The organism is Leptothoe sp. ISB3NOV94-8A, assembly GCF_043421595.1.
GTDB lineage: Bacteria > Cyanobacteriota > Cyanobacteriia > Phormidesmidales > Phormidesmidaceae > Leptothoe > Leptothoe turfae.
In genome coordinates this window covers 1-115,343 of record NZ_JAXSQW010000002.1, presented here as the reverse complement: position 1 = coordinate 115,343, position 115,343 = coordinate 1, and the positions used below count along the sequence as shown (strand labels likewise).

Sequence of the window (115,343 nt, the reverse complement as noted above, 5' to 3'; positions counted from 1 at the left end):
ATTGTGCGATCGCATCTGATGCATTCACAAGAGATTTTAGACATCCTAGGTGAGCACCATTGCAAGCCTTTATTTATCTATCGCGATCTCAGAGACGTAGCGGTTTCCCATGCTCGCTGGGTAACCAAAGAGAAACGCATATTTTTGCACGATATTTATCAGCAGCAATCTAACTTTGACCAGCAGTTAATGAACTCCATTGTCGGTGTCCCTGTCGGCTCACCGTTTGGTTCAAACCTTTCCCAGCCTAATATTGCTCAAGACTTCTCACGCTGGCATGGCTGGCTTCAGGATTCACAAACCCTGGCGGTTAAGTTTGAAGATCTGGTGGGAGAAAGGGGGGGTGGCTCTGAAGACAAGCGGCTACACCTTATTGGTCAAATTATGGATCATCTTCAGGTCAACCTTTCCTCTGAAGAAATCAAGGCTAAATTTGGTTCCTATGCCATGAACCCAGAAGAATCTCACACATTTAAGAAAGGTGGAAAAGGCGCTATTGGAGGATGGCAACAGTACTTCAAAGAAGACCATAAGGCAGCATTCAAGAAAGTTGCTGGAGATTTACTGATTGAACTCGGTTATGAAACGGGTCTTGACTGGTAGTCACAAAAGCTAAAAATTGTTCGACTGTTAACCTTAAGGCTGTATTCCAGATGAAAGTTCTTATATCAGCATATTCGTGTGAACCTGGCAAAGGCTCAGAACCTGGTGTGGGCTGGAATATTGCCCGAGAAGTTGCGCATCATCATCAGGTTTGGGTGCTGACTCGCCCTGATGAGAGCAAAGAGGCCATCGAAGCTGAGCTGGCTCGCAACCCCATTCCCAACCTGAAATTCGTTTACTTTACGCTGCCTTTTTGGCAAGATAGCATGCGCCTGGGACAATCGGGTGCCATGCAAATTCACTATTATCTGTGGCAGATTCAAGCCTACTTTGTTGCCCGGCGCTTACATCAAGACATTAATTTTGACGTGGCTCACCATGTCACCTTTGTCCGTTATTCAACACCCAGCTGGCTATCCCTATTGCCTGTTCCCTTTGTTTGGGGGCCGGTGGGCGGTGGCGAACAGGCTCCTCAGAGTTTTTTCAAAGACTTTAGCGACAAAGCAAAACAGTATGAAACCCTGCGTAAGCTAGCCCATAAAATGGGTGAAATTGATCCCTTTACCCGGTTAACGGCGCAACGTAGTGCTGTTGTGCGAGCCACCACCCATGACACGGCTAAACAACTAAGCAAAATGGGCGCATCCCATGTGCAAATCGCTTCAGAGTCTGGTCTGGCTCCAGAAGAGATAGAAAAGTTAAATCGTTGTCCCCTGCCAGAGACTGGCCCCTTCCGCTTGATCAGCATGGGACGTTTACTCCATTGGAAAGGATTTTATCTGGGTATTCAGGCGTTTGCGAAAGCGAATTTGCCCAATGCTGAATATTGGATTTTGGGAGAGGGACCGGAGCTGGAGAACTTTCAGGCACTAGCCAAGGACCTGGGAGTAGCCGACAAAGTCAAGTTTTGGGGACGGCTACCCCGTAAGGAAACCCTGGAAAAGCTAGCTCAAAGTCACGTGTTGGTACACCCTAGCCTGCATGATTCGGGTGGTTGGGTCTGCTTAGAGGGGATGGCGGCAGGGCGTCCGATTCTCTGCTTAGATCTAGGCGGTCCAGCGGTCCAGGTGACCGATGAAACTGGATTTAGAATCGCAGCCCATACCCCCGAGCAAGCGACCCAAGACCTCAGTCAGGCAATGCTTAAGCTGGCACAGGATCCTGGCCTGCGGAAAACTATGGGTGAAGCGGGGAAAAAGCTAGTGCGTGAGCACTATAGCTGGCAGGCAAAAGCGTCACAGCTAAGTCAGCTGTATCAAGAACTCTGTGCTGTGTCACCAGGTATGTAACGTAAGCCCTTTCACAAAAACTGCCGACCTCTTTCAAACTATTCCGACTTGGCAGTAAGGACTCGTAAATTTAGACCGTAGGGAGTTAGATTACAAATGCGTATTCTAGGGGTTCACAATCGCTACCAGATCCGTGGTGGCGAAGAAGAATGCTACGAAGCTGAAATGGGTCTACTGCAAGAGCAGGGGCACCAGGTGGATCTCTATGAGGAAACCAATGACCGCATTGCTGAGGTGAGTAAGTTATCCCTGGCAGCACAAACTGTGTGGTCACAGACTACCTATAACGCAGTGCGTAAGCGCCTGGCACAACAGCATTACGATATTGTACATGTGCAAAACTTTTTTCCTCTGATTTCTCCCTCCATCTATTACGCCGCTAAAGCTGAGAATATTCCTGTTGTCCAAACTCTCCACAACTATCGTCTTGTCTGTCCTAACGGCCTATTCTTCAGACAGGGTCAAGTATGTGAAGACTGTGTCGGCAAGCCAATTCCCTATCCAGGCATGGTCCATGGCTGTTACCGAGAAAATCGTGTAGCCAGTGCCGGAGTTGCGGCCATGCTCTCCACCCATCGAGCCATGGGCACATGGAAAAATAAAGTTGATTGCTATATTGCGTTAACAGAGTTTGCACGACAAAAGTTCATTGAGGGGGGACTACCTGCTGACAAAATTGTCGTCAAACCCAACTTTGTTGCCCCAGAGCCGCAGGTGGGTACTGGCAAAGGCGGTTATGCCCTGTATGTGGGCCGTCTTTCTGTGGAAAAAGGGCTGGATACCTTGCTAGACGCCTGGAAACAGCTCAAAACACCGTTACCCCTCAAAGTTGTAGGGGATGGGCCACTGTCGACCCTGGTGACCGCAGCAGTTGAACAGATGCCCCACATAGAATGGCTGGGCCGTAGACCGATGGCTGAAGTGCATCAGCTGATGGGGGAGGCTCAGTTTTTGATCTTTCCATCTAAGTGGTATGAAACCTTTGGTCGAGTTGCTGTCGAGGCATTTGCCACGGGTACTCCTGTGATTGCCTCTAAGATTGGTGCCATCACAGAAATTGTTAAATCTGGCCATACTGGTTTACATTTCACCCCTGGCAATCCTGACGATCTAGCCCGTCAGGTGCATTGGATGTTAGACCATCCTGAACCTCGGGGACAGATGCGTCAAAATGCTCGTGCTGAGTTTGAGGCCAACTATACAGCAACCGCTAACTATTCGCAGCTGATGGCCATTTACTCCCAACTTGTGCCCGTTTCTCCATCGGCTCCATCGGCCACACCGGTTACTTTACGCTAACAATGCAGACTCAGACTCTACCTCGTCCCAAAGCGCCTGCGGGTTTCATTTCAAGCTCTCGCTTGTTACTAATTTCATTTGCGACGGTTTTTTTTCCCAGACTCCTTGAGTCAATGGGGGCTCCAGCACCGATCAATTTTGTTCACTTTATTGTGCTACCTGCGGCTTGCAGCCTAGTGATGTTGAGCAGTCGGCATCAATCCCGCAGGCAGTTGGCTACTGTACAGGCTCTACTTGTTGGATTGGTGGCATTGTTTGCGATCGCAACCGCCAGCGCCTTACTAAATAACGCAGGCCTGATCAATGTCTTCTTAGGGCTCATGATTATCTCAGAGCCTTTTATTTTTTTGGCCGCCCTTATTTCCGTTCCATTTACACAAGACTCCTTAGACCAATTCAAAAACTGGATTCTTCGTTTTGGAGCTATCCATCTGGGGCTAGCCTTGCTTCAGAAAGTGGGTTTAACCACAGGTCTGTTAGCCCACACTCGGATGACCATAGAAGACAATATCCAAGGTGTTTTTTATCTCTCCTCCGGTGGTCACGTAGTGGGGGCGAGTGCATCCTTAGTATTTGGTCTTTACTATTACGTCAGTGCTAAGACAATGCCCGTTTGGATACGTACTTCTGTGCTTGCCGCAGTGATGGCACAGGTCTTATTTGCTGATGCGAAACAGGTAATATTAGTCGCATTTTTAGCCTGGGGCTGCCTAATTTTTAGCAAAATCACCGATTTCAAAGTAGCCTTCCAATATATTATTGCAGCCGGTCTACTGGGGTACACCTTCTATTGGTGTATTTACAATGTCGATTTTTTTAGCGCCTATAGAGGCTGGATTCGCCCCCATATCTATGGCCCTAACGGCGATGCAACCGTTCTCAAAACCACCCCTTTTAGAGTTATTCCCAACCACTACAATTCATTCTTAAACTGGTTCTTTGGTTTGGGGCCTGGGCACACCATTGGTCGCATAGGAGGCTGGATGATCAGAGACTATTGGTCTCTTGTTGGACCCATGGGTGCAACGACCCATCCGGTCACTGATTTAGTTTGGTCAAGGTGGCGTGGGAATTATTTAGATTCAAGTTTTTTCTCTCCCCTATGGGGCTGGGCCGGTATCTGGGGAGACTTAGGTCTTTTAGGTCTAGGCAGCTACATCTATTTATGGTTTGTTACCTTAACTAGAATTACTAAAGACGATGTATCTCGTTTCTTAGTCCTCAATGTCATCGTTAATGGTTTTATCTTTACTCTTATGGAAGAGCCTGGCTTCACACTGACGAGTATAGTGTTAGTTGGGCTCCGCTGGCACGAGTTGCGTATTAAAGGTCGTGGATAATTGAGAGCACGGGCCCGATCAACCTAGTACTTTGTGGCGTAATTTTGATCATTATCAATTTTCATACTATCCACTACCAAGCCTATGTCAACACAAAAATTCTTTGATATAAAGCAGCTTATAACGGTGGTTTATGCTCAGTTACAACAGGCCATAAAGACTAACCATGGTCGGTTGATGCTCTTGGGCTCAGTTGTGGGGTTAGTATACCTACCAGTATGGGTTGGCTATCTCTTTCCTCGAGCACTGAAGGGAAAAATTGGCTGGTTTTTAGTATTAAGTATGCTACTCATAGCAGCTTGGAAGCTATGGCAGCGTCGCCAGGTGTTTAGCACCTTAAAAGCATCGGAAGAAGATCGAGCTTTAGGCTATTTATTAATTGTTGTCGGCATAGTTGTATTCCCATTTTGTCGATTTGCCATGTGGCCCCAAGCGTTATTGTGGCTACTTATTATTATCGGTATGGCCTGTAGTACCTGGGGGCTTAAAGTCTTTAACAAGTTTATGCTGCCAACCTTTTTTATTGGTTTAACCGTATATCCTCGCATTGGCATCATTTCTCGGGGGCTGTGGGACTTTTTCGTTCCTGATCAAGGATTAGAGAAAGTTATGGCCTGGGCAGGCACACAATCAATGCAGTGGATTGGATTCCCAGCAACGCAGCAGGGCATCTTTATCACATTTCCTGAAGGAGCTGTGGAAGTAGGTTGGGGGTGTAATGGGTTAGATATGGCAATTACCATTGCCGCAGCAGGTTTATTTATGGGGTTGTTGTACAAACAAGATCGCCGTCAAATGGTGCTGTTAATTATCGCTGCTGCAATCATTGCCATGATCGCTAATGTGCCCAGACTCATGTTGGTAACCATTGCCCATGTGTATTGGGGACCAGAGTGGTTTAAATTCTGGCATGGTTTTTGGGGTGGTCAAATTTTCTCGGGCGTTTTGTTTACGGCTTATTACTATATTGTTGAGGCACTAATGAAGTCTCAGTCTCGACAGATGAGCGGATAAAAAATCATAGCAGTCTCAGCCAGGCCATCCAAAGCATTTGCCCCAAACACGTTATTCATAAACCTTAAAAGAGATAGACTGTAGAAGAACTAGAGCCTATCTCTTTTTTCGACTTCGCTTAGTCAACTATCTCGGCCAGCGTTCCCTATCACTTTGAAGAAGTCATACCAACAGCTTCATATAGGGGACGCTTACCCTTTTCTACGCATCTTTAAGCAACGGTTTTCAGTCAACCACAACTAAACCATTAGCTCTTAAAGACTACCGTAGACCCATTAGGCATCAGCGGCTTCACCACGTCGCTTGCGCATAAAGGCAACACCCATACCAATCAAACCAGGCAACACAGCTGGAGTGGGAATTTCTTCACTAGTGACCGTCAAACTGGCAATGGTGTAGTCATCATCCAGCTCAGGAGCACTAAATCTCCAAACATTACCACTAGGCAATAGTAGGGGCGTAAAGTCAAAGGTGCCTATACCGGAGTCAAGGCCATTACCACCAGGGATATCAGCGATCTCGATAACAGAGTTACCGTCAACCGCCAGACTAAAGTCATCGTTACCAACTTCACCTACCTCATCAATAGGCACATTGGTACCAACACGTCGGAACGTAGCAGAGACAATGTTTACAAACCGACTACCAAAGTCAAAATCAAGGAAGTCTGGACCGTTTAAGGCAAGGCCATCCACCTGTTCAGGAGGAGCAACGCTTAGGACCCTGGCCAAACCCAAACCGTCAGCAGTCTGAGTGACGACACCATTACCACTTACATCTACAGTTAGACCATCAACTGTAAAACTGGATGGTGCAACATCAATTAGAAGCGGTACGTCAAATCTTCTGAAGTTATATGTAATAGAAGCAGCGTTTGCGGAATCAGCTTGTGCCAGAAAACTTGTAGCTAAAGTACTTGCAAACAGGGCACCTGTTAGAATATATTTTTGCATGATTTTGTAGGGAAAAATGTTTGCTTGAAAAATGTATCGGTAGAGCCCAATTTAACCCTATAACTCCAGCCTCGTTGAACTAAGTTGCCCACTTGCATTCAACTGGAGTATTTGTCAGAATCGCACAAGAAACAGGAACACCTCATGCATATGCACCATAAGACTTTAAAGCATATGCAAGAATCAAGGAAAAAGCTTTATCAAGCTTTCTTGAATACATTTTCTGCCCTATGAAGCTGAGATATCCTCAATTGGTGACACTTTAATTAGTTAAACATCGATCCCCGGAGTCTTCTTTAATAAAGAAAGAACCCCAGGATTTGACGAGGATATCCAGAAAATCGTACAAAAATAAGGAGCAATAATAGAGATATTTAGGGCAATAGGGAAGGAGAAGAGAAAGCTGTCTGATGTGCTATATCCACACAAAAAATCTCGCTTACTATCAGACTCAACGTCGTCCAGCATTCTCCTTAGGATTGACCAAAAACTATTGGCTATACAATAGTCCTAAAATAAGAAGCCCCTATCAACTCTCACCTAGCAGTTAACAGGGACTCAATGACTATTCAGTTATTTGATGATAATAGCTATTGAACGATCAGCTGTATCAATATCAACCAGACTTATCCACGCTTAATGCCCAGGCGACCTAATCCTACCAGCCCTAGTCCGACTGCTATAAGATTACCGAGGCTGGCCACACTATTTTTAGTAATACCCTGACGAGCATTTTGCTTGAGGGCTTGAGCCTGACTCGACAATTGTTGAGACGCTTGCTGTAATTGCTCAAGAGTCACGTTTTCCGGTAGGCTGCCACCAGCTTGGACCTGTTCAATCTGCGTCTGGATCTGTTGTTCCTGATTGTTGATATTTTGCAAAGCCTGTTTTTGAAAGACCAAGTTATCCCGGATTACTACACCACAGGACAAGACAAAGGCAACTCCTAAAGCTAGACAAGCATACCCCAATGAACGTTTTAACTGGCGCTGTTCAAAAGTGGCAAATAGCAGCATCCCAACTGCCAGCAGCAATACAATACTGCGATCTCCAACCTGTTGCATCACATTGATACGCCATTCTAAAGCAAAGACATTGAGCGGTGTAGCCAACACCAACATGTCAACTAAAAATCCCAGCAAACAGGTAAAGCCAACAACTAAACAAATATTCTTAGCAGCAGGCATCTGTGGATTTTGGCCAACATCTGTTTGATTAGCTTTAGAAGGAAAGGGTCTAGGAAGGCTTGTCATGGCAAAAAAGAATAAATCAAGTGGTGTCGGAACATAAGTTAGGCGCTTAGGTCTTAATATTAAAGCGATACTAACGAATGATATATCGCGTTGTCCCCATACATGAGAGTGGGCATTATCTCGGAATCTAAGCAGGAGCAATGGGAAGATAAATCTTCAAATGTGGTAAACTAGTCTCTATAAAGTTTGTCTGTCACCTCTCGATTGCCTCCTTTGTTTAATCGCAACAAAAGCGATAGTCTTACTAATCAAGAAATAGGCATAACGTATTAATTATTTTCTCTGGTCATAAGGAGCTATCCGTAAAGTTCCTGACATTTTTCTACGTTGGCATGTCCGTATGGCCATTATTTGCTAAGTTGCATCACCCGGAAGGGTCGCAATAAATAATATATAAAGAATAAAGATTTAGGCAGCGATACTGTAGCGATATCTGCAAGAGTCGGCTGCATAAGCGTTAGGATAAATTTAATACGATTTTTCCACTGGCTCATAAGCCGCAGTTGATATGCAGCGTTGAGAAGATCTAACTTTGACTTAGAATTTATATTACTCTTTAGTATTATTTGTCGTTGTAATGCCTCAGCAAGTTTTTGAATAAAGGTACAATTCTGCAACGGCTGTTCAATCTGGTCGGGCAAAGTGAACCCATATAGTTGACGAATCAAACACAGTCCCAATAAAAGCCTAGGAAGCACATCCATCTGCTTTGATAGTTTCACTAGCTGATCCCAATCTAAATCAGGGTGGTTCTTGATCAAGATTGCAACATCAAAAAGCTTACCTAGATGATTCCAGCAATCTTCAACACCTTGTGCGCATAACACAAGTATCTGAACCTCTGGTGTCAAACCTAAGACTTGATGTCCTCCGATTTTAACCTGCTGAGTGTGCTCCCAAATCCATTGAGTGTTAAATAATGGGGAGAATTGCTTAGATAAAACTCCTTGATGAATATCAAGAAAAATACGATTTTTGGCATTCACTAAACTATACTCTTTTTGTGAGTTGAAATATAGTTCTTGGTCTTGAAAGCTAAGTTTAGTCAAACACTCTCTTTCTTCTTTCGCCATCAACAAATCACACGTATAACCATGATTTTTGGCAATATCTCTAAGTTTAAAAAAATCATGGGAATGTACTAGTAAATCTAGATCATAGAAGGTGCGCAATGATAAATCGCCATAGGCAACCATTGCGGTCATTGGCCCCTTAAATGTAATTGCATCAATCTGATGCTTTTTTAGGATATCTAAAAATCTAATGAGCTCTTGTAATAGAAAAAAGTTACGTTTAATATTTTTAAAGTGTAGTTGATGTAACTTTGGCAGGACAAAATCTGGCAGTTCCTGTGGGGATACTAGAGTAAGAGTCTTATGGAGTATGGGCAATACCCTATGAACCTGCGCCATTTTAATGACTTCATCCCAGTTTAAGCTGGTTTGTTGGATTAGCTGGTTAATCTCGCACGGGTCATCAATATTCAGATATACTCTGGCGCATTTTAGTAGAAATGAGATTTCTGGATTTAGCTCAGTTATTCTTAAAGTACTCACAGCTCTAAAGTAGTTAATTGAAAATCAAATAATAGATACTACCTCTACCAATAGTTTTTAGCTTGAATTTCAAATAAATGGGCGTAATTTCCCTGTTTCTCCATTAACTCTTGATGTGTACCGTTTTCTATGAGTTTGCCGTTGTCCATGACATAAATACGATCAGCCATTTTGACTGTAGACAAACGATGGGTAATTAAAATTGCTGACTGGTCTTGAATTAACTCACGAAACCTACTAAAAAGTTCGTACTCAGCCTTGGGGTCCATGGCACTGGTGGGTTCATCTAGAACAATCACCTGAGACTGACGTAAGAAAGCTCTGGCTAAGGCAACCTTCTGCCACTGACCAATACTAAGTTCTTCTCCACCCTGGAATAATTTGCCTAACATAGTGTCATACCCATGGGGTAACTGGGTAATGACCTCATGGGCTCCTGCATGTTTAGCAGCTTCGATAATAAGTTGATCGTCCAGCGGCAGCTGAACATTACCTAACCAAATGTTGTCTTGGGCTGAAAGATTATATTTAGCGTAGTCTTGAAAAATAACACTAATCTGTTGTCGCAAATGGGGAACATCGAGATCTCGCAGATCGATGCCATTCAGTGTGATTCGTCCTTCAGTCGGATCGTACAGGCGACATAATAATTTAATCAGTGTTGTCTTACCTGAACCGTTTTCTCCTACCAGAGCAATGGTTTCTCCAGGTTTGATATTGAAAGATATATCTTGAAGTGCTTGTCGAGACGTTCCTTCATACTGGAAATTAACGTTCTCAAACGTAATGCCCTGCGCTTTTACAGGGGGGCAGAATTTGGGCTGTGCTGGTGTCACAATCTGGGATTTTAAATCTAGAAATTCATATAGATTTGCTAGAAATAGATTGTCTTCATGCAGTCCGGAGAGTCCAGCAATAAATGATTTGAGCCCCTTTTGACCTCGCTGTAATGCCTGATGGTAAAGTACAAGATCCCCAAGCTTTAATATGCCCTGAAACGTTTGATAGAGGATAAAGGCATAAATTGCACCAACCATCACCCCCGCTATGACATTGGCAGCTAAAAACGAGAGTGAACGCCATGTCATTAGTTTGAGCTTGGCGTGGTAAATTTGCGATCGCAGCCCATTAAACCGCTGACTAAATAGGTCACCTAAGCCAAACAAGCGAATTTCTTTGGCAAACTGATCCCCTATCAACAACCAGGAAAGATACGCTGATTTCCGTTCAACAGGGGTCCAGGTACGCTGCCAAGCATATAACCTACGCGTATAGTGTAGCCGAACCAATACGGTTGGAATAATTGCAACTAATAAGGCACTAGTGATACCCCAATGGAGGGTTAATAACAAACCCACCATGGCAACCAATAAAATACCGTTTTGACCAACCAGCGCCAGCCGCTTTAAAATCTGATTAGGGCGATAAGTTGCTTCTTGCTGAGCCCGCTGTAATGTGTCGTGATAACGCGGGTTCTCATAATAGCTAAGATCAATCTCAATGGACTTAGCATGCAAAATACCCCGCATGTAGTCAGAGACCTTTTGAGATTGTGACGATGTGACTAGCTCTGAGAGTGAAGTTGCTATCATGCCAACCAGTAAGACCACAGCCAGTCCGATAAATAGCAATTTATTTTGACTGAAAAACTGTGGTGATGTGGTCAACTCAGATTGAGTTGTCACGACATCAACTAATAGCTTGATTAGATAAATCTGTAGTAATGGCTGTAGCCCCTGAATTATCAGTAAGCCAAGTTTAGCCATGGTCCAACCAGGACTGCTACGCCAAACCAGGCGCAAAGCTGGCATCAATCGCTGAGTTTTCTTAAAGAATGCCGCTAATGGCTTAGCAAATTGCACGGTAGGTTAACCCCTAGTTGGGGGATGGATGATTCTTTCACATGTTCCTCTACCATTCGCACTAAATCCGGCAATTCTTCTAAACCAGGTTTCCGATTAAATCGGTAGTATGACACTTGTTTAAGCAATTGGGTACATTGTTGAAAATGAGCCTTTAAGGACTGGTTATCCCGCAACACATCCATAGCACGGCTATGGCTGACCAAATATGCAAATGCATCCTTGAAGCTCAAGGGGGTGATACTGTGGCTATCGCCTTTGGATAACAGATAAATACTTTGTAATGGGAGCTGCTCTTGTTGGAACCCTGTTTGAAAGTTATAGGCCCGTTTAGCAGAGTGGGCAAAAAGTGCCTCTAGGCTGGCTGGATCTTTGCCCAATGCCTCTGCAGCTTGGGGAGAAAGCTTACATTGAGGAAACGATGGAACAACTTTAGGATTCTCCACATCCTCTAGATTAATTGCCAAGACATCATCGGTTATCACACTATGGCCATGGCTATGTAGTGCTGCAGCTAGAGTGGATTTTCCCCACCCTGAATGCCCTAAGAATGCCACCACCCTGTCTTGTATTGCAACACTGCTTGCATGCAGAACTAGAAATCCCCGTTGTCGTAAAATAACTGACATGCACCCCCCTAAAATATTAGGGGCAATCATCTCGTGGGTCACCCCTTCAAAAGGAGTGATAGTAATCAATCTTCCCTCTGAGAACCGGCATTTTCCTATCCCTGCCAGCCGACCAAAAATCTCCTGTGTGGGCTGTAGCTTTTCAGGGTTAGATTGTTCTCTAGAATCTTGTAGGCGGATGATAACATCTGGCTCACCGTTAGCACTAGGCAGCCCTGACAATGGAATTTCTGAGTGGAGGCACAGCTGATAAGCAGAATAACAATACATGATTTACAAAAATAAGCCTACTGATACTTCAGATAATTTCTCCCCAACAAAGTGCTCAAGTAATTATATTTATTGATATCTTTTACTAAAGACTTAAGGGTGCATATTCACGATGTTTGAATCTATCAAAGCATAGTGAAAAAGGGAATCTAATAAGATGCGTTTCGAATCCATTCAATAATTGTTAAAGTCATAGGAAATGGATTCCTAGTTATCTTTAACAAGAATGGTTGGAAAGAAAATCGCCGTCTATTAGATCCCCTAGATGTTAATCATAAGGTTTGGCCCCTAAGACTGGTCTTCGATGAAGACCTCGAAATCTGAAGAGCCAAAACCTCAATCTCTAAAAGTTAACCATCAGGACTAATCAGGTTAGAGAAGATAATGCTATCTTCACTCGCGATAGCTCCATATTGGTTGACCTTTTACACTCAAGCGATTAGAGGTCGTTGAAGTCGCCCTCTACATTGATAGAACCTGAGGCGTCGATCTCAACAGTTCCCCGACCAGGCACGTTGGAAAGTATCAAGATATCATTAAGATCGATATTTCCCTGAGCTTTAGTTAGCTTTTCTACACTACCGTAAGTTGTCAGATTAGGCTGAGTATATACTTTCTTAGTCATTGTATGTCCTCTAATTAAATCAGTTAGGTTGACAGTTGGTGATACTCCCTGGTTTGGACTTACAGTCAGGCGTATCTGCCCTAACCTGCCAAGATAAATGTTTACCTTAGCAACGAATTATCTCTACATTCGCTGAAACCAAAGCGCCAGTACTGTTGCTCGCCAAACTATAAAACAGTCCTTAGTTATTGAACTCATTCTTTTATTCGACTTAGGGTACTGTTTTAACTTATTCCAAGCATTCTCCCAATTATCAAGATTGATATATCCAAGCACAGCGTGATTGTACTTATTAAGTACGTGCTCAAATGATGGACTATTTATATTGAGTAACCCATGTACAAAATTAGCAGTCATATTGACTTTGTCACCTCGCCATTGGACTGCTGGGGGTAATATATCATTCAGCCCTTGACGCATAATCATCCGTCCAAATCCTCTTCTGAATTTTTGGTCAGATGGAACAGCTAGACAGAATTCAACCAACCGACGATCTAAAAATGGATGACGGGTCTCTAATCCAAAGGCTGCTGCACAACGATCTAATGCCTCAAGATTCACCGCCAGTACACCCCCTGTCATTGCCTGCCAGTGCTCCTGCCGCACTGACCTTAGGGAAGCCTTCTTAGGAGTGTATTTTTGAATTCGCTCCTTTAGACGAACCTGCTTTACAAAATCAGCGTTTACTATTTCTCTTACTCTAGCTAAATCATCGGCTGGCTTCTTTGGCGTTCGATAAAGTTTGTGTAAAATATGATTGAAAGTTGGTTTAATTCCTTGTCGAATCAGCAAACTACGCCGTGAGTATTGAAATCGATGGTGGATAAAATTAATTGCTTTAATAAATTCGAACCACTGTCCTTGCTTACTCAACTGCCTCAAGGCTGGCAAACCATAAGCGGCCAGCATGTAATTAACAGAGAACTTATAGTTTTTGCTAGCAACTTCTATAGCATCTGCAAATTCTGTCCATTTTTTCTGTAATGCTAACTCCTGTAACCGCTCTACGCCGTGAGACACAACTGTATCTCCGTCAAAACCGTCAAAAACAATCCGTACATTTGCCTCATGGGTCGCCTGATTCAAGCGCCAAGGATAGTGATGGCTAGGCCCCAATATGGGCTCATCTTCATAGTTCAGAATCTGTTCAACATCACTTAAAGGCCCAAATGTGTCAGCATGAATATAGTGGGGAGTATAACCACCTTGTTTTAAGACTTCGTCAATATAGGAGCGTTCATCACACTCTTTGACCGTGTCAAAAATGTTTGAAAACGTATGCAGCGTTTCTCCTGTTGTTTCACTCAGGATTTTACGAGCCACACAGCTAACAGAAGAAGAGTCTAGACCGCCGCTCAGATGAGAGCCAACTGGAAAAGCACTTCTTAAGCGACACCTGACCGCTTCAGTAAAAATCTCACGAAAAGCTTCTGCATAGGCATCATCTGATTCTAGTTTTAACTCATAGTTTGAATCGAGTTGCCAATAGGTCTCAACTCTAATGCCTGAAGCGTCTGCCCATAATCTAGAGGCAGGAGGCAACCGAAAAATATCCTCAAAGGTAGTAACTACCTTATCCTCGAACATCAGGGCTAGATAGTCGGCAATACGCACCTCATTAATTTGTTGAGGAATCCAGTCTAGGCAAAGCAATCCTTTAATCTCTGATGCAAATGCAAACGTGTTACTTTCTTGATGAAAATAATAAAACGGCTTCACACCTAAATGGTCGCGGGCACAGAATAGCTGCTGCTTTTGTCCGTCCCAAATGCCAAAAGCAAAATCCCCTAGTAAATGTTCAGGGCAATCACTCCCCCATTTTTCATAGGCTGCCAAGATAAACTCACTATCAGCCACCTTTTCTAAAGGACGATCAGGTAAACTCAAGACCTGGGCTAGTTCATCTCGGTTATCAATGCGAGCATCTGCAGTGATAGCCAAATCACCCTTCACTAAAGGTAACTGTTCATGGAGCGATTCTGGTGTTGTCCACAGCATACGATGCCCCATGCCTACGGCTCCCTGACACCAGACATCTGCACCGTCAGGGCCACGATGCATCAAGACATCTACCATCTGATGCAGATCACTGGACTTCACTAGACGTTGATCGAAATGATAAATCCCTACAATGCCACTCATAACTTCGCTCCTACAGCAGAAAGCGGTTTAAATTGACTCAAGTTATGTAGACCACCAACAATGACTCGTCCTTTGTATTCAATCCAAGCATGGGCAGTCAAATTACCGTTTTCACTCTTAGCAACACCAATGTGGAATTGGTGCGTATACCCGTAGCGAGTTAAGAGTAGCTGGGTTGTTAATGCCCGCACTAAACACATTGCCCCGCCTGGGGTATAGCGACTGGCAATATCAACACTCCAGACAATCTTTCCTACGGAAACAGGGGAAGTCAAGTTATGGCATACCCACACAGAAGCAAGGCGCGATATTCTTTGCCTGACCATATTGAAAGGCAACAACCACAGAGCCAATCGAATTCCATTAAGCAACAGACATGCGTAGAGTAAAACTCGTCGCTCAACTCCTGAAAGTCTTAGGAGATTATTCAACTGTTTCATCACTCACCTCAATCAGGTGGGCATGCTGCATTTCTGAGAGAATTGTATTTAGATCATGCTCGCAAATGTCGGGTTGTACGTCATATTCTGCCAGTAAGTGCTCAAGTATACTGGCGAATGTACATGGCTTTTGAATAAATTCCCAAACACTTGCGCCTACTTCGTTCAGGCCATAATACATGCCTGACTCTAAGTTTAGAATCACCGCTTCACCACCTAATTCAGAGGCAATTTGGTTCTGTGCAGGTGAGATCATCGATGCTGGCGATATTTTTAATGTTTGAGAAGTCATAAAAACCTCAATATAGACAAGTTGTTAACGTTGAAATAGGAAAGCGTTATATAAAGACTGCAGCTTAAACTCGCGAGAAAACGTTCATGTTTTCTTGACTATTGAGCTTTATTCAGTTAGAAATGGGCACTTTTGCCTTGATTGAGTGGTCTCAAATAGTGAGTGTTAGTATGCTCCCTGTCTGTTAAAAACAACAGCGAACGTTTGCAAGATTAGTAGAAGATCATAAGTTATTGACCATTTTCTCTGATAATTGAGATCCATCCGCACAATTTCGTCAAAGTTTTCTACATTAGAGCGTCCATAAACTTGCCATTCACCTGTAATGCCGGGTTTGACATTCAACCGCTGGAAATGGTATCTAGAATACTGTTCGACTTCCTCAAAGGTAGGCGGACGGGTGCCGACCAAGCTCATATCGCCTTTTAATACATTAAAGAACTGTGGCAGTTCGTCCAAGCTTGTTTTTCTTAAAAATTGTCCTACACGAGTGATTCTAGGATCATTCCGATTTTTGAAGATGTGCCCAGCAGCTTCATTCTTGACCAGGTGCTTCATGCTATCTGCATTCGTCACCATCGAACGGAATTTCCAAATCTTAAACTGCCTACCCTTTAATCCACATCGTTGTTGATTATAAAAAATGGGACCAGCGGAATCTAAGCGAATTGCTATTACTATTGGCAAAAATAAGATAGAGGTAATCGTTAAACCCAGCAAAGCACCAACTATATCTATAAGGCGCTTACGTTTACTACGCACTGAAGGATGCGTCGCAGGTGTAACTACCTGTGGGGTGGGGGAGTATGTCGAGAGTCGCATAACGCAAAAAGTTATTTGGGTGCAACGGGAGAGATCGGTATACTTTCAAAATCCAAAGGGCTTCTGTTTGAGTCAAGATGTTCAGCGTCAACAGAAACCCTTAGTGCATCTAATAAGCGAATAACTTGCGTGCTATATCTCATGTTTGAGCTGTTTCAACCTTCCAGATAAGGCGTTCTTATCTGGAAAAAAACACTTGCTTCATGTAAGCTTTGTTAACTTCATGGAGTGCTTACATTGTTTGCAGTGTTTTTACACTGAACAGCCATATCTCTATAGGTAAACAACAGTATGCTGATTTTGTTGGCTGATTTATCAAGGTTATTAGTTTGAATGTCATCGTTTACAGTTTGAGTTTTATAGCTCAGGACGAAATCACACTGTAATTTTGCCGAATAGATGGCGTTAACTATTCCTATAGCCATGGTTTTTTGTGTAAATCCCCGGACATTTGCTTAAAACCTTGTAGAAGTCTGTAAGCCAAGCCATGTTGTTTCTGTCTTCGTTGGTATGACTTCTTTCTGTAACACACCACAACCCACCAAGTCCTGGCAGCAGCTAATCGCTGATTGTCTAGGAGATGAAACGCTCTACCAACGTCAAGATGGCGATCTGGACTCTGATATCTCTACGTCTGATAAATCTGATCAGGTTTATTGGGTAGATGACTTATCGGTTCCTGCTCCACCATCTTCGCCTTGGCAATATCATACAGCCTTAGCCATTGGTGCAACGGTGGTATGCTCTGCCGGAGCCCTGATGCAACATACGGAAACAGGTTTTTGGCATCCGCCAGAGGATTCTGCTTCAAACGACAACACAGCAACTGTAACAGACGCAGAGTCTGCCGCCGCTGAAGCTGACGTGTCTACACCGCCGATTGCCAGCCCACAAGCGTCATCGAGTGTGGCGTTTAGTTCTGGTGCTGGTGAGCGGGATACTACTTGCAAAGACAGTACTTGTAAGGGGCTTGAGTTTATTGATCAACAAGTGCCTCAAATTCAAGAGCAAGTTCGTGCACTGAGATCAGAAATGCAGATGTTTCAAGCGAAGCATACAACGCAGAATCTGCAAACACATCGCACAGTCTTGGCGTATCGTAGTAGCGATCTCTCCCATAGACAGGCTGAGTTAACGGTGCGATCTCAACAGCTACAGCAAAAGCTTTCTAACGTTACCTCTATCTTGGCTTTAGACTCAGATGAAGTTAACTATATCAGCCATCTGCTAGTAACAGACCGCGTATATCAAGAGCAACTGCAACAACTTAAAGCATTAGAAACCGACATCGCTGTTGAATTCAGCAATCCTGACTTAGACAACACTCAGCTTGGGGAGCTTTATGCAGCCTACTACCAACTTGAAGGTCAGCTACGTCAGACTGCTCAAGTTATCTTGGCAGATTATGCCTATGTAGCAAGTCTACAGTCTCCCGATCCACTATGGCAGGAAGCTGCCTATGAAGCGCCTTTACAAGAGCTAATGGACATATCCCACCACCGGCAAATGTTGGTGATAGAGCAACAGACACTGGATCAAATTGCCAAAAAACTAACTGAGCGACGTACTGAACTAGCTACCCTGCTAAGACAATATGCTGTCATGCAACGTGAGTTGGATGGTCACAATCAGGTGCTTCAACAGTATGTTGCTGAACGTCAAGAACTCACAAGTGAGCTTACTTAGACAAACATGTGTTAGGAAACAATAAATGAGGTTATAGACCCCATTTATTGGCGAGAACGGAGCTTCCCTTTATGTGGAAGCTCCGTTTTTTTGTATTAAGTGCCCCTACAGGATGGTCCATGTAATCAGTGTTAATGAATTTGGATTTGACATCAGGAGTCAGGATCTAGAATCTCACTGCCTCCTGGTTCCGGACTGCCATTTGTTTGAAAAACGTCCTTTAAACTACCACTCTGTTCTTTTCGTATTGAGAATTTATGCCCCATGAAAATAAAAAATGTCTATATCATGTTTTGAGTCATGTTTTGATATCTGGTATTTCCTAAAAGTAATCAGATTTTTTAGGGATAAGAATGTGATTTTAGTTGGCAATTCAGTACATCAAAAAAACAAAGATAACTAATAATTAAAGTCGACAAAAAGTAAATATCAAGAATTGTAGTGAAAGAGGGTAAAGATAAAACCTATACATAATAAACCTAGCTTTAATGCCTGGTATTGTAGCCTTTGAAGACACAAGTCGACTTATTGTACAGTTCTAGGAACGATTGACGGCAGGAACTTCAAGTAAGAAAATAACCCTTAGATGACTTTAAATTATGTCAGGCTCTGGGTCATTCATCCTTGACTTTGTCTAGATGAAAAGTCTATTTGCTAAGACAATGCTGGAGGTTTTCGATTTCTGTTAAGTTTTGATGGTGGCAAGACATTTCAATTCTTATCCTTCTGAAATTTATAAAAGATTTCGAATAAAGAGGTTGAGATAAGACTATCAGGTTTAATTTTCATTAATCTAGTAAAAACTCAACCTAGCTTGAGAAATCGCACATATTTGATGTGTAGCCCTAATTAGGGTATTTGTTTCAAACTGTCTGCCATCTGAGGGTCTTTCATTTTATGGTTTTGTTGTTCTTCTTGTTGCTTGATGATTATGTTCAAAAGATTTTCTTGTGTGATCCTGGGAGCTTTAGCAGCCTCCCTCACTGCATCAGTTGAGCCAGCCCAAGCGTTTAGGCTCAGTTCTGGTAGCTCCAATAGTTTTACAACGCCCAGTGCTTCTAACTCCTTCAATTCTTCAACTGGCAGCTTCGGTCAATCAGCATACGGTGGTAGCTCTTCAAACTATATCTCTCAAGGAGGATCGACTGCATCCAAGGGAGATGCAAATTCTTGGGCAGAGATCCTGGCATTCATGATGATGCTGTACTTCGTAGCAGAGGGATTAGATACTACTGGTGGAAGCAACAAAACTGTTGTCATAGATAAAGAAATAGAGCAACCTGGCGACCCTGGCAATCCCGGTAATCCTGGCAATCCTGGCAATCCTGGTAATCCTGGAAACCCCGGTAAGCCCCCCACTCCTGTGCCGACCCCAGCTCTCTTACCTGGTCTCATCGGTATGGGTGTCACAGCCTGCCGTAAACGGAATCTAACGTCGGCTAATCAAGCTTAAATAGCTTAGAGTTGAACCCATACGATAAATGTATTTGAGTATCAGCTTGAGCAGAGGGGTAGCCAAACCCCTGTAATTAGCCTCTAGATTAAGGGGGAGAAACTTGAATAGGCATATTCAAGGCTGATCCAAGCCTTATTAACAACATATTAAAAAGAACAATATCTCTAATTCTCCTGAGATATTGTTCTTTCTTGCAAACTAGTTCTATGGTAAACCGAGACCATTAAATGGTGATATTGTGATTTTTGTGGTCGTTCTGATGGTCGAACAGGTGTCCAGTCTGACTCGAAAGAGAATCATTGAGCGAAAAAATAGCAAATGATCACAGGCCCCAATCTCTAGCGAATAGTCATGCGGAGACCAACCAAAATTAATGAGATGCCAAACAGCCTGCGTAGAAACTGTTCCGGTAAATCAACAGCAAACTTAGCCCCAATTAAACCACCTAATACAAACCCAAGACAGATGAGGGTCGCGGCTCTAATATCCACATATCCCTGTTGAAAGTAGGTCCAGGCTCCCAATAAACCAATGGGAGGCACCAGCAAAGCGAGGGTAGTACCCTGGGCACTGTGTTGCGAAAAACCAAACCAATAAATAAGAGCAGGGGTAATGAGTACACCGCCACCAATACCGATGAGACCGCTCAGGGTCCCTACCGCAAGGCCTAATCCTAGATATAGAAACAGGGCCATACAGCTTTCCTGCTAGAACTTGCTAAATGAGGCGCTGACGAATCTTAGCAGATATGGTGTCAATTAAAGCGACAGCCACGATGAGAATCAGCAAAATGGCGGAGACTTTTCCGTATTTGAAGGCTCGAAAACTTTGATAGAGTGATACACCAATACCCCCTGCACCGACAATTCCTAATACGGAAGCAGAGCGTACGTTAGCTTCAAAGCGATACAGGGTGAAGGAGGTCCACAGGGGAATAACTTGGGGAATCACACCAAAGATAATTTCCTGTAGCTTGGAGGCTCCGGTTGCCCGAATACCTTCTACTGGACCAGGCTCAATGGCTTCAATGGCTTCTGAGAACAATTTGCCCAGGGTGCCAGTGGTATGTACAAACAGAGCTAACACCCCTGCAAAAGGACCCAGACCTACAGCGACAACAAAAATTAGGGCAAAAACAACTTCATTGATGGCGCGCATGGCGTCCAGGAATCGCCGAATAATAAAGACCATCCACAGTGGCGCAACGTTTTCAGAAGCCATAACGGCTAAGGGCACGGCAATAATTGCGGCCATCAGGGTGCCCCAAATACCCATGCCAATGGTTTCTAGGATGTCTGATAGATAAAACTTCCAGTCGGTAAAGTCCGGGGGGAAATAGCGGCTGATATATTCCGCCATATTGCCAGTGCCTTCGGCTAGTTCGATAAGGCTAATGTCGCTCTTTTGGGCGGCATAGATCAAGACTGCGATCGCAATCAACAGCCACACAATCCGTAGGGGGGTAACCAGCTTCTTTTCCTCAGCCAACACCCGCATGACCTCAGTTGACACATTACCGTCATCACGAGTTTGGGACGTAACCACCGACTTAGCCATATTTAAAAACGTCAATAATGAACCGCCGCCACGTCTAAAATGCCAATTTCTTTGTAGAAAACACTACAGGTTTTGACTGAGACGTGGTTAAAAAACACGGGCAGCCCAGGGGCTGCCTATGTTATCAGTTTTAGCTCAATGAGCTCTCAGGTAAGAAGAACTTACTTAAGCGCCTCAAGCTTCTTGTTAAGTTCGTCAAGCTTGGTCTGCTTGTCAGCATCGCTCAAGTTCTCATCATTTTGAACTTCCAACAGATCCTTAGCAATTTGCAATTCACGAATAGTGTTCCAATCTTCATCCTTTGCAGAATCTAGACCAGACCACTGTAGACCTTCTAGAACTTCAGCATTGTCATAGTTGATAAAGAAATCCTTCATGGAATCCTTTAAACAATCGGGCAGGTCCTTACGATAAGCAAGAGGATCGCTAGGAATGACAGGAGACGTCCAAATAATCTGAATCTTTTCAAGGGCATCGGGAGCCGTCTCTTCTAAACGAGCCAAATTTTCGTTGTTGTTAGTGGCAACATCCACCTGGTTCTCAGCTATAGCCAAAGCAGTTGCTTCGTGGCTACCAGCAAAGACAAGCTCGCTAAAAATTTTGTCGGCATTAGCACCCTGTTGAGCAAATACATAGTAAGTGGGCACTAAGAAACCAGAGGTGGAATTGGGATCGTTAAAAGCAAACGTAAGGTCAGCAGCATTCTCAACCACATACTTGTCACCGTCACCCGCTTCTAGATCAATTTCACCAACAATAGGATTCTCTACGTTAGTGATCAGGTGAGAGTAATAACCTTTGGAACCATCAATCGCTACAGTCTGAACAAATGCTTCCGCTTCGGAACGCTCAGCCGCCTCAATGTAGGACTTACCACCGTACCAAGCAACCTGTACCTTACCCGCACCCATGCCTTCAATTACACCAGCATAGTCAGTGGCGTAGAAGCCCTTTACAGGACGACCTATGGCCTCAGACATATCAGTCAAGAGTGGTTCCCATTGAGGCTTAAGATTGTCGGCAGACTCCGTGGAGATAATACCAAACTCAATTTCTTTAATATCAGCTGCACAAATGCCGCCTTCAGTCACTGAAGTGGCTGCATCTTCTGCAGCATCAGTTGCTGTATCAACACCTCCACCAGCACCGCTACAAGCAGCCAAAGAACTAACCATCATGGTAGAAGCTGCAAATAACGATGCGAATCGACGCAAGGAAATAGTAGACATGATTCCGTGTTCCTTTGATCTTATCCGTTTTTGTAACCGTGTGTGTGCGAACCCCAGATAATGAGCAGTTGTCAGCTTGCAAACACCTCGCTGTGGCCGCTCATTACCAACTCTTCAACCGCCGATCCATAGATACTGTTGAGGCGAGCCGCATCTAGATCAACTGTATAACCGTCAAAACAAACCTCTCCCTGGCGTAGCGCGAGAGAACGCTCGAAATAGCGCTGCACGACCTGCACCTGGTGCAGCGAGGTCACTATTGTGATTCCTTGTTCTCTATTTAGACTGGTCAGTAGTTCCATAACCTTACGGGCTGAGTCTGGGTCTAAAGACGCAATCGGCTCATCTGCCAAAATAATTTTGGCCCCCTGCATTAGGCAGCGGGCAATGGCCACACGCTGCTGCTGGCCACCGGATAACGTCGATGCTCGCTTATGAGCCTGGTCTAAAATACCAACCCGCTCTAGGGCCGACAACGCTCGCACTTTCTCCACCCTAGTGAAATTGTGACTTACGGAGCGCCATAGGGACACTTGAGACAAATTTCCCACCAGAACATTTTCTAGAGCCGTCAGCCGGTTGACTAGATTGAACTGTTGAAAGATAAATCCCATTTGGCTACGAATCTGGCGAGCTTTGGAATGGAGTTCGCCCTCTATCTGTAAGATATTTCCAAAAATTTCTACTCTCCCTGCATCCGCCTGCTGTAGACCATTGAGATTACGCAGTAATGTGGACTTACCAGAACCCGATGCGCCTACGAGAGCAATCATTTCACCCGTGTGCACCCGCATGTTGACATTCTGCAAAGCAGGTTTCCCCTTAAACGCTTTTGATACCCCCATTACCTGCACAGCAATCTGAGGGGATATCATATTCGAGTTCATTTCTGCGACTGATTGCATTGCCTCTCCGCCGAATTAAATTATTTATTTGTCAGATGATACCCATTTAGGAAAACGCCCTAAGCCACTTTTAACAAGGGTTTGACACAGCCTTGGAAATCCTTAGACCCAAAGGCATTCATTCCACTAAACCACTAAGCCAAACATATCAATGCCAAATTCATAGACATTGACATGTATAGACATCTATAACTAGCAATGTTCAATGTCATTGTCATCGCTAGCAGCTTAAGAGATAAACCAAGGTAAATTAAAATTTAGATAAAGTCAGGTTAAGGGTTAAGAGCACAGAAGCTGTTAGTAATCCTCTGTAATCCCTTTTTTTGTAAGGGGTTGATGTTGGCTGAGGTTCTTAATCTCTGGCATGTGTCCGCTGCGTTTTTACACGTCGTGTTCCATGACCAGTTCCATGCGATCTCCTCGGAAGCGGGTCACACCATACTCAATGACGGTACCGCCAGCTTGATCAGCGTTAATGGATTCTGATAACAAAATAGGGCTATTGGCAGGCATTTTAAGGAGTCTTGCATCCCGAGGGCGAGCCACCCGCGCAGAGATGCGTGTGGACCGACGCAGGTGGTCACAGTTATATTCTTTGAGCAGCATCTGGGAAATAGAACGATAGTTTTCGCAGTAGGCAGCTAGCTCTGGAAATCGTTCACCGGGAAAATAACTGCTGCTGATGTTGATCGGTAGATTGTCAATCAGACCGAGACGCTCGTATAAGATCACCGAGGCTCCCAGCTCCAGTTCAAGATGCTTCGCTAATTTTGGATCAGCTTTCATGTCAACGATTCTAAGCACCTGCCAGGAAGGCGTTAACGCTTGAGCCTTGAGGGCCTCGTTAAAGCGCACGCGCTTGCCAATGGGTAGAGCAATAGGCGCTACTACAAATGTGCCGCGACCACGTTCTACATCGACTAATCCTTCTTGACGGAGGACTTCTACGGCGCGGCGTAGGGTGTGGCGATGGACTCCGAACCGCTTACTAAGTTCTAGTTCTGTGGGTAGTTGATCGCCGACATTAAACACCGATTCTTCGATGTTACGGCGTAGTTCGTCAGCAATTTGAAGATAAAGAGGCAAGGCGTCTTGGCGCATCATTCCTTTTGTCGTTACCCACAGTTTAACCCGCTTTTAACCTATCTAATTTTTAGCTGTATTAGGGTTAACAGGGAGTTATGTTTTGCACACTACCTTAAGGGTTGCCTTAAGAAAAGTACGTCAAGTTCTACAGCGGACTGTTTTGTTGTTGAGCCTGACATGGGAATGCCCTTTATTCTCGTTATTCTAGACGGTTTGCGCTTTGGTGTGAGCCAGACCTCTATGGGATATCTGGCTCACTTACTGGAAGCCAGACAGGCCAGTCTCCATAAGTTGAAAGCGGAGTTGCCAACGGTATCTCGGTTACTCTGTGAGGTGTTATTGACTGGGATGCCTGTATCCATCAGCAGTATTACGGCCAATGAGGTGGTCTGACTGTCCCACCCAAAAAGTGTTTTTCATTTGGCGATAATCAAATCAATGGTATGGGTTACGTTCAGGTCCGCAACAGCTTGCCATCATCCAATTAGACTTAAGCTGAAACCAAACCAAGCTGCTGCATAACTTCTAACAAATTGCACTCGTACCACCACTCTACAATTTTGCCATCTGCAATCTGAAGCAAAGTGAAATCATTCACTTTGACAGACTTACCTGTTGGGGGCATGCCTAAAAAGTTGCCTGTATGGGTTCCCTGAATGGTTGTGCGGTATACAACCTTGTCATTTTCAGCGACTATATCCCCCATACGTTGATAGATGTCGGGAAACCCTTGAAAAAGGGTCTCGTTAAATGCCTTATTGGCGTCCAACCCGACAATTGGCTCCGCTGCACTATTGAAGTGATAGACAACATCTGCACTCATTAACTCATCCCATACCCCACGCCAATCAGATTGGATACCCCATCCATCTTGGGCAAAGCGGAGTGCGATCGCTTTATTTTTTTCAATTAAAGTAGTCATGCTCATTACTTCCATACGGTAACGTATGGATATAGATTAATGTCGTACCTAAAAAACGTCAATACGCTACCGTATGGAAAAGGAAAATAAATCGTCCAAGTTGACTCGCCAAGATTGGATCAATCAAGGCCTCCAGACACTTGCAGAAAGCGGAGTGGAGGCAGTCCGCGTTGAACCCCTTGCCAAGTGCATGGGGGTAACAAAAGGGAGCTTTTACTGGCACTTCAAAAATCGAGACGTGTTTTTAGAAGCTATCTTGCAGGAATGGGTCAATGGTCAAACCAGTCGCATCATTGAACAGGTTGAAACGATTGGGGGCGATGCAACAACAAAACTGCTTTACCTATTTGAGTTAGCTGTTCAGGATGATGGTCGAGTAGAGAATGCTATTCGGGCTTGGGCAACGGGTGATTCCAAAATTACTACCGTTCTTGTTGAAGTTGATCAACAACGCTTGGAGTATACAAAAGACTTATTTTTAGAAGTTGGATTTGAACCGTTTGAGGCCATGGTACGTGCTCGCATGGTTTACTACGCGCTAGTGGGCGAATTTACAATCGGGGCTCGCAGCGATCACGCTGAACGATTAGCTGAAATACGACTTCAGCATGCCATTCTTACAAAAAAAGCATGAGTATTACTCGTGCGTTAGTTCATCGGCACCCTACCCTCATAAGCTATTAGTAGCGGCAGTTCGACTCACTATTACTTCCATGCCTTCTTTCCCAAAACCCACAAAAGCTGAAATTCAGGCGGCCTACGGTAAAACTGTTCCCGATATCATTGCTCCCAATCTAAATGTGCTCTTTTGTGGAATTAATCCCAGCATTTACAGTGCTGCAGTGGGGTATCATTTTGCCCGTCCAGGTAATCGCCTTTGGAAAACACTCCATGCTGCAGGGTTCACCCCTCGACTGTTTCATCCGTCAGAGGATCGAGAGCTGCTATCCCTGGGACTGGGTATGACGAACATTGGTGAACGCGCTACAGCTAGGGCTGACGAACTCTCCAAAGAAGAGTTATTGGCGGGACGGCAAACCCTTGAGCAAAAGATCAGACACTATCAGCCCAAGGTGTTGGCTATTCTGGGTATCACAGCCTATCGCACGGCGTTTCATCAGCCTAAGGCTGTCATTGGGCGGCAGGCCCATGGGTTACATGGCGCTATCCTGTGGGTGTTGCCTAATCCGAGTGGTCTCAACGCCCATTATCAGGTTAATGACCTGGCACGGGTATATGCTGAAATGAAACAATTTAGCGATGGCTGATTTAGGGGATGACCCCGTCTAGCGCCGTTGTTATGGATTGAGTGAGATGTTTTGGGTGGGCTTTAGTCAAAGCCACGGAGTCACATTGTTGAAAATGACAGAATTGTATGATGGCGTCTACAAATGCAGCAATGACTAAATCTTCATCAAAATTATGTTGTTCCAAATGGAGTAATTTGATTTCTAAATGGCTGTTTTTTCGATGGGCTTTACAATCCATCCGTCCAATAAATTCATCGCGGTAAAGGAGTGGCAGGCAAAAGTAACCATACTGACGTTTGGCTGCGGGGACATAACATTCTAACCGGTAATCATATTGAAACAGTGCTTTGAGCCGTTCTCGCTGAATGACACTATTGTCGAATGGCGAGAGAATCAACATGCGGTTGTTCAATCGGGGAAGAGGGCGTTCGAAGGCACCTGTTTCTAATAAAAATACTTCGCCACTGCTCACTTGTACTTGTTCTAACGTGCGCTCTGCCAACTTTGTGTTTACCAAAGCTTTTACAGCCTTGCGTAGATCAGCATTGCGGCGCTGATAGGTCAGTCCTTTGAGTGAAACCAACCCATGGCAGCGCAACTGTTGATCGACAATATGCGTCGCAAATTCTTCCATGCTGGGCATTTGTGAATTTACGTGAGATGGCAGCACCCGCTCGGTCAGGTCATAGGTTTTCTGGAAACCTTTGCGATCGCTGACCATGAGGTCGCCTTCCATATACAACTGTTCGAGTGCTTTTTTAGCAGGCTTCCAGTCCCACCAACCTGCACGTTTTTTGGTGTTAGTTTCTATATCTCGGGAGCGTAGCGGGCCATCTGAACGTATGCGGGCCAACAGTTCACCCATGAGCTTTGTATCACGGTTTCTATACCAATGGGTTTGGCCGCTTTTAATGGCGTGTTTGTAGGGTAAGGAGAAGCGAAAATCGGCGATGGGGAGAAAAGCTGCCGCATGTGCCCAATACTCAAAAATATCTCCATTGAGCAACAGTTGATTGGTCATGGCGGGCTTAAACTTAGGCACCCTAGAGTGGAAAACATGATGGTGTGCTCGTTCTACCACCGATATGGTGTCGATCTGTACATAACCGAGGTGGTTAATGGCTTTACGTGCCCCTGCCAAACCACGTCCATAGGGCTGAGCCTGCAACAACCCTTGGGCAGCCAGGGCAAGGCGGCGTAAACGCGCCTGCTCTTGTGGATGTTTAATTTCAATCATGGCCATACTTGCCGCATAACGGCAGAGTTGTGCGGCTGTGAAGCACCTTTCAAGCTTAGCCGATATTTTCGCTCAGACAGCATCAACGCCATGTTCGGGGGCAAAACCTCTGGCGGGGGCTGCCATGATTTCAACTGGAACTTCCGACTTCTACCGATCCCTCAACGCTATTCACCCTGAGCGATCCACCGATATTGAATGGGGCCTTGGCCAATGACCAACCGTTGACAAAACATAACCTTGGCTAGGTGGCAGACCCCGCCCCCCACCGAGTGCACTTGTCGTTAACGCTACGGGCGATCGGGATATTGCGACAAGCGACCGCCGAGATTTGTTGGAACTGATGAGATTTGACCAATCGTTATTAAAACTCAACTGGATGCTATGAGCGACAACGTTTGGGGACCTGTTGCAATTTGGGATACCTGCACTGCACTCAGCCCAAAAGGTTCATCAATAGACTAGTTGAGTTGTGTTCAAGAACGGACCTTAGAGCTTGCTTGCTCAATAGGCATTGTATGCTTCATTGGCTGATAGGACATGCGTAGTGGAATTTCTTGATGGTCTTGCGGCACACCCCAAAATTCTCTTAATGTTGGTCCATTTATTATGCGAGAGTCGTGAAATAGAAAGTTCCAAAATTCATGAACTATAACCCGTCGCCCCATGCGGGTAAACCTATTCATGCCATGCCGTGCAGCTCGATCTGGCTGCAGAAATGATCTCCATAACGCCTTAGGGCGGGCCTGCAGAACTATTTCAATAAATTTCACCCACAGAAAGATACGCCAGGGAGGCATGTAGCGAGTTTCTAATACCTGATGTTTGTAGTCCCACTTACGTTGATCGGGTTGGATAATTCGCCTCTCAGAAGCTATTCGATAATATCCAGTCCAGCGATGGGGTGTAACATATAACGACATAAGTTGGTCAGGATCGTACCAGAGTAGCTGTTTGAGCGAACGAATAAAGTCATAGTCAGTAACCTCCTCAAAATCAGTCACCCATGTAGCTAGAGAAAGAATGCCATGCTGTCGAAGGAGACGAATGGCTTCACGATCAGTGCTAGTTTTACTGCCTTTACGAATTGCCTTGAGTGTGACTTCATCGGTATTTTCCATACCCAGGAGAAATCGCTCAACGCCTGCCTGACGGTACAAATGCAGGATATCCGCATCTCGTACAATATCGTCTGCACGGGTTGAACCGATAATACTGATCTGTAGATTTTCAGCAATAATAGCTTCACACAGTTCACGCCAGATGGCTTTGTTTACTGTTGGGTTTTCGTCGGCCAAGTTAAATAGTTCTACGCCATGGGTTCGATGAAGCCAGGCAATTTCCTTTGCAAATTTCTTTGGGTTACGATGTCGCCAACGAGCCCAGAAGCCTCGCTGTCCACAGTAGTTGCATAGGTGTGGGCAGCCTCGGGAAAACTGTATAACGACAGCTTGCTTACCGCCATAGTAGCTATAGTTCTTCAGGTCGACTAATTCCCAGCCGATGCGATAGGCATCAAGATCTTGGATCATAGAAGCAGGGAGTGTTTCAATGATCTGATTATTACGACGGAAGGCAATACCTTCTACGTTAGCAAGATCGTTCGCCTCTTCAATAGCCGCCATCAGCTTAGGAACAGTGGCTTCACCCTCACCTCGAACAATCACGTCAATCTGAGATTCTTGGGTGAGTATGTCGTGGAAGTGATATGTGGGAAAGACTCCACCGTAAACAATCGTGAGGGAGGGCAACTCTTGCCGAAAGCGAAGAGTAAGATCAACAACAATTGGGTGGGCTGAGGTTGAGCCTGAGTGACCAATAAGCAGTACCTGTGGACTGTGAGTAACAACTTGCTGAACAATTTCATCATTAGAAAGTGGGCCAAGTTCAGCGTCAAGCAACGTAACGTCATGACCAGCGTCCAATAATGCTCCACCGACACACAATAGTCCCAGAGGGGGCAGTTGCTCCCGTGGAATACGACTGCCAATGGCGGGGTGCGGTGGATTCACGATGAGAATACGCATAAACTCTCTGCACTGTGGCTACCCCGAAAGCATAGCGATTGGTCGGGCGGCAAAGTGCAGCAGATGCAGCTAACGGCAGAGTTATGCGGCGGTCAGTACCCTAGCCTCGAAATCAGTAACCCTTGCACCGCCGCACCAACCTAGTGTTAGCCTTCTTGATGTGCAAAAGCATTATGACATTATTCAGATTCGCTACTGTGAAGCTACGTTGTCCCTTATAATGAAGGTGCTTACCATAACTTCAACAAACTGTCAAATATGCTGAGGTCACTGAGAATTGAAAATTTTCGTTGTTTTCGAAGATTTGAGCTTCAGCAGCTTGGCAAATTAAACTTGCTCGTTGGCACTAATAATAGCGGTAAAACTTCTATCTTAGAGGCTGTGCAGCTTCTTTATTCTCAATCTAATCTTGAATCATTGCGAGAAGTAATGATCGGTCGTGGTGAATATATTTTTAGTGATGAACGGGGCGGTAATCGTGAGCTAGATGTTCGTCACCTTTTCCATAATCATGAAATTGATGTAGGCAGCAAGTTTTCAATACTCAGCAATACTCATAGCAATGAAGAAGGCGTCACGGTATCTGTAGAAAATTCAGGCCAAATGAGTCTATTTGAAGATCTACGAGAGCTTGTATTAGTTATTGAGTGGTTGGGACAGGAAAATGAGAGCATTAAACTGCCCTTATCCTCTAGAGAAGGTTTGCCGTTAGATTACATAAGACGTGTTCGCAAAGATTTAAAGAAATTAGGATCAAGAACCCAATTTATAACGTCTTCCTCCTTGACCAGTGAGAAAATGGTTGAGTTATTTGATCAGGTTGTTTTGACTCCAGAGGAGGAGCTTGTTACAGAAGTACTCCAGATAATTGAGCCAAGTATTAATCGTATTGCTTCAGTTGGTTCTGAAAAGTATAGATATCCTGGTGATTCACGTAGTGGGTTTGTTGTCAGGCTCACTAATGAAGACCAACGCATACCGATTGGTAGTATGGGGGATGGAATATGGCGAATGCTTGGCCTTACGTTAGCTATTGTTAATGCAAGGAATGGTGTTTTATTAGTCGATGAAATTGATACTGGATTCCACTTTAGTGCAATGTCTGATATGTGGAAATTAATATGGAAAACAGCTAAAAGGCTTAATGTGCAAGTTTTTGCCACAACTCACAATAGTGATTGTTGGACGAGTCTTGCTGCAATGGCAAATTCCGAAAACGTGATTGAAGAGGGAATTACAATTCAGAGGATTGAGAAAGATAAGCCAAAGAGTATTGTATTTACGGAACGACAAGTTGTAATCGCTGCTGAACGTGGAATTGAGGTGCGATAGGGCATGGCTGACATTTACCCCAACGTTCTTCTTGTCGAGGGAAAACAAGATCGTTTCGTAATCCCAGAACTAATCGAAGCCAATGGTGTGAATTGGGGAACTCGGACAAGACCGGTTGTTTTTATTCGTGATTATGACGGTTATCAAAATTTAGTCGATCCAGACGTAATCTCGACAGAGCTACAAGCCTCTGGGCTTTCGGCGCTCGGCATTATGATTGATGCTGATGATAATCCTATAGGACGTTGGCAAAGTATTAGAAATGCAAGCTTAACCAGTATTCCTGATATTCCAGACGTCTTACCTGAAGATGGATTACTCCACACTACTTCTAGTGGAATTAAGTTTGGAATTTGGATAATGCCTGATAACAGGATGCGCGGCATGTTGGAAACCTTCTTAACTTATATGATTCCAACAGACAGTGAAACACTCTGGCAGTTTGCCCAGGTAGTAACCAACGAGGCTAAAGGTAAAGGTGCTGTATTTACAGATCCTCATCTCGATAAAGCTAATATCTACACCTGGTTAGCTTGGCAGGATCCTCCAGGGAGACAGCTACATCAAGCAATTATGGAACGCATTTTGCATCCCAATCATCCTAATGCCCAGAGGTTTGTAACCTGGTTCAAAACTTTGTATGGCTTGATTTAAGGGTTTTTATTGCAGAACATTAAAGCATTTTCAATAAAAGGTAATATCTGTGTGTGTCGCGACTGAAAAATTCAGTATAGTTAACCTTTGAACACAGTAAAAACTGGTGCAAGCGGCTAAAAAAGAATACATATACATATATTATCCGTAAAAGTGTTAAATTTTGGGACCTACCCCTTGAAGCTCGTCTAATGTAAGGATTACACTGTCTCCAATTTGTAGAGGAAGCTATGAAGCTGTTCCGAGTTTTACTCACTACAGCCATTATCCTTCTAGTACTTCAGGCTGAAACACCCCTGAGAGTCGTTGCCTTAAGGGCGACTAAAAATTGTTCCGGCTGTCGGTTAAAAGGAGTACGCATTCAGCATGCGGATTTGACTGGTGCGGATTTGAGTAATGCGGATCTCAGATGGGCACAGCTGGATTCCGTCAATCTTAACCACGCAAATTTACAAGGGGCAAATTTGCGCCATGCCCGTCTCTACAATGTGACCACTAAAGGTACAAATTTTTGTGGGGCTGTCTTGATGGATGCAGTCAAAGGCTATTGCAGTCAGCCATAATGCGAAAGACCAAAGCTTTGAGCCCCAGATCATCTATCATTCTGGATCCTGCGGACGCATCACTCGCGAATACATTAACGCCAGACCAAATGCATAGTAATACTTGAGTTGAATTTCAGCTGTACCGATGGGTTCTGCTTGAGCATTAACAACACAGGTGCCGGCAATTCGATCACGTAAGGATTGGCGATCGTCATCAACGCTGGACCATAACAAATCAAACAACAGATTAAACGGGCCAAATGCCCATAATAATAAACGAAAGGTCATGCGAAACATGGAGGGGCGTCCACCACGCAGATTAATGATCCGGGCACCCATCAGCCGATAACCCACCGTGCGAATGCGTGATGATTTGAGAGTCGTTAAGTAAGCCCACACTATACCAAAATAGAGCAACCCCATTGACCCGTTGCGGTTACCAACGATTGGTATCAAAAAAATGGCAAATAACACATATACGATGATCAGCACTGCCAAATCGATAAGCAAAATGGCAATGCGACGCATCATACCAACATAATCATCCGGGGCGAAATAAACACCCATGCCAAGGGAAGTATCGTGGTTATGGGTTGTCATGGTGTGTCGCCTCCCTTAACTAGTGACCCATCTATATAAATTGTCGCCAGTACGTCTCTAACGCTTGCCTGTCTTCATGATTGTGAAATGTATGATCAAGCAAAATAGAGTTAATCTCTTCTGGTGATAAGCCACCCTTGGACAAAGATTCCTGCAAATTCTGCTTCTCAATTGTCTCTTCTCGTTCTACGTTAAATTGAAGAAAATATCCCGTAACCCTCAGTTGAGCAGGGGTAAACAATTGAAATTTTGAAGCGACATAGTTTTCTACATCTATTTGATAGGTCAAATGAAAGATTACCGAGTCAAATGTATTTGACCAGTAGGCAGGATCTTCATTATCAATGTTGCGGAGATACCAAACCATGTAGGCTGGAAGGTAAGGGGCTTGCCAAAAAATAGAATACCCGCAAAACTTAGAAACAGGCCACCCAAAGAATGACCGCTTGTTTTGAGGATCGCTAATGCTAGATGACACCGTAAAAGAGACCATCCGAGATGCGGCTCAAAAACTTACAGGCGCGCGCAAGCGAGCGTTTATGGCAAAGGTTGCTGACGATTACTTTGAGGGGTCTGCTCGCAGAACCGAGCGACACTTAGGTTGGGGTCGTCAGAGTGTTCAATTAGGTCTCCATGAACGTCGTACTGGCATCACCTGTGTTGACAACTATCGAGCCCGAGGTCGTCACCGCAGTGAAGCAAAACTCCCTACCTTAGAAACTGACATCCGGGATCTCGTCGACAAAGACGCGCAAGCCGATCCGAAATTCCAATCGACATTTTACTATGCTCGAGTGAGCGCACGAGCGGTACGCGACGCTTTAATGACGAAGAAAGGGTACCGTGAAGAAGAGCTACCTAATCGTCAAACGATTGGTAATGTCTTAAATCGGATGGGATATCGCTTAAAAAACACAAAAAGTGAAACCCCAGAAGAAAATTCCTGAAACCGACGCTATTTTTGAGCATGTCGCTGACGCCAATCAGGGAGCCGATGCGGATCCCAACACCTTGCGCATCTCAATTGATAGCAAGGCGAAGGTCAAAATTGGCAATCTCTCTCGTGGTGGGAAAGCGCGCGCCTTAGAGGCGCAGAAAGCCGATGACCATGATGACCATTGGGAGGCTGTTTTGGTCCCTTTCGGGATTCTTGATGTTGGCAGCGACCAACTGGCTATTTACTTTGGTCAGTCTGCTGAAACCAGTGATTTTATTGTCGATTGTTTAGAGGCCTGGTGGGATGACTATCAGGAGTACTATCCGGATATCGACATCTTAGCCATTAACCTGGATGGTGGGTCGGCTGTTCGGAGTAACCGAACCCAATTTATCAAGCGGATGGTGCAGTTTGTCGAAACCACGAACCTATCGGTTCATCTCATTTACTACCCGCCCTACCACAGCAAATACAATCCGATTGAGCGCTGTTGGGCTGCGTTAGAAAATTATTGGAATGGAACGATCCTAACCTCGGTTGAAGCGGCACTACAATGGGCATCGAATATGACTTGGAATGGATTTGAACCTATGGTTCACCTGGTAGAGGGCATCTATGAAAAGAACATCACAGTTCCCAAAGATGAGTTGGAGCCTTACGAACAACAGTGGCAACGGTCAGGAGATTTACCCAAATGGGATATCATGATTGTTCCAAGCTGATGGGTAAGTTATTTGTTGGCACATCCCTAATAGTGAAAACCCTTTGAGTCTAGAAAACTCAGAACCGCATCAGAAAATCGAATATCATCTTCTGGAACGTCTTGCCACTGGTCTTCAGTATCCTGTGCTCTAGCCTCAGCTCGCTCTGCCGGGCTACCGTAATCATCGATCACCATCGCCTCATGGAGCGTGACGCCATCTTCACGGGCAACACCATCAAATGCCTCGTTAATTTCTTTAATTAGGGCAAGCTTCTTGTTTTCATACGCTATTTTCTCATCTGGGTTAGAAAAGGAAATACCCATCAGCCTTCAGCCTCTGCTTGCATCTGTTCAGCTACTGCGATCGCAGCATCAAATACTCGCATCAAATTACCACCCCAGATCTTGCGAATATCATCAGGCGTATACCCCCGAGACAATAATTCTTGAGTTTGGCATCAACAATCTTCCCTCCCAAGGTCACCATTACCGCAAGGATAAAGGGGAGCACTCGCTTGAGAAAATCAGATGTCATGACGGTGGTAGATAGCGCTACCAGTATTTTAGTCTGACTTTATCGATGAGAGCGCACCGCGATAAAGACCTGAAAACTTAAGCTCGTCAATGCCATCAGGATTGTTCCAGGTAGCGGCAATGCAGTAATGGTTGCCATCTGCATCTTGCAAATCGGTCGTGAAGTTTTCCACACCAGGTTCAGAACCTCCCTTAAAGGCCACACGCTGCCAGTTAGCTGGGTTGGCAATGCCAGGATTGACCTGCATAGGAGGCAAATCAGCAACGGTTGCGATCGCAATACACAATTCCCGACCGCTCATAAACCATTCCACATCTAAAGCTAAAGGGCCATTGTTAAAAATAGTGACAGCAGGCAGCGGCAGAGCGGCCATGACTCTCAAAATGTCGTATTGTTCTCGCCCAGGGGCCTGACGATAGCGATCCAGCAATCGCTGGTTTTGCGGGTCTTTTAGAATAAACGCTTCTCGCGTAGATAGAAAAGGACGATTGCGTTTGGTCAGCGCCTCCACTGCATCACGGCCCACCAGTGCTAACAAATGGTCTGTTGCCGTATTGTCACTTTCCGAAATCATCATTGTGGCCAAACTCTGGAGAGTCAGAGGTGTGCCTGTTGGCCAATCCTGTAGACGGCCGCTGGGCAAACTACGATAGGCATCCTGCACCTGCAGAATCTCTTCCCAGCTGTGTTCACCCGCATCAATCTGATGCTGTAACGCCTGTAGAATCAATAGCTTAAACGCTGAACCCACTGCCAGCGGCTGGTCAGCATTAACGCTGGCTATATCAGTTTCATTTTTAAGGATCAGCAAACTTGCATCACCAGGTAGCTCAGCAAATGCCGTCTGCAAACTCTCTAAATCTAATGCAGCAATCTGAGGCGGTTCAAACAACAATCCGGTAATCTGGCCCGATGTATTCAGAGCAATACGGGTGGGCACAGTGCCCTTTTCAAACGTCAGAAGATACTGATCCCCTCTGGCCTCAACACTCTGATACTGCCCCAGGGTAGCGGTAATACCCTGCACAACCCGTTCAATTTGGGTCAGAGAAATCTGCGACAAAAAGCTATTAGCAAACCAGCTAGCCTGAATTTCTGAAGACGTAAATAGCCGGGCCAAAGCAGTTTCAGATGAAATTGTTACTGCCAAGGCAACACCATTTGAGCCGGGCAGCATAGGCAAGGTTGTGGGCAAAAGCCAACATAAGAAACTTAGCAGCAAGACAATGAGCCAATGCATAGGGCCTTGTCGGATAGTGATGTTACCCATAGCATTTGATAATTGCTTGCATATAGAGGACAGAATCAGGATTGCTCGCCTTAGGCGAATAACCGCGGTGAATAACCGCTAAAATGAGACCCAGAGTCTTGGCATAACTGTAGTGCAAATTAGTCTTCAAAAAGTTAGTAGTTTCCTTTTGACTACGTTGCTGACATTTAGTTTAGCGGGCTGTCGCACGGCTACCTCAACCGCTCCATCTCAGTCGACTAACACATCAGACTCAGCGGACACTACTTCTGTAGCCTCTACTCCTCAGGAAATAAACGAGACTCCCATACCTGAACCATCTGCTGAAGAGAAAGCTAAGGCGGCCCAGAATCGTCAGATGGGACTAGAGTATCGCAGTCAGGGGCGCTACAAAGAAGCAATCGCAGCCCTGCAGGAGGCTGTGACGTTAGACCCACAGAATCTTTCGGGCCAGGTGATATTGGGGTGGACCCTGCATTTAGATGGACAGGCGGAAAATGCCATCGATGTTTTGCAACGTGCATTGGACCAAGATGATAACCACGTGCCTGCTTTAAATGCATTGGGCATTGTGTACTTGGTGGATGGTCAATTAGATGCTGCCGTAGAAACCCATACCCAAGCGATCGCACTGAAGCCTGACAACGAAATTGGATACTACAACTTAAGTCTGGCTTATCATCGCCTACAGGAGTATGACCAGGCCATTGACCATGCAGAACAAGCAACAGTTTTAGAACCGGGCAACCCCCATCCTTGGGTAGCTTTAGCCCTAGCCCAATGGGACAGCCAAGCAACTGAAGCAGCCCAACAGACCTATCAGCAGGCGGTTGCTTTAGACTCTCAATATCGTGAGTCGTGGTTTTTAGATCATCTACAACAGGCTGGCTTCAGTCCAGAACAAATCCAGAAAACTGAAGCGATCCGACGGGCATCCTGATTTTTAGTAACAATATTTCATCTAGACTTTTCTCTTTCTAGAGGATCAGTTCCACACGAGCATTAGAAGATTTCAGAGGCTGATTTGCATGGGCGATCGCAACCTTCCCCCTTGACGCCATCTTTTAAGCTAGATACTATTTAGGAGTTCTAATTATTAGGAATCCTAAGTAAATAAAGGAGGTCGTTTATGCGACGTTTTATTGGGTTGCTTGTTTTAGCTGTCAGTTTGATTATCTTTACAGGGGTATCCCAGCCCGTTCGAGCAGTTCAGGCAACTGACAAAAACCCAGCTTTGGAGATTCAATTGGCACAGGTGAAATATCTGGACGATCTGGACCTGTTGGTGTTCGAGCAACAGGTGAATGGCATGGTAGGAGCTACATTGCCTCAAGCCGCTGGTCAGTTAGATGGTGCTCCTGTCTTGGGCTATGTTTTTCCAACGACATTGGCCCCTGAAGATGTGGGTTTCAATGCCACTGACGGTATTGTTGCCCTGGCCGTTACCTCACATCCTGATTTTGATGACACACCTCTATGGGATGAAAACAATGATCGTAATTTCGCGAATGACGGAGTTATCTGGCATAGCCATTGGGTTGTGCTAACACCTGATGACCGTGTGTCTGGCGGTTTGTCCGTACTGGAATTTGCCCAAGAAGATGAGAGTGTTGTATTACCGCCAACTAATCCAGGTATGCCCATGTATATGGATTCTCCTGGGTTCTCGGTCATAACCGATCAGAGCACATTGCGAGTATTGGTGCCTGCACAACGGATAAACCATGTCACGGAGTTTAACTTTGACGGTGTTGCTGCCTACATGGAGGTCAACACATCCGATGCTAACCGCCCTCTGCTTGGAGTTTACGAGGTTTATAGTGTGGTTTCAGGGGATTTGAGTTTGCCCTATGTGGTTCAGGCCCGTTGAGACTGTTGTGGGGTGCATTAACACTGCACCCACAGTGTAGATCTTTTGCGATAAATCAAAGGAGGTAACTCTTGTGGCTAAATTTAAAATGACCATTGACCAAGTTCTACAGGGCGATTTTCAGATCAAGGATTTAAATCTTTTGTTAGTCTTTCAGGTCAATTGCCCTGGCTGTTTTATCCATGCCCTACCCCTGGCAGAACACCTACATCATACCTATGGTAATCGTCTCAATGTTTTAGGACTTTCAACCGCATTCGAGGACTTTGATCTAAACACCGCCGACTACACCCAATGTCTGCTGGAAACAGGTGAAGTTGTTGGGGCCACTAGACTATACTTTCAACACCATGGTCAGCGATCCTACACCGTCCCCATTACCTTCCCCGTAGCCTTTGACCAGGTAGGCGACGCGGCTGAGCTGTTTGATGACAACGATGTCGAGCATGTATGTCATCTCACATCCTCATTCCCCCATATGGATGACGCAACCCAAGCCCGTGCCCGCGCTAGGATAAAGCAAGTTCTACAGAGACTATCCCCTACTGCATATACCTTTCATGTTAATCAGCTTCAAGGGACTCCATCTTGGATTCTATTTGATGGAGACTTCACTATCCTGGCACAATGGTTTGGACATAAAGCCGAAACAGAGGTGAGTAAAATCATTAACCATGTGTTAGAGCCTGTCGCGATCATACCACCGTACACTTAATGGATAATCCATTTGACACCATTAATGAACCCATTGGCCAACGGGTTATCACAGGGCTTTCCAAAATTGGTATAGCCCTGCGTAGTCAGTCCTGGCAAGGAGCGGAAGCTCAAGGGTTAACTCCCACCCAAGGGCAGATTTTGGCATTGCTCCAATCTAGCCCAAAAAGGGGAATTCGCCTTTCTGCCATTGCTAAAGGATTGGCTACCAGTGCAGCGACGGCCAGTGATGCGGTCTCATCCTTGGTAAAAAAGGGGTTGGTGTCTCGGGAAAAGGCAACGGATGATCGTCGAGCCATCGCCATTCGGCTGACGCCTAAAGGTCAAGAACAAGCGGAAAAAGCTGCTAGCTGGCCAGATTTCTTATTAAGTGCAGTCACAGAACTCTCTGAAGAAGAGCAAACGATTTTCTTTAGAGGGTTAACTAAAATGATTCAGAAGCTGCAGTCACAGGGAAAGATTCCTCCGTCACGGATGTGTGTGACTTGTGAATATTTTAGGGCCAATGTATATGAGGATGCTGATCGTCCTCATCACTGTATGTTGGTGGATGCGCCGTTTGGTGATCGCGATTTGCGTTTGGATTGTCCTGAGCATCAGGAGAAAGAGGCGGCTATTGTTTGACCATGGAAATATTTCATGTAACGGCTTGGAATAGCTGACCATCAAGGTGGCGAAGATAATCAAAGCCGTAATCGCCATTTTCAAGGGTCTCGATTAAAACAGGTGGAATATTTTGTTCTACTTCTTGGCAGCAAGAGGCTGCACCAAGGGCAATGGTGGCAACTGTGTCTACATCACCTGTAAATGCAATACAAGTTTTGAGAATTTCGCTGAGGGAATCGTGGGCCATGACAGCCGTTAGGGCCGCATGAACACTCATCATACCTTTGGAGCCAACCTTGCCTTGCCAGGGTGTTATCCATGGTCCAGGTACACGTTTATGAATAAACTGTGGCAATTCTGACTTGGGGCCAAGCTGGTAGATAAAGTAATGGGACATTAGACTGGCCGCAACTGCAGCGTTGATGCCATCTGGTGTGTCGTGGGTCAGGGTGGCCTGTAGTTTGCAACGTTCAATCACAGTTTTAACAGTTGGGAAAATGCCAATGGGAACGGCTCGCATGGCGGCTCCACTTTTATCACTATGGGGCCTAATTTTGGCAAGGAATTCATCCCCATCGTTGATTGCTTGCAAAAAACCATAAAAGCCACGGGCATAGCCTTCACGAGGATCACGCTTAAAGGCTGAGACAAAATAATGGGCTAGATTCTCACGAGTCCAGGGTTCACCCGACACAATGGCTTCGGCAATTGCAATACTCATCTGGGCATCGTCGGTATAGTAACCTGGCTGAATCTGATGTCGTGGATGTTGCACATACCCACTGAGATCATTCTGTTCACGGATCATACTGCTGGGGGAATATTCAAACCCAGCACCATAGGCATCACCAATCGCAAGTTCTACCAACATTGGCTATGTGTAAGCCTCAGTAACGATGAAACTCAACCATAGCAAACGTGTATTGCGACTGCCTAGGTAAGGCGCTTGCGCTTAAATAATCACCCCATTAGCCCATCACTCATCCACCCATCGACAACCCCAACCTGGGTCTTTATTTTTGTGCAGTCCCCGAAGCCTGTGGACAACTCTCTCAGCGCAGTGCGCGCAGTGCATCTAAAATTGATGGTCGCACCCCTACATGCCTCACCACTAAACAATATAGCCAAACATTCCACATAGCCATGGAAAAGGCGGTGGCCATGGCGGCTCCAACAATTCCGAAAACATGAATGCCAACTAAATTCAGAATGACATTAACCAGGGCACTGATTGCCATAACAACGGCGGACTGGCTTTGATAGCCGGTCATTGTTAGGATATAGCCCACTGAACCAGCTCCTACATTGACTAACTGGCCTAGGATCAAAATGGTTAATGCGCCCTTGGCAGCCACAAATTCGGGGCCAAATAACTGTAGTACAGGTCCTGCAAAACTGATGAGCCCAATCGATGTGATGAAGGCTGGATAAAACATCCATCGGGCCACAGTAGAGACTAATTGTTGCAGTCTCTCGTGATCGCCCTGGGCATAGAGGGAGGCAATCAATGGTGCTGCGATCGCATTTACAGAGGCCAAAATAAACGGCACCCATAATGCGGTTTTGAGGGCTGCGCCATAAATGCCCACCTGTTTGGCATCTAAAAACACACCGATCATTAATGTGTCTGTTTGGCTGAGCACCATGAATGAACCACCAAACAACATTAAGGGTACAGCCGCTTTCCACCATCGGGAAATCTCATAGGCGGGTTGGGCATGACGGATTTTGGTATCTACACTTTGTTGAAATAACAACCATTGCAACCCCAGGGTTAATAATGCAGAAAGCAAGGAGAGTGCGATCGCAACTGTGCTGGTCAGCCCATACAACCTTTGCCAAATAGCCGCCATGATCATCAGCAATAGTGGCTGCATAACCAGTGACGGCGCATAGGACAATACAATTCTTTGAAACCCACGGATAATCTCTTTTTGGAGACTCACCAGGGCAACGGTCGGAATTGTCCAAATCCCAATAACAACAGGCATGGTATAAGCACCCAAATCACGGTTAGCATTGAGCCACAACAAAATGCCAGTGCCACACAGCGAGGTGAGAATACCAATCAACAATGTCTGTAGCCAGCTGCCCCAGATAATTCCCTTTAAATGGGACCAATCTTCCTGGGCATTGTAGGCTGAAATAAACCGCAGAACTGCCGTTGGCAAGCCAAATCCAGCAATAAAGGCCCAGAAAATACCAATGGCTGTAGCATAGTCATAAATCCCATAGGCGGCTGTGCCCATCCAGCGCGCCAGCAACACTTGAGAGCTATATAAACCCCCCGCACTGATTATCTGCACTGTCAATGCGGCCCCTGCCCCTCGCACTAGTTTGGCGAATACATTTGGTTCCTGCAAGCTGCCTCCGTGGTTAGTCACTAGGCACCATGATAGTCAGAGAAGTCTCGTCACCTGCGCCCATGGGACTGAAGCTACTGTCATTGAGCACGCCAAACTAACCTCTATAAAACAAACAGACATGCACCTGACTGGGAGCAACAGGAAACGGAAGATCCTGTTGCCAAAAGCGATTAGAATTAAGGCCAAGCTGGCAGGATGATTTTAGCTGTGAGAGGCGGTCAGATAACAATGGCTCTAGACCGATTCATCTCCTAAATCAGCAATCGTAAAATATCTTTGATTGTCAGGTTTTATTAACTTATTGCCATAGAGTAATCTTTATAACCTCTATTTTGTAAAATTGAATACATAAATAACTGCGAAGTGGAGAATAAGTATGCTCCTTCCGGCTAGCGCTCCCACATGCCCATTGGTACCCGAACCAGAAGTAGAACCTGCGCCAAGCTGGTATTCTGTTTGTCAGCTTAATTACACCCGCGATACCTGGGTTAAGCTGCTGCAACCACCTAGCTATTTTGCTTATGACAAGGCTAAGTTACTCTGCCAGGCATCAGACGACACTTGGGCTGCTTGGGTCCCTGACCATGGTGAAGTGCTATTGGATAGAAGTCATTTCTATTGCTGATAAACAAGAGTGAACCTCTAAAACCTATATTCCTGCTGACAATCAGCAACTCAAAAGCTTGAGTAGCAGAAGCTTGGCAACTGCAAGAAATGCTTTTGCGGTAATGACCAGGGTAGACGGAGTCCATCCAACGGCATGTCATTTGGTAACAACCCAAGAAACTAAAGAGAAAGTGTTGGAGGAAACAGTATAACCACACCGATTGTTTCTGTACGTAATCTAGTGGCTGATAAAATACCTGCTGCTAAGGGACAGGGAAGGGGGCATGGGGTTACTAATCTAAAGGCACCTATGCCCCATCAGCGCTATTTCAACCTTTAACGCTCATTTGCTTTAGGATCCGGCCCAAACTTGTTAGACCCTGCGGTCCCATCCGTTACAGCAAAGACCAAATTTACAATTGGACACAGAATCCACCACCCACTGCGATCAACATCGTGCATACGACGAATACCGACAGCAATAGATGGAATCAGAACAGCTAAATTATAAATAAAGCTGAGGATACTTTGATCCGTATTACTGAATGCTCCCAGAAAGCCTTCTATAAAGCCTAAACATAAGGCAGCGAGAAAATTGAATAGAACAAACATCCAGTATTCTTTTCGGCGCGCACGTCCTTCAAATACTGCATAGTTCTTTAAAACCTTGATATACCATTCCATAAATGTTTACTCTCTACGTATCTTTCAGTGTCTTAGACCTTGGTTAGACCTTTAATTTGGTCTAATTTTGCCCTAGAGCGTACCCAGCCACTAACCAGTAACATAATTCTTGATTTATGGCTCAACGATACTAGTTAGGATTTATTTCGCATCTGATTAACGTTTATTCTCAATCTACAAAACCGTAGCTTAGGGATAGGCCACCATAAAACACGCATCTACAGAAACCATAGCCTTCCTCAATGCGCTACTAGAACAAATTCGTTCTTTACCTGGTCTCAAAGAGAAAAAGCTCGGTATTTTCTATCGAAAGTCTAGGGCATTTCTCCACTTCCATTCAGAATCATGCACAGACGTTCCATGGAACGTCTGCCAAGCCCTTATACTGCTTCATTCTGCACACCAAACTTCTCAAAACCACTCTTGAGAACCAATTTTGTATCCATCGAGCCTACCTCAATATCCTCTTTCAAGAGTGCAACCAGACAACGCTGACGTAGCACACGTTGAATCTTCAAATGTTTACCAGGCTTAACTTTAGTTTGGGTATAAATTAAACAAATCTCTTCCGAGAATGTTTCTACGCCTTCAATATGAGTTGGCTCTAGGACATCGTCCTCGTCCTGACACAATTCTATTCCCACACGCTCGATAATTTCAAAGGCCTTTTCCGGATCTACCTCGTAGGTGATAGACACCTCTACCGCTGCATTAATCGGATGTTTAGAGTAATTAATAATCGATCCAATATCGCCATTTCTCAGAATCTGAACCTGGCCATCGGGATGCAGAATGCGTGTCGTCCGTAGCTCAATCGATTGAACAGTGCCCTGGGCTTCGGCAGTTTCAATAAAATCACCCACTAAGTAATAGTCTTCAAACAGAATAAAGAAACCGCTGACCACATCCTTCACCAGGTTTTGCGCCCCTAAACCAACGGTTAAACCCACAATCCCGGCACCTGCTAAGATTGGCCCTGGGTCAATATTGAGAGCTTTTAACAAAAATAAAGCCGTGCCAAAGTAAATAATATATCTAAGTGAACTTACAATGAGTGGGGTGATGGTCACCCGTCGCTGATAAATTGCAGTCGATGTTTCCTCAGTGGACAGCAATAATTCTGAGACAAGTAATTGTGCGATATTGGCAGCTAATCGCCCTAAAAAAACTAAGACAATGACCTTCACAGCCATTGTCCCATAGCCTGCTAAGTTAGCAATTAAGTCAATTTGCCTGACTACTAATATACCTACATAGAGCCAGACAACATATTCCAAACAGCGCTTTAAAAAAGGAACAAGATGTTGTAAACGATCGTAAAACCGCAACAGATTACTAGGGCTAGAATACTTTTTACTCAAAGCATCCAAGCTATCAACAACAACACTTACGGATCTAAAAACGATAACGCCAATGGAAATAATCAAATAGATTCGCCAGGTTGCATAGAGATAAGGAGATATCTCTTCGGGTAGATGCAAAAAACGAGCACACCATATCAAGGCCAAAAGCCACATGCCCACACGTAATACGGTACTTAAGGCCTTAAACAAATGTTCAATACTCTCATCATTCGCCGTGATTTGCTCTATCTGCTTAACGTGGCGACTAATCTGAGCTAACCTGTGCTTGAGGGGACGCTGCAAAATACCGACCAGGACCAGCAAACATATACTTTTGGCAACACCTGCTGCTATGCCCAGCCAAACTTCCTGAGGTGTGTTTTGAATCAAAGACAGGGTATACGTATCTGGCTTTTCACCCTGTAGTAGTATCCATCCGTTGAATCCTGCTACTAATAGAACGAGCAAGCAGCCTGAAATCAGAACGATGCCAAATACGTTTTGTCGTAGCGTTTGCAAGCCTGTATCATCCATCTGTAGTGGAGATGCTTGTAAAACCCAACGAGAACTCCAATTAAAAGAAATATATAAAAAACCACAAAGAATAATAATTAAGGCTAGCTCAATGGAAAATAGCACTAACGCAGCCATAATTTAGCGGCCTCTCAAACAGGCAAGTAAACGTACAGATAGGGCGTTTGCCCCATGTTCTAGACATCTTAGGGCATTGCTATACGCACCATACAAAACTTGCTGATTAAGTGGCAATTAGGGACTGCTATTTAATTGAGAATTCAGAATGGCTGCTAGGGGCGCACAACAGTGCGCCCTTCAGATACAGGCAAATGCGATAGGCCAATGCACCATATCCTGCGTAGGGGCGCATTGCAATGCGCCCCTACGTAACAGATTCTAGAAAAGACTATGGTTACTGAGGAGGCAAAATTACCGCATCAACAACGTGAATAATGCCATTGCTGGCTTCAATGTCAGCTGAAACCACGTTAGAGTCATTTACGGTCACTCCAGAACCCACAGAGATATCTAAAGGAATTCCAGCAACAGAATCAACGCTACCCGATGCCAGATCGGTAGACCGCACACTGCCGGGCACCACATGGTACGTCAAAATGGTTGCCAATAGCTCTCTGTTTTCGGGTTGATAGAGACTCTCAATTGTGCCTTGAGGCAAACGGCCAAACGCATCATCAGTAGGGGCAAACACTGTAAACTCTGTTTCACCATTGAGCACACCTACTAGCTTGGCGTGTTTTAGCAACGCAGTCAAAACATCAAAGGAATCATTGGTGGATGCAATGCTAACAATAGTGTTTCCAGTGTGTCCATCTTTGGACTGAGCAGAGGCTGCTTCTTTAGCCTGCACTGGAGACATCGCAAATGTAGCAGCCAATAGACTGGTGAGTACCATTACCTTCTTCATGAATTAATACCTTCCTAACAGGTGTTCATTAGAGGTACGACACCTAACCAAAATTGGATCACTTTTATTTATAAATCAAAAACTAGGTCTCCATTTCATGAGAAACCAGGTTCAAACGCCAATGAAATCGCTATAAGGGAAATAGGCAAATTTAAGCCCCTTACTTCATTACTGAACTTTTTGAGTGCCATAGCTCTATGTCATCCCGACACACCACCATAAATCAGTTGCATCTTCAGCCTAAAGGATCAATAATTTGTCTAGACGTCTACATGAATTTAACGATCAGTTAAAAATTGGTTAAGTTATGGTAAAGACAGCGCTACAACCATCTAGAGCCGTCTGGATGTCAGTCCTAGCTAAAGCGCCCTTGATGCTTTTAGAAGAGTGCGTTGCGACACTTGACGATGTGCCTGGGTATGGATTTTTGCGATCGCCCGAAATTGGTTTGACCATGGTGCGAGGTCGAGCCGAGGGGACTGGGCAACCCTTTAACCTGGGTGAAATGACGCTGACTCGTTGTGTAGTACAGCTGGATGAGCTGACTGGCTTTGGGTATGTAGCGGGTCGTTCCAAACGCCATGCAGAGCTAGCAGCTGTGTGTGATGGGCTGCTACAGCACCCTGGTTGGCATGATCGGGTGCAGGCCCAGGTGATTATCCCTTTGCAAGCGGCAGCCCAGGAAAAACGAGAGCGGGAAGCGGCTGAAGTTGAATCCACCCGTGTCAACTTTTTCACAATGCTGCGGGGGGAAAGCTAATGATGATTACTCAGCTAACCGGATTTACAGATACAGTTTACGACGCCCAGAAAACCTTCCGAGCGTTGTTAGATGCCTTGGCAAGACCCGGTATTCTGCAAACAACTGTTTCCCTGACCACACCTAATGGTCTTGAGCTAAGTTGCGCCGCTGCCTGCCTCACCCTGTTCGATTTAGAAACTGTAGTGTGGCTACAGTCAGGATTTACCGAAGATGTGCGTCAGTGGCTAGTGTTTCATACGGGCTGTCGCTTTACCGACAATCCCCAGGCTGCTGATTTTGCCTTGATTAAGGAAATCGCCACCGCCCCTAAGCTGGCTGAATTCTCCTGGGGCAATGCTGAATATCCAGAAGCGTCTACTTCGTTATTGATCCAACTGCCTGAGTTAACGGGGGGATTACCCATGAAACTCAAAGGGCCAGGGATTTTGGATGAAATTGCGGTGAGTCTGCCTCTGAATTCTGATTTTTGGCAACAGTGGCAAATGATGACGGCAGATTATCCCTTGGGTTTAGACTGCTGGTGTTTTGTCGACGATCGAGTGCTGGGGCTGCCTCGCACAGCTCAACCCACCATAGAATCTCAAGGGGGCATATGACGCTAACAATTCGTCCTGGCAGCCGCGAAGATTTACCTCAAGTTGTGGATATCTATAATCATTCGGGGCTGGAGCATGACGCTGTTTTGACCTTAGCTGATGCCGAGAAATGGTTTTCACGGGTTCAACAGTATCCAAATTACACGCTGTGGGTTGCCTGTTTCTCTGAGAAAGTTGTTGGCACGTTTGCCTTGCTGATTATGGATAATCTGGTTCACCATGGCAGCCCATCTGGCATTGTCGAAGCCGTGGGGGTGGCTCCTGATTTGCAAGGCCAGGGGATTGGTCGGCGGATGATGGACATTGCGATCGCACAGTGTCGTTCTGCCGGATGCTACAAACTCACCATTTCCACTAACCTTCGCAGAACAGCTGCCCAAGCCTTCTACGAATCCTTAGGATTCACCCAACACGGATACAGTTACCGAGTCGAACTTAGTTAACGAAATCTTCAGGAGAAAATCCATGCCCTATGTTGCGGTCAAAGGTGGAGAACAAGCCATTCGCAATGCCGAAGCCTTACTCAAGGCAAAGCGGCGAGGCAATGAGACTGTGCCGGAGCTTTCCGTGGAGCAGATCAAGCAACAGATGCAGCTGGCGGTAAACCGAGTAATGGCCGAAGGCAGTCTGTATGATCCGGACCTGGCGGCATTGGCCATAAAACAAGCTTGGGGAGATTTGGTCGAAGCGGCTTTTTTGCTGCGGGCATATCGAACAACCTTGCCTCGACTGTATTATAGTGAACCGCTGGATACGAGTGCCATGGCGATTCAGCGGCGCATTTCGGCCATCTTTAAGGAGGCCCCGGGGGGGCAGAAGCTAGGCCCCACATTTGACTACATTCATCGACTGTTGGACTTTAAGCTGGCGGCTGAGGATAATACATTTTCTGCACCCACCAGTGAACAGGTTGATGTCAATGAAACGACGCCTCGGGTGGCTCATACGTTGGAGCAGGAGGGATTGGTGATACCTCCTGGCAATGGAACGGTGGGGCATGGGTATGATCAACAGCAAGACACTGCACCGTTTGACATTACGCGACAATCACTCACCACACCCACCCATCGCGATGCTCGTTTGCAGAACTTAGCCCGTGGTGATGAAGGCTTTTTGTTGTCTATGGCCTATTCCACCCAGCGGGGGTATGGCAAAAATCATCCCTTTGCTGGTGAGATTCGCATGGGTGAGGTGGAAATGATCATATGTCCTGAGGAACTAGGATTTGAAATTGCCATTGCCGATATAACAGTCACCGAAGTGCAAATGGTGAATCAGTTTAAGGGCAGTAAAGAAATTCCGCCACAGTTTACCCAAGGGTACGGCCTGACGTTTGGCTACAACGAACGCAAGACCATGGCCATGGCCCTTGTGGATCGAGCGCTTCAGGCTCAGGATTTAGGAGAATCTCTGGATGGTCCAGCCCAGGATGAAGAGTTTGTTCTCTTTCATTCTGACAATATTGAAGCCCAGGGCTTTGTGCAGCACCTTAAGCTGCCCCATTACATCGATTTTCAGGCAGAACTAAATCTGATTCGTAAGCTACGCCGTGATTATGAACGGACCCAGGAGATAACAAACCCACCATCGACTCAGGCTGAGAGTCATCCGCTTGTTTCCCAGGAGGCAAAAACAGCATGATTAAAGGGCTAAACCCTACCATCTTTCTTTCCAGGGCAGGTACAAGACCAGCCCCTACGGCACATATCCCTTTTCTCTTTGCTAAACCATGAATTCCCCTGCCTCGCCTGTTCTCCCTGTCTCCCCTGCTCCTTCTAACCCTGAACCAGGGTTTAACTTTGCTTATCTGGATGAACAAACTAAACGATCTATCCGCCGGGCTATTCTTAAGGCCGTGGCGATTCCTGGACATCAGATTCCCTTTAGCTCGCGGGAAATGCCAATGTCATATGGCTGGGGCACTGGTGGCATTCAGGTGACGGCCTCGGTGATTGGTAAAGAAGACACCTTGAAGGTGATTGACCAAGGGGCTGACGACACCACTAATGCCGTGAATATCCGACGTTTTTTTAAGAAGGTGTGTGGTGTGGCGACGACCGAACGCACAGAGGAAGCGACTCTGATTCAGACCCGTCACCGGATTCCTGAAACACCTCTCAAAGAAGGGCAGGTGTTTGTGTATCAGGTGCCCATGCCTGAGCCGCTGTACTTTATTGAGCCGTCTCGGACTGAAGCCAACAAAATGCATGCGTTAGAAGAATATGGCCCCATGTACGTCAAACTCTATGAGGACATTACCAAGTTTGGGCGGATTTCTTTAGCCTATGACTATCCGGTCATGGTAAATGGGCGGCATCTGATGAACCCCAGTCCAATTCCTCGGTTTGATAATCCGAAAATGGATATGAACCCGGCGTTGCAACTATTTGGGGCAGGACGAGAGAAACGAATTTACGCCATACCACCCTACACCCAAGTGAAAAGCCTGGATTTTGAAGATCATCCGTTTTCGGTGGAGAACTGGGAGCAGCCCTGTGAGTTTTGTGGGGCCACTGACAGCTATCTGGATGAGGTGGTCATTGATGACCAGGGGGGACGCATGTGGATTTGTTCAGATACGGACTATTGCGAGCAGCGTCAGCGATCGCAATCGGGTAGTGCACAAAAACTAGGGCAATAGGAGAAAGACATGATGCAGCCGCTACTGACGGTTAATAATTTAAGTAAGTATTATGGCGATCTGTGTGCCTGCGATCGCATCTCCTTCAACCTTTACCCAGGTCAGGTTCTGGGCATCATCGGCGAGTCTGGCTCCGGCAAAAGTACCCTGCTGGATAGCATTGCCGGTCGTATCCCCTTTGAAACAGGAGAGATGTCCTATTGTGACCGAGACAACAACTTTATCGACCTGCGTACGCTACCTGAACCCCGTCGTCGTCGGTTGATGAAAACCGAGTGGGGCTTTGTCCGCCAGAATCCCCGTGACGGGTTGCGCATGAACGTGACCGCTGGGGCCAATATTGGCGAACGACTGCTCGATGTTGGCCAGCGGCACTATGGCAATATTCGTACCGAAGCCCTCCAATGGTTAAGTGAAGTTGAAATTCCGGCTGCCCGTCTTGATAACTTTCCCCGTACTTTTTCCGGCGGCATGCAACAGCGTCTGCAGTTGGCCCGCATTCTGGTCACACGCCCCCGCATTGTGCTGATGGATGAACCCACAGGCGGTCTCGATGTCTCTGTCCAGGCCAGACTGTTAGACCTGATGCGATCTCTGGTACGCACCCTTAACCTCAGCGTCATCCTGGTCACCCATGATATCGGCGTCGTGCGGCTGCTGGCCCATCGACTGATGGTGATGCAAAACGGTCAGGTTGTCGAAGCCGGACTCACCGACCAGGTGTTGGATGATCCCCACCATCCTTATACGCAACAGCTTGTGAATGCCACGTTAGTGCCTTAATGAAGACTCACTACAACACAATTGTCCCCCCATGAACACATTACAACTCCCATCTCCAGCAACTGCCCCAACCAATACAACAGCCCTGCTGCAAGCAGACCGGCTCCATAAAAGCTTTGTGCTTCATCACCAGGGCAGTGTCAATCTGCCCGTGCTCGAAGGGGTTTCCCTCACCGTTAATCCCGGTGAATGTGTTGCCCTCCAAGGGGCCTCAGGTTCAGGGAAATCCACCTTTATGCGCTCTCTATACGCCAACTACCGTGTGGATAGCGGCTCTATCTGGGTCAAACACCAGGGGGAGTGGGTTGATCTGCCCCAACTCGAAGCCCATAAATTAATTGAAGTCCGCCAATATACCCTCGGCTATGTCAGCCAGTTTCTGCGGGTGATTCCTCGGGTGCCAGCGGTAGACGTCGCTGCAGAACCCTTGATGGAACTAGGTTTAGATACAGATAAGGCTAAAGATAAGGTACGAGACTTATTTTCTCGGCTAAACTTGCCAGAGCGACTATGGGAACTGTCACCTACCACCTTTTCTGGGGGTGAAAAACAGCGGGTCAATATCGCTCGTGCGTTCTCCATGGACTACCCTATTTTGCTTTTAGATGAACCCACATCAGCGCTAGATGCGGCCAATCGAGACGTCGTGATGCGGTTAATCGAAGAACGTAAAGCCCAGGGCTGTGCCATGGTAGGAATTTTCCATGATGACGAAGTCAGGGAAAGGGTTTGCGATCGCACCCTCCTCTTTGGCTAACCCTCGCTTGCTTGGTCAGTCAAAATAGCCACCAAGATACTCATTAGAGGGTCTACATCAGCGGGTACTCGATATAGCTCTAAATCTTGAGAAATTTTTCTTTGCTGTCGATCAAGCACAGCAAACTGCCAGATACGCCCAATCGAAACTGCACCATAAAGGAGATTTCCCGACGATGAGTCCGTGACTTTATCCAATGCAATGAGTTCAGCCGCCAGCTGTTTAAATCCGCGTTCCAGATTTTCATCTTTGGCCTCGATAATCAGCAAACTATGGCCAGACTGAAGATAATAATCTAAAAGGCCCTTCAACTGATCCGTCGCCTTAAGAGAATAGCTAACCTTAACCTTGACATGGATTAAATGCACTAACTCTAAAACCAGAGGCGCAATCAAAAATTCTCGGCGCGCCGATTCACTATCTAATGTGACGAACGGCAAACTCTCCTCCAAACGCTGCCTAAGTCGATCGATAGTGTCTACTGGTTTTTCTGACTGAGGCAAAACCAGCGACGTCAGCTCTAAGCTATACCCAAAGTGGGTCACGATATCTTCCAGATAATAATTCAGCTTGAAATAGTCAGAAAAATAACAGGACTCTGGAAGTTCAATGATCTGAGCCATTTTTTGTCTCCTAACCCTAAAGATAACGTTAACTTAACCTTGGTTAGATATCAGTTAGAGATGTCTAGACATTTTCTAGTTGTATCTAATTGTCTAATTGGTAGAGAAGCCCGTTTACCCAAATAAATCCAGACCATACGCCCCATGACTGAAACCATCTACACCAATTATCGCTTGCAGCTTCCAGGCCAGGAGCTACTGGGCACCCTTGTCGTCAAGGGCGGTCTAATTGCAGACATTCAGCCAGGTACTGTGGATCAAGGGCAGAATGGCAACGGCGACTATCTACTGCCAGGGCTGATCGAACTCCACACGGATAACCTGGAGCGCTGCATGTCACCTCGCCCCAAGGTGAGCTGGCCTCTGGATGTGGCTGCCGTACACCATGATCGAGATTTAGCGGGGGCCGGTATTACAACCGTGTGTGACGCCATATCTATTGGCGATCTTACCCCCGGCTCTCTGCGCATGACCCAGTTTGGCCCCATGATCAATACGATTCATCAGGGACAAAGCGACGGGCGCTTCTCGGTGGACCATCGACTACACCTACGCTGTGAGCTGGGATATAACCAGGTATACGATCTGGTGGAAACCTATGCCGATCACCCGCTGCTGTCACTGATGTCCCTAATGGACCACACCCCCGGACAGCGACAGTTTGTAAAACTTGATAAGTACAAAGAGTATTACCAGGGCAAACATGGGGTAACGGCTGAGGAAATGGATGGCTTTATTCGCGATCGCATCGAAGCCCAACAGTGCCATGCCGTCGATAACCGTCGCAGACTGGTGGAACTGGCCCAGCAACGCGACATTTGTCTGGCCAGTCACGATGATGCCACCCCGGAGCATGTCCAAGAAGCCATTGAAGACGGGGCTGCCATCGCCGAATTTCCCACCACATTGGATGCGGCGAAAGCAGCTCACACCCATGGTCTACAGGTGCTGATGGGAGCCCCTAATTTAATCTTGGGTGGATCCCATTCAGGCAATGTGTCCGCCATGGATTTAATCGAGCGAGATTTAGCCGATATTATCTCGTCAGACTATGTGCCCCAAAGTTTAGTTCAAGCGATGTTCCTGATTGTGGAGAAGGCTCAGGTGCCGCTGCATCAAGCAATGCGTCTGTTTACCGTAAATCCAGCTAAGGCGATTGGGTTGGATTGCGATCGCGGCAGTCTAGAGGTCGGCAAACGGGCTGACATGATTACCTTGCACCATGATGGTGTGATTCCCCGACTAACATCCGCTGTCCGTCAGGGATATCGCATTGCTTAGAGGCAAGGGGATGGGAGAGTTTCCTCACTGAAACCTGATTTTTTCTCTCTCCTTTTCCTGGTTAAGTCATTGAGACACTTGATTGAAGGTCTTTATACCTATCAACAAGATTGTTAGATTATAACAAAACTATGACGATTCTATCCTGTTAAACAACCGCGTTCACCCATTGTCGGGATGTTCCATGGAATGTCCCGACAATGGGTTATCCCTTTTCTTGCAATGCACATAACAACTCTAGACCCAATTCTCGATCTTTATCGCCAACGTGGCCAAGCCCAATATGGTGGTGAAGCCGTCAGTCAGTTAGAACATGCCCTCCAATGCGCCACCCTCGCCGAAGAGAATGGTGAATCACCAGAGCTGATCGCCGCTTGCTTCCTCCATGACCTGGGACATCTGGTGCATCATCTTGGCAACAACCCAGCAGTGCGGGGCGTTGATGATAGCCATGAATATCGTGCAATTCCCTTATTAGAACCCCTATTTCCAGAAGCTGTTACCACACCCATTCGTTTGCACGTAGCCGCCAAACGCTATCTTTGTGCGATAGATGAGAACTATTGGGAAGCACTCTCGCCTGCCTCTAAGCTAAGTTTGGAGCTTCAGGGAGGTATTTTCTCACAGTCGATGGCACAAGCTTTTATTGACCAGCCGAATGCAGAAAGTGCTGTCAAACTGCGTCGCTGGGATGATTTAGCTAAGATTAAAAACCTAAAAACCCCTGACTTAGATCATTTTCAACCTATTCTAACCACTGCGAGTCGGGGACCCGTCGTATGATCCTCATCGCCCAAATCAGCGACCTCCATATACAGAGGCCGGGAAAACTCGCCTATGGCATCGTAGACACTAATTCCTTAGTTGCCGAGGCCATTGCCCGATTGAGCAGGCTTAATCCTCAACCAGATATGGTGGTGGCATCAGGCGATCTGATTCAAGACGGCACTGTGGAAGAATATGAGCTGCTAAAAGCCATGCTCGCACCATTGCAGTGTCCCGTGTATTTAATGCCAGGCAATCACGATCATCGCGATCATCTACGACAGGTATTTAATACCCACACCTATCTGCCAAGGGCGAGTTCTCACCTTAGTTATGCTGTCGATAACTATCCCATGCGCCTGATCATGCTCGACAGCATTATCCCAGGAAAAGGTGGGGGCTGTGTCGATGCCGAGCGTTTGGCATGGCTAGGGCAACAACTGTCAGCAGCACCTGAAACACCCACCCTCATGTTTATGCACCATCCTCCATTTGCCACTGGCATTCCCTGGATGGATCGCAAACGGTTTCAAGGCCGTGGGGCGCTGGCAGAATTAATTCGCCAACACCCTCAAGTAAAACGCATTAGCTGTGGCCATTTACACCGCACTATCTACTGCCCATGGGCCGGGACGGTGGCCAGCAGCCAGCCTAGCTTAGTCCATCAAAGTGCTATCGATTTTGACCCTGACGGCTCTAGCCAATTTGTGATGGAACCACCCGCCTATCAGCTCCATGTATGGACAAAGGAGACGTTAGTTTCCCATACCATGTATGTTGGCGAGTTTGATGGTCCCTATCGGTTTTCTGACGGGAAAAAGGTGGTTGTGGCAGCTTTATAACGATGGATCAACCCTAGGCAATTCACAATCAGTCAGTCTGTATGTTGTACAATCTATAGCCCACACCATAGGCCTGGTAGCTAGCATCAGAGCAAGATTTATGACTGCCCTCAGTGTTAATCTCAACAAGATTGCCCTTGTCCGGAATTCCCGCACCATGGGTATACCGAGTGTCGTTAAGGCGGGGGAAACCTGCATTCAAGCTGGAGCCTATGGCCTCACGGTGCATCCTCGCCCAGATGAGCGTCATATCCGGCGTCACGATGTTTATGACTTGGCGGAGATGCTCAAGGCACATCCGACGATCGAATTTAATATTGAAGGGAATCCTTTAGAAGCTAGGTTCATGGACATTGTGCGGGATGTAAACCCCCATCAGGTGACGTTAGTTCCTGACGATCCCAATCAGTTTACCTCCGACCATGGCTGGGATATTGCCAAGCACGGTGAGACTCTGATCCCGATTATTAAGGAAATTCAAGGGCTAGGGGCGCGGGTTAGCTTGTTTATGGATCCTGACCCAGAGCAAATTCGGCTGATCCCCACATTAGGTTCGATGCAGGGGCCGACAGAGACTCGCATTGAACTCTACACCGAACCCTATGCTACGGCATCCCGCGAAGGAACTGAGGAGGAGTTAGAAACACTGCATACCAGCTATGCGGTGGCGGCAAAAGTGGCCCAGGAATGTAGCCTAGGGGTGAATGCAGGTCATGATTTAAACCTCGAAAACTTGCCTCAGTTTTTGCAGATTCCCAATATCTTAGAGGTGTCCATTGGCCATGCTCTCACAGCGGATGCGTTAATGATGGGTCTGGAGAATGCGGTCAAGGCTTATTTGGATGTCATTGCAGCGGCAAATCAGTAATACATATAAAGATAGTCATGGATGACCCATCTATTGTTCGTCATTTTACTGACACTCCTTGGGAGCCAGCGGTAGGCTACTGTCGAGCGATTCGAGCGGGCAACCAAATTTTTATGTCGGGGACTGCTCCGGTGGATGATCAGGGGAATACCGTTGCTCCAGGAGATGGTTATGCCCAGGCAAAACGGTGTTTTCAGATAATTCAAAAGACGCTCCGGGCTATGGGTGCGGATTTATCGAATATTGTGCGGACCCGCATGTATGTGACAGATATTAGCCGCTGGCAAGAATATGGTCAGGCTCATCAGGAGTTTATGGGGGCTTATCCCCCTACGACGGCGATGGTGGAGGTTAGTGCGCTGATTGCTCCTGATATGCTGATTGAAATTGAGGTAGAGGCTCTGGTGTTTTGAATTATTCTACGCTAAAAATTCGGGTTGGTTAACGAGTAAAGGGTGAAGGGTAAGGAGTGACTCTTCACCACTTTAGACTCGTTACACTTTAACAGTCTTACCCAAAATCTGATTCTTGACAGACCACTAGGAGTGCATCAGTGCTTTATTGCTTAAACCCAAGCAGCTAAGACTCTCTCTGCAAACCAGATGCTGCCCATGAGAATCATCAGTACTGAAGCAGCGTAGTTTAGGCAGATGGCTCCTCGACGTTGTTGTAAAAATCGCAATCCGTAGAATGCCAGGACAACAATGGCAATCTGACCTATCTCTACGCCTAGGTTAAAGCTGGCTAGGGATAAGATCAGGTTGCTCTGACTTTGGGTGAGGTCTCTCAGAATATTGGCGAAGCCGAGGCCATGGATCAGCCCAAAGCCGAAGGTTAACCAGGGTCGATGGTTCATAGGTTTATGCCACAGATTTTCTATCGCTATGTAAACGATGGATAGAGCGATCGCACTCTCGACAAAGGCTGTGGGCAAAGTGACAATATCGAGAGCGGCTAAGGTAAGGGTAAGAGAATGGGCAATGGTGAAGGCGGTAACGATTTTTAGGAGTTGAGATAGGCGACCTCCTGGTAAAAGTAGAGCAATTAAAAATAAGATGTGGTCGTAGCCAGTGAAGATATGTTCTACACCCAGTTTGAGAAAACTAAGAAACTGGTGTTGCCAGGGGATTGTGTCTGCTAGTTCTATTGTGTTGTTTTCGGGGGTGAATACGATATTGCGGGTACGGTTACCTTGAGTAATGGTGGCTAGAGCCTGTTCATGTTCAGAGGGAAATAAATTATATTGAATGGTGAGTTTTTGGAGGGTTGTTGGCCATTCATAGCTTAATAAAAAGGTGCTATGGTTGATTTTGTCTTCAGGCTGCTGAGCTGTTGTTGAGGCGAGGGTGAATTGTCCTGATTCATCTGTTTGATTTTTTAAAGTAATGCCATTGCCTAATTGTTGTTCTAGCTGGGTACGATGCTGTTCAATTTCTGCTGATGACAGCGTTTGATTGCCGTCGTCATCAGCAAAACTGAGCAATGCTGTAGGCATTGTCAACGTGATTTGGGCGTTGGTGTCGGTGACAATGATGTCGGCTACGGTGAGGTCGTCCCAGTGGGCTTGGGCGGGTGCGATCGCAACATTCCCCAGCCACACACTAGCCAACAAACCCACAATACCGACCCGTAAAAAGCGAACAAACCGTTTCATTTGGACCTCCTAATAATTTAAGGCATAAAAAAGGCATAAAAAACTATGGGGAGGGCTAATGCAGTCCCCTCTTGGGCGGGGTGCCTGAAAAGCGGGGTGGGTTAACCGCAAACACTAATCAGCAACCAGCCCCCAAATCTGCTGATCCCGTTCACCAAAGCTGGGATCAACCATCTGGGCAGCCTCAAAATATTGATTAGCCTTAGACCCATTGCCCAACTGTTGCTCAACCAACCCAGCCCGATAAGAAATCACCGCATTGCGAGTGCCCTGCTCAAGGGTTCTTTGCAACGCTCGTTGAGCATCCTGCCAACGCCCCAACTGCATGAGCACTCGGGCGTAAGTATCTAAGGTGTCTGCATCCTGACGTATTTTTACGTCAGCGTCCATCAGTGCCAAAGCTTCTGGCAGATCAGCCGCATCACCTCGGTCCAATAACAGCTGTGCTAAGGCACGACGATGCCCAAAGGTCTCTAAGTCTTCATGTTGTCTAAACTGTTCTTCAGCTTGTTGCCACAACTGTTGAGCCTTTGCCCGATCACCCTGGAGACTCGCAACTTGAGCCATGCCTTGAAGTGCAACATGGTCCCACACATGGGGATAGTCTTGGGAAGTAAACACCTGAGAGTAGAGCTTTGTCGCAGCTCGGTAATGCCCTTGGCGAGTTTTGAGCTTAGCCATATGGACTAGGGCTAAAGGGTATCGAGGCAAAATGTCTAGGGCTTCTTGGTAGAGTTGTTGAGCAGTTTGATAATCTCCTCGGCTAGCGTAAAAACGCCCCATCAAAGTACGAGTCCAGGCAGAACTCCCTGATTCCTGCGGTTCTTCCGCGTTGAGGGCGGCTTCAAAGTCTTTAATCGCCAATGCATCCTCGCCTTGGGCACTATGCACCAGGCCCCGCAGCGTGAGGGAGCCTAGGGTGGGTATTTGCTGCACCAGATTGTCTGCGATGGTCCTGGCTTTAGTGAGATTGCCCTTGCCTAAGTATGCTGTGATCAAGATAGACTGAGCTGGTTCAGAATAGGCTTGGGTGGCAAGCACCTGGTTCGCTATAAGAATAGCGCGGTCGAAGTCGTGCTGAGCTTCAGCGACTTTGGCTTGAACAATTTGAGCCCCTTCGTTGTTAAACGTCAGCTTTTGTAGAGATTGTTGAGCCGCTTGGTCAGCAAGAAGATACCAGTTGGCATCACCAGTGGCACGGGCCAGTTTTAAGTAAGTGCTAGCGAGGGCCGCTTGACTAAGACCGTCTTCTGGAGTTTGGCGGATGCGATTTTTATAGAAGGCAATCTCCTGTTCGAGTTGGCCAGTGATGTCGGTTTGGTCTGGAGGCGAGAAAGAGTAATCGTAGGGGCTGGTGTTGAGGAGAGGTTTGAGTTGATGGACGGTAGTGACAATCAGGAGGATGCCAATGCCCCACAGCAGCTGTCGACGACGCTGGGTGAAACGAAGATTGAGAGGTAATAACATGGGTTTATGTTGTTGCGTAGGGGCGCATGGCCATGCGCCCTTCTGAATTAGGACATGATTAATCCTCTTTGATGTCCTGCTTGCTATCTTTGCTAGCAAGAGGGACGTTGGGTGCAGGCTAATTAGGCAATGCCAAGTAAGGAAACGTATGCTCTAATGGCTGATGTCCCTGGGCCGGATTTCCAGGAGTGCCTTCATAGGAAACATTGTCGGTCGTGATTGCTCCATTAGATAGAACACTCAGCGTGATATCAATGACATCATCCTCTAACATGCGCCCGCGCACAGGGCTGCCTGCGGCATTTAGATCATTGGCATAGCCACTGGGACCACTGGTATCGATGCGCATAACGTCGGGCAAGAAGGCTCCTAATAACGCATTAGCACGTTCTTCACTATTGCCTAGGGCCAGCAAGGTTTTCTTAGCTTCACCCACAATGGGGCCAGCAATATCGGCGGCGGGTTGTTCACCTGCTAATGCGGCGGCTTCGAAGTCAGGGCCAACACTATTTAGAGCATTTAGGAAATCGTTGGTAATCACTAACCCTTCGTTAATACCAGGGCGGGCCAGGCGTTCAACTTGGACATAGTTGCCACTGGCATCAGGGGTGGAAATCGTCGTCCAGACATCAAAAACATCGGCACTTGTGGAGCCTCTTAAGACCTTTTTCGGGATACGCACAGCGATAGTATTGACATTGTATCCAGCAGCAAAGTCAACCGCTTCATTGGCACTGCGGAAACCGACAGCAGGGCCAATGCCAGCCGCTCCGGCACGGACACGGAAGAACTGCTCTACATCAAAGAAGAAGGGATCTTCTCGTAATCCGGCAAAAACAGTCAGACGCTCGCCACCTAATTTAACATTGTTAATATTGGGTGAGGAATCGAACAAAGATGTTGTGACAGCTTTCCGAACTCTAGTTTTACCGTCTCTGATAGTCGTGACCGTAACCTCCTGTTCTTGGTTTTCATTGGGAGGACCAAACTCGAAGCGCAGCGTTAGATCCGGCTGACCAGCAACCTTGGCATCTTTATTGGCAACAGAGTCAATATGGAATTCATAGCGAGCATTGGTGCTGAAATAATATTGTTGTCGCGCTAGGGAGCGAGGATTGGTATTCATCATCAGGATGAGATCATCTTCAGATGCATTGGGGTTTTGATCTTTCTCTCTAAATGCATAAACGTCAGTAATGTTGAGGTTACGACCTTTAACATCTACTTCTCCATCATCGTGGTCCGACGCGTTAATTAATGTTGCGGCTCCCCCTAAGGTTAGGGTGGTGGCTAGAAACACTCCGCTGAGTTTTAGCCAGGTTTGGCGCTTAGACAGTTGGCCTAGAGTGTTTTGTAAAGACTTCAGCATGGTTCAATTTCTCCTTTTGGGAAATGAATAGAATGGGGTTTTCGTTAAACCACGGCCAAAGCTGGTGTTTTCTCTACTGAAAACTTACAATTCTGGACGTGGGCAAATTGCACGCATTTCAAAGCAGACCCGGTTGCTAGGGAGCATAGGCCATGACAACATATAAAAATCGTCAATATTGTCGGAGCAGAGGTTTTCTGCCCTATTTGTAAGCGATGATTTTGTGCAATCTGAAAAGGTATACGCCAGGCTTGGCGGATTGGATCTCTCGGTTTCAAAAAAAAGTTGAAATAAATGGCAAAACTGCAATCTAAGGATGAAACCGAACTGATTAGCCGCATGGTGCAAGGAGACCAGGCGGCACTCAGTCAGCTTTATGATCGCTACGCCCGAGTCATGTATTCGTTGGCCTTTAAAATACTTGGCTCTGTGGAAGAAGCGGAGGAAGTTGTCCTGGATGTCTTTGCCAAGGCTTGGCGAACGGCTGCCCGATATGATTCCAGTCGCAGCCGTGTGGATTCTTGGTTATTTTTAATGACCCGCAGTCGGTCGTTGGATCGATTACGGCAGCGGCAACGGCAGACTAAGGTCGTCGAAGCGGCTACGAAGACGGTCGAGACGAGTGCTTCTGATAGGCCGGATGAAGCCCTGATGATTGCTGAGCGCCGGACAGTCGTGATGCAGGCCTTGGGTGAGCTGCCAGACGAACAGCGCCTAGTGATTGAGTTGGCCTATTACCAGGGCTATAGTCAGTCGGAAATTGCCAAACAAACTGGTCTAGCCTTAGGCACGGTCAAAACGCGGATTCGGTTGGGATTGCGCAAACTAAAACAGGCTTTGGGAACAGGTTAAAAAATATGAGATCCAAGCCGGGATGGCTAGCGTATACCTATATAGCTATCCTCTAATCCTATAGGTTTCAAATGCCGAGTTAGTAGCCGAGTTAGTATAAGAACATGACATCTCCTGAGCGCTATCAAAATGCCGATGCAGCTGCCCTCTATGCCCTTGATGCGCTAGAGGCAGATGAGCGTAGGCAGTTTGAGCAGGCGCTATTGGATAGCGTAGAGCTGGAGCAGGAGGTGCGTGGGTGTGAAGAGGTGGCGGCTAATTTGGCCTATGGTGCCTCACCTGTACCGATGGCAGCAGATTTAAAAGATCGCTTATTTCAACGGATCGCTCAGCAGTCTATCGGGCCGAGTTCAGATTTAGTGGAGCTGCTAGATTTGCCGATTGCTGAGCTGAAGCACCAGGCGGCTGAGTTAGACTGGGCGTTGATGCCTGGTAACTCGGGGGCAGAAATTGCCATGTGGCGAGTTGATGATTGCGATCGCGAGGTTGCCTTTTTTGTACGCAAAGCCACAGGCGGGTTATTTCCTAACCATGCCCATGCTAGTGGCGAAACGGTGCTGGTGTTGGACGGAGATTTTGTTGTTGACCACCAGGTATATCGGTCAGGGGAATGTGTATCGTCTCCTGGTAATACAAGCCATCAGCCAAAAACGTTGAACGGTTGCCTATTATTCTGTGTGTCTTCCATGGACGATGACATTTTGGAATCTTAAGAATAAAGATTTTTTAAGATGATCAACCCAATTCCGTAGGGGGCGAACGGCTATGCGCCCGTCAGCCTATATGCAAGCTCTCAACCCTGCCCAGTTCGTTTTTCATTATACGTAGTCTTAAGCTTTGAAGCGACAGCAGAGCGCTGTTAGCATTCGTGTCACCACACTAGTTCTTAATTAACCGAGCTAACATGAAGCCATGAACCCTCCTGAGTCCTACTCAAATGCCGATGCAGCCGCCCTCTATGCCCTTGATGCGCTAGAGGCAGACGAGCGTGCCCAGTTTGAGCAGGATTTGTTAGACAGTACAGAGTTAGAGCAGGCAGTTCGTGAGTTTGAAGAGACAGCGGCTACATTGGCCTATGTGGCCAAACCTGTGCCAATGGCAGCGGCTCTAAAGGAGCGCCTATGGCAACGGATCGCTACTCAGTCTGTGGGAGCGAGCTCAGAATTGCTGCAGCTGTTGGATGTGCCCATTAATCAGCTAAAACAAAAGGCAGCTGAGTTAAACTGGTCTCTGTTGCCTGGTAAGTCAGGTGTAGAAGTGGCCCCCTGGCAAACAGAAGAAGCTTCTCGTGAAGCAGCCTTTTTTGCAAGAAAGATTGGCGCTGGTCTGTTTCCGAATCATTATCATGCCAGTGGAGAGACCGTACTGGTACTGGATGGAGACTTTGTAGTAGATGGTCAGGTATACCATCCAGGTGAACAAGTTTCTGCACCTGGTAAGACTAGCCATCAGCCGAAATCGCTAACAGGTTGTCTGTTATTATGCGTGTCGTCGATGGACGATGACATTTTAGATGTTTAAAGGCTCTCCATGTTTCTCAGGGCCTAAATTCTATTTGGGTAGTGCTGAGCAACGCTACACACTCTAAATTGATTTCTATGGCAAGAAAAAACGTTTCCTCTGGTTCTCCAATGGAAAAACCGATAGGGTTTTCAAGGGCAGTACGGATTGCTAACCTCATCTCAATCGCAGGAACGGCACCCATTGGGGATGACGGTTCCACAGCTTGTCTTGGGGATGTATATGGTCAAACGTATTGCTGTTTAAGTATTATCCATAAAGCGATTCAAGATGCTGGTGGCAAGTTAAGTGATGTTATTCGGACAAGGGTGATGCTCACAGATATTTCCAGATGGGAGGAAGCCGCTAAGGCCCATGGAGAATTCTTTTCTGAGATTTGTCCTGCTTGTACTTTTGTAGAAGTATCACGGTTTATTAAAGAAGATTGGTTGGTGGAAATCGAAGTAGATTGCGTCGTTACGTGAAAGAGAGATGACTCAATGGATGTTCACCGCCCGCCAACGCTTTATCCCATCCCAAACTCAAGACTGGCATAGCTACATTAAGTTTTCTGGCTTCACCCACATCACTGAAGTTGTCACCCTTGACTATATTCTCTGCCCTGATCTGATCGATGATCTTATGGATGAAGACTGGTCTTACAATGTCCAAGCAGATTGTCGCATTACCTGGTTCACCAATCTCGCTTACCTCCGCCAACGCATTCACTGGCGTATAGGGCAAGATCAGCTACTGGCTATCCTTGAGCAGCCAACCCACATCCACGCAATACCCTCCAAATTTGAATTCTGTGGTTTTGACATTGTCGATGATGCGGAGGGTAATAGCGTTTTGACCAACTGCGGGCAATTTTCAGATCAAGACGCTGGTTTTATCCCCTCAGATGTTAATCAATTTGGACTGCTGTCAAACCTGGACCATGCAAATGCTGTCGCTGCTCAGCTTCGTTTGTCATTTTCAGATGATCCCCATTGTCGCAACTGTCGCGTTTGGCAAATTGCTCGTGATCTAGAGCCTGATGACTGATGGCCTATTCTATGGAACATCAGCCAACATCCGAAGGGTGTGCCCCTACCATGGCGAAGCCGAACATCAATGGCCAAAAAACAACCCCCATGCTATCTGAATCGAATCGCACGAGGGTTCAGTTTGTCTATAACGATAGCGGTTTTTTCCCTGAACCGTTATGTCTACTCCACCTTACGGACAAGCGCTACGCTTTTAACACTAGACGTGAAATACTAGCAATTTGTCATAAGTTTCACCGTACAAAGTGCTTAGTCTGTATTAGCAACTTACTCAGCACAGGGCAAAAATGAATCAAGAGTTGAAATTACTCCCATGGTCCGCGCCAGCACTGGCAATTCCTTGTCTGAACAGTTCGATGAAGTGTCTAGAGATGCTGACGCAGCAGGCGATAGCGCAGTCATCAGAGGCCGAGTAAAACATGGGTTATGTATTTGGCAAAGATTTGACAGACTGCCAGAAAAAATAGTACAAATGATCTAAAATGATTTAATACATGGTTTTTCAAATTCTGATGGCCATAGCAATGTTTTGATGGTTTAGAGTTGGGATACCCTAGACCACAGCAAATCAATCTGTTTGAGGCAGTATGGCGATAATTGCGCTTAAGGCTTGGTATCTCCAGGATTATGAGCCAATTCGGGATTTAGAAAGGCGACCCCACGATCTGCGGCTGGCAAAGAATAGTCTGCTGAAGTCAGCACTGCGGGCTGATTTTTTGGATGATATTGCCGATGTGCGCGACGCAGAGTGGTTCCAGCGTTACCTGGAAGGGGATGCGGTGGAGTTTTACATTGAAGGCAGCGGGACCTATGCGATCGCAAATATCGACCTGATCAGCCACGAAATCTACTTTGCCAAGGCCGACTCCCTCGCCAACCTTGATCCCACTATTTTCCTCTGCTACCAGGAGGAATATCCAGAATCCAGCGATTTGCTACAGGCAGCCCTTGAACCCTACGTCGAAAAGTTTAACCGTCGCTCTCGGCTACCCATCAAGCTAGTCGAATCCCACCGGCTCAGCAATGGCCCTGTACGACTAAACAGCAACCTGATGCGCCACATTCGGCGGAGCCTGCTGTTTATTGCCGATGCCACACCAATTTTTGAAGTCGATAGCGATTTGCCCTTACTAGTGCCCAATCCAGCAGTTTGCGTAGAGCTGGGGTATGCCCTATGCAATAAGCGACCTGAGCAGTTGATTGTGGCTCAAATGGAGCGGGGAGACTTACCGGGTCAGTTTCCATTTGATATTGCCGCTCAGCATAAGCTGGAATTTACCAGCAAATCCGCATTACAAAAGGCACTACCTAAAATGCTAGATGCCAAACTACAGCGATTTAACTTGGGGCTTGTTAAAAATTAAGCTCATGGGTTGACCATGGCTATTTTGCCTAACAGGAAATGGGATAACCTCTCCTTTTAGAATTTTGTCGCAGCGCGCAAAATTCTAAACCACTTTGCCAACTGCCCAAATAGGCTGCTAGGGATATCATTGATATTTTTCCGAGGGTTCTAGGGCGGCGGTCCGCCCTAGCCATGGGGGTGTGGGGAACTCGGCGGGACCCCACGCAGCGGGTTTTGCGAGTTACCAACCTCCCAAGATACATCGGTTGAGCATAGGGTAATCGCGATAGGGATTGCTCAGGGCTTTCCTCCCTGAAACCCTCCTGTTCGTGGGGGCCTCGACTCCCCCACACCCCCCGAAAGTAGGATGTCGCTCATTGCAAAGATTCAGGTTTGGTGGGAGTTACGGTGAGGTCAGGATAAACGTTACTGCATTCAAATCATGAACTTGTTTCTTAACAGCTCCTTGGTGGGTTAAATGTAGAGTCCTATCGTTGCTTGAGCAGACAGTCCTCATGGGGAAAAACGCTGCACAATCAAACAAAATATACTGGGAATCAGCGAAAACCCAAACACAATAGCACTCAGTACCAAAGCTACTGTGACCATAGACCATTTTTCAGACCAGCTGTCAATAATGGCCCTCTGTGGTTCAGTGGGCGTATACAGCACTCCGACAGACTCTCCTTTCTTGTAAGTGGGGGAACCTGTCCACCCCAGTGGAGAAACATCATACAAATCCCCATTAGGTCCCTCAAATTCAACTACAGGCTGGTAGAGCGTATCACCATACTCATCTGTCTTCTCATTGACCTGTGAGACAGTACCCGTAGTAGGTGACAGGCTATCCAGCCAACTGACACGATTATTTTGCCAAACAATAGAACCCAGTAAGGCTGCCACAGGTATAACCACCAATGACAAAAAACCAATAGCTGCCCTTTGGAGTTGTTTTTCAGGTTTACTTCCTAGAAAATCAATAGCAAGAGGGTATTTCCACGTCTTTCCCTTACTAGCTTGAATAGCTGCAATAATCGGAAATACAAAGCGCAGTCCCCATAACACCGGCAGTAAAATTGTCCCAACTAACGTAACCAATAAAACAACGCTATAAACTGTCGATGAAATCAGCCAATTAATGGCATTACGCGCATGGGGCTCAATTTGAGGGGACTGTTTTTTAATGGCTTGCCAAATAATAATTGGCACCAAGATATCGATAAAGGGTATAGGAACAACCCAACTCAACAGAAGGGAAAGGTGGAGAAAAATTTCTACTGAGGGAGTTGTTTTTTCCTGACTCATAACGATGGTAAGCCCATGGTATTCATTTATACTTCGACGTCTACAGCATGAAATACATCAATTTTGGATAAAACTTAATATCCATCCAAAAATGAGGCGGCGGGCAATATCTATAAAGCCATCACGGGCAGCATCGGTTAAGGTCGTATTTGGTTTGACCATTACTCCTCAGATACAAGCGTCTGAGTTGACAGCATTGAGTCGACAACCTTCTCGCGTTGAAGATCATCTAATAGAGAACGGGTCATGCATGTCGAAAAAAGCTTCGTCACATTGTAGAAAGGTTGTTGACGAATAAATTCGAGCCAACCTTTCACCACCTCATAATTTTGAAAATCATCGATTAATAGATCCTGTAAACACTGAAGTGCATTAATAAATCCCTGGGGTGTTTCAATCTTTTGTTCAAAATCATGATAAAGCTTATAAACACATTCATGGGTTTCCAAAAGTTTCCCATCTGTTCAATGTGAGCGTTTCAGTCCCGGTTGTCGGGATTGGTGTTTGGCGAGCTTGAGCCCCCCCGGAGGGCGTTGGGTAAGGGGGGTTGTTTCAGTCCCGGTTGTCGGGATTGGTGTTTGGCGAGGAACTTCCCCTCCCGGTGTATTGGCCTAAAGAAATGTTTCAGTCCCGGTTGTCGGGATTGGTGTTTGGCGAGTGTACCCAAATAGGCAACGTGTAAAGCCAAGCTGCGTTTCAGTCCCGGTTGTCGGGATTAGTGTTTGGCGAGTTCAGCAGCGCAAATCATGAATATGCAGTGAGAGAAACGTTTCAGTCCCGGTTGTCGGGATTAGTGTTTGGCGAGAACATATCGATTTATTAAAGCTTTTTATGGCTTTTGGTTTCAGTCCCGGTTGTCGGGATTAGTGTTTGGCGAGTTGATGTATTCTTCCAGAGGCGACTATTAATGAAAAGTTTCAGTCCCGGTTGTCGGGATTAGTGTTTGGCGAGTCTTATGCAGACGCAAACGGCAATTGTTATTGATGTTTCAGTCCCGGTTGTCGGGATTAGTGTTTGGCGAGCAAGCCGTCACCCAAGGTATGAATTCTATCTCCATCGGCTGGTTTCAGTCCCGGTTGTCGGGATTAGTGTTTGGCGAGTTTGGATCTACCTCATGCCCTCAGAAGCAGCTACCGTTTCAGTCCCGGTTGTCGGGATTAGTGTTTGGCGAGCTCATATCTGCGAGTGGCCCAACGTGGTAAAGCTGTTTCAGTCCCGGTTGTCGGGATTAGTGTTTGGCGAGTACTAACGCCGCAACATCTCGGTTGCCAGCGGCATTGTTTCAGTCCCGGTTGTCGGGATTAGTGTTTGGCGAGTGTCGCCGTGGGCTACGGCTGTAACGCTATTGACTAGTTTCAGTCCCGGTTGTCGGGATTAGTGTTTGGCGAGGCTCGACACATTCTTTGGAGAAATCGACACATGAAAGTTTCAGTCCCGGTTGTCGGGATTAGTGTTTGGCGAGCTGGGGGCTTCACTGAAATCACAGGCTCTAGCAAGTTTCAGTCCCGGTTGTCGGGATTGGTGTTTGGCGAGCAGGCTGGTGCTGTGAGGGATGTGGGCGACCGTGCCGAAGTTTCAGTCCCGGTTGTCGGGATTGGTGTTTGGCGAGCGCCAACTACGTCTGGAAGGAGAAAAACTAATGTCTATGTTTCAGTCCCGGTTGTCGGGATTGGTGTTTGGCGAGCTGGAGTGCCTTGGCTGTGTGGGATACTCCAGCCAAGGTTTCAGTCCCGGTTGTCGGGATTGGTGTTTGGCGAGTCTTCAATAATTCTTCGGCAAAGCTCTTCGGTTAGGTTTCAGTCCCGGTTGTCGGGATTGGTGTTTGGCGAGTCCCTCCGGTGCTGGGACATTTATGGGGATCATCAAGCGTTTCAGTCCCGGTTGTCGGGATTGGTGTTTGGCGAGAAAATCTTCTCCCCAGAATTCTGACCCATCTTCAGCGTTTCAGTCCCGGTTGTCGGGATTGGTGTTTGGCGAGTCAGAAGTTGGAAGAGAGGGGAATCTTCTCTCTCTCGTTTCAGTCCCGGTTGTCGGGATTGGTGTTTGGCGAGTTTAGCCTCAACCCTTGCAAGCCCGATTCCGCTTTGTTTCAGTCCCGGTTGTCGGGATTGGTGTTTGGCGAGTCAGTAGGCCCAAACGATTATCAGATAAGGCTTCTACCGGTAATTTTGGCAAAGGTCAAAACCAAGCAATAGATTTATCTGATTGCGATCGCAACCCATACATCTAAGAAACCTAAAACTATTCAATTATCAAGGTTCTAGCCATTTGGCAAACCCCAAGGGATTTTGCCCTCACTTCAGTTTGCCAAAAAATCATTAAATCAGGTATGGCCATTTAGAAAAACTTAGTATCCTTGAGCTTATCAACCAACCTCCTTTAAGGTTTCAGATATTTGTCAGGATCATAGTTAGCAAGCTTCACCGCATCATTTCTAGTTAGCGAGCCTGACCACATCTTTTTTAGAAAGTTGGTAGCCTATAGGCGTACCTCTTTGTATTAGCCTGCCGTCATGTTTTTCCCATTTTGTAAACCCCATGCATCTGAAAACTGCACCAATAGTGATTACGCCAATTTCTATGCCAATTGCCAAAAGATGAAACTTCATTGGCTAAAGACCAGCCGTAACCGGCTACAGGTGCAGCTAGCGGCTATCAATGCAGCCATTGGCGAGCTTGAAAGCCAAATCCCAGCGGATAGCGAACCCTCCACCGAGTCAGCGGCTTAGGTCTCAATTCCCCGTAGGTTGGGTTATCCAAACTCCTGAACCCTTGCACCCATCAAAACCTTTCATTAACCCAACCTACGTCTCACATACAGCACATCATCCCAAAATCTCCATATCTCCTCAATTACGCTGTAGGTGGATGTTGCTCCAGCACATGCTTCAAATAATGCCCGGTGTAGGAATTTTCCGCCTGAGCGACTTCTTCGGGTGTACCCTCAGCGATAATTTGACCACCGCGATCGCCCCCTTCAGGACCTAGATCAATCACCCAGTCGCAGCAGCGGATTACATCCAGGTTGTGCTCAATCATCACCACAGAATTACCTTTGTCCACCAGACGCTGCACCACATCCAGCAGCTTGTGAACATCGTAGAAAGATAAGCCCGTAGTCGGCTCATCAATCAGATACATGGTTTTACCTGTAGAGCGACGGGCCAATTCAGAGGCCAGCTTCATGCGCTGAGCCTCACCACCAGAAAGGGTGGGAGCCGTCTGCCCCAAGCGAATATAGCCCAGACCCACATCTACCATGGTCTGTAACTTATTGGCCGCCTTGTGGATATTCTCAAAGAATTTCAGAGCCTCTTCAGCCGTCATATTCAGCACATCGGAAATCGTTTTGCCCTTGTATTTCACCTGCAAAGTTTCACGGTTGTAGCGTGCACCTTTGCACACCTCACACTGAACGTATACATCGGGCAGAAAGTTCATGGCAATCACATTCACGCCCTGACCACCGCAGGCTTCACAGCGCCCACCCTTAACGTTAAAAGAGAATTGTCCGCGCTTATAGCCCCTCGCTTTAGCCTCAATAGTCTCAGCAAACAAATCACGAATAACATCGAACACCCCTGTGTAGGTAGCCGGGTTCGAGCGCGGTGTACGACCAATGGGTGATTGATCAATGACGATGGCCTTATCTAAGGCTTTAAGCCCCTTAATCGGCTCCATCTGATTAGGTTCAGGCACTTTGCTACCAAAATGATGTTGCAGAGCCGGGTAAAGCAACTCATTAATCAAGGTGGATTTACCAGAACCAGAAACACCTGTGATGCAGACAAACTTACCTAGGGGAATATCAACATCGATATTCTCCAGATTGTTGCGATGGGCATTGCGAATTTGTAGCTTGCGGTTATTACCTGGTCTGCGTTCAGCGGGTGTACCAATACTCTCTCGCCCTGACAGATAAGCGCCCGTCAGAGACTCTTTATTTTTTAATAGCGCCTTCAAATCACCATTGACAACGATATCACCACCATGAACACCCGCCTTAGGCCCAATATCTACAATGTGGTCGGCAGCACGAATGGTATCTTCGTCGTGTTCAACCACAATTAAGGTATTACCCAAATTACGAAGACGATCAAGGGTTTTTAATAACCGTGCGTTATCACGTTGGTGTAAACCGATACTGGGTTCGTCAAGAACGTATAGTACCCCCGTCAAACCCGCACCGATTTGAGTTGCGAGGCGAATACGCTGGGCTTCACCACCTGACAATGTCATGGCAGTGCGGTCCAGGGTGAGATAGTCCAACCCCACATCCAACAAAAATGTAAGGCGAGCTTTAATTTCTTTAAGGACCAACTCACCAATAGCAAGCTGCTTCTTGCTGAGAAGGGAGTCTTCTCCGTGCTCACCCATAACATCTTCGATGTTGTACAGGCAATCACGAATGGAAACACTGGTAAAGTCAAGAATGTTGTATGGCCCCATTCTGACGGCAAGAGATTCTGGCCGCAACCTGGCTCCATTACAGGTTTCACACACTTGATCGATCAAATACTTTTCGAGCTTTTGTTTGTAGAGATCGGACGTGCTCTCACGGTACTGTCGGTCAAGGATGGGAAGCACTCCATCATATTTGCGTTCGTAGCCCTTTTTGTCGCGGTAACGGGAGTCGGTTTCGATATAAATTTTGTCAGGGGAACCGTGGAGAATAATGTCGCGCTGTTCGTCGGTAAGGCTAGACCAGGTGGATTGAATCTCAAACCCGTAGGCTTGACCAACGCTGTAAAGAAGAGAGAAATAATAGGTGTTATCTTTATCGGACCAGGGTGCGATCGCAGCATACACTGGCAAATTCGGATCAGGCACCACCAGGTCTGCCGCAAACCGCTGATGACTGCCTAACCCATGGCAATCGGGGCAAGCACCATAGGGTGAATTAAACGAAAACAGACGAGGCGACAGTTCATCCATCACCGCCCCATGTTCTGGACAAGCAAAGTTCTCAGAAAAGACTAGCTCTGACGGCAGGTCAGCACCGTATTCTCCCTCTTCCTCTGCCGCTACAGGCATGTCAGCCTTCTTGCCCTTACCCCCACTTTTAGCCTTGAGCGGCACCACATTGTCCTTGTTACGATCAGCGAGAATATCAATAACCGCAATGCCCTCAGCCCGTTTTAGACAGGTAGCCAAGGAATCCGCCAGACGCTCCTGGATATCGTCTTTCTTCACCAGGCGGTCCACCACCACTTCAATATCGTGGATCTTATTCTTTGATAGCTCAATATTGTCGCTGAGATCACGGATTTCGCCATCCACCCGCACCCGCACAAAGCCTTCCGCCGCTAATCCCGACAGCAGTTTGGCATGGGTCCCTTTCTTGCCGCGCACCACCGGGGCCAAAATTTGAAAGCGCGTGCGGTCTGGCAAGGCCATCACCTGATCCAGCATTTGGTCAATGGTCTGGGGGGCAATGGAGCGATCGCAATGGGGACAATGGGGTTGACCTGCCCGACCATAAAGCAATCGCAGATAGTCGTAAATTTCAGTTACCGTCCCTACGGTGGAGCGAGGGTTATGGGAGGTGGACTTTTGATCAATGGAAATCGCCGGACTCAGCCCTTCAATGGAATCCACATCGGGCTTGTCCACCTGCCCTAGAAACTGCCGGGCATAGGCACTGAGGGATTCAACGTAGCGGCGCTGGCCCTCGGCAAAAATCGTATCGAAGGCAAGGGATGACTTACCAGAACCAGACACCCCCGTAAAGACGATCATCTGGTTGCGGGGCAGGTCCAGATCGATATTCTTTAGGTTGTGCTGACGGGCACCGCGAATGCGGATCAGGTCATCCGATAGGTCAGTTAGTTTAGTTTTTGCTGCTCTGCCATTAGTCGTCACCTTGCCATTAGCGGCTTTGCCGTTGCCGCTCGACTTGCGTGTCTTGGCCGTTTTCGAGGTCTTTGACTGGGGCATGGGGCGGATAGGGTTACAGCTCAGGCAGGTAAATCATAACTAGACTGATAAATCAGTACTAGTACTAGCAAAACATTTCTTTATGGTAAGTCATAGAGTTTAACCATGTGGTGTTAAGTGTGGCAAAAGGGATCGAGGCGTTGCATGCAATGTCTGTCTGTCTGTGAGGATGGCAAAGTAGGGGCGTTGCCTTGTGCACGCCCTGGGCAAAAGAGGCGTTGCCTTGTGCACGCCCTGGGCAAAAGAGGCGTTGCCTTGTGCACGCCCTGGGCAAAAGAGGCGTTGCCTTGTGCACGCCCTGGGCAAAGGATTTTGCAAACTGACTAGTCAACGCTGACGCTATCGCACTAATCAAAAAGGGAGGCAACCCCGCAGCTAAAGTCAGGCAATAAAGGACTGGTTAATGTGTCTTTAGCATAGAGAGTAAGGACTTTAACCAAAATGCCGTCTTCGCGACGAAAAACCTCAGCCATTTGCTGTTCGCGATCAAAGATCCAATATTCTTGGACACCTTCCACAGAATAAAGTTTAAGTTTAGATTTTCTATCACGATCTTTATCCTTCTGCGACTGAGATAGGACCTCAATCACCAGTTCAGGTGCCCCTGTCAGATGACCTGCATCGTCCATCAATGTTTCAATTCGCTCATTGCTGACCCAAATGAGATCAGGAATGACTGCATTTGTAGGGGAAAAAATCACTCCTGGAGTAAAGATAGGTTTTCCCAATGGCAATTTCTTAGACCAGGCCAAAAGTTCTGCATAAATGGCACCGGCAACATCCTGATGTTTCCAATGGGGTGCTCTAGTCACATGCAGGTCTCCATCAATGATTTCAAAGCGATCGCTACTGTCAGGCAGGCTCTCTAAGTCATCTACCGTCCAGCGAACTTTCTTGGCTGCTGTCATCGACCTGTCTCCGCAGAATGAAGTATTTCAATGATAAACGCTAGGCCAGCAGGGGCATTGCATGTAACGCCCCCACAATCATCCCACCTCTTGTTGCCACTTAACCTCAGGCGGGGTTGTCTCCACCAGTACTTTTCCACGAGAAATCACATGACTGACGACGGGTCGACAGCGGATGGCTTCATATTTGCTGGTGCAGTCCAACACAATCAGGTTAGCGGGTTTGCCAACATCTATACCGTAGGAGTCTTGCAGGTTTAGGGTGTTGGCTCCGCAGATGGTTGCCATGTCGTAGCAGGCATCCAGTTCTTTAAGACCCGTCATTTGGCAAACGTGAACAGCCATGGAGACAACATCGAGCATATGGCCCATGCCGAGACCGTACCAGGGATCCTGGATGCAGTCATTGCCGAGACTGACGTTCAAACCAGCTTGCCACAGTTCTTTAACACGGGTGAGGCCACGGCGTTTGGGGTAGGTATCGGTGCGGCCCTGAAGGGTGATATTGATCAGGGGATTGGCGATGAAGTTAATCTTGGACCGTTTTAGGAAGCCCATGAGTTTGAAGGCATAGGCATCGTTGTAGGAGCCAAATGCGGTGGTGTGACTGGCGGTGACTTTTTCGTTTAAACCAGTGCGCAAGGCGCAGGCGGAGACGACTTCGAGAAAGCGAGATTGGTCGTCGTCGATTTCGTCGCAGTGGATGTCGATCAGACGATCATATTTTTGGGCGAGTTCGAAGATGCGGTGGACGGAGCGGACACCATCTTCGCGGGTGAGTTCGTAATGGGGAATGCCACCGACGGCATCGGCTCCTTGTTTGATCGCTTCTTCCATCAGGTCGTCGTTTTTGGGGCCGCCATAAATGCCATCTTGGGGAAAGGCGACAACTTGGACGGTCATCCAGTCTTTGACGGTGTCACGCACTTCGAGCAAGCCTTGCAACGCAGTTAGACTGGCTTCACTGACATCAGCATGGGTACGGACAAAAAGGGTACCCTGGCTGGCCATTAGTTTGAGAGCGGCGGTGGCACGGTGTTTGATGTCATCCAGGGTGAGGGATTGTTTGCGTTCTCTCCAAATCTCGATGCCTTCAAACAAGGTGCCACTTTGGTTATGGCGGGGTTGCCCGGCAGTCAGGGCCGAGTCTAGATGGATGTGGGACTCGACAAACGGTGGACTGACGAGGTTGCCTGCGACGTCGATTTCAGTGGGGGCGGTGAGCGGTAGGTTGGGTTCAATGGCAATGATGGTTGAGTTTGCGATCGCAATGTCAGCCGGACCATTAACCAAAGCGCAATTTCTAAGAATCAGTGTAGGTGTCATGGATCGAACAGAAAAAAAGCTACAGGGGGATATTGCAGACATAACCTGAGAATGTCCCTTTTTTCCGTACTTAAACGAACAGTAAACAGTGAAGATTAGACAGCCTATCTTCTGCCAACTGCAAGTAACCATCCCGCCCATGGGCATGGGCCAGATCTAACAAAAAGCATTTCTCTTGGAGAAAAGCAGCCTTTCAATCCTGTACTACGGGTACGTCATATAAATTAACGAAAACCTGTTATTGTGCGAGTGATCAATCAAAAAAACAGATATTTATCTATGCTCCGACATTCACAAAGTTGTTGATGTGTAAAACAAAAATAAATATTAGGTCGAGATTTGAGTTCTGGAAACTTAAATCCGAACATTGCCGTCTTCGCGTATAAATCCTGGTGAATTCTTAGGAAATAGAACCAATGGCAACAATCCATCCCCAGAGGTGCAATGGATCCTAATTTTTGGAGAGGAATTAGTGGATAAACTCGTATCACTCTGGGGCAAGGGGGCGACCTGGGAACAAGATAACGCCTACCATCCCCACGAGGCCCACTCCCTGAGCTTAGATTGTTCTAAAGCACGACTGAAGCTAGGTTGGGTGCTTCAGATTTCCCTAGATCAAGGCTTGGAACAAATCATCACCTGGAGCCAAGCCTATGGCTCTGGAACCGATATGCGGCCAGTCACTGAAGCGGCCATTGCTCAGTGGATGTAAGCCCTCAAACCTTTCCCCTGTAGACCCCTTTAAAATTAAAACATGAGTCAGCAAACGGCTACGAAAGAAACGATCAAAGCGTCTTCTCAAAATACGCCCCAGTGTCTCTTTTGCGGAACGTCTTTAAACCACACCTTGGTAGATTTGGGCATGTCGCCCCTATGTGAAAGCATCCTAAGTGCGGATCAAGTCAACCAGATGGAGCCGTTCTATCCTCTCCATGTACGGGTATGTAGCAACTGTTTCCTGGTACAGCTAGAAGCATACGTCAGCCCAGAACATATTTTCACTGAGTATGCCTATTTCTCGTCCTACAGTGATACTTGGCTGGCTCAGTGCAAAGCATATACAGATCAGGTGGTTGAACGGTTTCACCTCAATGAAGAAAGTCACGTTGTGGAACTAGCCAGTAACGACGGATATCTCCTACAGTATTTCGTAGAAAAGAAGATTCCGGTGCTAGGCATTGAACCGGCAACGAACATCGCCAAGGTTGCCATTGATAAAGGCATTCCCACCCTGAATGAATTCTTTGGAGAAGACTGTGCTAAGAAACTAGTGCAACAGGGGAAGTCCGCCGATCTGATTGCTGCCAATAATGTCATTGCCCATGTGCCCAATCTCAACGATTTTATTGCAGGCATCAAAATTTTAATGAAGCCCCAAGGCGTTTTCACTGGGGAGATTCAACATTTGATGCGCCTCATGGAGTTGAATCAATTTGATACCATTTATCACGAGCATTTTTTCTATCATACCCTGAGCACCCTAGAGACCATCTTTGCAGCCCATGGCATGACCCTCTTTGATGTAGAAGAACTACCCACCCATGGTGGCTCGTTACGTGTCTATGCGCAACACACAGACGATATCTCTAAGCCCGTGGGCGAGCGCGTCATTGACTTGAGACAACGTGAAGCCGCCGCCGGGTTTACAAGTCTAGAACGCTACACTCATTTTGATGAACAAGTGCGCGAAACCAAACGTAAGCTTCTAGACTTTTTGATTAAAACAAAACGAGACGGGAAAACAATTGTTGGCTATGGGGCACCGGGCAAAGGGAATACTCTCCTAAATTATTGTGGCATTCGCACAGACTTTCTTGACTATACGGTGGATAGAAACCCTTATAAGCATGGAAAATTCCTGCCGGGCACCCATATTCCTGTTCATCACCCCGATAAAATCAAAGAAACAAAACCCGATTATGTGTTGATTTTGCCTTGGAATGTAAAAGACGAAATTATGCAGCAAATGAGTGTGATCCGCGAATGGGGTGGAAAATTTGTTGTACCCATCCCTGAAGTAAACGTCTATTCCTAGGGAATAGTAAACGTCTATTCCTAGCTAGGGATACCTGTGACGCCTGCCGGTCTACAGGATGCATACACCATAAAACCATAGGGGCTAAACGATGTGTGTAGCTGCCTTACCCCAGTTTTGTAAGGCAGGGTTTACATACCAAACGCGAACCAAGCGCTGAGACAGATAAATCTGTCAGTGCCTCTTATGGTTTAACCTTAGACATTTTTTGAATACAGTTTGCGATCGCTACTCCTTAAAGCATTCCAGGAGCATGAACATGAATATGGAGCTTGATGCAAAATCAATCGATGATATACATCGCCTAGGGTTAGACATGTATAGCCTGATCAGCGATCTATATCCAATTTGCCGTAGCATCACAGGCAATGGCGTACGCAAGTCACTCAACATTATCCAGCAACATATTCCCCTAGAAATTCATGAAGTGCCGACAGGTACCCCCGTTTTTGATTGGACGGTTCCTAAAGAATGGAATATCAAGGATGCTTACATCAAAGATAAAACGGGCAAGAAAATCGTTGATTTTCAATCATCAAACTTACACGTACTAAACTACAGCATTCCAATTCATCAAACGATGTCTCTTTCCCAGTTAAAAGAGCATCTTTTCTCAATGCCCGATCGACCCGATTGGATTCCTTATCGCACCTCTTACTATCAAGAGACATGGGGGTTTTGCCTATCGGATCGGGTACTGCAATCTCTACCAGAGAGTGACTATGAAGTCTATATTGATTCTTCTTTAGAATCAGGTTCTCTTACCTATGGCGAGCTATTATTACCAGGACAAACATCTGACGAAGTCTTATTGTGCTGCCATAGTTGCCACCCATCCCTATGCAACGATAATCTATCGGGCATCGCACTCGTCACGTTTCTAGCGAAACATCTTAGCCAACAACAATCCTTACGCTATTCCTACCGTTTCCTGTTTATTCCAGGTACCATCGGCTCGATTACTTGGTTGAGCCGCAATGAGGATCGAGTTTCATTCATTAAGCATGGTTTAACTGTTTCTAATGTTGGCGACTCAGGTCCTTTAGCCTATAAGAAAAGCCGTCATGGCAATGCAGACATTGATAGGGCCGTCATCCATATCCTAAAAAATTTGTCCCAAGACCATAAAGTTTCTGATTTTTCACCCTATGGATATGATGAACGACAATTTTGCTCACCTGGCTTCAACTTGCCTATTGGTAGCCTCACGAGAAGTCAATTTGGCACCTACCCTGAATATCACACCTCGGCTGACAATTTAGACTTTGTGAAAACGTCTGCTTTAGTCAATTCCTTTGAAACCTATGTGAGTGTGATTGATGTTTTAGAAAACAACCACACCTACTTGAACACAAATCCCAAATGTGAGCCCCAGTTAGGTAAGCGGGGGCTTTACAGCACCATGGGAGGTAAACAAACAACCCCTGACGATCGCATGGCCATGTTGTGGACGTTAAATCTCTCCGATGGAGAACACACATTGCTCGATATCGCTGAGCGATCTAATTTGAGTTTTTCGACTATCAAGAATGCTGCATTCACCCTGGCCAACCATAGCTTGCTAACCATGGCTTGTTAAGCATTTATTCCAGTTCAGCATGTAAAAAATACAAGGAGAATCAAGATGAAAGTTGTTCTATTTTGTGGTGGCTTAGGTACCCGACTCAGAGAATATTCTGAAACTATCCCCAAGCCAATGGTTGAAATTGGCTACCGACCAATTATTTGGCACCTGATGCGATATTACGCTCACTTTGGCCACAAAGAATTTATTTTATGCCTTGGCTATAAAGGGGACTATATTAAGAATTACTTTCTTAACTACAATGAATGTTTATCCAACAACTTTACTTTATCTAAGGGTGGCAAGGATATTCAACTCCATACCACTGACATAGAAGACTGGAAAATCACCTTTGTTGATACTGGGCTTAATTTAAATATCGGCGAGCGTTTAGCCGCGGTCAAGCCTTATTTAGAAGGAGAGGACACCTTCCTAGCCAATTATTCAGATGGTCTCAGCGATCTTGATCTAAATTTATACCTTGAGTATTTTCAACAACAAAATAAGATTGCCAGCTTTTTAGCAGTGCAACCTTCACAATCATTCCACGTTGTTTCTTTAACCAATGAAGATGGCATCGTAGAAAATATTCGATCGGTGGGTCATTCAGATTTATGGATCAATGGAGGATTCTTTGTACTTAGAAAAGAAATCTTTGACTATATTTCCCCCGGTGAAGAGTTAGTGCTTGAACCATTCCAGCGATTGATTCGAAAACAACAACTGATTGCCTACAGAAATCCTGGTTTTTGGGCCTGTATGGACACTTTAAAAGAAAAGATACTATTTGACGATATGTATGCCAAAGGAAACACTCCATGGGCTGTATGGGAGTCTCACCCAGAAATATTCAGCAATAGCCCAAAGCCTGACCTAAAAATCGCTTAAGTCTTCAAAAATCGTACCATCTTATGATGAAACTCATCGGTAATCATCAGGATCACCATACATTCCGTCGCATCCTTTGCCTGGGTGCCCACAGTGATGACATTGAAATCGGCTGTGGTGGCACCCTCTTGAAATTGATTGACCATTGTCCAGAGATTGAAGTTGATTGGGTGGTTTTCTCGGCAACTGGACATCGAAAAGAGGAGGCCCTAGCCAGTGCAAATAGCGTCCTAAAACCGGTCAACAAGAAAAATATTGTCATTAAAGAATTCAGAGAACGATTTTTTCCATACATTGGCATAGAAATCAAAGAGTTTTTTGATCAGTTAAGCAAGAATTGTTCTCCTGATCTAGTTCTGACCCACTATCGTAATGACTTGCATCAAGATCATCGGTTAATCTCTGAACTGACTTGGAATGCCTTTCGCAACCATATGATTTTAGAATATGAGATTCCTAAATATGATGGAGATTTAGGGAATCCTAATTGCTTTGTACATCTTGATGCATTCACTTATCGGCGAAAAATAGATTACCTGATGCAGCATTTTCAAACTCAGTTCAACAAGCAATGGTTTGACGAAGAAACGTTTTCATCAATCCTGAGACTGCGGGGAATTGAGTCAAATGCACCCGATAAATATGCAGAAGCCTTTTATTGTCGCAAGGCTATCTTGATGTAAGCGTCTCGATCGGGTCTCTATGTGCCAACGTCACAGATCCCAAATACTGTCTACCGTATACGGTCCCCCTGGGACTTGCCAAAATGCACCATCCACATAGCGACGATTCAAATCCAGACCCTTAATGGTTTGCATATCTTCTGGAGTCAGCACAACATCAGCCGATGCCAAATTTTGGCGGATACGTTCTGGATTGAAGGACTTGGGAATGACAGCAGTGCCCCGCTGCATAGCCCAGCTCAGGAGAACCTGGGCAGAGGTGACGCCATGGCGCTTAGCAATGGCAGCAATGGTGGGCTCTTTCAGTAAAACTGGCTCATCTTTTGACTTGAGGTTATCAGGGCGCGTCGAGGAACCGAGGGGGGCGTAAGCGGTCAGGTGAATATTGTTGGCCTGACAAAACTCTAACATTGATGGTTGCTGTAAATAGGGATGCAACTCAATCTGGTTTATTTCTGGCTGACGTCGGGCATTATCCAACAGATTTTGTAACTTTGCACTACTAAAGTTTGATACTCCAATATGCTGGCACAGCCCTTTATCCACAAGAGATTCCATTGCTCGCCAGGTGGTCAAAATAGGGAGTGTGTCCAGGGAGATCAGGTGCTCTGCCGTTAGGGGGTCTGAGCTTCCTTTTTTCATGGCCACAGGCCAATGGATAAGATACAGATCTAGATAGTCTAACTGCAAATTGGAGAGAGTCGCTGCCAAGGCGGGTTGTACATCTTCTGGGGCATGGGAATCATTCCACAGTTTGGAGGTGATCCACATTTCTCCTCGGGTGACAACACCTGCTTTAAAGGAATCCGCAAGGGCGCGACCAACAGGGGCTTCGTTGCCATAGATGTGGGCGCAGTCAATGTGGCGATAGCCCGCTGCGATCGCATCCTTAACGGCGCTATACACATCGCCAGGGGCCAATGACCATGGGCCTAACCCCAACAGACGATAACCTGTTGCGATCGCACGCTTAACGGTATGCTGCACACTCCTTGGGGTAGATGTCCAGGTGCCTAAGCCCACCATGGGCATTTGATCACCGTTGCTAAACTTGATTGTACTTACCATTCTCCATCGACCTCTAAACGGGCATAGGCGACACTATCACCGCACTCATCCAAACCTCAACAAGAAAATTTTCCTAACGTTAGCTATAAGTAATTGAGTTGCTGACAGCAGCATTAACACGCTATGGACATATCAATAGAATCAACACTGCGCGCCAGCTGTTGCAACTGTTTCTCCCTCTCAATCACAGCCTGGCTCGGCTGCAAATCAAATGCCGCTAAAACCTCTCGCCAGCGATAGACCCAATCATGCTTGAGTAAAGCATTCACAACATTACGACGCCTAATCCTTTCAAGCCTATCAGGTTGGGCATTGAGCGCTTCAATCACCGCCAGAATATCTTGTTCATAAAGATCTACATTAACGATGGCATCTTCCCAATCAAAATAACGGGGAAATACATCGCCCTTGGGAGGTATGCCCAACAACACGGTGCCCGCAGCGACCGCTTCAAAATAACGACTTCCCATCTCTTGATACCCTCCTGTTTCTTCCAGGGCATCAAACCTGGCATTAACAGCAATATTATATTGACTTCTCTGTAAGAGATTTACTAACTTAGCGCGATGCTCCTGAGGATTGCCAACTTCTAAGTCACGATTGTTGACAGTATCGTAATAATAGAAAAAGCTATCGTCTTGCTGAGAACGTTGAAACAATGATTGATGGGTTTCTGGATGACGACGCCCCACACAGCAAACATCTATCATCCTCTGGGGTGGATTGGGATAGGGACAAAACTTAAGGGCATCAATGGCTGGTGCCAGATAATTGCTAGGCAACCCTGTAACGTTTGAGTAAATCTCAACACAGTGGGCGGTCCCTGCAAAAATATGGTCAAAATTCTTGAATGGTTCTTGGGCTAAACGCCAGTCATCAAAATTTGGCTTCCATGTTTCCATGATATAGCAAGCCTTATGGCGACATTTATCACGCCAGTTTTTAATGGTTTCCAGTAAATGGAGTTGCCAGGGATTATCGCAAACGACAAATAGCAAGTCGTATTCGTTTTCTAGCAATACCTTAGTTGGAAATGGTGCAAGAGAACTGGCAATCTTGTCAGAATGAGTTGCGTATTTAGAGAAGCGGTATATTTTTCTAGCCAGGTCGAATTCCTGGGTAGGAGCGTAGAGTTCTGCTCCTTCTAAATCGCAGATAAAGTCTTCGAATTCATACAGCACACAGTTAGCGACTTGAAAGCGAAAGCCTCGTACGGAGGCGACTAAAATGCGGGGCTGGTTCTCTCTTTGTTTAACTGAGCTATTGATCAACATAGCCTTTAAATATACTCAACATTAAATATGACGATGATTTAGCAGGATATCAATTTAGAGTGGAATGTTTTCCCAAGGCTAGAAGGCAGACGGTAGACATCAGCATAGAGGGCTTCACTAACGTCTCCTGCTACTTCTTAATTCTCCATCTACCTAAGCTTTTCCGGCTTTAGTTGATACCCTTCAAAAGATTGCACGCAGTGCATGGTTAAACCACCGATAACTCCTGGGTAATAAACGTTGCTGCTTGCATAAAGGTTCCTTATTTTAAGGGTAATTAATCTTTCAATGCATTGATTCATAAGAACTGTATAAGTCAACAATCGGATCTCAGGAGCTTCTTGGTAAACTTCTTCTAAGGTTCTTCCAGTCTTAATTTTCAATACTAAATTTTTATAGGTTTTGAAAGTGGTAGTGTGCTGGTGGTATTTTTTCAGAGCAGTTCGTAGTACATAGGTGGAGACGATGTTGAGAAAACAAGATCGCGCCAGATCTATATAAGTTAAATTCAATGCTACAAAGACGCACTAGGAGGCAGGAAACTGTTAGAACTAGGTAGACTCCTGCGATCGCTGCCGACTGATGACTCAAGATGAACTGCTAAAGCTGATTGACCAAGCTGCCGAGGAAGGCTGGACGGAGCTAGATTTGGCTGGGGCTGATTTGACGGAATTGCCACCGGAAATTGGAAAGCTGACTCAGCTTGAGACACTGATATTGGCGAAGGAGGTTAAAGATGATTCCTTTGGGAAATATTTTGGCAATTCCCTTACCAAACTGCCAGCCGAAATTGGACTACTCAAAAATTTAAAATCACTAATCATTTTTGGCAATTGGAGATATGCACACAGAAGCTTTTTCCCCAGTGATAAACCAGGCAATCAACTTACACAGTTACCACTCGAAATTTCCCAATTAAAAGTACTCCAGAACCTTGACCTCCGCTCGAACCAACTCACGCAGCTACCCCCTGAAATTGGACAGCTAACCAGTCTCCAGAACCTTGACCTCCGCTCGAACCAACTCACGCAGCTACCCCCTGAAATTGGACAGCTAACCAATCTCCAGAACCTTGACCTCCGCTCGAACCAACTCACGCAGCTACCCCCTGAAATTGGACAGCTAACCAGTCTCACTCAGCTCGACCTCAGCTCAAACCAACTCACGCAGCTACCCCCTGAAATTGGACAGCTAACCAATCTCCAGAACCTTGACCTCCGCTCGAACCAACTCACGCAGTTACCTCCTGAAATTATCCAGCTAACCAGTCTCACTCAGCTTTACCTCCGCTCGAACCAACTCACGCAGTTACCTCCTGAAATTATCCAGCTAACCAGTCTCACTCAGCTTTACCTCAGCTCTAACCAACTCACTCAGCTACCCCCTGAAATTGAACAGCTAACCAGTCTCACTCAGCTTTACCTCAGCTCTAACCAACTCACTCAGCTACCACCTCAGATTGTCCAGCTTACCAGTCTCACTCAGCTCGACCTCAGCGCAAATCAATTCACGCAGCTATCCCCTGAAATTGGACAGCTTACCAATCTCACTCAGCTCTACCTCAGCGAGAATCAGCTCACTCAGCTACCCCCTAAAATTGTCCAGCTCACCAGTCTCACTCAGCTCGACCTCCGCGAGAATCAACTCACACAGCTACCCCCTGAAATTGTCCAGCTAACTAGTCTCACCCAGCTCTACCTCAGCGCGAACCAACTCACGCAGCTACCACCGGAAATTGGACAGCTTACCAGTCTCACTCAGCTCGACCTCAGCGCGAACCAACTCACGCAGCTACCACCGGAAATTGGACAGCTTACCAGTCTCACTCAGCTCGACCTCAGCGAGAATCAACTCACGCAGCTACCCCCTGAAATTGAACAGCTAACCAGTCTCACTCAGCTCTACCTCAGCGCGAACCAACTCACTCAACTACCCCCTGAAATTGTCCAGCTAACCAGTCTCACTCGGCTCTACCTCCGCTCTAACCAACTCACTCAGCTACCCCCTCAGATTGTCCAGCTTACCAGTCTCACTCAGCTCGACCTCCGCTCTAACCAACTCACTCAGCTACCCCCTCAGATTGTCCAGCTTAAGTCTCTTCAATATCTGAATTTGCAAGGAAATCCGATTCCAATACCACCGGAAATCTTAAAGAGTTCTGGCAACATACAAGCAATTCTTGACTACTATTTCCAGGTCCTTGATCCCAACGAAACCGAACCTCTTTACGAATCTAAATTCATCATCGTCGGTGAAGGTGGGGCCGGTAAAACCACCTTAGCTAAAAAACTCATTCATCCTGACTATGAGATTGACTCTAAAGAAGAATCTACCGAAGGCATTGACGTTATTCGTTGGGAATTTGAGCAAACAAACAAAACGCCTTTTCGCACCAATATTTGGGATTTTGGTGGTCAAGAGATCTACCATGCTACCCACCAGTTCTTTCTCACTAAGCGTTCTCTCTACGCCCTGGTAGTTGATGCCCGCCAGGAAAATACTGACTTCTACTACTGGCTCAATATCGTCTCCCTTCTCAGCGACAACAGCCCCGTCTTTATTATCAAAAATGAAAAACAAGACCGCCAGTGCGACGTCAACGAACGTACTCTGAGAGGCGAGTTCACCAATCTAGAAAAAGTCTTCGCCACAAATCTAGCCGACAATCGTGGTTTAGACGCCATTAAAGATGCTATCCAAAAGCGGATTACCCAGCTAGACCATGTGGGCACTCCGTTACCAAAAGTTTGGGTGCGTGTTCGCTCTGCTCTTGAAAACTACGCCACCAACTGCAACTACATCACCCTCGAAAAATACCGAGACCTGTGCCGCACCAGCCAGCTCACCGAGCGTAACCGTCAAAACAGTCTCAGCAACTACCTCCACGATCTAGGCGTCATCCTCCACTTCCACGAAGATCCCATCCTTAAACACTACGTCATCCTTAAACCCGAGTGGGGCACCGCCGCTGTTTATGACGCCCTAGACACCCAGGAGATTCACGAGAACTTTGGTCGCTTTACCCGTGAGCAGCTCAACACCATCTGGAGCGATAGCCAATATGCCGAAATGAGGGATGAACTGCTCCAACTCATGATGCGCTTCAAACTCTGCTATGAAATCCCTGGCTGCGCTAACCATTTCATCGCACCCCAACTCCTCTCACCAGAACAACCTGACTATCCGTGGGACGAAACCTCAAATCTCATCCTCCGCTACCGCTACGACTTCATGCCCAAGGGTATCCTCACCCGTCTCATCGTCGAACTCCACGAATATATCGAAAACCAAACCCTGGTTTGGAAGACTGGTGTCGTTTTCACTAACGGTACCGCCCATGCCGAAGTTACCGAACATTATCCCAAAAGCGAAATCCGCATTCGTGTTTCCGGCACTAATCAAAAACGCTGGCTCTCCGCTATCACCCACGAACTAGAAAAAATCCATCGTTCCTACGAACAGTTAAAGTACAAAACGTTAATCCCTTGTAACTGCGACATCTGCAAAGACAGTCAAACACCCCACGACTACCCTTACCAGCGTCTGCAAAAGTTTCTCAGCGATGGTCAATACCAGATCCAATGCCAGGAAAGCTACAAAATGGTGGATGTACGGAAGTTGCTGGATGACATCCTGTATCGAAATATAGAGGACCTAATAGCTAGCAAGGAGGATGGCGTCTTCTCCCAGCGATACACATCTGCCTCGAATAATCTCCAGGGACTGCCATTACAGCCCAATGACCTAATTCGCCAAAGTACCCCAACACAGATGTATCAGCCAGAAAAAGAAGTATTTATTTCTTATGCCTGGGGAGATACAAAAGAAGACCCACCCTACAAACGAGAAGAGATTGTAAACAAAATTGATTCGGTTTTTGAAGCTACTGATATTAAACTTATCCGCGACAAGCGCGATCTCGGTTTCAAAGGTCGCATCAAAGAGTTCATGCAACAAATCGGTAAAGGTAAAGCCGTAATTGTCATTATCAGCAACAAATACCTCAAATCCGAAAACTGCATGTTTGAGTTATTAGAAATCGCTGATAGTGGTAATTTCGACAATCGCATTTTCCCCATTGTCCTAGGTGATGCTCAAATCTATGATCCCGTCGAATGTATTGACTATGTCATTCACTGGGAGGAAAAAATTGAAAAACTAGACAGCGCCATGAAAAGAGTAGGAGCTGCCAACATACCAAGATTCCGCGAATCCATCGACCTCTACACCCGTATTCGCGCCGCCATTGCCGAACTCACCGAAACCCTCAAAGATATGAATACCCTGACACCTGAGATTCATACCGAATCAGGATTTACAGAACTGATCAGCGCCATCGAAAAACGCCTCGAAAGCTAGGTTCGACTCCGCTCACCTAGCCAAATCAACGTCAAATCATAGCCATCATCATCCTAATTCTTCATCGTCTAGGCTTTGCCGAAGTCGGAGCCTGGAGTAAACCCCAGATCGCCTCCAAAAGCGGCAAACCCAGGCACATCCTCAAAAAATGGATTCGGTATTGATGACGATCAGTTGTGCGGCTTCATCCTATGCTAAGTGAAAAATCTAGCACAGCAGTGTCTGTAGAGGAATGTGCAAGTAAATAATCTATCGTTTTGAGAGGCTTGGTAAAGCTACCGTGTATACACATCTCGGAAAGAAGCCCAAAATCCTGCATTACCCCCCTTAATCCCCCCTTGGTAAGGGGGGAAACTCCAGTCCTCCCCCTTGGTAAGGGGGAGTTAGAGGGGGTGAGGGCAACCGCGAAGGCTAGTATCCAGAACTTGTGTATACACATAGACTTACCAGGGGGAACCGCCAGGGAGGGGTTTGGATAACTGGCGCAACAGTCAGCCCCCTCCGCCTACGGCACCTCCCTTTGATAAAGGGAGGACTCTTGTAGACATTATTTGTGGATAATTCTCTTTGGGAAAAATAAAAAACAATGTAGCAAAGATAGCCTCTGAAGAAAGATAAATCAAATTTAGAGCATAGCCTCTACCGATAGGCCCATGCTGTCCCATTCCATAAACGGCTATATCAGCTACATCGCCCATTATGAAACAGCCCGAACTGACTAAAGAACATCTATTTGACTATGACACTAACAGATTCCACTTCGCCCAACTTATTTATGACATTTTGCTGGGCGATTATGAGGGTCCCGCTCTGCCATTAGAGCAGCTGCATACCATGGGCAAGCCTTCCCATGTCTTGACATTCTCCAATGATCAGAATCTTTATTTTCATCACAAGTATTACAATAGCCCCAAGCTTCCCAGGGTGTTAAAGGTCTACCGAGACTTTATCAAGACGGTCATTGCACCACAGTTTGTAGATAGTCACCTGGTCGTCCAGGCAAAACCTACATTTCGCATCCACCTGCCGAACAATACCGCCATTCCCGCTGATATCGGTGGTGATTCCACCCGACCTGGATTACACTGCGATGCAGACTATAACCACCCCGACGTCGAAATAAACTTTTGGGTACCATTTACCCAGTGCTACCCCAGCAACACCTTGCATTTAGAGTCCCAGCCTGGCAAGAGAGATTTCCGGCCCATCGTTCTTAGCAATGGGCAAGTTTTACGGTTCTGGGGTGCCCGCTGCTTGCACCACAATCAAATGAACGAGCAGGGTCCCACCCGTGTATCCTTTGACTTTCGCGTCATGAACAAAAGTGATTGGGATACCCTAGATCCAACATGGCTAAAACAGATGGCCACCGTCCAACACAAGCTGAAACTCACGCTTGGCGATTACTATATGCTATATAACAAAAGCACTCAACAGTTTTCTCACTGTGAAACTGTTGATGGACACAACATAATGGCAGCACATCCCACTGTAGGCGACTATTTTAGTGCTCTAGCCAACACTCCAGAATTAGCGCAAATCAAACAATAGCCTAAAAAATCAGATTGCTCGGGTGAAGGGATATCCCTTATTGCTGCAAAAATCTTGATCTGCCTGACATGCCTGACTCAAATAGGTCTTGAATAGCATGAGCAAAAGAGTGCCAGCCGTCAGCAACCGGTCGCAAAGATATACTCAACGACTGCTGTAAAGAGACATTATCTAAGTCGTTTATATCAGCATTAGCAACGGTGCTAACAACAGCCTGGGCATCATGGGCTAGTGCAACCGGGCCAGCTTCTGACAGCTGACTTTTAAGGCTAGCAACTTCAGAATGGGAATTTCCATAACATACCGCTGTCCTCTCTATAACAACAGGCTCAATATAAATCGGAATTTTCAAAACAACAGGAATAACTATTTCGCATCCGTGGGGATAGCGATCAAAATCTAAGGGGGTACCCATAATCTTTACCCGTATAACGATAGAGAATCACTCCCCCTGCTAAGGAGCAAGGGGAAAAGAGGACTTTAGTGATAACCTTTGTTAATACACTCAGGCTTTTTCTCGATCACAACAGGGACAACATAAACAGGTACCTTTAATTTAATCGGTGCACACACCTCACAGGCACGTTTATAGTATTTGTCATACGCCGCAGTATCGAGTTGCATAGTTTCAGTTGCTGTAGTCATATTTATCACCTACCTTCAAAAAAGAACTGTAATCTGCTAGGAACCGGGAAGAAGATCACGGCATTAAGTGGGCCTTAGACTGTACCCAATGTCTTCTTAATACTTCTTCTCTAAACACTTAGGTTCCTTTTCAATCACAATGGGTTCAATATAAATAGGCGTCTTCAGAACAATGGGAATACAGACTTCGCAAGCATGGTTGTAATACTTGTCATAATATGCGTAGTCTTTTGCGACGCCATTAGTTGTGGTACCAGTTGCAACAGTCATAACAAAACCTCAGATAAATTGATATCTAGATCCTAGGCATCGTCAAATCGGGTCACATTACCCGAGCGGGTACCATGGCCATTTTTTCCATTCTCACCGTGTTTTGTGACATTTCTTCAAATGCCATGCAATGCTGAGCCCACAACAACTAGCACCTAGCGCACTTAAGCTAAGTGAAATCTCTTTCGGTAGCGATTTATACTTTTATATTCCTGGTGAAACCACAGTTATATTGGCAGGTGATACCCCGCTAAAACTCCACATTATCGGGCGTCCGAGGGAATGGAATCACATCGCGAATGTTCGTCATACCCGTCATAAACTGCACCAGCCGCTCAAATCCTAGACCAAACCCCGCATGGGGTACCGTACCATAGCGACGCAAATCCAAATACCACCAGTAATCATCTTTTGGCAAACCCGCCTCCGTAATACGCTGCTCCAGCACATCTAAGCGTTCTTCCCGCTGCGAACCCCCAATAATCTCACCGATGCGAGGAGCCAACACATCCATCGCTGCGACAGTTTTACCCCCATCATTTAGACGCATATAAAACGCCTTAATCTCAGTGGGATAGTCCGTAACAATTACCGGCTTCTTAAAATACTCTTCCGCTAGATAGCGCTCATGCTCAGATTGCATGTCTAAGCCCCAAGAAACTGGATACTCAAATTTCTTGTCACATTTTTCAAGCAAGTTGATGGCGTCCGTATAGGTAATCCGCTCAAACTCATTGTTGATGATGTTATCGGCAGTTTCTAAAACTGTTTTGTCAATCCGCTTGTTGAAGAATTCCATGTCATCGGGGCATGCGTCTAACACATACTTAAAGACAAACTTGAGAAACTCTTCCGCCAGATCCATGTTGCCTTCCAAATCGCAGAAGGCCATCTCTGGCTCCATCATCCAAAACTCTGCCAGATGACGAGAGGTATTTGAATTTTCTGCTCGGAATGTAGGCCCAAAGGTATATACATTCGTAAACGCCATGGCCATAATCTCAGCTTCTAACTGGCCGCTCACAGTCAAATATGTGGGCTTACCAAAAAAGTCCTGGCCATAATCCACTTTGCCATCATCACCCTTGGGCAATTTATCCAGGTTCATGCTGGTAACGGTGAACATTTCCCCCGCCCCTTCGCAGTCACTGGCCGTGAGAATCGGTGTGTGAATCCAGAGAAAGCCTCGGCTTTGGAAAAATTCGTGGATGGCGCTGGCACAGGCATTACGAACACGGAAAACTGCACCGAGGGTGTTGGTACGCGATCGCAAGTGTCCCAATCCCCGCAAAAACTCAAACGAATGCCGCTTTTTCTGTAGCGGATAGGTTTCAGCATCCGACTCACCCACCACATCAAGGCCGCTAGCCTGCAGTTCCACCCGCTGACCTTTACCCGGCGACTCAGCCAGGGTGCCACTAATCACCACCGAAGCCCCCGTCGTGATCCGCTTCATCGCATCGTCATAGCCATCCAGGCTAACATCCACAATCACCTGAAGCCCCGTCATAGACGAGCCATCATTAATATCCAAAAAACTAAACTTCTTAGAATCACGCTTAGTACGAACCCAACCTTGGATAGTCACAACATCACCAGGGTTGCCAGATTTCAGGATGTGCTTAATACGCTGGGTGGCCATTACCTATATCTATGCCGAAAAATGACTCTATCTAAGGTAACGCAGGCAGCCCCCTTTACCGCCATCATCATCCGTTTTGAATATAGAAACGTCTCACCCCCCAAACCATCCCCGAAAAAACCATCCCAAAACTATTCCCAACCCCACAAATCGCAGCACCTGCCAAAACGGCTCCTTCAGGTTATTCCAGGACATCAGCTGATTCTCCAGCGTTTCCTCTAGCGTCTCAATTTGCTTTTTCAAACGCTTTAACTCAGCCTGAGGCAAATGCCCCTGGGTAATTTTTGCCTGAGCATCAGCCCGCTGCGCAAACGCCTCACGTACCTCGGTATACCGCTGGCGCAACGCATTAAAATCCTTAGTCGTTTCATCCAAAGCCGTAGCAAAGTCGGTGAGGTCTTGCTCAGTCAGGGGCAGGGACGATTTCATAACGCGACTCGGCTGGGTAGATATAGACTTAAAGTACAGGAGAGGTTCCTCACAAGAAACCCTCGGCAGATCTCAATAGTAGGTATGGATGCAGATCGATATGAAAGCTATCGATCTGCATCCATCAGGTGGAACGTTATCCACCGTCTCGAAAATAAACCATGGACAAGACAACAATGACGTCATCTGTCAACAACACGCTAGATTTAGAAACAGCTGAGCCAAAAGCGCTCGCTCAAGCATTGGCAAAGCAGCTATCCATTAGCCCAATGGATTGGCACCGACTAAACTCCAACCGCCAGATACGAGCAAAGGAGCAGATCGCAGCAGCTCTCGTATATTTGCTCAACGATAATCCAGAGGAAGCATTGCCACGATTAGAACAGGCCGTTGGCTGGCTTAATCGCAGCATTAAAGCACCACCATGTCCGACCCATGGTGAGCGTAAATAAGCTCCACTGCATCACCTACATTTGCCTGAAATGCCTGATGGGCATTACCGCCATTTACCGCAATTTCGACATAACCATGGCTACCAACCAGGGCAAGCGCTTCACCTAACTCCATGCGACCATAGGTGGGGCGATAAGGACAAATATATGTACCCAGCTGCACATACCAAAGCTGGCTAGTCAGCCCATCCCCTGGAATGGTAGTCACCAAATTGCCAAAATGATCGATATACTGAAGGCTGCCGCGATACCCCTGGTCCGTTACTACTGCATGATTGATATTCAGACTCACCAGACTAGATACTGGTAGCGACGTACCTAGCTCGCCTATAGGAATCCCATTCGCTAAATGCGCAGCCATAGGCGCAAATATGTCGCGACCGTGGAAAGTATTGCTAGGCTCAGGAGTGTACCAATAATCAGGATTCGTTAGCGCTGTCACTGCCTTAATCGAAAAGCCTGTCAGAATGCCATTATCTGGCGCAATAATGGTTTGCAGTCCAGCAGGTACACTAACTTCAGCCGCAATTGCAGCTCGTTGCGTCCCCACCCCCGGATCAACAACCACAACATGGATAGTGCCTACAGGGAAATACAAGTAGCTCGTTATTAAATTAAATCGAGCCGCTAAGATAGCCTGAGGTTGAAGCCCATGGGTGAGATCTATTATCTGGCTTTGGGGGCTGATACTAGCAATTACCCCCTTCATTACACCAACATAGCTATCCCTGTGGCCAAAGTCCGTTAGCAATGTGATCACCCCCATAGGGCTGCCACTCCCAAAGTGATACGTTTTCCCCAATGAGTAACCCCTTAGCACACTGTGTAGACGCCTTAGCGCTCAATGCAATTGAGCGTCACATCTTTATATGTGCAGATCAAACTAAACCCAAATGCTGTGACAAGGCTAATAGTATCGATGCCTGGAACTATCTCAAACAAAGGTTGCAAGAACTGAAGCTAGATAGACCGACTAAAGAACGACCCAGCTGCATTTTTCGCACCAAGGCCAACTGCCTACGCGTCTGCCAGAAAGGACCTATTCTAGTGGTTTATCCTGACGGTGTTTGGTACCACAGCGCCACACCAGAGGTCATAGAACGCATTATTCAAGAGCACCTTATTGGGAATCAGGTTGTTGAAGACTACGCCTTCCTGAAAAACCCCTTACCCGATGTAAATAAGTACCGAACAATCCGTGATCCTATTGACTAATTGGGAACAATTGATTTGAGCATATGGGTTAAGCAGTTGATATAAGCGCAATTGCTGTATTCCAATCCATGGGTAACAAAAATTTAATTATGTACAACCTTGCTATAAATTTAACTGGGCTTAATAAAACAACCCTGATTGACTATAGTCCGTACAGTATCATCAACAGAGGCGTATACAAACTAATACGAGGACTTTAGAAATCCTTCAACCCCTGATGTACTAGATATGATCTAGTAACTATCTAATACGTTTTGGATTTATCTTTTATCATCCTATTCCCATAGACTTCGAGTAACACGAGTACACGGCATGAAAGAAAATACCACTGGCGATCAAAAGAAGCTTTTACTGATAGATGACGATCCAAATCTCATCTTGCTTGTAAGAGATTACTTAGAGTTTCGAGGTTATCAAGTTGTCACAGCGGGCAATGGTCGCGAAGCTCTTGATGTATTGGGTGGATTAGTGCCCGACATGATTATCTGCGATGTCATGATGCCTGAAATGGATGGCTACGCCTTTGTCGAACAGGTTCGCCAAGATCCGGGTAAGAGTTGGATTCCCATTCTATTCTTATCTGCCAAAGGGCAAAGTCAGGACAGGGTCAAAGGCTTAACCACTGGCGCTGATGTTTACATGGTAAAACCATTTGAGCCAGAAGAGCTAGTAGCCCAGGTAGAATCTTCCCTCAAGCAAGCGTCCCGTTTGATTCATCATCAAACCAAAGCTGGCGGCAGCGCTCCGACCATTCAAGTCCCCTTTGATGTAGAGCTTACTCCCACAGAGTTAAAAGTAGTGCAGTTTGTGGCGCGAGGCATGGCAAACCGCGAAATTGCTGAAGAACTTAAAGTCAGCCAGCGCACCATTGAGAGCCATGTCAGCAATATGCTTGGCAAAACTGGCCTACACAACCGTACCGAACTAGCCCGCTGGGCTATGGAAAATAACAAGGCTTAATTCCCTTAAAGCTACAAAATAGGGCAGGTTATTTGCCGTGGATCTGCCCCTTATTTTTGACTAACCAAATTAAGTTCGATAGTTCTTGACTTAAGGGCATCAAATCCCGTTATAATACGGAAGCTTCGCTGGTGTAGCTCAGTTGGTAGAGCAGCTGATTTGTAATCAGCCGGTCGTCCGTTCGAGTCGGATCACCAGCTTTTTTATGAGAATCTTGTATGCAGAGGATTTCAACATCTCAAATTAGCCATCAAATCTAGAGTTTTGATGGCTAATTTTCACTTGATTTTCGATATAAATTAGGAGCTAGAAGCTTCTGTCATCGAAGGTTTCAGCGAAATTAGTACAGTAATTAGCACAGAAATCAGTAGTGACCGCTAAAACAACCTGACAGCATACATTACAGCCTTATTGTCCCCGGTGACAGCTTCGCTTCAATTACCTATACCACTCAAACTCCGAAATGGTGGCTTCCATCAGAAAATGTAGAAGGGCAGTTGTCACTGCCTAAAAAATTGCACAATTCATAGCCTGAAAGCCCTAAGTTAATATTCTATTTTTGAGGATACCTCAAGCAACTATTGGTCGTTTAGCAATGGGTTTGGAGGACATCATTTCGCATGCGAGTAATTTACTTAAGGGCACCTCTATTTATTTGATTTTTGAAGAATCGAGTCTCAAATGAGACTGTCATTGAGCTTTTTTTCTGGAGTCTCAATGAACCAAAACTGGCAAAATTCATTTATTCCATCCGTTTTTAGCTCTGATAATTCTGGTGTTTAGGCGGCTGCTTCGGCGATGTTTTCCTTTTGCCAAAAGACATAGCGTTTAAGATTGTAGGTCAATTTTTTTAGCCCGAGCATGGCTTTGGATCTGGCAAACCCAATCATGCGAATGACTTTGCCTTCCATCTCATTGACCATCGCGCCAAACAGCTATTGCAAGATCAACAGCTTTACAACACGATGACATCTATCGGGGAACGACCTGCTTTACTCTTTTGGGGCTTCGCATACGCGCTTGCTAAGATCGGTCGAAACTCATCCCATGGAATCATTGCATCCAAGCAGACCAACAGATCTTTCTTGGACTCCAGTTTTTGATGGCGCGTCTCAACATCCCAAAATCCCTGTTGTCCCATGAAATAACTGCCTGCCCTTAATATTAATGAAATTGAAAATAATGAAGGTAGGTCTCGAGATGAGGAAATTTTAATAGATAGCAATCTATTGACGACCAATCCATTGACGACCACTTCATTTCCACAGGTCTCTTGTGGAGACGATAGACCATCAGATCCGAGCCTGTATCCGATTAAGATGTATCCAATATACATCGATGACACTGATGAAAATTTGCAACGAGTTAGAGGAGAATTTTGAAACGATGCTTTTGTAAACAAGCAAGTAAGCAAGATACAAGTAGCAAGCTTCCATAAAAGAGATTTGGGACATTATTTCCATATCTTAATGGAGCAGAAGTTTGGGAATGCATACACAGGGGAAGCTAGTGTTTACTCTTCTCCAAATGATACAGATCCTGAAATCTTGACTAATTGACTCCTACAAAAACAACACAACAAACTTTAGAAGGACCTGAGCCAAAGCTGTGATGCCCCCCACCATCCTTGCAGTCGCTAGTTGAGCAATGGCATTGCGTTCAATCAGCGATTGCAACAAGACCAACAAGCCTACCATGATGCTCTCGGGCAGATTAGCCAAATTATCCATCCCCTCACCTTAGCTAACCTGTTGTGCTCAATAAAGCAGCTAATTTTAACCATGAATTTTGTTTCGCTAAATGTGTCAATTTCCTTTATGGTTATTGGCGAGTGATTAGTACTAACCACTCGTAACTCGCTCCAAACATCATGATTGGTCTATGGCTCGACGTTCTCTGCGTAAGTATTTAAGTTGTTTAACGGCATTCATTATAGGTAGCTCTTGCTCAACCCAAGTTCAGGTTATAGCCCCTGCTTTATCGAATCCGCTACCGCCACCGCCACCATTGCTCTTACCTAACGGGAGACCGAATTTAATACCGTTGCCAACAGCCCAGGAAATCTGGAAATGTGAGGTTGTGGTTATCGGTGGTTCCCTTGGGGGGGTAGCAGCTGCATACCATGCTATGCAGGCTGGGACCACTACCTGTCTTATTGAACTTACCCCCTGGCTAGGAGGGCAGATTAGCTCGCAAGGGGTATCAGCAATTGATGCATCCAGAGCAATGTGGGCTTATCAGAGCTTTGCGCCTAGTTGGCGAACCTTTAAGCAAAAAATTGCTCAGCAAACAGTGACCTTGCCAGAATGGACGGGGCGAGCCACTGTAACTGTCAATGATGTGAATTCATGCTGGGTAAGCAGGCTGTGCTTTGTACCAAAAGCGGGTGCTACTGCTGCCCAGCAACATTTAGAAAATGTGTTACCAAAAGCACCTAAAAGCCGTTGGCAAACTCAAACGGCTTTTAAGGGAGCAACATTTGATGATAGTGGTCAGGAAATAGTTGCCATTCATGCTATACAGCGTATTCCCAAAGAATCAAATTACATGCCCATGGGGCGACTATCTCAAGAGTTGGCCAGCTGGTATGCTTGGTCTGCAGATGACACATTTGAGAAAGTACCGTTGCGATTAGAGCCTCCTAAGGGAAAGCGCATGATTGTCATTGATGCTACTGATACAGGAGAATTTGTGGGCTGGGCAAATCTGCCTCATCGATTGGGATCAGAAGCTAAAACGACCACTGGAGAGGTGAACGGGGCCCAAAAAGATAACCCACAGTGTACTCAGGCATTTACGTACCCTTTTGTAGTGGCTATTCATGATGATGGAGGTAAAAGCCTGGCGGCTTTAGAACAAACATTACAACAATATCCGCCATTCTATGCGTCTCATGAGCATGAAAAAATATTTGAAATGGAGGGATTTCCCTTTTTTGAAGGTCGTAGCTTTTTTAACTATCGTCGGATTGTGAGTAATACTCGAAACAGTCCATTTTACTCTGTGCCTGTTCGGGGTGATATGACGATGGTAAATTGGAATCGCGGAAATGATTGGTCCTGGATGGACCCACCTCTAATTTACACGGCAGAGCAAGTGAAAAGAAGTGGTCAACAACAAAATTGGTTGGGAGGGATCTCGACCATAGCTTTGCGCCATGGTGAAGATCACGCTTTATTATTCGCTCGCTGGTTACTTAAAACCCAGTCAAAACCCCATCTCCCATTAAGTTATTTAATGGGAGATGAGGCTTATATGGGGACTCAATCAGGGTTGAGTTTGGTTCCGTATATCCGTGAAGGTCGACGTATTTTAGGCCGTGCTGCTTACGGTGACAAAGCATTTTTAATGCGTGAAGCTGACGTAAGAAATGACCAAGTTGGTGGTCGTGATTTTACACCGACTACGGTAGCAGTGACTCACTATGATGTCGATATCCATGGTTGCCGCTATCGAAATGGTGCTCCTACTGGGGAAGCGGTCACTGCTCCTGCTGCAGGATTTGTTGTACGTCCGGTACAGATTCCCCTGGAGAGTATGATCCCCCAGGAAATTAATAATTTGCTGATAGGTGGTAAGAGTCTTGCTGTGAGCCATATTGTGAATGCGGTTACCCGAGTTCACACGAGTGAGTGGGGTGTGGGTGCTGCAGCCGGAACCACCTCGGCTTGGCTGGCCAAACGTCCTGACCTAACGCCAGCTGATATTGTTAAGCAAGGGCATATGACCAAACTGCAGGAACAAATGTTAAGTCAGAATCTGCGATTAACATGGTAATGGTAGAGAATTCTCTCATACTCGTCCTCTACCGTGGTCCATCTTGCCTGTGAAGATCCTCCGTTTACGTCCGATATAAAGGTGGGGGATTTATCCTTAACGCCTGGCAGTCGCATGACTTTTTGGCTCTGTCAGATAAGCTTCTATTTGACAAATCAGCTCATTTACCAATGTCTTGTAATTACGCCAATCCTCAACTTCAATCAGGACATCATCATCGGTTGAACCGCTACGGTACCAGTCATAAAAAACTAGAAGCATACCAATAAAAGAAATCTATGGATCTAATCAAAACCCTTATTGAGCTAACACCTCAATAAAAGATATCTGTAAATAGAGATACAGATACTTTATGGCTATCATCGATTAAATAGAGCAAATTGATAGGAGTCCCCGCCATGAAGTCTCATTATCTTTGGTTCAGAAGACTTTCTCTCTCTTGTGCCCTGACGTTTTCTTCAGTTTTGATTGCCTCTTGCTCTGGCCCCAGCGAAAATACCGAAAGTTCAGCCAATACAGCCAATACTGGCAATGGAGAAGTGATCCGTATTTCTATTGGTACCCAAGACCAGGTAATTAATACGGCTGTTGGCGGTGCTACCGTACGAGAATTAGGGCTATTAGAAAAACATCTGCCAACAACAGGCAAATACGAAAATGTAGAATACGATATTCAATGGTCTAGCTACACCTCAGGACCACCTATTACCAACAAAATGCTTGCTGACCAGATTGATATTGGTTTAATGGGAGATTTTCCAGCCGTTATTAATCTGATTAAATTCCAAGAGGAGGTTGAGGGAGTTACCTCCACATTTATTGGCACCCTAGCCTATAGCCCTAACGGAGCAGGCAATGCGGTTGTTGTTCCCAAGGATAGTGATGTCACCTCTTTAGCGGATCTAAAAGGAGGCTCTGTATCCGTTCCTTTTGGCTCCGCAGCTCACGGCATGGTGCTCAAAGCCTTGAGCGACGCTGGCATTGACCCAGAGTCAGATGTCAAACTGATTAGCCAAGCACCGGAGGTGGGTGGTACCAGCCTACGTACGGGTCAAATTGATGCCCACGCTGACTTTGTGCCCTTTGGAGAATTATTCCCCTTCCGAGGATTTGCCAAGAAGATTTTTGATGGAGCCCAAACAGGCGTTCCCACCCTACACGGCATTGTTGTTCGTTCGGATTTTGCCGAAGAGCACCCCAAAATCGTTCAGGCCTATCTTCAGGCAATGCTGGAAGCTAACCAAACGTTTCAAGAGAAGCCCGAAGAGATCTCTGCCCAAATTGAAGAATGGTCAGGTATTGAGAAAGAAGTCATTTATATGTTTCTGGGGCCGTCTGGGCTACAGCCTATAAACCCAAGTATTGGTGAAGTGCAGTTAGAAGCGCTCAAAAACAGTATTGCCACGTTGATTAGTCTGGGTAAAATTGAATCCCCGGTCAACCCAGACGATGTTACCCAGTGGGTCGATGAAAGCTTCTTAAAAACAGCCATGGACAACATGGGCTTGAACTATGACGAAGTGATTGAAGTGGGCGAAAGCTATGTCATCACCGGAAATGACGCCCTCACCAACGAGCCAATTGAAGAGCCCAAAATGGCAGCCCAGCTGTGGATCCAAGAAGAGCCCACAGTGACTAATTTTGCCACCATTCCTAACATGATCAAAAAGCTCAACGAGCTACAGGCTGATGGCAAAGCTTCTGATGTGATCTTTGTCCACGATCGCAACAAAGGCTGGAAGCTGTTTGCGGAGAACTCTCACTATGTCAAAAATGGAGATGAAGTATCGGCCTTTTTGCTAGAAGCCGATGCCCAGGCGTTTGCCTCTGAGTCCGGTGGCCAGGTAACCACCTTTAAGAGCCTGCTACAGACCTATGCCAACGGACCTCAGCCAGCTCGCATTAGCCGTTTAACTGTGGAGGATTTGAAGCAGACACTGTTGGAGGCTGTACCAGCGTTGGCGGGTTAAGAATACATGCTCTCAACCATTCCTTTAATAATTCTCTCCTATGGCCAGCACCCTGCCTCAATCTCACGTTCGGGCTCGTAGCTCTAGCCCGATGTCAAGCTTATATCAAACCCTACAGGTCATCTTGTCAGGCCGTTCTGTCAGGCGGTTTATCGCCCTGGCCCTCTTTTTTGGGATCTGGCAAATCCTATGTATGATTGGCTTTAAGTTCTTTATTAACTTTCAGCTGATCCCCTCTCCATGGGAGGTGGCAAAAGCCACTGTCGATTTCTTTACCAGTGACCCCTGGGTGCATATCCGCTCTAGCGTGGTACGGGTATTGGTAGGGTTTGCTGTAGCATCTGTTTTGGCGGTCGTCTTGGGGATTATTATTGGCTGGTTTCAAATTGCTGAAGACCTTTTAATGCCAGCATTAGAACTGCTTAGACCCATACCGGCTGTGGCCTGGATTCCACTCGCCATCTTAATGTTTCCCAACGCTGAGACGGGAATGATTTATATCACCTTTATTGGCGCATTCTTCCCGGTTTTGATCAGCACAATTCGTGCAGTTGAGAATATTCTGCACGACATTATCCTGATTCGGGTAGGTCAATGTCTGGGGGCCAATCAATGGCATGTTTTCAAAGATATTGTCATTCCAGGAGCCTTGCCTGGCATAGCCAGTGGATTGACCATTGGCATGGGCAATGCCTGGTTTTGCTTAGTGACTGCTGAGATTTTGGCTGGCCGGTACGGTGTGGGCTACATTACCTGGGAGTCCTATGTTACATCCAACTATCCTCCCATTGTCATGGGCATGTTGCTGATTGGATTGATGGGGGCCCTGAGTTCGTGGGCGGTTGGGCGCAGCACAGCGGCCTTGATGCCCTGGCGTGTGATCAAAAAACAGGATGCTTAAATCAGTAGGAGTGCCCACCATGATAAAAGAGGCTGTGACAGCATCAGCGGCAACAACATCTAAAGCCAAAGGCTCGGTCAACGTGGAAGGAATTTCGATGATCTTTAATCGAAAGGGCCACTCCACCCAGGTTTTAGATTCGGTCAATTTACACATAAAGCCGGGGGAACTAGTTTGTCTTTTAGGCCCCTCAGGATGTGGTAAATCCACGCTGCTGAATATTATTGCCGGTTTTATCAAACCCACGGCTGGCTATGTCATGGTCGATCAAAAACAAGTTAGAAAACCAGGGGCCGATCGAGGGTTTGTCTTTCAGCAGTATTCGTTACTCCCCTGGAAAACAACCTATCAAAATGTTGAGTTTGGTCTAAAGATTAAGGGTATCCCCAAAGCAGAACGAGAGGATATGGTGGGAGAATATCTAAATCTAGTGGGGCTGGGCAAATATCGCAATGCCTACCCCAGACAGCTTTCGGGCGGAATGCAGCAGCGAGCCAGCATTGTTAGGGCCTTGGTTAATTCACCCTCAGTATTGTTGATGGATGAGCCCTTTGCAGCCTTAGATGCTCAAACTCGTCACATGATGCAGGAGTTATTGCTCAATATCTGGGAGACATTAAAAACTACGGTCATTTTTGTTACCCACGATATTGAAGAAGCGGTCTTTTTGGGCGATCGCATTTTTGTGATGGGCGTACAGCCAGGTCGTATCAAAGCAGAGTTGGATATTCCCCTAGTGAGGCCCCGCCATGTTGATGACATACTAACGCCAGAGTTTAGTCAGCTTAATCGTCAGGTCTTTGAATTAATTCGAGAAGAAACGCTGAAGAGTATGGAGACTCACTAGGAAATAAAATCAACTAGATTCATAGTAATTGAATGTACAGACGTTCCATGGAACGTCTCTCCAACATCTGGGTATTTTTATCCCCTACAACCACACATGCTTAACCTTACCAGCCTAACTACGTTGGTTGGCCTTGCTTTGGCAACTGGAATAGCCTTCCTGGCAACAGGACTAAAACAGCTGCCAGGCTTAGGATTATTGAGTCCCTTAATTTTAGCGGTCCTATTGGGTATTCTGGTCAAAAATACCGCTGGAGTTCCCAAAGTCTGCCAGCCAGGCATCACCTTTTCGCTCAAACGCATTTTACGGCTAGCGATTATTTTACTGGGACTACAGCTGAGTGTGTTCCAGCTGATCCAGGTTGGTCCCGTCGGGTTAATGATTGTCGCTGCCACCGTTGGTTCTACTTTTGTATTTACCTGTTGGTTAGGGCGTCATCTGGGCGTTAGCCGTAAGCTAGCCCATCTAATTGCAGCAGGCACTTCAATCTGCGGCGCATCGGCTGTAGTTGCTACAAATACTCTCCTAGAGGGACAAGACGAAGATGTAGCCTATGCAATTACGATCGTGACAGTGTTTGGCACAATTTCGATGTTGCTTTACCCTATACTCTCAACGATGCTCCAGCTCACGCCAGTCGCTTTTGGTGTATGGTCTGGAACGTCTATTCATGAGGTGGCTCAGGTAGTAGCAGCAGCCTTTCAACAGGGAGATGTTAGTGGTGAGTTAGCCACTGTGGCCAAGTTAGCACGGATGTTATTTCTAGTCCCGATTATGCTGACGCTGAGATCTATCTCAATGGGATCAGATCTTACCCATCGTCTGCGTGTTTCCTCTTTTAAATCCAGGCAGTTACCCGTTCCATGGTTTATTGTAGGCTTTGTAGTACTCATTGGCATCAATAGTCTAGATCTGTTCCCTCCAGCCTTAAAAGATAGTTTAATTCAAGGCAATAAATTTCTGTTAACTCTTTCACTAGCTGCCATGGGGTTAGAGACAGATCTCCTGAAGATGAAACAAACTGGTCTCAAACCACTTTATCTAGGGGGAGCCGCATGGTTCTTTATTTCACTGCTGAGTCTGGGGTTAATCAAGGCCTTTTATTGAGTAGATAGCCCAAAGTAAACGTTTCTATATACCGCTGGTTTCGACTTCACTCAACCAGCTAAATTAGAGACTCCGCTAATCAGCTAATTTAGAGAAGATGAGGGCTGAGCGGATTCAAAGCCCGGATTGATGGATAGTTTTTTCCATCCACTTAATTTCCTAGAAGGAGTTTATAGCCGTCTCTAAGAATTCAGGCTGTATCCAACTATTGACATCAATCTCACCCAGTTGCTCATTACCTGGAACGACTTTGAGTTGTTGGATATGATCTGTAATCCAGTCCGTGCGAATTTGCGTTTCTGGGAAAAACAGTCCCGTGCGATTTGACTGTTGGTAATCAAGGGTTTTAGAAACAATTTCAGGATCTAGCCTGACCCAATTACTGACCAGGGAAAGAGCACTCGGTGTATTGATATACCAATGCTGAGCGGCAATCAAGGCCTTTAAATAAGCAACCACTAGTTCTGGATGCTGTTCAGCAAAGGACTCTCTAACAACAATCCCATGGAATGTCGGTAATTCTGTCAAATCAGGGGCATCAACTAGACGTCTGAACCGACCATGATGGCTGGCAATTTCATGGAGAGGAGCAAAATAGGCATAGCCATCAGCCCGATCATTACGGGGGGTGAGGCGATCAATACTCAGGTTATCAATTGAGTTTAAGGTGACTTTATGGAGTAGATTGGCCTGGAACAGCGTACGCATCACCATTCCGTGGGCAGATGATGCAAAGGGAACGGCAAGTACTCGATTTCGTAAATCATCTAAGCTACTTAGGGAAGAACGACCAGGAACAATAATGGTATTCCCTGTCCCATCAGGGTTGCTGGCAACAAAGCTAACTAATCGAGTTTTGGTAGCAGAAGACGAGTTACTCTCTGAGGTTAGCCTGTCGGCCAGACCACTGAGTAACAAAGGGTAATCTCCTAAAATACCGATGTCTAGCTGTTGGGTTTGCAGACCTTTGGCAATGGGAGCTCCCGAAGTAAAGTCATGCCATTTAATTTGATAGTTTGTCTTGCTGTACTGACCGCTTCTGGGCAAAAAATGTTCGAGTAGTCCCAATCGTTGAATAATCACCCCCGCAGTTACCGTTTGTATGGTTTTGTTTTGGGTACCGATCGCCAGCGTCAAGGTTTCTGAAGAGGCTCCGTGGGCCTGGCGTAGCCATAGGCTAGGGGATTGTAAGTGGGCCGTCGTAGCCGATTTGGAGAATGATTTCTGTGCTCTAATCCGCTGAGCCCATTCAGACTCTTTGGAGACCAGCTGAATAAATTGTTGTAGGGGTTCAGTGGGTTGGATTTCGGCGCGATGTTTTTGGGCGTGGCGTGGGGTAACCCTGGAGAGTCGTTTAGGCGTTAGCATAAACAGCTGATAATCCAGAGCAAACTCCTGCAAGGGAATGGTAACCAAGAGCTTGGCTTGACGTTCTGTTTGAAGCTGTAAGCTGGAGCCAAAGCCTAGATAGTGCCCTTGGGTCAAAAATGTGCTTAATAAGCTAGCCGATTGGACAAACTCTCGGTGGGCAAAGTCCGAGAGGTGCATACCCAACTCTGCAAGCCTTGCTTCTAAAGCCACTCGCCCTGGTGTACCCGCACCTGGAAATACCCACGCTTCTGAGGTTAGATCGCGCAGGCTCAGCCATTGGCACGGGGCTAGCCGATGGTCAGCAGCTACCATCAAGAAATATTGAAAACTATCAATGGGCAATGAGTCTATTTCATCAAATTCACTGAGATTTGTCTCGGCAAAACCAATTTCAATCTCTCCCAATGTGATGGCTTGATGTAGCTGTTGCGATGTGTCAAAGGGCAAACATTTCAGCTCAATATCAGGATATTTCTGACGATACTTAAACAGGATTTTAGATAACCATCCGCTAGCAATACTGACAGTACAGCCAACTTTTAAACGGCTATATTTTCCCTGTTTAATTTCATTAATTTCATTGATTAAACGACTCTCTAACGCCAGTAGACTAGGGCCTGCTTCGAGTAAATAGCTGCCCACCGTGGTTAGCTTTATTTTGCGACCAAGCCGATGAAATAGATCGACACCCAGGTTGGCCTCCAGAGACTTAATTTTAGCGCTCACAGCAGGCTGGGTCAGGCTTAGAGCATCTGCTGCTTCGGTAAAGCTTAGGTAGCGTGCGACCTCTAAAAAGACTCTTAAATGATAAATTTCCACAACAAAATCGCTAGCGAACTAGGCGACGATTTAAAGGCCTACTGTAAGGCTCGATCAGGTAATCAAATCAATCAAATTTGGCACAAGTAACCTCTCTAATTAGTCTCTTAATTACCTAAGTTAATGGCCGTACAGCTCAACATATTATTTCTGATTTTTATGAGTATATAAAAAAGTTGAATCGAAAAACAGTGCTTTTTGATACAAAGGATCTTGAGGCGATCACTGAGTCTCTTTAGAATAAGGATAACGGACATGGAAAAGTATGCATATTTCTAAACAACGCCATCTTAACGAAGCCATGTTCGACACTTGAGATTTTTAGATTAGACCGCGAGTTTTCTATAGAAACCACACCGCTGAAGCCATGGCTTAAGAAAGTACTAGCTAATGCTTGCTTTTGATGAGCCTCCAACCGGTTGAGGTTTGATCACCTTATTGGAAATGAGGACTTTTGTGTGAATACTCAGCATCTGCAAACAGACTTTTTAGTGATTGGTGGAGGTACCGCCGGTACGATGGCGGGTATCAAGGCCAAGCAGGCTAACCCCGATGCCGATGTTTTAATCCTTGAGAAAGCTAATATTCGTCGTAGCGGTGCGATCGCAATGGGCATGGATGGCGTCAACACCGCCGTGATCCCCGGCAACTCCACCCCAGAACAATATGTGAGAGAAATAACCATCGCCAACGACGGCGTTTTAGAGCAAAAAAATGTTTACCAAACCGGGCGCTGGGGATTTGAAGTCATCCAAGAGCTGGAAAGCTGGGGTGTTAAATTTCAAAAAGACACTGAAGGTAACTACGACCTCAAACAGGTACACCGCGTGGGCAAGTACGTACTGCCCATGCCCGAAGGAAAAGATTTAAAAAAGATTCTTTCTCGCCAGGTTAAACGCCATAAGGTGCGGGTCACCAACCGGGTAATGGCCACGCGAGTCATGGTAAAAGAAGGGCGGGTGATTGGAGCCGTCGGCTTCGATGTGCGCCAGGGAGACTTTGTTGTTATCCAGGCAAAGGCCGTGGTGCTGTGTACCGGGGCCTGCGGTCGCCTGGGGCTACCGGCCTCCGGGTATCTCTATGGTACCTACGAGAACCCCACCAATGCGGGGGACGGCTATTCCATGGCCTACCACGCCGGAGCAGAGCTGACCAACATTGAATGTTTTCAGATCAATCCTCTGATCAAAGACTACAACGGTCCCGCCTGTGCCTATGTGGCCAGTCCCTTTGGGGCCTACACCGCCAACGCCGAGGGAAATCGCTTCATCAGCTGCGACTATTGGAGTGGCCAGATGATGTTGGAAACCTGGAAAGAGTTGAACTCTGGTAAGGGGCCGGTACACCTGAAGATGTATCACCTGGATGACGACACCATTTCCGAAATTGAGCGGGTGCTCTGGTCCAATGAACGCCCCAGCCGTGAGCGTTTCCATGAAGGACGAGGGGAAGACTACCGCACCAACGGGGTGGAGATGAACATTTCAGAGATCGGTCTTTGCAGTGGCCACAGCGCCTCCGGCGTTTGGGTCAGTGACAAGGCTGAAACCACCGTGCCCGGTCTCTACGCCGCTGGTGATATGGCCAGCGTGCCCCACAACTACATGATTGGAGCCTTTGTTTCTGGACGTCTGTCCGGCATCAATGCCATGGAGTATGTACAAGGCCTAGAGCATGTGGACCCCGACCCAGAGTTTCTCGCAACAGAAAAAGCTCGCATCTATGCCCCCTTGGATCGCCCCGATGGCGTGCCTCACACCCAGGTGGAGTATAAGCTGCGTCGCTATGTGAATGATTATCTACAGCCGCCCAAATCTCCTACCAAGATGGATATTGGTCTCTCGGCCTTTGAGCGGTATCACGAAACCCTGGATTTGATGGGAGCCCGAGACCCCCATGAGCTGATGCGCTGTATGGAGGTTCACTTTATCCGAGACTGTGCCGAAATGGCGGCCCGGGCATCTCTTTATCGTAAGGAGAGTCGTTGGGGACTGTATCACTATCGTCTGGATTACCCTGAGAAAAATGATGAGGAATGGTTCTGTCATGTGAACTTAAAGAAAACAGAATCGGGCAAGATGGAAATGTTTAAGCGCCCGGTGGCTCCTTACATTGTGGAGGTGGATCTTCAGCAGGAAGTGTATGACGTGGCGGTACGGTAGGGATCCTTTGTAGAGGCGTTCCATGGAACGCCTCTACAAAGGACGAAAAATTTCTGTTCTTTAATTGAGAAACCCATCTATGGCTCTAACCACCCAGCGTGTTGATGTCCCAGTAATTGTGGACGAATCTAAATGTCTCGAAAAATGTACGGCCTGCATCGAAGTCTGCCCCCTGGATGTGTTGGTAAAAAACCCTGAGACTGGCAAAGCCTATATGAAATACGACGAGTGTTGGTTTTGCCTTCCCTGTGAGAAAGAATGTCCCACCAATGCCATTACTGTTCAGATTCCGTTTCTACTGCGTTAGGGAGAAAAACTCACCATGGCCCATACCGACCTTGATCCAGAAGTGGTGCAGTGGGTAGAAATGTTGCGATCGCAAGACCTCAACGACCGCTTGGTGGCTGCCAAATCACTACAGCACCTGGGGGATGAAGATGCCATTGACGCCTTGATCCAGAGCTTGAATGATGAGAGTCCGAGGGTTCAGGAGATTGCCGTAACCGCTCTTTGGGAAATGGCAAACCCAGTGGTTATCCCGCCGCTGTTGGACTGTTTAAGGTCTGACCATGAACCCGAGGTGCGCGAAGAGGCCCTATCTGCCCTGAAAGAACTGGTCGCTCCTGACGATTTACTCAAGCTGTTGGATGCGATTCAAGTCGATGACGAAAATGTGCAGCTGAATGTGCTGATCCTGCTGCGCAAAATTCACGATGCCCAGGCGTTGCCCTATATTCTGCCGTTCTTTGAGTCTGAGAATCCGGTACTGCGGGAGGCCTCTGTTGTTACCCTGCGGTATCTAAATCAGGTGGTGCGCTGTGAGCCTGCCCTCGCCCTGGCTAAGGATACTAATGATGAGGTCAGACGTTCGGCTATTTTGACCCTGGGGTATTTGAGTGATGAGGCGGTGGTGCCGATGTTGTGTAGTGCGATCGCACATGACCCAGATTGGCAGGTACGACGCAATGCGGCCCAGTCCCTCGACCTCCATGCCACCACTGCGGCCACACCAGCCCTGACCCAGGCATTGGCCGATGACCACTGGCAGGTGCGCAAATTTACCGCCCGTGCCTTACAGAAAGTTGCCACCAATGAGACCATTCCCATACTGATCAAAGCCCTTTCTGACGAGTATTCCGATGTGCGACGCGATGCCGCCATTGCCCTGGGTAATTTGGGTAATCCTGAAGTCTTACCAGCCCTAAAACAAACTCTCGATGACCCAGATCGGGATGTACAGATTTTCTCTCAGCGGGCCATCCAAAAGATTCAGGATCAGCTAGCGGAAGCGTCCAATGCCTAACCATGATTCTCCCTTTGTTCGTGCCCCTCACCAGTCCCCCGATGCCATCCCCGATAGCCCGGTGATAGCCATCCGTAAACAGGCGGCTATTCGATGTCTCAAGCAGGTGGTTGAACCGATTCTCAACAAAAACATTGTTGACCTGGGCATGGTGCGAAACCTGCGAGTGGTGGATAACTATGTGTATCTGAAGCTTTATATCGGTGTCCATCAGCATGACCTTAAGGAGCAAGCTCAGTTAGCCCTGGGAGATTTAGAGTGGTGTCAGAAAGCCTACATTCAGATTTGCACAATTCCTGGTGTGCACACGACGCTGGCCGTATCCAGCGGCAAGGGAGGTGTTGGCAAGTCCACCACAGCTGTGAATCTAGCCGCTGCCCTGACAAAAACCGGGGCCAAGGTGGGTCTGCTCGATGCTGACATCTACGGTCCCAATGTGCCCCAGATGTTGGGACTTGCTCAAACTACGGTTGAGGTGATTGACACACCGGAGGGGCAGCGCTTCAAACCATTGGAGGCCCATGGTATTAAGGTCATGTCGGTGGGACTGCTGGCAGAGCCTGACCATCCTTTAGCCTGGCGTGGTCCCGTTCTCCATAAGATTATTACCCAGTTTATCCAAGACGTGGATTGGGGAGAGTTAGACTATCTTTTAATTGATCTGCCCCCCGGTACCGGCGATGCCCAGATTACCATTATTCAAGAAAGCCCCATCTGCGGCGTGGTGATGGTAACAACGCCGCAACAGGTGGCAGTCTCAGACGTGCGACGCAGTATCCACATGTTTCGTCAGGTGGGCGTGCCCGTCCTCGGTCTGGTAGAAAACATGAGCTACTTGATCTGCGACTGCTGTGGGGAGCGCACATCAATTTTTGGTAGCGGTGGGGGAGAGCAAATGGCCCAGGAACTATCCGTGCCGCTGTTGGGCCAGGTACCTATCGATCCTCAGATCTGTCAGGGAGGTGATAGGGGTCAACCTTTACCTTTAGCCGATGGAGAGGCTCCTTTGTCACAGGTATTTGCTGCGATCGCTACTGGTTTGAATCATACATTTTCTCCGACTGTAGATCGGACAGAAAATCATATAATCAATCAGACAACAACAGCTCTATAAGCATCTGTTTGTTGTTTCACGATCCTCAGGCACTGAGCGCGTTGGCTTTTAGACCAGGAATGGCTTTACCTTAAATCCATGTCCTATCATGTACCTGCCCTGAAAACGTCAATTCTGACTAGCTGCACGCTAATGGCGTTTGCCGCCAATTCTTTACTTACCCGCATGGCCCTGGGTCCAGGCTCCATTGATGCAGCCAGTTTTATGACGCTGCGATTAGTTTCTGGTGCAGCCATGTTGTTAGCCATTATGACGTTCTCTCAAAGAACGTCTGTTGTAAAGCTCCAGGACAAATGGACAGCCGCATTGATGCTGTTTCTCTACGCAGTTACCTTTTCGTTTTCATACTTGCAACTAGCCGCAGGCACCGGAGCCTTAATTCTTTTTGGCTCAGTGCAGGTAACGATGATTGTAGCTGCCTTAAAACAGGGAGAAAAGCCACATCCGTTGGAATGGGCAGGATTACTACTGGCGCTAATGGGATTGTTATATCTGGTATCACCCGGTTTGGCAGCGCCGCCAGTGGTGGGTTCTCTCCTAATGGTGATGGCAGGTGTCGCTTGGGGATTTTACTCGCTGCTCGGTCGTGGAAGCCAGGACCCAGTAGCCTATACAACGACTAATTTTGTACGGGCTGTTCCCTTTACCGTTGGGGTGAGTCTGATCAGCCTATCGGAGATGCACCTGACTCTGACGGGTGTGGTTTTAGCATTGTTATCAGGGGCGCTGGCCTCTGGTGTGGGCTATGCAATGTGGTATGCGGCGCTAAAGGGCCTAACGGCAACGCGGGCGGCAACAGTGCAGTTAGCCGTGCCTGTGATCGCTGCATTAGGGGGAATTTTATTTTTGCAAGAGACATTGAGCGCACGATTGGTCTTGGCGTCTTTGCTGATTTTAGGTGGCATTGGCCTAGCTGTAATGGGACGTAGCGAGCAGTAAACGTATATTCGCTAAAAAGTCTTGTTGCAGCTGATCAATGATTGATGCTTGCCCAGCAAAGAGTCCAATAATGATGTTGGTATCGAGTAAGTAGCTACCACTCATCCAAATCTACCTGTTCGCAACCTTCCTCAATAGCATCCTGCATTAGAGTTAGATCATCCGATTGGATAGAACCAGCAAACTTAAGCAACTTTTGGCCAGGGGTGCTTTGAAGTCTGACTTGGCCCAATATACGGGCAAATTGCAGAACTTGCTGCTGCAAGGACTGCGGCATATTGCTTAGCTGCTCAATGACTTGATCAATGATGGATAAACTCATTTTTACCTCCTCATTAATTCAATTTTACAGACTCTAAAGGGCTATAGCGAAAGCGGTGCGTTCTAATGCCAGAATCAGTGCACAAGTTATCTGTAGCAAGCAACGCACCCTTCTTTGCTCTGCTAACCCAACTTCTTTTGCTTGTTCTGTCTTTTGATCTCTCTCAGCACTTTCTTATCTTCACGAATTGAAGCATTCACAGCTTCTCCAAACCTGAAAGTAATTGATAGTTCACACTCAGGTTCAGAAGCATCTTGAATTAAAATTGAATCTATAATTTCTTGACCTTTGTTCACTGCATTTCTCAGAGAATCGCCAATTTCCTGCTGCCCTTCCCCTTTCCATGCTTCCTCAGCTGTTGTTTTCCCCGCCAAGAGACAAGTTAAGAGATAGGTAGAGAGGGTGACACTAAAAGCACAGGCAGTATCAGACTTTATAGAATTCTTAAGGCATTTCTTCCTATTCCTATAAGAATCAGCCAATGTGCCAAATTCCAGCCTAATACGTGCTCCTTTTCTCGATTTAGAATCTCCTTGTATGAACACAACATTAACTATTGGTTGCCTAATGTTGGCTGCTGCCTTCAGGCAGCTACCAATTGTTTCTTCCAAAGATCGTGTAGAAGATTTGTCACTGTTAATACTTAAGCGATAGTTACACCAAACCTCATCAGCAGTAATATCTCCAACTAAGAAACGAGCAAAGAGTTGGCATGGAATTTCAATATAGAAAGCAGAATCTTCTCCAAAGCAGGCAGAAAATCCTTCGGACTCTATTAGATACCTATTTAACGAAGGAGTAGGATTGATTTGATTCTTTGGCAATTGCTCCCACTGTTCCCGTCCATGCCCGTATTTAATCTGATTAAAGTTTATTTTTTCTAAAAATTGTTCCTGCTCTGCTGTTATTGAAACAGTAGGATGAGGGTTCTTTATAATTAGGTGCTTTGCTTTCTTTTGCCATCCATATCCCAATCTAGAATATTCATTGCTGACAGTGACAATCACTACTGCTGAAATAAATCCAGAACCGCTAACACGTTGCCGATGCATAGCCCAAGACCAAGAGCGATTATCCGTCAAATTGAGGATCGTAGTCCAATCCCATTTATCTGTGTCTGCTAGGGCCGAATAAACAGCTTTTTGTAGTTGCCTAGAGGAAAGTGCATCATGACCTGTTATTTGATGAAGACTTTCGGAAGCACCAATAACTAGAACAAGCGGTTCCTTACTGCCATATTTTCCCTCCCAAGTTCGTTTAGCCTGTCGTCCTGCCTTACGCTCGATAGTTTTATAAATTGGGTTATCTGTAGCTCTCTCTGGAATATTTTGTGCTGGGAATGAAGAAGAGCTACTAATTCTAGCCTCAACAATTACATTTGCTTCCTCAACGTGCCATGTGGATGGCAGTTTTTGCGATAAGAGTTCGGTTACAAAAGCTGTCCAGCTATTTGTCTTAAGCTGTTTTTTCCAACGATTTTGCGGTGGTACTTGGACATCCTTTCTATCATCAGCAGGAATGAGGCGAATTCCTAATGAGTTTGTATAAAGAATTCCTTTTCTAGATAACTCTTGCTTAATCCACCTGTGAAAATGTTTTACTTCTTCTTCTTCTTGTTGATTCCGAGGTTGAATATGGGCGATCTCAATATAAAAGGGTTGACAATCATGAGGCTGTAAAAAAATATCTGGTGCTGCATCAGTCGGTTCGTGTTGAATTAGAGCAGCTATGCTTTGCTCTTTGCTTATTTCTTTATTATATCTTGAGACAATAGAACTAGCAGTTGCGTGCAAGACAATTAATTCCCAAAGCATCGGCTTTGTGTTTTCATGATCATTCCTTAATTTTTTTCTAAGGCTATCTAGGTTGGTACCGAGCCACAGCTCACATTCGCTTAGTAAAGTCCTTGCTTGTTCGTCATTAATCATTTCAAATGATCAGGTAGTGAGATAATGTCAAAATTATGAGCTTGCGGATAAGCTCCATAATGCCGGATATTATCCGTCACGTTTGCAGGATACTACCCCAATTCACAGAACTTATATTCAATGTTTGACGCATAAGCATGGAAATCAGAATACTTATGCATCACATCTGACCAATAGGTCCCAACATAGGGGAGTTACACGTGTCCTGCCACAACACCTAAATCCATTGCAAACCCTTGTTAAGCAAACTATTCTGCAAACATCTCAGCTAAAATAGCAAGCAGCATTTTTTGCTCATCTTCACTAATTCGACCAAGCTTTTCAACCAATCGATTCTTATCGACTGTGCGGATTTGATCCAAAACAATTTGCCCACTCTTACCCTGAAATTGACAAACCGCACGGGTGGGATATTGCTTACCTCTTGTAGTCATTGGAGCAATGATAACCGTAGCAATATAACGATTCATCTCATCTGGTGAGATAACCACACAGGGTCGCATTTTCTGAATTTCACTACCAACAGTGGAATCTAGATTAACCAGAAAAACATCAAAACGATTCACTACCATTCCCATTCAGATTGATCCCAGTCAGTAGCGTTGACTTCATCTAGAAGGACATCATCTTGATTCGCAGCCATTGCAGCAAAGGCTTCATCCCATCCAGCACGCCAACACTGCGCTGTGCGAATAGTCAGACAATCACCCTGTACTTCAATTTCTACTTCTTCATGAATACCGCTTTGCTCTAAGAGGAGCTTAGGAATGCGAACACCTTGTGAGTTACCAATTTTAACGATTCGAGTTTTGATAACTGTGCCCATATCTAGATAACTGCAAACACGAACTGTAATTACATAGTAATCACATCAAAAGGAGCTGTCAAATATCCTGTAGATTGACAGCTGTCAGCACTTGCCCAGACGTTGTTACCCATCCAAAAATCGTCTGTGTCATTGCCACTGACACTCGATGAAACTCCGGATTTAACGAGGCACAACAATCTTCTAGCAGCAAACATTCATAGCCTAAATCATTGGCCGTTCTCAGTGTCGTATGCACACAGCACTCTGTTGTTACTCCCGTGAGTAACAGCTTTCGAATATCTCGCTGTCGTAAAATTAAATCCAAATCCGTTGCTACGAAGGCCCCTTTCCCTGGCTTGTCTAAAACAATTTCCCCTGATATTGGCTGTAGCGCATCCACAAAATCGTGACTTTTGGAACCTCTGGTTAGCAACCGCCCCATGGCTCCTTCACTACCAATTTCTGCGTTTTGTTTTTTAGAACGCGCCAGCTTATGGGGTGGACAATCACTTAAATCCGGACGATGCCCCTCACGAGTATGAATAATCGTCACGGATGTTTGCCGCAATGATTGTAGTAATGTTTGCAAAGGCTTAATCGGCTTCTGAGTCTGACTCACATCAAACCCTTTACAATCGGCCCACCCACCCGGCGTACAAAAGTCGTTTTGCATATCGATGACCAACAGTGCTGTCTGCGCCAGGTCGAGCTTTAGAGGATAGGGTTGAGCCGGAACCGTTATTTGATGGGTATTCATAATCAAAAGAAAAAACCCTAGCAAAGCTAGGGCGTGTGTGAGATGGACTGTCTGTTGGAAATCTGGTCTTATGTCTTCCTTGGTTAGCCCTGGCTAATTTTGATTTACCTTGAAAAAGTCCAACAGAAACAATGCATAGATTTTTGTTGCTGCTACAACTTTGTCCATATCGATAAACTCATTTACCGGCGGCCAGCCGTCTTCACCCGGACCAAAGGTAATGGACGGAATTCCACTGTGGGCAAAGCGGAGCGTATCGCAGTAGGCATTCTTGCGATAGAGTACGGGATCTTTACCTAAGATCTGCTGGTATGCCCTCGATAATGCCTGCACGTGCTCTGCATCTTCTGATACCTCTATGGAGGCAGGCACAAACGTCTCTCCTTCTACCTGGGTAATCGTCGCCTGAAAGGTGGGGTCCTTAGCCTGTAGTTCAGCAATCACCGTTTCCATATCTTGCACAATGGACTCGTAGGTCATGCCGGGCACCAGGCCAATGACCCACACCCTGGCCTTACAAGAGGGTGGGGTAAACTGCCCTTCCCCAATTTGTCCGGCTTCTATTTTGACTGGGCAAATGCTGGGCTGGGTGGGGCCATAAATTTGTGGTGCGTCATGGGTAAAAGTGGTGTTGCGCAATGTCTCGATCAGCTGAGCCATGTGCAATACGGGATTGACGCCTTCATCGGGTCGCCAAATGTGCGATCGCACCCCCGTGGTCTCAATATCCACCAAACATAGGCCTGAGTGAGCCAGGGCAATGCCAATGCCCCAGTCGTCTCCCTCGGTCCAGGAGGTGGGCTCCGCCGTAATCTCATAATCGGCAGTGAGGCCGTAGTCATTTAACAAATGTAGCGCGCCTGCCTTGCCATGGCGCTCTTCATCTACAGTGTAGGCACAAATCAGCTCGCCGTTGATTTTTACCCCGGCCTGACGCAGCATCTCAATGGCAATCAGCTGGCAGGTCATATTGCCACGGGTATCGGATGTGCCTCGACCGTAGAGATACTTGCCGCGCAGGGTAGCGTTGTAGGGGTTATGTCCCGACATATGCCACTCTTTTGGATCACAGGAGGGGTAAGTATCCAGATGATCGTTAAAAATGAGAGAAGGTCCGGGTAGTCCATCATTCCAGCGACCGACTACATTGGGTCTACCTTCAATGGCCGATACCCATTCCACATCTAACCCTAAGGACTGTAGGTGCTGTCCCACCTGTCGTGAGATATCTTCCTCATGGGCCATGGGAGCTTCCGGGTCAATGGAATTACCACAGCCCGGTTGTCCGGTGGGTACCAGGTCTTTGATCAGCTGCACACATTTCTCTTGGGTGATACCTGCGAGAATCTGTTCTTGTAGATCGGTCAGTTCTGATGGGGTAGAGAGGGTTTCTAACATTGAATGCACTCCGAAAATAAATGATCTAAACCTATATATTCTTTTCTCGCGAGCTATAGAGCTTCTCTGTTGAGAAGGAGGCTGTGTATATATCTCTCAGAAGAGAGTTCGAAATCCTGCCTTATCCCCCCTTAATCCCCCCTTGGTAAGCAGGGCTGTTTCATTGTCTGGACAGAAAATCTGAAGGCATTGAAAGCTTATTTGAGAAAAGGCATGCTCTACTTGA

At 46.4% G+C, this 115,343-nt stretch carries 114 protein-coding genes, 1 tRNA gene and 1 CRISPR repeat array (1 of these 116 running past the window's edge); of the genes, 60 read left to right on the top strand and 55 right to left on the bottom strand.

Going from position 1 to position 115,343, the window contains the following annotated elements:
- From SPB21_RS30980 to crtC, 5 genes are all read left to right on the top strand, one after another.
- Positions 1-603 carry the 3' portion of a sulfotransferase domain-containing protein gene (locus SPB21_RS30980; protein WP_163669978.1) on the top strand. 279 nt of this gene lie to the left of the window's left edge, so 603 of the gene's 882 nt are visible here — the last part of the coding sequence; its start codon lies off the left edge, out of view; the stop codon is at positions 601-603.
- A gap of 50 nt (positions 604-653) precedes the next feature.
- Positions 654-1,892, top strand: a complete 1,239-nt coding sequence (locus tag SPB21_RS30975) for a glycosyltransferase family 4 protein (protein ID WP_499868925.1) — start codon at positions 654-656, stop codon at positions 1,890-1,892.
- Between the two features lie 96 nt (positions 1,893-1,988).
- Positions 1,989-3,191 (top strand): glycosyltransferase family 4 protein, encoded by a 1,203-nt coding sequence (locus SPB21_RS30970; protein WP_499868924.1) that lies wholly within the window; start codon positions 1,989-1,991, stop codon positions 3,189-3,191.
- Between the two features lie 113 nt (positions 3,192-3,304).
- Positions 3,305-4,531 (top strand): hypothetical protein, encoded by a 1,227-nt coding sequence (locus SPB21_RS30965; protein ID WP_499868922.1) that lies wholly within the window; start codon positions 3,305-3,307, stop codon positions 4,529-4,531.
- A gap of 84 nt (positions 4,532-4,615) precedes the next feature.
- Entirely contained in the window at positions 4,616-5,545 is a 930-nt protein-coding gene (gene crtC / locus SPB21_RS30960) for a cyanoexosortase C (RefSeq protein ID WP_499868921.1), read from the top strand.
- Between the two features lie 275 nt (positions 5,546-5,820).
- On the opposite strand, the gene SPB21_RS30955 is transcribed toward crtC, so the two are convergent.
- The 10 genes from SPB21_RS30955 to SPB21_RS30910 all read right to left on the bottom strand — a co-directional run bounded on the left by SPB21_RS30955 (position 5,821) and on the right by SPB21_RS30910 (position 16,389).
- Entirely contained in the window at positions 5,821-6,498 is a 678-nt protein-coding gene (locus SPB21_RS30955; protein WP_163669987.1) for a PTPA-CTERM sorting domain-containing protein, read from the bottom strand.
- A gap of 626 nt (positions 6,499-7,124) precedes the next feature.
- On the bottom strand, positions 7,125-7,751 hold the full coding sequence (gene hpsJ-C, locus SPB21_RS30950) for an HpsJ-like protein, cyanoexosortase C-associated (RefSeq protein WP_006518636.1): 627 nt from the start codon (positions 7,749-7,751) through the stop codon (positions 7,125-7,127).
- A 347-nt stretch (positions 7,752-8,098) separates the two neighbouring features.
- Positions 8,099-9,307: a nucleotidyltransferase family protein gene (locus SPB21_RS30945; protein ID WP_163669989.1), complete on the bottom strand. Its 1,209-nt coding sequence runs from the start codon at positions 9,305-9,307 to the stop codon at positions 8,099-8,101.
- A 44-nt stretch (positions 9,308-9,351) separates the two neighbouring features.
- Positions 9,352-11,169 carry an ABC transporter ATP-binding protein gene (locus SPB21_RS30940; protein ID WP_499062067.1) on the bottom strand — a complete coding sequence of 606 codons (1,818 nt, stop codon included), beginning with the start codon at positions 11,167-11,169 and terminating at the stop codon, positions 9,352-9,354.
- Complete coding sequence (locus SPB21_RS30935) at positions 11,148-12,068, bottom strand: hypothetical protein (RefSeq protein WP_499062068.1); 921 nt, start codon at positions 12,066-12,068, stop codon at positions 11,148-11,150. The genes SPB21_RS30940 and SPB21_RS30935 overlap by 22 nt, the downstream gene beginning before the upstream one ends.
- A gap of 439 nt (positions 12,069-12,507) precedes the next feature.
- The gene (locus tag SPB21_RS30930) at positions 12,508-12,693 is read right to left on the bottom strand and encodes a hypothetical protein (protein WP_499868919.1); all 186 of its coding nucleotides are present in this window, start codon (positions 12,691-12,693) and stop codon (positions 12,508-12,510) included.
- Positions 12,694-12,816: 123 nt separating this feature from the next.
- Positions 12,817-14,835, bottom strand: coding sequence for a lasso peptide isopeptide bond-forming cyclase (locus SPB21_RS30925; protein WP_499868917.1), 2,019 nt, complete (start codon positions 14,833-14,835; stop codon positions 12,817-12,819).
- Complete coding sequence (locus SPB21_RS30920) at positions 14,832-15,275, bottom strand: lasso peptide biosynthesis B2 protein (protein ID WP_499868915.1); 444 nt, start codon at positions 15,273-15,275, stop codon at positions 14,832-14,834. The genes SPB21_RS30925 and SPB21_RS30920 overlap by 4 nt, the downstream gene beginning before the upstream one ends.
- Positions 15,259-15,567: a PqqD family peptide modification chaperone gene (locus SPB21_RS30915; RefSeq protein ID WP_499062072.1), complete on the bottom strand. Its 309-nt coding sequence runs from the start codon at positions 15,565-15,567 to the stop codon at positions 15,259-15,261. Before SPB21_RS30915 ends, SPB21_RS30920 begins: the two co-directional genes overlap by 17 nt.
- 165 nt (positions 15,568-15,732) lie before the next feature.
- Positions 15,733-16,389 (bottom strand): sugar transferase, encoded by a 657-nt coding sequence (locus tag SPB21_RS30910; RefSeq protein WP_163698076.1) that lies wholly within the window; start codon positions 16,387-16,389, stop codon positions 15,733-15,735.
- A gap of 510 nt (positions 16,390-16,899) precedes the next feature.
- On the opposite strand from SPB21_RS30910, the gene SPB21_RS30905 reads away from it, so the two are divergent.
- Both SPB21_RS30905 and SPB21_RS30900 read left to right on the top strand, forming a co-directional pair.
- Positions 16,900-18,075 (top strand): hypothetical protein, encoded by a 1,176-nt coding sequence (locus SPB21_RS30905; protein ID WP_499868913.1) that lies wholly within the window; start codon positions 16,900-16,902, stop codon positions 18,073-18,075.
- 931 nt (positions 18,076-19,006) lie between these two features.
- Complete coding sequence (locus SPB21_RS30900) at positions 19,007-19,528, top strand: PTPA-CTERM sorting domain-containing protein (RefSeq protein WP_499868911.1); 522 nt, start codon at positions 19,007-19,009, stop codon at positions 19,526-19,528.
- 341 nt (positions 19,529-19,869) lie between these two features.
- Here the strand turns inward: SPB21_RS30900 and SPB21_RS30895 are convergent, their stop codons facing one another.
- The 5 genes from SPB21_RS30895 to phnF all read right to left on the bottom strand — a co-directional run bounded on the left by SPB21_RS30895 (position 19,870) and on the right by phnF (position 24,326).
- Complete coding sequence (locus SPB21_RS30895; RefSeq protein WP_163670008.1) at positions 19,870-20,226, bottom strand: sulfite exporter TauE/SafE family protein; 357 nt, start codon at positions 20,224-20,226, stop codon at positions 19,870-19,872.
- A gap of 22 nt (positions 20,227-20,248) precedes the next feature.
- Positions 20,249-21,088, bottom strand: a complete 840-nt coding sequence (gene phnE / locus SPB21_RS30890; protein WP_250565167.1) for a phosphonate ABC transporter, permease protein PhnE — start codon at positions 21,086-21,088, stop codon at positions 20,249-20,251.
- Positions 21,089-21,249: 161 nt separating this feature from the next.
- On the bottom strand, positions 21,250-22,317 hold the full coding sequence (gene phnD / locus SPB21_RS30885) for a phosphonate ABC transporter substrate-binding protein (protein WP_163670010.1): 1,068 nt from the start codon (positions 22,315-22,317) through the stop codon (positions 21,250-21,252).
- A gap of 71 nt (positions 22,318-22,388) precedes the next feature.
- Entirely contained in the window at positions 22,389-23,192 is an 804-nt protein-coding gene (gene phnC / locus SPB21_RS30880; RefSeq protein WP_250565168.1) for a phosphonate ABC transporter ATP-binding protein, read from the bottom strand.
- Between the two features lie 411 nt (positions 23,193-23,603).
- A complete protein-coding gene (phnF, locus tag SPB21_RS30875) occupies positions 23,604-24,326 on the bottom strand; it encodes a phosphonate metabolism transcriptional regulator PhnF (RefSeq protein WP_499868909.1) in 723 nt (240 codons plus the stop codon).
- 159 nt (positions 24,327-24,485) lie between these two features.
- On the opposite strand from phnF, the gene SPB21_RS30870 reads away from it, so the two are divergent.
- Entirely contained in the window at positions 24,486-24,701 is a 216-nt protein-coding gene (locus SPB21_RS30870; protein ID WP_250565712.1) for a hypothetical protein, read from the top strand.
- Positions 24,702-24,798: 97 nt separating this feature from the next.
- Here SPB21_RS30870 and SPB21_RS30865 read toward each other — a convergent pair whose 3' ends face one another.
- Positions 24,799-25,230, bottom strand: coding sequence for an ester cyclase (locus SPB21_RS30865; RefSeq protein WP_499868908.1), 432 nt, complete (start codon positions 25,228-25,230; stop codon positions 24,799-24,801).
- A 73-nt stretch (positions 25,231-25,303) separates the two neighbouring features.
- On the opposite strand from SPB21_RS30865, the gene SPB21_RS30860 reads away from it, so the two are divergent.
- On the top strand, positions 25,304-25,864 hold the full coding sequence (locus SPB21_RS30860; RefSeq protein WP_163670015.1) for a TetR/AcrR family transcriptional regulator: 561 nt from the start codon (positions 25,304-25,306) through the stop codon (positions 25,862-25,864).
- A gap of 79 nt (positions 25,865-25,943) precedes the next feature.
- The gene (gene mug / locus SPB21_RS30855) at positions 25,944-26,498 is read left to right on the top strand and encodes a G/U mismatch-specific DNA glycosylase (RefSeq protein ID WP_163670017.1); all 555 of its coding nucleotides are present in this window, start codon (positions 25,944-25,946) and stop codon (positions 26,496-26,498) included.
- A 1-nt stretch (position 26,499) separates the two neighbouring features.
- Here the strand turns inward: mug and SPB21_RS30850 are convergent, their stop codons facing one another.
- Together SPB21_RS30850 and bchE are read right to left on the bottom strand one after the other, a co-directional pair.
- Positions 26,500-27,717: a winged helix-turn-helix domain-containing protein gene (locus SPB21_RS30850; RefSeq protein ID WP_499869171.1), complete on the bottom strand. Its 1,218-nt coding sequence runs from the start codon at positions 27,715-27,717 to the stop codon at positions 26,500-26,502.
- A 476-nt stretch (positions 27,718-28,193) separates the two neighbouring features.
- A complete protein-coding gene (gene bchE / locus SPB21_RS30845; RefSeq protein WP_499868907.1) occupies positions 28,194-29,744 on the bottom strand; it encodes a magnesium-protoporphyrin IX monomethyl ester anaerobic oxidative cyclase in 1,551 nt (516 codons plus the stop codon).
- A gap of 258 nt (positions 29,745-30,002) precedes the next feature.
- Here bchE and SPB21_RS30840 point away from each other — a divergent pair, with 258 nt between their 5' ends.
- The 3 genes from SPB21_RS30840 to SPB21_RS30830 all read left to right on the top strand — a co-directional run bounded on the left by SPB21_RS30840 (position 30,003) and on the right by SPB21_RS30830 (position 32,293).
- Positions 30,003-31,076, top strand: coding sequence for an AAA family ATPase (locus SPB21_RS30840; RefSeq protein WP_163670026.1), 1,074 nt, complete (start codon positions 30,003-30,005; stop codon positions 31,074-31,076).
- A 3-nt stretch (positions 31,077-31,079) separates the two neighbouring features.
- Complete coding sequence (locus tag SPB21_RS30835) at positions 31,080-31,730, top strand: DUF3226 domain-containing protein (protein ID WP_499868906.1); 651 nt, start codon at positions 31,080-31,082, stop codon at positions 31,728-31,730.
- Positions 31,731-31,960: 230 nt separating this feature from the next.
- On the top strand, positions 31,961-32,293 hold the full coding sequence (locus SPB21_RS30830) for a pentapeptide repeat-containing protein (protein WP_163698057.1): 333 nt from the start codon (positions 31,961-31,963) through the stop codon (positions 32,291-32,293).
- Between the two features lie 36 nt (positions 32,294-32,329).
- On the opposite strand, the gene SPB21_RS30825 is transcribed toward SPB21_RS30830, so the two are convergent.
- Together SPB21_RS30825 and SPB21_RS30820 are read right to left on the bottom strand one after the other, a co-directional pair.
- Positions 32,330-32,875, bottom strand: a complete 546-nt coding sequence (locus SPB21_RS30825) for an RDD family protein (protein ID WP_163670030.1) — start codon at positions 32,873-32,875, stop codon at positions 32,330-32,332.
- A gap of 31 nt (positions 32,876-32,906) precedes the next feature.
- A complete protein-coding gene (locus SPB21_RS30820; RefSeq protein ID WP_499868904.1) occupies positions 32,907-33,242 on the bottom strand; it encodes a hypothetical protein in 336 nt (111 codons plus the stop codon).
- 97 nt (positions 33,243-33,339) lie between these two features.
- Between SPB21_RS30820 and SPB21_RS30815 the strand changes: the two genes are divergently transcribed.
- Positions 33,340-33,822, top strand: coding sequence for an ISAzo13-like element transposase-related protein (locus tag SPB21_RS30815; RefSeq protein ID WP_499866120.1), 483 nt, complete (start codon positions 33,340-33,342; stop codon positions 33,820-33,822).
- Positions 33,797-34,534, top strand: coding sequence for an ISAzo13-like element transposase-related protein (locus SPB21_RS30810; protein ID WP_499868902.1), 738 nt, complete (start codon positions 33,797-33,799; stop codon positions 34,532-34,534). Before SPB21_RS30815 ends, SPB21_RS30810 begins: the two co-directional genes overlap by 26 nt.
- Positions 34,535-34,560: 26 nt before the next feature.
- On the opposite strand, the gene SPB21_RS30805 is transcribed toward SPB21_RS30810, so the two are convergent.
- The 3 genes from SPB21_RS30805 to SPB21_RS30795 form a co-directional block, all read right to left on the bottom strand.
- The gene (locus SPB21_RS30805) at positions 34,561-34,839 is read right to left on the bottom strand and encodes a DUF6714 family protein (protein ID WP_499868900.1); all 279 of its coding nucleotides are present in this window, start codon (positions 34,837-34,839) and stop codon (positions 34,561-34,563) included.
- Positions 34,839-34,955, bottom strand: coding sequence for a hypothetical protein (locus tag SPB21_RS30800; RefSeq protein ID WP_499868898.1), 117 nt, complete (start codon positions 34,953-34,955; stop codon positions 34,839-34,841). The genes SPB21_RS30805 and SPB21_RS30800 overlap by 1 nt, the downstream gene beginning before the upstream one ends.
- Positions 34,956-35,078: 123 nt before the next feature.
- Positions 35,079-36,227, bottom strand: coding sequence for a serine hydrolase (locus SPB21_RS30795; protein WP_499868896.1), 1,149 nt, complete (start codon positions 36,225-36,227; stop codon positions 35,079-35,081).
- 241 nt (positions 36,228-36,468) lie between these two features.
- Between SPB21_RS30795 and SPB21_RS30790 the strand changes: the two genes are divergently transcribed.
- From SPB21_RS30790 to SPB21_RS30775, 4 genes are all read left to right on the top strand, one after another.
- Positions 36,469-37,239, top strand: a complete 771-nt coding sequence (locus SPB21_RS30790) for a tetratricopeptide repeat protein (RefSeq protein ID WP_499868895.1) — start codon at positions 36,469-36,471, stop codon at positions 37,237-37,239.
- Positions 37,240-37,428: 189 nt separating this feature from the next.
- Positions 37,429-38,169, top strand: coding sequence for a hypothetical protein (locus SPB21_RS30785; RefSeq protein ID WP_499868894.1), 741 nt, complete (start codon positions 37,429-37,431; stop codon positions 38,167-38,169).
- A 73-nt stretch (positions 38,170-38,242) separates the two neighbouring features.
- Complete coding sequence (locus tag SPB21_RS30780) at positions 38,243-38,884, top strand: hypothetical protein (RefSeq protein WP_499868892.1); 642 nt, start codon at positions 38,243-38,245, stop codon at positions 38,882-38,884.
- The gene (locus SPB21_RS30775; protein ID WP_499868891.1) at positions 38,884-39,507 is read left to right on the top strand and encodes a MarR family winged helix-turn-helix transcriptional regulator; all 624 of its coding nucleotides are present in this window, start codon (positions 38,884-38,886) and stop codon (positions 39,505-39,507) included. Before SPB21_RS30780 ends, SPB21_RS30775 begins: the two co-directional genes overlap by 1 nt.
- A gap of 13 nt (positions 39,508-39,520) precedes the next feature.
- On the opposite strand, the gene SPB21_RS30770 is transcribed toward SPB21_RS30775, so the two are convergent.
- Both SPB21_RS30770 and SPB21_RS30765 read right to left on the bottom strand, forming a co-directional pair.
- A complete protein-coding gene (locus SPB21_RS30770) occupies positions 39,521-40,360 on the bottom strand; it encodes an ADP-ribosylglycohydrolase family protein (RefSeq protein ID WP_499868889.1) in 840 nt (279 codons plus the stop codon).
- Positions 40,361-40,541: 181 nt separating this feature from the next.
- The gene (locus tag SPB21_RS30765) at positions 40,542-41,873 is read right to left on the bottom strand and encodes a flippase (RefSeq protein WP_499868887.1); all 1,332 of its coding nucleotides are present in this window, start codon (positions 41,871-41,873) and stop codon (positions 40,542-40,544) included.
- Between the two features lie 358 nt (positions 41,874-42,231).
- On the opposite strand from SPB21_RS30765, the gene SPB21_RS30760 reads away from it, so the two are divergent.
- Positions 42,232-42,480 carry a hypothetical protein gene (locus tag SPB21_RS30760; protein ID WP_499868885.1) on the top strand — a complete coding sequence of 83 codons (249 nt, stop codon included), beginning with the start codon at positions 42,232-42,234 and terminating at the stop codon, positions 42,478-42,480.
- Between the two features lie 317 nt (positions 42,481-42,797).
- Here SPB21_RS30760 and SPB21_RS30755 read toward each other — a convergent pair whose 3' ends face one another.
- The 3 genes from SPB21_RS30755 to SPB21_RS30745 all read right to left on the bottom strand — a co-directional run bounded on the left by SPB21_RS30755 (position 42,798) and on the right by SPB21_RS30745 (position 45,929).
- Positions 42,798-43,145, bottom strand: coding sequence for a DUF805 domain-containing protein (locus tag SPB21_RS30755; protein WP_163670052.1), 348 nt, complete (start codon positions 43,143-43,145; stop codon positions 42,798-42,800).
- A 380-nt stretch (positions 43,146-43,525) separates the two neighbouring features.
- On the bottom strand, positions 43,526-45,139 hold the full coding sequence (locus tag SPB21_RS30750) for a mechanosensitive ion channel family protein (protein WP_499868883.1): 1,614 nt from the start codon (positions 45,137-45,139) through the stop codon (positions 43,526-43,528).
- Between the two features lie 277 nt (positions 45,140-45,416).
- Positions 45,417-45,929 carry a fasciclin domain-containing protein gene (locus SPB21_RS30745; RefSeq protein WP_499868881.1) on the bottom strand — a complete coding sequence of 171 codons (513 nt, stop codon included), beginning with the start codon at positions 45,927-45,929 and terminating at the stop codon, positions 45,417-45,419.
- A gap of 307 nt (positions 45,930-46,236) precedes the next feature.
- Here SPB21_RS30745 and phnG point away from each other — a divergent pair, with 307 nt between their 5' ends.
- The 7 genes from phnG (at position 46,237) to phnL (ending at position 51,469) form a co-directional block, all read left to right on the top strand.
- A complete protein-coding gene (phnG, locus tag SPB21_RS30740; RefSeq protein ID WP_163670057.1) occupies positions 46,237-46,689 on the top strand; it encodes a phosphonate C-P lyase system protein PhnG in 453 nt (150 codons plus the stop codon).
- Positions 46,689-47,288 carry a phosphonate C-P lyase system protein PhnH gene (gene phnH, locus SPB21_RS30735; RefSeq protein WP_499868879.1) on the top strand — a complete coding sequence of 200 codons (600 nt, stop codon included), beginning with the start codon at positions 46,689-46,691 and terminating at the stop codon, positions 47,286-47,288. The genes phnG and phnH overlap by 1 nt, the downstream gene beginning before the upstream one ends.
- Positions 47,285-47,731 carry a GNAT family N-acetyltransferase gene (locus SPB21_RS30730; protein WP_499868878.1) on the top strand — a complete coding sequence of 149 codons (447 nt, stop codon included), beginning with the start codon at positions 47,285-47,287 and terminating at the stop codon, positions 47,729-47,731. Before phnH ends, SPB21_RS30730 begins: the two co-directional genes overlap by 4 nt.
- 22 nt (positions 47,732-47,753) lie before the next feature.
- Positions 47,754-48,929 carry a carbon-phosphorus lyase complex subunit gene (locus SPB21_RS30725; protein ID WP_499868876.1) on the top strand — a complete coding sequence of 392 codons (1,176 nt, stop codon included), beginning with the start codon at positions 47,754-47,756 and terminating at the stop codon, positions 48,927-48,929.
- A gap of 88 nt (positions 48,930-49,017) precedes the next feature.
- A complete protein-coding gene (locus SPB21_RS30720) occupies positions 49,018-49,929 on the top strand; it encodes an alpha-D-ribose 1-methylphosphonate 5-phosphate C-P-lyase PhnJ (RefSeq protein ID WP_499868874.1) in 912 nt (303 codons plus the stop codon).
- Positions 49,930-49,941: 12 nt separating this feature from the next.
- Entirely contained in the window at positions 49,942-50,712 is a 771-nt protein-coding gene (phnK, locus tag SPB21_RS30715; RefSeq protein WP_163671831.1) for a phosphonate C-P lyase system protein PhnK, read from the top strand.
- Between the two features lie 31 nt (positions 50,713-50,743).
- Entirely contained in the window at positions 50,744-51,469 is a 726-nt protein-coding gene (phnL, locus tag SPB21_RS30710; RefSeq protein ID WP_499060864.1) for a phosphonate C-P lyase system protein PhnL, read from the top strand.
- On the opposite strand, the gene SPB21_RS30705 is transcribed toward phnL, so the two are convergent.
- Positions 51,466-52,092, bottom strand: coding sequence for a hypothetical protein (locus tag SPB21_RS30705; RefSeq protein WP_163670067.1), 627 nt, complete (start codon positions 52,090-52,092; stop codon positions 51,466-51,468). The genes phnL and SPB21_RS30705 overlap by 4 nt on opposite strands.
- A gap of 144 nt (positions 52,093-52,236) precedes the next feature.
- Between SPB21_RS30705 and SPB21_RS30700 the strand changes: the two genes are divergently transcribed.
- The 5 genes from SPB21_RS30700 to SPB21_RS30680 all read left to right on the top strand — a co-directional run bounded on the left by SPB21_RS30700 (position 52,237) and on the right by SPB21_RS30680 (position 56,261).
- Positions 52,237-53,373 (top strand): alpha-D-ribose 1-methylphosphonate 5-triphosphate diphosphatase, encoded by a 1,137-nt coding sequence (locus SPB21_RS30700; protein ID WP_499868871.1) that lies wholly within the window; start codon positions 52,237-52,239, stop codon positions 53,371-53,373.
- A gap of 222 nt (positions 53,374-53,595) precedes the next feature.
- The gene (locus SPB21_RS30695; protein WP_499868870.1) at positions 53,596-54,156 is read left to right on the top strand and encodes a phosphonate degradation HD-domain oxygenase; all 561 of its coding nucleotides are present in this window, start codon (positions 53,596-53,598) and stop codon (positions 54,154-54,156) included.
- Positions 54,153-54,980, top strand: a complete 828-nt coding sequence (locus SPB21_RS30690; protein ID WP_499868868.1) for a phosphodiesterase — start codon at positions 54,153-54,155, stop codon at positions 54,978-54,980. Before SPB21_RS30695 ends, SPB21_RS30690 begins: the two co-directional genes overlap by 4 nt.
- 100 nt (positions 54,981-55,080) lie before the next feature.
- The gene (locus SPB21_RS30685) at positions 55,081-55,848 is read left to right on the top strand and encodes a pyridoxine 5'-phosphate synthase (protein WP_499868866.1); all 768 of its coding nucleotides are present in this window, start codon (positions 55,081-55,083) and stop codon (positions 55,846-55,848) included.
- Between the two features lie 17 nt (positions 55,849-55,865).
- Positions 55,866-56,261: a RidA family protein gene (locus tag SPB21_RS30680; protein WP_499868864.1), complete on the top strand. Its 396-nt coding sequence runs from the start codon at positions 55,866-55,868 to the stop codon at positions 56,259-56,261.
- A gap of 152 nt (positions 56,262-56,413) precedes the next feature.
- On the opposite strand, the gene SPB21_RS30675 is transcribed toward SPB21_RS30680, so the two are convergent.
- The 3 genes from SPB21_RS30675 to SPB21_RS30665 all read right to left on the bottom strand — a co-directional run bounded on the left by SPB21_RS30675 (position 56,414) and on the right by SPB21_RS30665 (position 60,338).
- Complete coding sequence (locus tag SPB21_RS30675) at positions 56,414-57,502, bottom strand: HupE/UreJ family protein (protein WP_499868862.1); 1,089 nt, start codon at positions 57,500-57,502, stop codon at positions 56,414-56,416.
- A gap of 114 nt (positions 57,503-57,616) precedes the next feature.
- Positions 57,617-58,969, bottom strand: coding sequence for a tetratricopeptide repeat protein (locus SPB21_RS30670; RefSeq protein WP_499868860.1), 1,353 nt, complete (start codon positions 58,967-58,969; stop codon positions 57,617-57,619).
- Between the two features lie 118 nt (positions 58,970-59,087).
- A complete protein-coding gene (locus SPB21_RS30665; protein ID WP_490793767.1) occupies positions 59,088-60,338 on the bottom strand; it encodes a DUF4331 domain-containing protein in 1,251 nt (416 codons plus the stop codon).
- Between the two features lie 294 nt (positions 60,339-60,632).
- On the opposite strand from SPB21_RS30665, the gene SPB21_RS30660 reads away from it, so the two are divergent.
- The 6 genes from SPB21_RS30660 (at position 60,633) to SPB21_RS30635 (ending at position 65,103) form a co-directional block, all read left to right on the top strand.
- A complete protein-coding gene (locus SPB21_RS30660) occupies positions 60,633-61,190 on the top strand; it encodes a sigma-70 family RNA polymerase sigma factor (RefSeq protein WP_163670084.1) in 558 nt (185 codons plus the stop codon).
- A gap of 104 nt (positions 61,191-61,294) precedes the next feature.
- Complete coding sequence (locus SPB21_RS30655; RefSeq protein ID WP_163698011.1) at positions 61,295-61,903, top strand: cupin domain-containing protein; 609 nt, start codon at positions 61,295-61,297, stop codon at positions 61,901-61,903.
- A 199-nt stretch (positions 61,904-62,102) separates the two neighbouring features.
- The gene (locus SPB21_RS30650) at positions 62,103-62,711 is read left to right on the top strand and encodes a cupin domain-containing protein (protein WP_499868857.1); all 609 of its coding nucleotides are present in this window, start codon (positions 62,103-62,105) and stop codon (positions 62,709-62,711) included.
- A 110-nt stretch (positions 62,712-62,821) separates the two neighbouring features.
- Positions 62,822-63,175, top strand: a complete 354-nt coding sequence (locus SPB21_RS30645; protein ID WP_499060854.1) for a RidA family protein — start codon at positions 62,822-62,824, stop codon at positions 63,173-63,175.
- A 7-nt stretch (positions 63,176-63,182) separates the two neighbouring features.
- Positions 63,183-63,737: a hypothetical protein gene (locus SPB21_RS30640; RefSeq protein ID WP_499868855.1), complete on the top strand. Its 555-nt coding sequence runs from the start codon at positions 63,183-63,185 to the stop codon at positions 63,735-63,737.
- 589 nt (positions 63,738-64,326) lie between these two features.
- Complete coding sequence (locus tag SPB21_RS30635) at positions 64,327-65,103, top strand: hypothetical protein (protein ID WP_163670094.1); 777 nt, start codon at positions 64,327-64,329, stop codon at positions 65,101-65,103.
- A gap of 494 nt (positions 65,104-65,597) precedes the next feature.
- On the opposite strand, the gene SPB21_RS30630 is transcribed toward SPB21_RS30635, so the two are convergent.
- On the bottom strand, positions 65,598-66,389 hold the full coding sequence (locus SPB21_RS30630; RefSeq protein WP_499868853.1) for a magnetosome magnetite crystal formation protein family: 792 nt from the start codon (positions 66,387-66,389) through the stop codon (positions 65,598-65,600).
- A 161-nt stretch (positions 66,390-66,550) separates the two neighbouring features.
- A complete protein-coding gene (locus tag SPB21_RS30625) occupies positions 66,551-66,838 on the bottom strand; it encodes a hypothetical protein (protein ID WP_499868851.1) in 288 nt (95 codons plus the stop codon).
- Between the two features lie 26 nt (positions 66,839-66,864).
- A CRISPR array of direct repeats spans positions 66,865-68,512; the repeat unit is 37 nt; unit sequence GTTTCAGTCCCGGTTGTCGGGATTAGTGTTTGGCGAG.
- 389 nt (positions 68,513-68,901) lie between these two features.
- Here SPB21_RS30625 and SPB21_RS30620 point away from each other — a divergent pair.
- On the top strand, positions 68,902-69,117 hold the full coding sequence (locus SPB21_RS30620; RefSeq protein WP_163696623.1) for a hypothetical protein: 216 nt from the start codon (positions 68,902-68,904) through the stop codon (positions 69,115-69,117).
- A gap of 124 nt (positions 69,118-69,241) precedes the next feature.
- Here the strand turns inward: SPB21_RS30620 and uvrA are convergent, their stop codons facing one another.
- The 3 genes from uvrA to codA form a co-directional block, all read right to left on the bottom strand.
- Positions 69,242-72,325 carry an excinuclease ABC subunit UvrA gene (gene uvrA, locus SPB21_RS30615; protein WP_499868849.1) on the bottom strand — a complete coding sequence of 1,028 codons (3,084 nt, stop codon included), beginning with the start codon at positions 72,323-72,325 and terminating at the stop codon, positions 69,242-69,244.
- Between the two features lie 347 nt (positions 72,326-72,672).
- Positions 72,673-73,233: a Uma2 family endonuclease gene (locus SPB21_RS30610; RefSeq protein WP_163670111.1), complete on the bottom strand. Its 561-nt coding sequence runs from the start codon at positions 73,231-73,233 to the stop codon at positions 72,673-72,675.
- Between the two features lie 78 nt (positions 73,234-73,311).
- Entirely contained in the window at positions 73,312-74,559 is a 1,248-nt protein-coding gene (gene codA, locus SPB21_RS30605) for a cytosine deaminase (protein ID WP_499868847.1), read from the bottom strand.
- A gap of 472 nt (positions 74,560-75,031) precedes the next feature.
- Between codA and SPB21_RS30600 the strand changes: the two genes are divergently transcribed.
- From SPB21_RS30600 to SPB21_RS30580, 5 genes are all read left to right on the top strand, one after another.
- On the top strand, positions 75,032-75,271 hold the full coding sequence (locus SPB21_RS30600) for a hypothetical protein (protein ID WP_499868846.1): 240 nt from the start codon (positions 75,032-75,034) through the stop codon (positions 75,269-75,271).
- A gap of 42 nt (positions 75,272-75,313) precedes the next feature.
- Complete coding sequence (locus SPB21_RS30595) at positions 75,314-76,594, top strand: methyltransferase domain-containing protein (RefSeq protein ID WP_499868844.1); 1,281 nt, start codon at positions 75,314-75,316, stop codon at positions 76,592-76,594.
- 259 nt (positions 76,595-76,853) lie between these two features.
- Positions 76,854-78,173 carry a DUF4910 domain-containing protein gene (locus tag SPB21_RS30590; protein WP_499868843.1) on the top strand — a complete coding sequence of 440 codons (1,320 nt, stop codon included), beginning with the start codon at positions 76,854-76,856 and terminating at the stop codon, positions 78,171-78,173.
- Positions 78,174-78,218: 45 nt separating this feature from the next.
- Complete coding sequence (locus SPB21_RS30585; protein WP_499868841.1) at positions 78,219-79,046, top strand: glucose-1-phosphate cytidylyltransferase; 828 nt, start codon at positions 78,219-78,221, stop codon at positions 79,044-79,046.
- 23 nt (positions 79,047-79,069) lie between these two features.
- Positions 79,070-79,729, top strand: a complete 660-nt coding sequence (locus tag SPB21_RS30580) for a PIG-L deacetylase family protein (protein ID WP_499868839.1) — start codon at positions 79,070-79,072, stop codon at positions 79,727-79,729.
- 30 nt (positions 79,730-79,759) lie between these two features.
- Here SPB21_RS30580 and SPB21_RS30575 read toward each other — a convergent pair whose 3' ends face one another.
- On the bottom strand, positions 79,760-80,797 hold the full coding sequence (locus SPB21_RS30575) for an aldo/keto reductase (RefSeq protein ID WP_499868837.1): 1,038 nt from the start codon (positions 80,795-80,797) through the stop codon (positions 79,760-79,762).
- A 113-nt stretch (positions 80,798-80,910) separates the two neighbouring features.
- Positions 80,911-82,071 carry a glycosyltransferase gene (locus tag SPB21_RS30570; protein ID WP_499868835.1) on the bottom strand — a complete coding sequence of 387 codons (1,161 nt, stop codon included), beginning with the start codon at positions 82,069-82,071 and terminating at the stop codon, positions 80,911-80,913.
- A gap of 582 nt (positions 82,072-82,653) precedes the next feature.
- Here SPB21_RS30570 and SPB21_RS30565 point away from each other — a divergent pair.
- Positions 82,654-86,430, top strand: coding sequence for a leucine-rich repeat domain-containing protein (locus SPB21_RS30565; protein WP_499868834.1), 3,777 nt, complete (start codon positions 82,654-82,656; stop codon positions 86,428-86,430).
- 699 nt (positions 86,431-87,129) lie between these two features.
- Positions 87,130-87,981, top strand: a complete 852-nt coding sequence (locus SPB21_RS30560; RefSeq protein WP_499868832.1) for a hypothetical protein — start codon at positions 87,130-87,132, stop codon at positions 87,979-87,981.
- A gap of 37 nt (positions 87,982-88,018) precedes the next feature.
- On the opposite strand, the gene SPB21_RS30555 is transcribed toward SPB21_RS30560, so the two are convergent.
- The 5 genes from SPB21_RS30555 to SPB21_RS30535 all read right to left on the bottom strand — a co-directional run bounded on the left by SPB21_RS30555 (position 88,019) and on the right by SPB21_RS30535 (position 90,967).
- On the bottom strand, positions 88,019-88,396 hold the full coding sequence (locus SPB21_RS30555) for a hypothetical protein (RefSeq protein WP_499868830.1): 378 nt from the start codon (positions 88,394-88,396) through the stop codon (positions 88,019-88,021).
- Between the two features lie 65 nt (positions 88,397-88,461).
- Positions 88,462-88,626 carry a hypothetical protein gene (locus SPB21_RS30550; RefSeq protein WP_006517723.1) on the bottom strand — a complete coding sequence of 55 codons (165 nt, stop codon included), beginning with the start codon at positions 88,624-88,626 and terminating at the stop codon, positions 88,462-88,464.
- Between the two features lie 96 nt (positions 88,627-88,722).
- Positions 88,723-88,896 (bottom strand): hypothetical protein, encoded by a 174-nt coding sequence (locus tag SPB21_RS30545; RefSeq protein ID WP_006517724.1) that lies wholly within the window; start codon positions 88,894-88,896, stop codon positions 88,723-88,725.
- 250 nt (positions 88,897-89,146) lie between these two features.
- Positions 89,147-90,538, bottom strand: a complete 1,392-nt coding sequence (asnS, locus tag SPB21_RS30540; RefSeq protein WP_499868828.1) for an asparagine--tRNA ligase — start codon at positions 90,536-90,538, stop codon at positions 89,147-89,149.
- Positions 90,539-90,631: 93 nt separating this feature from the next.
- Complete coding sequence (locus SPB21_RS30535) at positions 90,632-90,967, bottom strand: sll0565 family protein (protein ID WP_499868827.1); 336 nt, start codon at positions 90,965-90,967, stop codon at positions 90,632-90,634.
- Positions 90,968-91,143: 176 nt separating this feature from the next.
- On the opposite strand from SPB21_RS30535, the gene SPB21_RS30530 reads away from it, so the two are divergent.
- The gene (locus SPB21_RS30530; protein WP_006517728.1) at positions 91,144-91,419 is read left to right on the top strand and encodes a DUF6439 family protein; all 276 of its coding nucleotides are present in this window, start codon (positions 91,144-91,146) and stop codon (positions 91,417-91,419) included.
- On the opposite strand, the gene SPB21_RS30525 is transcribed toward SPB21_RS30530, so the two are convergent.
- Positions 91,379-92,185, bottom strand: a complete 807-nt coding sequence (locus SPB21_RS30525) for an SAM hydrolase/SAM-dependent halogenase family protein (protein ID WP_163697054.1) — start codon at positions 92,183-92,185, stop codon at positions 91,379-91,381. The genes SPB21_RS30530 and SPB21_RS30525 overlap by 41 nt on opposite strands.
- 35 nt (positions 92,186-92,220) lie before the next feature.
- Between SPB21_RS30525 and SPB21_RS30520 the strand changes: the two genes are divergently transcribed.
- The 3 genes from SPB21_RS30520 to SPB21_RS30510 all read left to right on the top strand — a co-directional run bounded on the left by SPB21_RS30520 (position 92,221) and on the right by SPB21_RS30510 (position 93,794).
- Positions 92,221-92,634: a (2Fe-2S) ferredoxin domain-containing protein gene (locus SPB21_RS30520; RefSeq protein WP_163663009.1), complete on the top strand. Its 414-nt coding sequence runs from the start codon at positions 92,221-92,223 to the stop codon at positions 92,632-92,634.
- A 312-nt stretch (positions 92,635-92,946) separates the two neighbouring features.
- The gene (locus SPB21_RS30515) at positions 92,947-93,594 is read left to right on the top strand and encodes a response regulator transcription factor (RefSeq protein ID WP_006517731.1); all 648 of its coding nucleotides are present in this window, start codon (positions 92,947-92,949) and stop codon (positions 93,592-93,594) included.
- A 127-nt stretch (positions 93,595-93,721) separates the two neighbouring features.
- Positions 93,722-93,794 (top strand) — tRNA-Thr (locus tag SPB21_RS30510).
- 579 nt (positions 93,795-94,373) lie between these two features.
- Here the strand turns inward: SPB21_RS30510 and SPB21_RS30505 are convergent.
- Both SPB21_RS30505 and SPB21_RS30500 read right to left on the bottom strand, forming a co-directional pair.
- Positions 94,374-94,517 carry a hypothetical protein gene (locus SPB21_RS30505; protein WP_499868824.1) on the bottom strand — a complete coding sequence of 48 codons (144 nt, stop codon included), beginning with the start codon at positions 94,515-94,517 and terminating at the stop codon, positions 94,374-94,376.
- A 639-nt stretch (positions 94,518-95,156) separates the two neighbouring features.
- The gene (locus tag SPB21_RS30500) at positions 95,157-95,324 is read right to left on the bottom strand and encodes a hypothetical protein (protein WP_499868823.1); all 168 of its coding nucleotides are present in this window, start codon (positions 95,322-95,324) and stop codon (positions 95,157-95,159) included.
- A gap of 151 nt (positions 95,325-95,475) precedes the next feature.
- Between SPB21_RS30500 and SPB21_RS30495 the strand changes: the two genes are divergently transcribed.
- Positions 95,476-97,371, top strand: coding sequence for an FAD-dependent oxidoreductase (locus SPB21_RS30495; RefSeq protein ID WP_499868822.1), 1,896 nt, complete (start codon positions 95,476-95,478; stop codon positions 97,369-97,371).
- 96 nt (positions 97,372-97,467) lie between these two features.
- Here SPB21_RS30495 and SPB21_RS30490 read toward each other — a convergent pair whose 3' ends face one another.
- Positions 97,468-97,632, bottom strand: a complete 165-nt coding sequence (locus tag SPB21_RS30490) for a hypothetical protein (protein ID WP_499868821.1) — start codon at positions 97,630-97,632, stop codon at positions 97,468-97,470.
- A 137-nt stretch (positions 97,633-97,769) separates the two neighbouring features.
- Here SPB21_RS30490 and SPB21_RS30485 point away from each other — a divergent pair, with 137 nt between their 5' ends.
- The 4 genes from SPB21_RS30485 (at position 97,770) to SPB21_RS30470 (ending at position 102,196) form a co-directional block, all read left to right on the top strand.
- Positions 97,770-99,341, top strand: a complete 1,572-nt coding sequence (locus SPB21_RS30485; protein ID WP_499868819.1) for an ABC transporter substrate-binding protein — start codon at positions 97,770-97,772, stop codon at positions 99,339-99,341.
- Between the two features lie 40 nt (positions 99,342-99,381).
- On the top strand, positions 99,382-100,242 hold the full coding sequence (locus SPB21_RS30480) for an ABC transporter permease (protein WP_499868817.1): 861 nt from the start codon (positions 99,382-99,384) through the stop codon (positions 100,240-100,242).
- A 19-nt stretch (positions 100,243-100,261) separates the two neighbouring features.
- Positions 100,262-101,089 carry an ABC transporter ATP-binding protein gene (locus SPB21_RS30475; RefSeq protein ID WP_163668499.1) on the top strand — a complete coding sequence of 276 codons (828 nt, stop codon included), beginning with the start codon at positions 100,262-100,264 and terminating at the stop codon, positions 101,087-101,089.
- A 96-nt stretch (positions 101,090-101,185) separates the two neighbouring features.
- Positions 101,186-102,196 carry a YeiH family protein gene (locus tag SPB21_RS30470; RefSeq protein ID WP_499868815.1) on the top strand — a complete coding sequence of 337 codons (1,011 nt, stop codon included), beginning with the start codon at positions 101,186-101,188 and terminating at the stop codon, positions 102,194-102,196.
- Between the two features lie 159 nt (positions 102,197-102,355).
- Here SPB21_RS30470 and SPB21_RS30465 read toward each other — a convergent pair whose 3' ends face one another.
- The gene (locus SPB21_RS30465; protein ID WP_499868814.1) at positions 102,356-104,386 is read right to left on the bottom strand and encodes a LysR family transcriptional regulator; all 2,031 of its coding nucleotides are present in this window, start codon (positions 104,384-104,386) and stop codon (positions 102,356-102,358) included.
- Positions 104,387-104,844: 458 nt separating this feature from the next.
- Between SPB21_RS30465 and SPB21_RS30460 the strand changes: the two genes are divergently transcribed.
- The 5 genes from SPB21_RS30460 (at position 104,845) to SPB21_RS30440 (ending at position 109,904) form a co-directional block, all read left to right on the top strand.
- Positions 104,845-106,548, top strand: coding sequence for a fumarate reductase/succinate dehydrogenase flavoprotein subunit (locus tag SPB21_RS30460; RefSeq protein WP_499868813.1), 1,704 nt, complete (start codon positions 104,845-104,847; stop codon positions 106,546-106,548).
- Positions 106,549-106,627: 79 nt separating this feature from the next.
- Positions 106,628-106,855: a 4Fe-4S dicluster domain-containing protein gene (locus SPB21_RS30455; protein WP_006517750.1), complete on the top strand. Its 228-nt coding sequence runs from the start codon at positions 106,628-106,630 to the stop codon at positions 106,853-106,855.
- 15 nt (positions 106,856-106,870) lie between these two features.
- The gene (locus SPB21_RS30450; RefSeq protein ID WP_163668490.1) at positions 106,871-107,851 is read left to right on the top strand and encodes a HEAT repeat domain-containing protein; all 981 of its coding nucleotides are present in this window, start codon (positions 106,871-106,873) and stop codon (positions 107,849-107,851) included.
- Entirely contained in the window at positions 107,844-108,965 is a 1,122-nt protein-coding gene (locus SPB21_RS30445) for an Mrp/NBP35 family ATP-binding protein (RefSeq protein WP_499868810.1), read from the top strand. The genes SPB21_RS30450 and SPB21_RS30445 overlap by 8 nt, the downstream gene beginning before the upstream one ends.
- Positions 108,966-109,043: 78 nt before the next feature.
- Entirely contained in the window at positions 109,044-109,904 is an 861-nt protein-coding gene (locus tag SPB21_RS30440; protein ID WP_499868809.1) for a DMT family transporter, read from the top strand.
- 94 nt (positions 109,905-109,998) lie between these two features.
- Here SPB21_RS30440 and SPB21_RS30435 read toward each other — a convergent pair whose 3' ends face one another.
- From SPB21_RS30435 to SPB21_RS30410, 6 genes are all read right to left on the bottom strand, one after another.
- Positions 109,999-110,226 carry a hypothetical protein gene (locus SPB21_RS30435; RefSeq protein ID WP_499868807.1) on the bottom strand — a complete coding sequence of 76 codons (228 nt, stop codon included), beginning with the start codon at positions 110,224-110,226 and terminating at the stop codon, positions 109,999-110,001.
- A 122-nt stretch (positions 110,227-110,348) separates the two neighbouring features.
- Positions 110,349-112,154 carry a hypothetical protein gene (locus SPB21_RS30430; RefSeq protein ID WP_499868805.1) on the bottom strand — a complete coding sequence of 602 codons (1,806 nt, stop codon included), beginning with the start codon at positions 112,152-112,154 and terminating at the stop codon, positions 110,349-110,351.
- A gap of 248 nt (positions 112,155-112,402) precedes the next feature.
- Complete coding sequence (locus SPB21_RS30425; protein ID WP_499868803.1) at positions 112,403-112,732, bottom strand: type II toxin-antitoxin system PemK/MazF family toxin; 330 nt, start codon at positions 112,730-112,732, stop codon at positions 112,403-112,405.
- Positions 112,720-112,980, bottom strand: coding sequence for an AbrB/MazE/SpoVT family DNA-binding domain-containing protein (locus tag SPB21_RS30420; RefSeq protein ID WP_499868801.1), 261 nt, complete (start codon positions 112,978-112,980; stop codon positions 112,720-112,722). The genes SPB21_RS30425 and SPB21_RS30420 overlap by 13 nt, the downstream gene beginning before the upstream one ends.
- A 58-nt stretch (positions 112,981-113,038) precedes the next feature.
- Entirely contained in the window at positions 113,039-113,719 is a 681-nt protein-coding gene (locus tag SPB21_RS30415; RefSeq protein ID WP_499868799.1) for a cysteine hydrolase family protein, read from the bottom strand.
- Between the two features lie 93 nt (positions 113,720-113,812).
- Complete coding sequence (locus SPB21_RS30410; protein WP_499868797.1) at positions 113,813-115,117, bottom strand: M20 family metallopeptidase; 1,305 nt, start codon at positions 115,115-115,117, stop codon at positions 113,813-113,815.
- Positions 115,118-115,343: the final 226 nt, after the last annotated feature.

Excerpts from the sequence above, each read along its gene's own strand:
- SPB21_RS30975 (WP_499868925.1), top strand. The coding sequence starts at position 654 with ATGAAAGTTCTTATATCAGCATATTCGTGTGAACCTGGCAAAGGCTCA.
- SPB21_RS30970 (WP_499868924.1), top strand. The coding sequence starts at position 1,989 with ATGCGTATTCTAGGGGTTCACAATCGCTACCAGATCCGTGGTGGCGAA.
- SPB21_RS30965 (WP_499868922.1), top strand. The coding sequence starts at position 3,305 with ATGGGGGCTCCAGCACCGATCAATTTTGTTCACTTTATTGTGCTACCT.
- crtC (WP_499868921.1), top strand. The coding sequence starts at position 4,616 with ATGTCAACACAAAAATTCTTTGATATAAAGCAGCTTATAACGGTGGTT.
- SPB21_RS30955 (WP_163669987.1), bottom strand. The coding sequence starts at position 6,498 with ATGCAAAAATATATTCTAACAGGTGCCCTGTTTGCAAGTACTTTAGCT.
- hpsJ-C (WP_006518636.1), bottom strand. The coding sequence starts at position 7,751 with ATGACAAGCCTTCCTAGACCCTTTCCTTCTAAAGCTAATCAAACAGAT.
- SPB21_RS30935 (WP_499062068.1), bottom strand. The coding sequence starts at position 12,068 with ATGTATTGTTATTCTGCTTATCAGCTGTGCCTCCACTCAGAAATTCCA.
- SPB21_RS30930 (WP_499868919.1), bottom strand. The coding sequence starts at position 12,693 with ATGACTAAGAAAGTATATACTCAGCCTAATCTGACAACTTACGGTAGT.
- SPB21_RS30925 (WP_499868917.1), bottom strand. The coding sequence starts at position 14,835 with ATGAGTGGCATTGTAGGGATTTATCATTTCGATCAACGTCTAGTGAAG.
- SPB21_RS30920 (WP_499868915.1), bottom strand. The coding sequence starts at position 15,275 with ATGAAACAGTTGAATAATCTCCTAAGACTTTCAGGAGTTGAGCGACGA.
- SPB21_RS30915 (WP_499062072.1), bottom strand. The coding sequence starts at position 15,567 with ATGACTTCTCAAACATTAAAAATATCGCCAGCATCGATGATCTCACCT.
- SPB21_RS30910 (WP_163698076.1), bottom strand. The coding sequence starts at position 16,389 with ATGCGACTCTCGACATACTCCCCCACCCCACAGGTAGTTACACCTGCG.
- SPB21_RS30905 (WP_499868913.1), top strand. The coding sequence starts at position 16,900 with ATGACTTCTTTCTGTAACACACCACAACCCACCAAGTCCTGGCAGCAG.
- SPB21_RS30900 (WP_499868911.1), top strand. The coding sequence starts at position 19,007 with ATGTTCAAAAGATTTTCTTGTGTGATCCTGGGAGCTTTAGCAGCCTCC.
- SPB21_RS30895 (WP_163670008.1), bottom strand. The coding sequence starts at position 20,226 with ATGGCCCTGTTTCTATATCTAGGATTAGGCCTTGCGGTAGGGACCCTG.
- phnE (WP_250565167.1), bottom strand. The coding sequence starts at position 21,088 with ATGGCTAAGTCGGTGGTTACGTCCCAAACTCGTGATGACGGTAATGTG.
- phnD (WP_163670010.1), bottom strand. The coding sequence starts at position 22,317 with ATGTCTACTATTTCCTTGCGTCGATTCGCATCGTTATTTGCAGCTTCT.
- phnC (WP_250565168.1), bottom strand. The coding sequence starts at position 23,192 with ATGATATCCCCTCAGATTGCTGTGCAGGTAATGGGGGTATCAAAAGCG.
- phnF (WP_499868909.1), bottom strand. The coding sequence starts at position 24,326 with ATGATGCGCCAAGACGCCTTGCCTCTTTATCTTCAAATTGCTGACGAA.
- SPB21_RS30870 (WP_250565712.1), top strand. The coding sequence starts at position 24,486 with ATGGGAATGCCCTTTATTCTCGTTATTCTAGACGGTTTGCGCTTTGGT.
- SPB21_RS30865 (WP_499868908.1), bottom strand. The coding sequence starts at position 25,230 with ATGACTACTTTAATTGAAAAAAATAAAGCGATCGCACTCCGCTTTGCC.
- SPB21_RS30860 (WP_163670015.1), top strand. The coding sequence starts at position 25,304 with ATGGAAAAGGAAAATAAATCGTCCAAGTTGACTCGCCAAGATTGGATC.
- mug (WP_163670017.1), top strand. The coding sequence starts at position 25,944 with ATGCCTTCTTTCCCAAAACCCACAAAAGCTGAAATTCAGGCGGCCTAC.
- SPB21_RS30850 (WP_499869171.1), bottom strand. The coding sequence starts at position 27,717 with ATGATTGAAATTAAACATCCACAAGAGCAGGCGCGTTTACGCCGCCTT.
- bchE (WP_499868907.1), bottom strand. The coding sequence starts at position 29,744 with ATGCGTATTCTCATCGTGAATCCACCGCACCCCGCCATTGGCAGTCGT.
- SPB21_RS30840 (WP_163670026.1), top strand. The coding sequence starts at position 30,003 with ATGCTGAGGTCACTGAGAATTGAAAATTTTCGTTGTTTTCGAAGATTT.
- SPB21_RS30835 (WP_499868906.1), top strand. The coding sequence starts at position 31,080 with ATGGCTGACATTTACCCCAACGTTCTTCTTGTCGAGGGAAAACAAGAT.
- SPB21_RS30830 (WP_163698057.1), top strand. The coding sequence starts at position 31,961 with ATGAAGCTGTTCCGAGTTTTACTCACTACAGCCATTATCCTTCTAGTA.
- SPB21_RS30825 (WP_163670030.1), bottom strand. The coding sequence starts at position 32,875 with ATGACAACCCATAACCACGATACTTCCCTTGGCATGGGTGTTTATTTC.
- SPB21_RS30820 (WP_499868904.1), bottom strand. The coding sequence starts at position 33,242 with ATGGTTTGGTATCTCCGCAACATTGATAATGAAGATCCTGCCTACTGG.
- SPB21_RS30815 (WP_499866120.1), top strand. The coding sequence starts at position 33,340 with ATGCTAGATGACACCGTAAAAGAGACCATCCGAGATGCGGCTCAAAAA.
- SPB21_RS30805 (WP_499868900.1), bottom strand. The coding sequence starts at position 34,839 with ATGGGTATTTCCTTTTCTAACCCAGATGAGAAAATAGCGTATGAAAAC.
- SPB21_RS30795 (WP_499868896.1), bottom strand. The coding sequence starts at position 36,227 with ATGCTGCCCGGCTCAAATGGTGTTGCCTTGGCAGTAACAATTTCATCT.
- SPB21_RS30785 (WP_499868894.1), top strand. The coding sequence starts at position 37,429 with ATGCGACGTTTTATTGGGTTGCTTGTTTTAGCTGTCAGTTTGATTATC.
- SPB21_RS30775 (WP_499868891.1), top strand. The coding sequence starts at position 38,884 with ATGGATAATCCATTTGACACCATTAATGAACCCATTGGCCAACGGGTT.
- SPB21_RS30770 (WP_499868889.1), bottom strand. The coding sequence starts at position 40,360 with ATGTTGGTAGAACTTGCGATTGGTGATGCCTATGGTGCTGGGTTTGAA.
- SPB21_RS30760 (WP_499868885.1), top strand. The coding sequence starts at position 42,232 with ATGCTCCTTCCGGCTAGCGCTCCCACATGCCCATTGGTACCCGAACCA.
- SPB21_RS30755 (WP_163670052.1), bottom strand. The coding sequence starts at position 43,145 with ATGGAATGGTATATCAAGGTTTTAAAGAACTATGCAGTATTTGAAGGA.
- SPB21_RS30750 (WP_499868883.1), bottom strand. The coding sequence starts at position 45,139 with ATGGCTGCGTTAGTGCTATTTTCCATTGAGCTAGCCTTAATTATTATT.
- SPB21_RS30745 (WP_499868881.1), bottom strand. The coding sequence starts at position 45,929 with ATGAAGAAGGTAATGGTACTCACCAGTCTATTGGCTGCTACATTTGCG.
- phnG (WP_163670057.1), top strand. The coding sequence starts at position 46,237 with ATGGTAAAGACAGCGCTACAACCATCTAGAGCCGTCTGGATGTCAGTC.
- phnH (WP_499868879.1), top strand. The coding sequence starts at position 46,689 with ATGATGATTACTCAGCTAACCGGATTTACAGATACAGTTTACGACGCC.
- SPB21_RS30730 (WP_499868878.1), top strand. The coding sequence starts at position 47,285 with ATGACGCTAACAATTCGTCCTGGCAGCCGCGAAGATTTACCTCAAGTT.
- SPB21_RS30725 (WP_499868876.1), top strand. The coding sequence starts at position 47,754 with ATGCCCTATGTTGCGGTCAAAGGTGGAGAACAAGCCATTCGCAATGCC.
- SPB21_RS30720 (WP_499868874.1), top strand. The coding sequence starts at position 49,018 with ATGAATTCCCCTGCCTCGCCTGTTCTCCCTGTCTCCCCTGCTCCTTCT.
- phnK (WP_163671831.1), top strand. The coding sequence starts at position 49,942 with ATGCAGCCGCTACTGACGGTTAATAATTTAAGTAAGTATTATGGCGAT.
- phnL (WP_499060864.1), top strand. The coding sequence starts at position 50,744 with ATGAACACATTACAACTCCCATCTCCAGCAACTGCCCCAACCAATACA.
- SPB21_RS30705 (WP_163670067.1), bottom strand. The coding sequence starts at position 52,092 with ATGGCTCAGATCATTGAACTTCCAGAGTCCTGTTATTTTTCTGACTAT.
- SPB21_RS30700 (WP_499868871.1), top strand. The coding sequence starts at position 52,237 with ATGACTGAAACCATCTACACCAATTATCGCTTGCAGCTTCCAGGCCAG.
- SPB21_RS30695 (WP_499868870.1), top strand. The coding sequence starts at position 53,596 with ATGCACATAACAACTCTAGACCCAATTCTCGATCTTTATCGCCAACGT.
- SPB21_RS30690 (WP_499868868.1), top strand. The coding sequence starts at position 54,153 with ATGATCCTCATCGCCCAAATCAGCGACCTCCATATACAGAGGCCGGGA.
- SPB21_RS30685 (WP_499868866.1), top strand. The coding sequence starts at position 55,081 with ATGACTGCCCTCAGTGTTAATCTCAACAAGATTGCCCTTGTCCGGAAT.
- SPB21_RS30680 (WP_499868864.1), top strand. The coding sequence starts at position 55,866 with ATGGATGACCCATCTATTGTTCGTCATTTTACTGACACTCCTTGGGAG.
- SPB21_RS30675 (WP_499868862.1), bottom strand. The coding sequence starts at position 57,502 with ATGAAACGGTTTGTTCGCTTTTTACGGGTCGGTATTGTGGGTTTGTTG.
- SPB21_RS30670 (WP_499868860.1), bottom strand. The coding sequence starts at position 58,969 with ATGTTATTACCTCTCAATCTTCGTTTCACCCAGCGTCGTCGACAGCTG.
- SPB21_RS30665 (WP_490793767.1), bottom strand. The coding sequence starts at position 60,338 with ATGCTGAAGTCTTTACAAAACACTCTAGGCCAACTGTCTAAGCGCCAA.
- SPB21_RS30660 (WP_163670084.1), top strand. The coding sequence starts at position 60,633 with ATGGCAAAACTGCAATCTAAGGATGAAACCGAACTGATTAGCCGCATG.
- SPB21_RS30655 (WP_163698011.1), top strand. The coding sequence starts at position 61,295 with ATGACATCTCCTGAGCGCTATCAAAATGCCGATGCAGCTGCCCTCTAT.
- SPB21_RS30650 (WP_499868857.1), top strand. The coding sequence starts at position 62,103 with ATGAACCCTCCTGAGTCCTACTCAAATGCCGATGCAGCCGCCCTCTAT.
- SPB21_RS30645 (WP_499060854.1), top strand. The coding sequence starts at position 62,822 with ATGGAAAAACCGATAGGGTTTTCAAGGGCAGTACGGATTGCTAACCTC.
- SPB21_RS30640 (WP_499868855.1), top strand. The coding sequence starts at position 63,183 with ATGACTCAATGGATGTTCACCGCCCGCCAACGCTTTATCCCATCCCAA.
- SPB21_RS30635 (WP_163670094.1), top strand. The coding sequence starts at position 64,327 with ATGGCGATAATTGCGCTTAAGGCTTGGTATCTCCAGGATTATGAGCCA.
- SPB21_RS30630 (WP_499868853.1), bottom strand. The coding sequence starts at position 66,389 with ATGAGTCAGGAAAAAACAACTCCCTCAGTAGAAATTTTTCTCCACCTT.
- SPB21_RS30620 (WP_163696623.1), top strand. The coding sequence starts at position 68,902 with ATGTTTTTCCCATTTTGTAAACCCCATGCATCTGAAAACTGCACCAAT.
- uvrA (WP_499868849.1), bottom strand. The coding sequence starts at position 72,325 with ATGCCCCAGTCAAAGACCTCGAAAACGGCCAAGACACGCAAGTCGAGC.
- SPB21_RS30610 (WP_163670111.1), bottom strand. The coding sequence starts at position 73,233 with ATGACAGCAGCCAAGAAAGTTCGCTGGACGGTAGATGACTTAGAGAGC.
- codA (WP_499868847.1), bottom strand. The coding sequence starts at position 74,559 with ATGACACCTACACTGATTCTTAGAAATTGCGCTTTGGTTAATGGTCCG.
- SPB21_RS30595 (WP_499868844.1), top strand. The coding sequence starts at position 75,314 with ATGAGTCAGCAAACGGCTACGAAAGAAACGATCAAAGCGTCTTCTCAA.
- SPB21_RS30590 (WP_499868843.1), top strand. The coding sequence starts at position 76,854 with ATGAATATGGAGCTTGATGCAAAATCAATCGATGATATACATCGCCTA.
- SPB21_RS30585 (WP_499868841.1), top strand. The coding sequence starts at position 78,219 with ATGAAAGTTGTTCTATTTTGTGGTGGCTTAGGTACCCGACTCAGAGAA.
- SPB21_RS30580 (WP_499868839.1), top strand. The coding sequence starts at position 79,070 with ATGATGAAACTCATCGGTAATCATCAGGATCACCATACATTCCGTCGC.
- SPB21_RS30575 (WP_499868837.1), bottom strand. The coding sequence starts at position 80,797 with ATGGTAAGTACAATCAAGTTTAGCAACGGTGATCAAATGCCCATGGTG.
- SPB21_RS30570 (WP_499868835.1), bottom strand. The coding sequence starts at position 82,071 with ATGTTGATCAATAGCTCAGTTAAACAAAGAGAGAACCAGCCCCGCATT.
- SPB21_RS30565 (WP_499868834.1), top strand. The coding sequence starts at position 82,654 with ATGACTCAAGATGAACTGCTAAAGCTGATTGACCAAGCTGCCGAGGAA.
- SPB21_RS30560 (WP_499868832.1), top strand. The coding sequence starts at position 87,130 with ATGAAACAGCCCGAACTGACTAAAGAACATCTATTTGACTATGACACT.
- SPB21_RS30555 (WP_499868830.1), bottom strand. The coding sequence starts at position 88,396 with ATGGGTACCCCCTTAGATTTTGATCGCTATCCCCACGGATGCGAAATA.
- SPB21_RS30550 (WP_006517723.1), bottom strand. The coding sequence starts at position 88,626 with ATGACTACAGCAACTGAAACTATGCAACTCGATACTGCGGCGTATGAC.
- SPB21_RS30545 (WP_006517724.1), bottom strand. The coding sequence starts at position 88,896 with ATGACTGTTGCAACTGGTACCACAACTAATGGCGTCGCAAAAGACTAC.
- asnS (WP_499868828.1), bottom strand. The coding sequence starts at position 90,538 with ATGGCCACCCAGCGTATTAAGCACATCCTGAAATCTGGCAACCCTGGT.
- SPB21_RS30535 (WP_499868827.1), bottom strand. The coding sequence starts at position 90,967 with ATGAAATCGTCCCTGCCCCTGACTGAGCAAGACCTCACCGACTTTGCT.
- SPB21_RS30530 (WP_006517728.1), top strand. The coding sequence starts at position 91,144 with ATGACGTCATCTGTCAACAACACGCTAGATTTAGAAACAGCTGAGCCA.
- SPB21_RS30525 (WP_163697054.1), bottom strand. The coding sequence starts at position 92,185 with ATGGGGGTGATCACATTGCTAACGGACTTTGGCCACAGGGATAGCTAT.
- SPB21_RS30520 (WP_163663009.1), top strand. The coding sequence starts at position 92,221 with ATGAGTAACCCCTTAGCACACTGTGTAGACGCCTTAGCGCTCAATGCA.
- SPB21_RS30515 (WP_006517731.1), top strand. The coding sequence starts at position 92,947 with ATGAAAGAAAATACCACTGGCGATCAAAAGAAGCTTTTACTGATAGAT.
- SPB21_RS30505 (WP_499868824.1), bottom strand. The coding sequence starts at position 94,517 with ATGGTCAATGAGATGGAAGGCAAAGTCATTCGCATGATTGGGTTTGCC.
- SPB21_RS30500 (WP_499868823.1), bottom strand. The coding sequence starts at position 95,324 with ATGGATAATTTGGCTAATCTGCCCGAGAGCATCATGGTAGGCTTGTTG.
- SPB21_RS30495 (WP_499868822.1), top strand. The coding sequence starts at position 95,476 with ATGGCTCGACGTTCTCTGCGTAAGTATTTAAGTTGTTTAACGGCATTC.
- SPB21_RS30490 (WP_499868821.1), bottom strand. The coding sequence starts at position 97,632 with ATGCTTCTAGTTTTTTATGACTGGTACCGTAGCGGTTCAACCGATGAT.
- SPB21_RS30485 (WP_499868819.1), top strand. The coding sequence starts at position 97,770 with ATGAAGTCTCATTATCTTTGGTTCAGAAGACTTTCTCTCTCTTGTGCC.
- SPB21_RS30480 (WP_499868817.1), top strand. The coding sequence starts at position 99,382 with ATGGCCAGCACCCTGCCTCAATCTCACGTTCGGGCTCGTAGCTCTAGC.
- SPB21_RS30475 (WP_163668499.1), top strand. The coding sequence starts at position 100,262 with ATGATAAAAGAGGCTGTGACAGCATCAGCGGCAACAACATCTAAAGCC.
- SPB21_RS30470 (WP_499868815.1), top strand. The coding sequence starts at position 101,186 with ATGCTTAACCTTACCAGCCTAACTACGTTGGTTGGCCTTGCTTTGGCA.
- SPB21_RS30455 (WP_006517750.1), top strand. The coding sequence starts at position 106,628 with ATGGCTCTAACCACCCAGCGTGTTGATGTCCCAGTAATTGTGGACGAA.
- SPB21_RS30450 (WP_163668490.1), top strand. The coding sequence starts at position 106,871 with ATGGCCCATACCGACCTTGATCCAGAAGTGGTGCAGTGGGTAGAAATG.
- SPB21_RS30445 (WP_499868810.1), top strand. The coding sequence starts at position 107,844 with ATGCCTAACCATGATTCTCCCTTTGTTCGTGCCCCTCACCAGTCCCCC.
- SPB21_RS30440 (WP_499868809.1), top strand. The coding sequence starts at position 109,044 with ATGTCCTATCATGTACCTGCCCTGAAAACGTCAATTCTGACTAGCTGC.
- SPB21_RS30435 (WP_499868807.1), bottom strand. The coding sequence starts at position 110,226 with ATGAGTTTATCCATCATTGATCAAGTCATTGAGCAGCTAAGCAATATG.
- SPB21_RS30430 (WP_499868805.1), bottom strand. The coding sequence starts at position 112,154 with ATGATTAATGACGAACAAGCAAGGACTTTACTAAGCGAATGTGAGCTG.
- SPB21_RS30425 (WP_499868803.1), bottom strand. The coding sequence starts at position 112,732 with ATGGGAATGGTAGTGAATCGTTTTGATGTTTTTCTGGTTAATCTAGAT.
- SPB21_RS30420 (WP_499868801.1), bottom strand. The coding sequence starts at position 112,980 with ATGGGCACAGTTATCAAAACTCGAATCGTTAAAATTGGTAACTCACAA.
- SPB21_RS30415 (WP_499868799.1), bottom strand. The coding sequence starts at position 113,719 with ATGAATACCCATCAAATAACGGTTCCGGCTCAACCCTATCCTCTAAAG.
- SPB21_RS30410 (WP_499868797.1), bottom strand. The coding sequence starts at position 115,117 with ATGTTAGAAACCCTCTCTACCCCATCAGAACTGACCGATCTACAAGAA.